The organism is Massilia niabensis, assembly GCF_042655085.1.
GTDB classification, from domain to species: Bacteria; Pseudomonadota; Gammaproteobacteria; order Burkholderiales; family Burkholderiaceae_D; genus Telluria; species Telluria niabensis.
In genome coordinates this window covers 224,335-336,203 of sequence record NZ_JBHSMU010000015.1, presented here as the reverse complement: position 1 = coordinate 336,203, position 111,869 = coordinate 224,335, and the positions used below count along the sequence as shown (strand labels likewise).

The window sequence follows — 111,869 nt, the reverse complement described above, 5'->3', positions numbered from 1 at the left end:
GATGCGGTAATCGGTCTGCATGACGCGCGGCAGCCGGAAGCGGATGCGGTTGGGCGACGCCGAGTCGAGCGCAAAAAGCGACTCTGCGTACGAGGACACGATGCCGGCGCCGTACAGGCGCAGCCCGTCCTTTTGCTCGACCAGGCCGAATTCGATGGTGTACCAGTAAACGCGCGCGAGCAGCGCCAGCACCCCACGTTCCTTCGCCTGCAAGGCGGCCACCCCGTAGGCCTGGAGGTAATCAGCGATCACCGGGTTCGTCAATAGCGGGACGTGGCCGAACACATCATGGAAGACATCGGGTTCCTGCAGGTAGTCGAGCTGTTCCGGCTTGCGGATGAACTGTCCCGCCGGGAACTGGCGCTTGGCCAGATGCTCGAAAAACACCTCGTCCGGCACGAGTCCCGGTACGGCAACCACTTGCCAGCCGGTTTGCCTTATCAGCAGCTCGCTCAGCCGCCGGAAATCCGGAATCCCGCTTGACCCGATGGACAAGGCGCGCATGCCCGCCAGGAAGGCATCGCAGGCACGCCCTGCCAGCATGCTGGCCTGCCGCTCGTACAGGGTTTTCCACACGAGATGTTCCTGCGCGGTGTAGCGATCCCATTGCTGGTCGATCGTCCAGTCGCCGCGCTCGCCGCCGCTCGCGGCGGCCGGGGCGATTGTATCCCTCTCAAGAAGCAGTTCCATGGGCGTCTCTTGCGAAGGTTGGAACTCAGGATTCGTCGCCGCGCAGCGCGAAGCGTTGCGCTACCGCGTCGATGTAACGTGCCAGTTCGATATCAAGTTGCGTCAGTCCGCCGGCGTCGTGCGTCGTCAGGGTGATGTGGACCCTGTTGTAGACGTTGCTCCACTCCGGATGATGGTTGCGCTTCTCCGCAGCGAGGGCGACCTGCGTCATGAAGGCAAAAGCCTCGACGAAACCGTCAAACAGGAACTTGCGGTGGATGGCGTTGCAGGCCGCGTCGAGGGTCCAGTCGGGGAGCGTGGCAAGGGAGGCCTGTACGCGTGATGGGTCGAGTTTTTCCATGTCACACCCTGGTCAATGCGGGTCGATCGGAAACATGCGCTCTCCTTGCGTCGGAAGCGGATGAAAGGGAAGGATAAAAACAGGTTTGCGCGGGCAGAAGGAAGCTCAGCCGTCGCCGTCAGGGAAATGGTATCGATCTTCGACATCCCGGAGTAAGACGAGCACAAGGTTTGCATGCGAATCGGATGCGCAGCGCGAGCGCCCTTTGTGCTGTGGCAGCACCTGCGTGACGAGCGGCTTGGTGGACCTGACTAAGGCGGAGGCGCGTGCAGGCGCGCGTTAACGGCAAGGAAGTTAGAAGAACCGTAAGCCGTCATGCCACTACACTGCCGAGAAGGCCCGCAAACGTGCCTGAGAGATGCTGCTCCAGATGTCGCAAGGCCAAGACCCACAGGAGGACCAAAGGGATCGAAAGGCTGAGGCAAACACTGGAAAAGAAGTGTTCAACATTTACATTGACCACAAGCTACTACGTCCAGGACGCCTGCTGACTATCATTCGTACCTAAGACGTTACTTTCAAGACTGGCATCGTCTTTCCGTCACAGAGATAGAACCCAATATGGTAGGCGCTTGAAGCATCCGGGAGAGGGCCAAGCTGACATAGCCATGCGGTTCCTTAGAGCATTGTTCAACTTTGCCCAAGGTTTCTGCAAACGCTTCGCTGGTGAGTCTCTTATTTCAGTGAATCCAACAAAGCGTTTAAACGAGCTTCGCCAATTGTACAAACCGACCCCGCATCATACGTACATTCGGGAGCACCACCAGGAGTGTTCCACCTACCAAACCTAATGTAATTGCCTGTCTTGTTGCAATAACTACATTTCTTCTCTACACTGGAGCAGTTCTTTAACAAGGTGGAACTGTCCATCCTTCACGGGATTATCTACCTTCATAACTGGACTGGAACGAAAAAAACGTCGCAGTCATGCCAATCGTGCTCTATCTTTCATGCGCTTTACAGAGGACCTTCTGGGCAAAACCAGCGGCAATTTTTAATGAACAATACTTCATCACATAATTAAAAACCATGGAACAAATCAACACAAATAAGACGAATTGGTTTGTAAGGGTGCTAATTTCACTCTTTTGTCTTCTGTTAACGGCAATGATTGGTTTCCGCTTTCTTTGGATTGAGCCAAAAGGAGATGTAAGCTCAGGCATCATTACCCTGCTATGTCTCATATTGGTTCTCGTTCTCGCTGAGTCATTTGATAACTTCTCAGTTGGTAAGCTCATCTCAATATCGAGAGAGGCCAAGAAGAAGGAGAAGGAAGTAGAGAAGCTTGAGAAGCAAAACGATCAACTTCTCTCTCAGCTGATATCCGTCTCGAATACGCAGTCCCAAAATCAGAACCATACTAATGTGTATGGTGATTATCACGCTGCAGCCCCCTCAGTTCGCAAAGCTAGCGAGGAGGAGGTGCGCGAACAAACAACGGAAGCAAAACAAACCACGGAAGCTATAACGGTGCCTCCACATTCAGCGCAAGCACGTCTGCGCGTGAACTGGGGTAAAGCCGAAGAGATTGCCCTACAAAAGTACATGCAGCTTAGGTCAATCCACCCCTCAAACTTAATAACCGGCGCAAAGATGGTCAACCAGTTCCAAGGCATCGATCCCATCAGCAACCAACAGATTATCTTTGACGGCTATTTAAAAGACCAAGGTCATGAGATCTTCTTAGAAGTTCGCCCGAATGACTTCTTTAGCCCAACGTTCCGCGAACGCTTGTATATGATGCTGTCCAAGATCAATCATTATCGCTTAGCCAAGCGTGCCGATGCACACCTTGATCTCCTGCTCATGATGCTACCAGGCGAAGAGCCTCCTAGAAATGCCTTTTCGATAGATCGCATTTTCGAAACCTTTGAACCTGCGATTGCTAGTGGTCTGCTTAAGATCGTCTCTATCGATTTTTCCGAAGAAGAGGCAAAATCTTGTAGGGAGTCAACGGAACGTAGATAAGCAACTGCGACCCTAATCACACAGCTCACCACCTTGGTTGGCATTCCGATGCAATACTCAGGTTATAGCGAGCTAACAAGGTTTAAATGATGATTTGCCAGAGCGGCAAAATTCCGCATTGGTTCGATAGCAGCAGCACGTAATGGTTTGCGTACTGCGATCGAAATCGTGATTTATATAAGAGATGATAGCATTAGAGAACTAGTTTCCGCCGGTGACATTCTTTTGATTGAACGGGTGGACCGCCTGTTGCGCTTGAATGAGGCAGATTGGGCGAAGCTGAAACAGTTGCTCAATGAAAAGCACATCAAGGTAGTGGCTCTGGACTTGCGGACTCGTCAGCCTTCTCTGAGTCGGTAACTAGTTGCAGGCACATATAATTCGCTCGGCCTCGGCCCTTGTGAACGGGTGAAAATTACTCCAATAAACCGCGCCAAGTCTTGGCGGAGGGGTCATGGGAAACGCCGCCATCAGCCACCCTCGGAATTTAGAGCGAGGCTGAAGTCGATAAGCATTATCAGGACCTCTCCATCACCCGCAGGTAAAACGAGCCGCAAGGCTATCGAAAAATCACGTGAGAACGACCTAGAGTGGGCAACCGAGCTGGCGTGCATTCTCCCCAGCATGACTGCTCAGAAAAGGTCTTACGCCTTACATAATGGGGCAGAAAAAACAAAGCCCGACGAATAGTCGGGCTAAGTCATTGATTATTGGTAGGCCTCCCCGGAGTCGAACCGGGCACCAACGGATTATGAGTCCGCTGCTCTAACCAGGCATGAGCTAGAGGCCCAAACTCGTTACAGATGGGAAGAAAAATCTCGCCACCGCGCTGCGGTGTCCCGAACGAAGTGGCGAGAGGATATTGTGTTTAGTGTAGAGCCGTCAAGGGTTAGCTGAAGTCAGCGGGCGAAATCAGCTACTGCCTTCCAGGAAGCTCTTCAGCTTGTCCGAGCGCGACGGGTGGCGCAGCTTGCGCAGGGCCTTGGCTTCGATCTGGCGGATGCGCTCGCGAGTGACGTCGAACTGCTTGCCGACCTCTTCCAGCGTGTGATCCGTCGACATCTCGATGCCGAAGCGCATGCGCAGCACCTTCGCTTCGCGCGGGGTCAGCGAGTCGAGCACGTCCTTGACCACGCCGCGCATCGAGGCGTGCAAGGCCGCATCCGATGGGGCCAGCGTGTTGTTGTCCTCGATGAAGTCGCCCAGATGCGAATCGTCGTCGTCGCCGATCGGCGTTTCCATCGAAATCGGCTCTTTCGCGATCTTCATGATCTTCCGGATTTTGTCTTCCGGCATTTCCATCTTGATCGCGAGCGTCGCCGGGTCCGGTTCCGCGCCGGTTTCTTGCAGGATCTGGCGCGAGATACGGTTCATCTTGTTAATGGTCTCGATCATGTGCACCGGGATACGGATGGTGCGCGCCTGGTCGGCGATCGAGCGGGTGATGGCCTGGCGGATCCACCACGTCGCATAGGTCGAGAACTTGTAGCCGCGGCGGTATTCGAACTTGTCCACCGCCTTCATCAGGCCGATGTTGCCTTCCTGGATCAGGTCGAGGAATTGCAGGCCGCGGTTGGTGTATTTCTTGGCGATCGAGATCACGAGGCGCAGGTTGGCCTCGGTCATCTCGCGCTTGGCTTTACGCGCCTTCATTTCACCGGCCGCCATCTGGCGGTTGATGTTGCGCAGGTCCGGCAACGGCAGCACGACCCGCGATTGCAGGTCGATCAGGCGTTGCTGCAGTTCCTTGATCGTCGGGATGTTGCGGCCGAGGATGGCGCTGTAGGCGTGGCCGGCATTGACTTCGCCGTCGACCCATTCCAGGTTCGTCTCGTTACCCGGGAAGACCTTGATGAAGTGGGCGCGCGGCATGCCGCAGCGGTTCACGGCGACATCGAGAATCTGCTTTTCGATGTGGCGCACTTCGTCGACCTGGCCGCGCAGCGTGTCGCACAGCTTTTCAACGACCTTGGCAGTGAAGCGGATACCCAGCAGTTCGCTGGAGATCGTTTCCTGGGCCTTGATGTAGGCTTTCGAGTTGTAGCCCTCTTTCTCGTAGGCCTTGCGCATCTTGTCGAACTGCTGCTCAATGGTGCTGAACTTTTCCAGGGCGGAATTCTTCAGCGCTTCGAGCTGCTCGGCGGAGTAGCCGGCAGCGCCCGTGCTGGCGGCGGCTTCTTCTTCCTCGCCCTCTTCTTCGTCGGCTGCGTCTTCTTCTTCGTCCTCGTCGCCTTCAGCGGTCGGGGCGACGGCGGCGACAGGGGTGTCTTCCGCGCCATCCTCGTCGACCAGGCCGTCGACGATTTCGTCGATCTTGATTTCGTCGGCTTCGATGCGCTTGGAGGCGGAGATGATTTCGGCGATCGTGACCGGGCAGGCGGAAATGGCCTGGATCATGTCGCGCAGGCCGTCTTCGATGCGCTTGGCGATTTCGATTTCGCCTTCGCGCGTCAGCAGCTCGACCGAACCCATTTCGCGCATGTACATGCGGACCGGGTCGGTGGTGCGGCCGAAATCGGAGTCGACGGTGGACAGGGCAGCCTCAGCGGCGGCCTCGGCTTCATCGTCGCTCGTGACGGTGGCGACATTGTCGGACAGCAGCAGCGTTTCGGCATCGGGCGCGTGTTCGTACACGGCAATGCCCATGTCGTTGAAGGTGCCGATGATGCCTTCGATCGCTTCCGGATCGACGATGTTTTCAGGCAGGTGGTCGTTGATTTCCGCGTAGGTGAGGAAACCGCGTTCCTTGCCGGACTTGATCAGCGCCTTCAGTTTCTGGCGCCGGATCTCGATTTCTTCTTCGCTCGCTTCGGTGTCGGCCGAGAACGCGTCTTTCAGCAGGGCTTTTTCTTTGGCCTTGCGGTCCTTGGCCTTGGCCTTGTCAACGGCTTTCAGTTCGGCGCGTTCGACGGCATTCAGGGCAGCGACTTCTTCGTTCTCGGGCGTAAATTCCTTTGGCTTGCGCCCGCGGCGGCCCGGGACCTTCACGGATGGCAGCACGTAGCCCGACGTATCGATGGCGGCCAATGTGGCGGCATCGGTAGTCTGGCTCACGACTGGCGCGGCGCCCACTGCAGTTGAAGTTGCAGTGCGCACTTCCGCCTTGTCTTGTGCGTTGTCCGCCTTGGCGGACGTTCTGGTGGTTTTGGCAGCCACGATGGGTTCGGGTTTCTTAGTTGGCACAGGCGCTTTCGATGTCACAACGACTAACTTTACGATGGTTAAAGATAAAGTTTTGTTACCTTACATCACGCTGCATACAGCGTACAACACTGCTGCGCTAACTGAAACTCCACGCCCCTTTGGACACGAAAGTCGTTTCAAAGGTTGCAATAGTTAGCGTTTTATTATAGCACGCACCCCTTCTTTTTCCAGTCGAACACAGGCCGCTTGTCGCTTTCGCAACAAGGGCCTAGCGCAGTGTTGCTGACTCCGCCTCTTCGCGGGCCAAGAGCTGCTGCTGGGCCGTGATTTCACGATAGCGAGTGCTCACCTGATCTGGGGCCAGACCCTTCGAAAACAACTGCTTTAACTCCTCATTCAAGGCGTTTTTCTTGATTTGTCTCACGGCACTGGCCAAGACAATACGTTCAGCGTCAGGGTCGGATTCGTCCTCTGACGCGATCTTGGCAATGATGTCGTCGTAAGCGCCACTGCCCTCCTTCAGCTGTTCAGATAAGGCAGCAAAGTTGCCGTATTCGCCCAGCGCTTGCGCCATGCCAACGAGGTAGCGCAAGGCATCTGCCGATTCCTGTCCAAAGAAGTTGAAGGCTTGCAGTGCCGCTTCGTCGAGGTTCAGCGCCAATGCCGGATGCGCAACCAGGATCCGCTCGATCTGCAATTCCAGCCCGACCGGCTCGGGCCGGCCCTGGCGCGGCGGCGCCTTGCGCGCAACCGATACAGGCTTGGACAATTCAAACAGGCTTTCGATCTCGGCCGGCGTCGATTCGGTCAGGCTGGCAAGCCCGCGCACGATCTGCAGGCGCAGGCTCGAAGGCGTCATCGATTGCAGCAGCGGCTTGGCATCGAACTGGGTGCGGGCGCGCCCTTCCGGCGTCGACAGGTCGTGTTCGCCCGTCACTTCGCGCAGCAGGAATTGCGACAGCGGCATGGCGTCGTTGATTTCCTGGGCGAATGCGTCGGCGCCGAACTCGCGTACGAAGCTGTCCGGGTCGTGCTTTTCCGGCAGGAACAGGAACTGGATCGTCTTGTTGTCGCTCACCTGTGGCAGGCACGCCTCGAGCGCACGGCGCGCGGCGCGGCGGCCGGCCTTGTCGCCGTCGAAACTGAAGATGACGTTGTCGGTCTGGCGCAGCAGCTTTTGCACGTGGGTGCTGGTGCAGGCGGTGCCGAGCGTGGCAACAGCCTGTGGGAAACCAAGCTGGGCCAGGGCGACCACGTCCATATAGCCTTCGGTCACCAGCACGTAGCCGGCGTCGCGGATCGCCTGGCGCGCTTCGAACAGGCCGTAGAGCTCCAAGCCTTTCTGGAACAGCGGGGTTTCCGGCGAGTTCAGGTATTTTGGTTCGCCACCGTCGAGCACGCGTCCGCCGAAGCCGATCACCTGCCCTTTCGTGTTGCGGATCGGGAACATGATGCGCTCGCGGAAGCGGTCGTAGCGTTTCTTGTTGCTGCCGTCTTCATCGACGCGGTCGATGACCAGGCCCGATTCGACCAGGGCCAGCGCGTCGTAGTCGGGAAAGACCGAGCGCAGGTTGTCCCAGCCCGAGGGCGCGTAGCCCATGCCGAAGCGGGCGGCGACTTCGCCGGTGAGGCCGCGGTTCTTTAAATAGGCGATGGCGTTCGGGGCGCTTTTCAGCTGGGCGCGATAATAATCACATGCCTGGCTCAGCGCTTCCGTCATCGATTGCGACTGGGCCTGCTGGGCGGCGCGCTGCTGGGGCGGGATCTTGTCGTCGGCATCGGGCACGACCATGCCGACGCCCTGGGCCAGGTCCTTGACGGCCTCGACGAAACCCATGCCCGAGTATTCGATCAGGAAACCGATCGAGGTGCCATGGGCGCCGCAACCGAAGCAGTGATAGAACTGCTTGGTGGGGCTGACGGTGAAGCTGGGGGACTTTTCGCTGTGAAAAGGACACAGCCCCATGTAATTGGCGCCGCCTTTTTTCAGCTGGACGTAGCGACCGACCACATCGACGATGTCGACGCGGTTGAGCAGATCGGTAATGAATGATTGCGGGATCACGGGGCTAACACAGTGTTTGTCTAAGGTCAGACTATACCGCAGCGTTCGCTGCAAAGTTGATTTGCAACAATCATGGGATTAAAGAGCCCGCTTGTGTTGCGTCAGGCGCCGGAGAGCGCCTTCTTGACCAGGGTCGAGACGACGGTCATGTCGGCGCGGCCAGCCAGCTTCGGCTTGACGATGGCCATGACCTTGCCCATGTCCTGCGGACCGGCGGCGCCGGAGGCGGCCACGGCGGCGGTAACTTCGGCGGCGATCTCGTCGTCCGACAGGCCGGCAGGCATGTAGGTCACCAGCACTGCCAGCTCGGCCTTTTCGATGTCGGCCAGGTCGTGGCGGTTGCCGGCTTCGAACTGGCTGATCGAATCCTTGCGCTGCTTGATCATCTTTTCGACGATAGCCACGGTCTGATCGTCGTTCAACTCGATCTGTTCGTCGACTTCCTTGCGCTTGATGTCGGCCAGGATCAGGCGGATGGTGTTCAGCTTGCCGGCTTCCTTGGCACGCATTGCCGCTTTCATGTCGTTCGTGATTTGTTCTTTCAGGCTCATGGCATCCTCAAGTAAATGGGTACAAACAACAAAACCCGCCGGGGTAACAACCAGGGCGGGTTCACAGGACTTCCTAGCGGCCGATTCGACTGCGGGGACGAGCCTTTTGCTCTGTCACCGGTTCTAGGCCGGCTGGACAGTCTTAGTACAGTTTCTTAGGCAGTTGCTGGCTGCGGATGCGCTTGTAGTGGCGCTTCACGGCAGCTGCCAGCTTGCGCTTGCGCTCTGCAGTTGGCTTTTCGTAGAACTCGCGTGCGCGCAGTTCGGTCAGCAGACCGGTTTTTTCGATGGTGCGCTTGAAGCGACGCATTGCGACTTCGAACGGCTCGTTTTCTTTAAGGCGGATAGTGGTCATGTAAAAATGAAACCGTTGGATTTGGGAAGAACGAAATTCTAGCAGCTTTTGGGAAGCAGTGGAAGAGATTACGAGCGTGTGATGAATTTGATACAGGGGCTTTTCGCTGGTTTAAACGCTCTGCCCTGCCACGAAGCCGGAGGCCCAGGCCCACTGGAAGTTGTAGCCGCCGAGCCAGCCGGTGACGTCGACGGTTTCGCCGATGAAATACAGGCCCGGCACGTCCTTGGCCATCATCGTTTGCTGCGACAGCGCCCGGGTGTCGACGCCGCCGAGGGTGACTTCGGCCTTGCGGTAGCCTTCGGAACCGGTCGGGACGATGGCCCAGCGGTTGATGGCGTCGCCGAGTTGCCGCAGTTTGGCGTCGGGCAGGTCGGCCAGGCGCACGTCGAGTGCGAAGCCGTTGGCCAGCAGAAGGCCTTCGGCCAGGCGCGCCGGCAGCCATTGCGACAGCACGTTGCCGATCTGCTTCTTGACGGTCGTCTTCGAGCCGATCAGTTCTTCGGCCACATCCATTTCCGGCAGCAGGTTGAGCACGATCGGGGTGCCCGGCTGCCAGTAGCTGGAAATCTGCAGGATCGCCGGGCCCGACAGGCCGCGGTGGGTGAACAACAGGTCTTCGCGGAACAGGCCGCCGCCTTTTACATTCCTTGCGTTCTTGCCTTTGCCGGAGCCGGTGGACACGTCCACTTCGAGCGCGATGCCGGCCAGCGGCGCGAACGGGGCCCAGCTCGGGCCGTCGAAGGTCAGCGGCACCAGGCCCGGACGCGGCTCGACCAGCGGCAGGCCGAACTGGGTGGCCAGCCGATAGCCGAGGTCGGTCGCACCAATTTTCGGGATCGACAGGCCGCCGGTGGCAACCACGACGCTCTCGGCTGCGATATCGCCGTGGTCGGTGGCGACGACGAAGCCCTCGCCCTCTTTCACGACCGACAGCACCTTGCACGGCATGCGCCAGTTGACGTCGCCCGCGCTGCACTCGGCCTTCAGCATGGCGATGATCTGCTCGCTTGAATCGTTGCAGAACAGCTGGCCGCGGTGCTTCTCGTGGTGGCCGATGCGGTATTTTTTCACCAGCGCCAGGAAGTCCTGCGCCGTGTAGCGCGACAGCGCGCTTTTACAGAAGTGCGGGTTCTCGGACAGGAAGTTCGCCGGCCCGGTGTTGATGTTGGTGAAGTTGCAGCGCCCGCCGCCGGAGATGCGGATCTTTTCGGCCAGCTTTTCGGCATGGTCGATCAGGACTACGCGCTTGCCACGCTGGGCGGCCACGGCCGCGCACATCATTCCGGCCGCGCCTGCGCCGATTACTGCTACATCGAATTGTTTTGCCATGCCTGCCACCGTGCTCCGCGTTGCGCCAAACCGGCCATTGTAAACGCTCGCGCCGGTGCTGCGGAAGCCGGCCTGCAAATCGGACCGAACAGGGAGACACCCAGGGAAACACCCGTCATCCCTCGGCGGCGCTGCGCACGTCGAGGTCGCGCCCGTTGAGCACGGTGCCATCGGCCCCGATCGTGATGATGTGCATGCCGGAGTCCAGCAGGCCGAGACGCTTGAGCTGGTCTGGCGCGATGCGCAGGAAATACTCGCCAGGGAAGATGCCGGTCATGACGTAATAGCCGTCCGCGGCGCTGGTGATGGTGGCGACCACCTTGCGCGAGGCGTCGACCAGTTCCAGCTGCAGATCGCCGACCGGGCGCCGGGCGCCTTTGCTGAAAAGGTAGGTCGTACCGTCCACCTCGCCCGTCAGGCTGACGGCGAAATCGACGTGGCTGACCTTACCCGGGCGCGGCACGATGCGCACGCCGGGTTCACGCGGCTGCCACTGCGGGTCCTCGAGGGTGTTTGGGTCGAGCCCGATGTCGGTGTGCCGGCTGGCGGGCAGGCGGGGCAGCCAGGCCACCCCGTCCGCATCCGTGCGCACGCCGTAGTTGGCGCCATTGATGGTGAAGCCGGCGCCCGCGATCCCCTCCTCGCCCTCGTCCATCGCACCATTCTGGTTCTTGTCGAGGAATACGCGGATCGAGGCCGCACCCAGGTTGGCCATCGGCTGGGATTCCCGCAAGAGGCGCCTGCCGCGCGGCTCGAGCCCCATCGCCATGAACAGCTGGACACCCACGCCATACTCGTGGCGGCTCGAATAAAAACCGCTCACGCCAAGGCCGAAGCTGCCCAGGCTCTTGTTGAGCGACCCGGTGGCGCGCACTTCACGGTCCTGGAACATGCGCGTGACGCCCAGGTTCAACATGTAGCCGTCCGCCAGGTACCAGTCGGCCGAGACGGCCGCACTGTTCAGCAAGGACTCCGGTCGCAGCGTGTATTGCAGCTGGCATGTGATGCCGACGCCGGCGACCCGGCGGCTGACCTGCAGCGCGCCGTCGGCCCGCTCGGTGCCGCCTGTCGACTGCCAGCGCACCGCATTGCTGACCGCGGTGCCGTTGCGGTAGGCCGACATGCGGCCCTGGACTTCGCGCTGCTCGGTGCCGGAGGCCAGCACGTCGCGCCTGAGCTGCAGCGACAGCGGAAAGAAGTTGGCGCTGCCGATTGCCAGCACGCCTTCGGCGCGCACCTCGTCGCGGGTGCGTACCGGGTCGGCGGCCGGGGTGAAGAATTCGCTGGTGAAGCCGTCGAGGCGGGCGCGGCTGGCCGACAGCGCGACGTGGCCGACCCGCGTCTTCAATCCCAGCTGGGCCAGCCTGCCGCCGTCGTCGGCCCTCACTGCGTCGGCGGTCAGGATGACGCTGTTCCAGTAGCTGCGCAGGCCCAGGTTGGCATAGCTGCGCATGGCGTCGAACAGGGGCAGGCGCTGCCAGCCGGCGGTGGCATTCAGGTGCTCGCTCATGCCCCACTCGAACTGGGCCAATGCGCGCTGGCGCCCGTCCTCGTCGCGGTAGGCGGCCAGGTCGTAGAACAGCGCGCCGCGCGGCAGCGCCGACTGCTCCAGCAGGAAGGACTGGCGCTCGACGCGCATTTGCCCCAGCGGCCCGTGGAACACCAGCCGGAATTCGTTAGGGCCATAGGCGAGCGGCTGGTCCTCGAAGCTGTACTTGCCATCGGGGCGCGGCTGCTGGACGCCGACCAGCGCATCGTTGTAGTACAGCTCGACATCCCAGCCGGGCGGCAGATCGCCCTGCAGCGTGTGGCGGTCGAAGCTGGTCGGCTGGTCGAGCGGACGGTTGCTGAGGGCAACGCCGTTGCCGGTCGAACTGCTGCTCGAGATGTTGGCCACGCCTGGCAGCGGCACGCTGCCAATGAGGGCCGAGCGCGCCCCCAGGGGACCGAACAGGCCACCGTCCGGGTCGTTGCGGCCGAGCGTCAGGCGCAGGTCGGACGAACGGTCGTGCCGGCTGCGGCTGCGGCTGCGGCTGGCGTACAGCGCCGCTTCCATGCCCAGCAGATCGGTGGTGAGATAGGCGGTCCAGGACGCCTGGTTGGTACGTCCGCCCGCGCGCTGGTCGAACCCGAACGCCAGCGTCTGGTCGATGAAAGGCACATCGGCCAGGCGATAGGGTGTGACCAGGCGCGGATAGCCGGGATCGATATAGCCGCCGGGCGTACCCGGCAGGTTGCCGCGCTCGCGCCGTTTCAGGCGCGCTTGCAGCGGCAACTGTTCGCGCGGGCGCACCTTCAGGGCCAGGCTGGGCATGTCGAGGTCCAGGTCGACCGGGAGCCAGCGCGCCAGCAGCCGGCTGGCGACGTAGATTTCATCTCCCTCCAGCCTGACTTGCGACGGGTCGAGTTCTTCGCGCAAGCCGGCGATGTCGACCGCCCGCCCCTGCACGTCAATGCTGAAACTGCGCTGCTCGGTGAGGATATAGCCGCTGGCGCGGCCTTCGCCCGGCGTGACGCGGATGGCCAGGGTCAGCAGGCGCGCCATCTCGCCCAGCGGCAGGTAGACGTCGCGCCCGATCTCGTAGGCCGAGACGGCGTCGGACAGTATCTGGTTGCCGAGGCGGACCTCGAGCAGGACCTCGTTGGCTTCGCTCGCCTGGGCGGGTTGTGCCACGGCGGCCGCGGCGGCGGGCTGGAATGGGGCCAGCGTTGCCGGCAGGAGGACCAGCGCCGCGAGCATCACACTCGTGCGACAGGCCCCCATGGATCGCGGATGCGCCCGGCCCACCGGCTCTGCGCCTAGGAAACAGGCACCGCGCAGCCCGCCGGCCGGCGGGACTTGCCACCCTGCGCACTCACGGCAGGTTCAGGCTGGCCTGCGCCAGCAGCTTGCCGCCGGCCTCCGGCCGGTCGCGATAGCTGACCTCGATCGTGCCCCCGGCCAGCGCCACGCCGGCCGGCACTTGCAGGGGCAGCGTTGCCTTGCGCACGCGGTTCGGCGTGTAGACCGCGATACCGCCCACCTGGGCCAGGCTGTGCGGCTTGCCGTTCTTGGGCGTAAAGGTGATGCTGACGTCGCCATACACCGAGCTGTTGCCTTCGCGTTCGAACTGCAGCGCGAGCTGTGCATGGCGGGCATCGTCCTTGCCCAGGGCCAGCCCCGCCAGCTTCACGGTGGCGCCCCCGTTGCCATGGCGAACGATCACCGGCACCGAAGCACCGACCAGGGCATTGAGCACCACGCCGATCTGGGTCGCAGTTTTGCCCTGGCCCTCGATGCTGGCCTTGCCCTCGACCTCGGGCAGCTTGTCGAACTGGAGGTGCGAACGGTATTCGCCCTCGGCCAGCTCGGCGGGTTTGCGCAGCATCACGCGCACGGTCTGGGCCGTCCCGGGCTGCAAGGTAATCTGGCGCGGGGAATAACGCAGCATCGCGTCGGCAAACCGCTCGCCGTCCTGCGCACTCTCGGCCGTCTCGAACTGGCCGGCTTCGGTCATGCGGCGGTTCACCAGCGAGATGCGGTAACTGGCCGGTTTGCTGCCCTGGTTGATCAGCTCGATCTGCGCGGCGCGTGCATTCTTGTCGAACACGATGCGGGTCGGATGCAGCATCAGGTCAGCGCGCGCCGGCAGGCACGGCGCCAGCAGCAGGCAGGCGAGGACGGCGCGCAGCAGGGGAACGGCGGAAATGGATGCAAACGTGGGGTAAGCCATGAAAATGTCCTTTCGTGGGCCGCGAGGCAACCGGCGGCACAGGATTACTGGTAGTTGACGGTCAAGGGAAAGGAGCCGGAATAAGTACCTGGCGCCTGGTTCGGCGCCACGGTGAGCGTTGCGCCGAGCGACAGGGTGGTGCCGCCGTTCGGGATCGTTATCGTCGCGGTGGTCGGCGACCGGACGAAGCTGCCAACAGCCATGCTGTTGGCGCCGCTGGTCAGGCGGATCGTGCCGTTGGCCGGAAGGGTCACGATGACGGCCCTGTTGTTGCTGCCATTGACGCTCTTGCCGACGTTGAACACCGCCTGCCCGGCATTCGGGGAGTTCAGCAGCACCACGCCACCCGTGCGCGACCGCACCCCGGTCGCGCTGAGCACCACGGTGCCGCCGCTGCCGGCCACGAAGCGACCGAAGTCGAGGCCGCGGGCGTTGCTCAGCGTGACGACCTGCTGGGCGAACGCATCCGCCATAGGAAGCGCGAGCAGCGCCAGCGCGGCGCAGCTCGCGATCCTTGCGAACCTGATCAAACGGTAGCGGTGTACCAGCATGTTCAAGAACGGCTTGCGCCGTTCCCGTGCCCTCAGTTGTAGTTGACCAAGGCAGTGATTTCGCCTGCGTAGTCGCCAGGCGCCTGGCTGGCGCCGACGCTCAGCACGCCACCGACGAAGATGCTCTGGGTGCCGCCGGCGGTCAGCAAGCCAGCGGTGGCGTTGCCGGACGTGGCCGCGCTACCGGTCAGGTCGCTCACCGGAGTGAAGGCCATCGAGTTCCCGCCGCTGGTCAGCGGGGTGCCGGTGACGCTGATCGAGTACGCGAAGCCCGGCTGGCCGGTCACGTCGAACTTCGCTGCGCTGGACGGTGAGGCGGCGATCACCGCCACGCCGCCGTCCACGGTACGGGTGCCGCCCGGGGTGAGGGTGACCGTACCGGGCGCGGCGCTGGCAGCGAAGCTGCCGAAGGCCAGGTCGACGGCTTTGGCGATGTTGATCGGCGCGATGATGGTGCTGGTCGCAGAGGCGGTCGTGGTCGCGGCGATGGCGCTGCCGGCGCCGGCGATGGCCAGCGCCAGTACGGCGAGGCGGAAAACATTCGAGGTGAAGCAGGCATGCTTGTTCATTCTGGTCATCCTTCAAATTAGGGAGGACCGGCTCATGGAGCCGGAGCGATAACGAGACCGAACGCGTTAGTGTCGTTTGGCAGGCAATCGAATTGCTTTGCGGTATCGTTTTTCCATAGTGAAAGAAAATGGCCCAGCCAGTTTTGCCCTGGATCATCGCTTCGTTAATTCCCGTACGGAAATTATTGTGAGTTTGCCGCCAATGATGGATGCGCTATGCATCAGGCAAGGCCTGACGCGCATCTGCTGCGCAGCCGTTTTCAGTCGGAAGAAAAAAGCCGCCCCGAACGGGACGGCGAGCCAAACCGGCCAGCGCGGGCGAGCGCCCGCGCTGCTACTTACTCAGGCGCGAAGGGCCCGTGCAGCCCGCACGCAGGCCTCAACCTGCGCCAGGATCGACGGCGGCACCGCCACCTCGCCGCGCAGCGCACGCCCGATCCAGGCGGCCGTCGCCGCTGCGTCGCGCGCTTCCGGCACCTCGGCCAGCAGGTCGGTCGGGGCGTCGCGCTCGACCAGGACAGTGCGCTCCCCGCCGTGGAACCATTCGATCTGCTGCGCGCGGTGCGGGTTGGCGACCGTTTCCCCTTCGGTGCCGCGCATGAGGAAGGCGTCGCCGCGCACCAAGGGCGCGGCTATGCTGAAGTACTCGCCCAGCGTCTGCAGGTATTCCGGATGGGTGTACGACACCAACCGCAGCGCCGCGCCCTCGAAGGGCTGCAGGATCTTCACCAGCGTGTGCGTGGAGTTGCGCACGCCGAGGATGCGCCGCAGCGACAGCATCCACGCCAGGCGCGGCGCCAGCGTCTCGATCGGCATGAAGGCCGGACGGCGCGCGGCAAAGGCATCCATCAGGTCGACGCTGGTCGCGCTTGGGGCCAGTCCCATTTCGGCCAGGATCTCGGCGGTGGTGACGCGGCCCGGGTCGGCCTGCACCCCGTGCACCAGGACAGGCACGCCTTCGCGCGCCAGCAGCAGCGCCAGCAGTGGCGTCAGGTTCGCCAGCTTGCGCGCGCCGTTATAGCTGGGGATGAGCACCGGCGCGCAGTCGCCGGGCGGGCTCGGTAACGGTGCGAACGAGGCTTCGGCCGCGTCCATGAAGCCGGCCAGCTCCAGGGCGGATTCGCCCTTGATGCGCATGGCGAGCAGGATCGCGCCCAGTTCGAGGTCGGACACGCGGCCTTCCAGGATCGCGGTGTACAGCGCCGCCGCGTCCTCGCGCGACATGCTGCGCGCGCCCTTGACGCCGCGGCCGATCTCCTTGATGAAGGGGGCGGCCGGGAAAGGCTGGGATGCCGATTGGGAGGCGGGTGGGGTATCGGGTCGGGTATCGGTATGCATGGCGTTAGCTTACACCGACATGCGCGCCGGGTGCCGCCGGCGGGCCGGCAAGCGATCCGCAAGCGGGAAAAGTTTTGACGGAGACTGCTGCAAAGCAGCACAAATGGCGCTACACTCATCGATCCGACCCAGCCCAACGGACCGCCCCAATGCAGATCACCCCCGATATCGAAAATACCAATGTCACCTCGTTTGGCCGCATGCCGACCCCAAGCGAGCTGCACGCCAGGCTACCGCTTTCCGAACTTGCCTTCACCAACGTCATGGCGGGCCGCGCCGCGCTGCGCGACATCCTCGACCGCAAGGACAAGCGCCTGTTCGTGGTCGTCGGTCCCTGCTCGATCCACGATCCGGAAGCCGGCCTCGATTATGCGCGCCGCCTGAAGCAGTTGCAGGCCGAAGTGGCCGAGACGATGCTCTTGGTGATGCGCGTGTACTTCGAAAAGCCGCGCACCACCACCGGCTGGAAGGGATATATCAACGATCCGTTCATGGACGACTCGTTCCAGGTCGACGTCGGCATGCAGCGCGCGCGCCAGTTCCTGATCGATGTGTGCGAACTGGGCCTGCCGACGGCCACCGAGGCGCTCGACCCGATCTCGCCGCAGTACCTGGGCGACCTGATTGCCTGGACCGCCATTGGCGCGCGCACTACCGAATCGCAGACGCACCGCGAAATGTCCTCCGGCCTGTCGACGCCGGTCGGCTTCAAGAACGGCACCGATGGCGACATCTCCATCGCGATCAATGCGGTGCTGTCGTCGGCCAATCCGCACGCATTTTTGGGGATTAACGACAAGGGCGCGGTGTCGATCGTGCGCACGCGCGGCAACGCGTACGGCCACGTGGTGCTGCGCGGCGGCGGCGACCGGCCGAACTACGATTCGGTGTCGGTGACCATCGCCGAGCAGGCCCTGAAAAAAGCGGGGCTGCCGGCCAACCTGGTGGTCGACTGCTCGCATGCGAACAGCTACAAGAAGCCCGAGCTGCAGCCGCTCGTGATGTCGGACGTGATCCAGCAGATCAGGCATGGCAACAGCTCGCTGGTGGGCGTGATGATCGAGTCGAACATCGTCAGCGGCAACCAGCCGATCCCGACCGACCTGACGCAGTTGAAGTATGGCTGCTCGGTGACGGATGGGTGCATCGCGTGGGAAGATACGGCGACCATGCTGCGCAATGCGCACCGCGAATTGATGCAGCGTCCGTAAGACAATCACCACCATGCTGAATAACCGGGGCCGGCGGCCCAGGTTATCCAGCACTGCTTTACAATGCCAGCTTCCGCTTTCCCCCTCCCCTATTCCCCATGATTGTTCTCGGCGTCGAATCCTCCTGCGATGAAACCGGCCTGGCTCTGTACGATACCGAGCGCGGCCTGCTGTCCCATGCCCTGCATTCGCAGGTCGCCATGCACGAGGAGTACGGCGGCGTGGTGCCGGAGCTTGCCTCGCGCGACCATATCCGGCGCGCCCTGCCCCTGCTCGAGCAAACCCTGGAGCAGGCCGGCATCGCCAAGTCGGAGATCGACGCCATCGCCTACACCCAGGGTCCTGGCCTGGCGGGCGCGCTGCTGGTCGGCTCGTCGGTTGCCTGCAGCCTGGCGCTGGCCCTGGACAAGCCGGTGCTCGGCGTGCACCACCTCGAGGGCCACCTGCTCTCGCCGCTGCTGGCGACCGATCGCCCGGCCTTCCCCTTCATCGCCCTGCTGGTCTCGGGCGGCCACACCCAGCTGATGCGGGTGGACGGTGTTGGACGCTACACCCTGTTGGGCGAAACCCTGGACGACGCGGCCGGCGAGGCGTTCGACAAATCGGCCAAGCTGCTGGGCCTTGGCTACCCCGGCGGACCGGCGATCTCGCGCCTGGCGGAATTTGGCGATCCAAACGCCTACACCCTGCCGCGTCCGATGCTGCACTCGAAAGACTTCAACTTCAGCTTCTCGGGCCTGAAGACGGCCGTGCTCACCGTGGTGAAGAACCACGAGGAGAAGGTCATCGCGAACATCTGCGAACAGGACAAGGCGAATATCGCGCGCGGCTTTGTCGATGCGATCGTCGACGTGCTGACGGCCAAATGCGTCAACGCGCTGCGCCACACGGGCCTGAAACGCCTGGTGATTGCCGGCGGCGTCGGCGCCAACGCGCAGCTGCGCGCCTCGCTCAATGCCGCGGCCGAGAAGCGCAAGTTCCGCGTCTTCTATCCCGAACTCGAGTTCTGCACCGATAACGGCGCGATGATCGCATTCGCCGGCGCCCTGCGCCTGGAGAAGAACCCCGCCTTGGCAACGCGCGACTACGCCTTCAATGTGCGGCCGCGCTGGCCCCTGGACGAGCTGGAAGCGGCGTAGGATCGGAGAACTGCGCGGGTAAACTTACAATGAGTTTGCAATGAACTTGCAACGTTGACATCGATCCTACCGTGTGACCGCACCGCGCCAAACGATGGCAATATCGGGCGGTTCAGTTTTCGGAGGCCTACATGCGCGTTGTTAGTTGGAACATTCACTGGGGCTGTGGGAAGGACGGGCGCATCCGCATCCACGCGATCATCGATGTGCTTCGCAGGCTCAACCCCGACGTGATCTGCCTGCAGGAAGTGGCAGCGAATCACCCGGAACTCGAGGGCAGCGCGACTGCCAACCAGTTCAAGCAACTGGCGGGTGCCTTTGGCGGTTTCCACGCGATCGAACACGCTCCGAGCGAAATCTACCGCAACAACGTCCCCCGCCTGTTCGGCAACCTGATCCTCTCGAAATACCGCATCACCCAGGCGCACCGGCACATGCTGCCCTGGCCGGCCGATCCCGGCCGTTCGCCGGGCATGCCGCGCGGCGCGATCGAGGTCGTACTCGATGCGCCGGGCGCCAAGCTGCGCCTGGTGACCACGCACCTGGAATACTATTCGCCGCTGCAGAGGATGGCCCAGGTACGCCGGCTGCGGGAACTGCATGCCGAGGCCTGCGCGCGTGCGCACAGCTTCGCGGTGCATCCCGAGATGGACGCGCCCTACCAGCTCGGCCTGCGTCCGGCATCGGCGGTGTATTGCGGCGATTTCAACATGGCGCCCGGCGCCGAGGACTACCAGGCCTGGCTGGCGCCCGGCACCGACGGCGCCCTCGGCCTGGTCGACGCCTGGAACGCGTGCCACCCCGGCCAGGGCCGCGCACCGACCGCCGGGCTGCATGGTTTTCCATGGCCCGAGAAGCCCGAATGCTACGACTATTTTTTCGTGACCGAAGATTTGGCGCCGCGCGTGGCGGCGGTGGAGGTGCAGTCGGAGACGGCGGCGTCGGATCACCAGCCAGTGGTGCTGGATTTGACGCCGGGGTCCGACGCGTAGTCCGCTGAACGCGTGGACGGCGGAGCCGTCCACGCTACGAAAATCACATCAACGGCGCATCCGCCTGCGCCGCAATTTCGCGCAGCGCGCGCTCGAACACTTCCGGCGGCTGCCCGCCCGAGATCAGGTGACGCTGGTTGATCACGATCGCCGGCACCGAGCGGATGCCGGCGCGCTGGAAGAACAGTTCCGATTCGCGCACCTCGTCGGCATACTCGCCGCTCTCCAGAATGCGCTGCGCCTCGGTCGTGTCCAGGCCGACCTGGCCGGCCACGCGCACCAGCAGCTCGCGCGAGCTCGGGTCTTCGCAATGGGTGAAATAGGCCTCCAACAAGGCCAGTTTCAGCGGGTACTGGCGGCCCTGCGTGTCGGCCCAGTGCAGCAGGCGGTGGGCGTCGAAGGTGTTGTAGATGCGGCCGCGGCGCGCCATGTCGAAGGTGAAGCCGACCGCTTCGCCGCGCTGGCGGATCATCTCGCGCGACCCGATCTGCTGCTCGAGCGTGGCGCCGTATTTTTCGGTGATGTGCTCGACGATGTCCTGACCTTCGGGCCCCATGTCGGGATTCAGTTCGAAGGGCTGGAAGTGCAGCTCGGCGACCACGTCGGGCGCGACACGCTCGAGCGCCTGCTCCAATGCTTTCAGGCCGATCGCACACCAGGGGCACGATACGTCCGACACGAAATCAATCCTCAATTGCTTGCTCACACGACACCGCCTTCTTGAATAAGATACCGGCACAACGTGTGCCGGTTTTGGGGGTATGTGGGGATGGCCGGGAAGGAATCAACGGCGCCGTGGGCCGGCTTACTTCTTCTTGGCGCCGGCGGCCTTGCTGCCGATGCGCGATTCCTTGCCGGCGATGAGGTTGCCGATGTTGGCGCTGTGGCGGACCAGCAGGAGCGCGCTCATCGCGGCGACCGCGAACAGGATCTCGTTCACGCCGAACAGCAAGCCATAGTAGAACGGGGCGAAGATGGCGGCGATCAGGGCGGCCAGCGACGAATAGCGGAAGGCGTAGGCCACGGCCAGCCAGGTGACGAGCGTCGCCAGGCCCAGCCAGACATTCAGGCCGAGCAGCACGCCGAGCGCGGTGGCCACACCCTTGCCGCCCACGAAACGGAAGAATACCGGCCACAGGTGGCCCAGGAAGACGGCGATCGCGACCAGCGCCACGCCACCGTCATCGATGCCGTACTGCGGGCCGAACTTAATCGCCAGCCATACCGCCAGCCAGCCCTTGGCGCCGTCGCCGACCAGGGTCGCAATGGCCGCCTTCTTGCTGCCGCTGCGCAGCACATTGGTCGCGCCCGGGTTTTTCGAGCCGTAGGTGCGCGGGTCGGACAGGCCGAATACGCGGCTCATCACGACGGCAAAGGAAATCGAGCCGATCAGGTAGGCCAGGACGGTGAAAATCAGGGTATTCATGTTGATGTTGTCTCTATGTTATGTCGCGTCTGGCAAGCTCGTGAATATACACCAGCCGGGGGGGCAAAGGTAGTCAGTCAGCCAGGGCGCACTGCACCGGCTTCGCGCCGAGCACGTCGACCAGCACGCCGGGGGCAATGCCGACCAGGTAGCCGCGCCGGCCGCCGTTGATGTAGATCTTGCCCAAGGCGAGGATCGATTCCTCGACATACACCGGCAGCGCCTTGCGCGTGCCGAAGGGCGAAGTGCCGCCGACCAGGTAGCCCGAGTGGCGCTGGGCCACCTCAGGTTTACAGGGCTCGATCTTCTTGCAGCCGATCTGGCGCGCCAGTTCCTTGGTCGAGACCTTGCAGTCTCCGTGCATCAGCACGATCAGCGGCCGGGCCGCTTCGTCCTGCATCACCAGCGTCTTGACGACATCGTGTTCGGCGACCCCGAGTGCCTGGGAGGAAACGGCGGTGCCGCCATGTTCTTCATAAGCATAGGGATGCTCGGAAAAAGCCACTCCTTCCTTGCGCAGGAACCCGGTGGCGGGTGTCTCGGACACGTGCTCTTTCTTGGCCATGCGTGATACGCTAAACACTGGAATAAAGGGTTTCTATTATGCAGCAAGAAATACGCTTTGCCACCTTTAACGTGTGCAATCTGGCGCCGCCCGGCGTGAAGCTGTACGACAACCTGCTGCCGACGACGCAAGCCGAATACGAGGCCAAGCTGAACTGGACCGCGCACCAGCTCGACCTGCTGGACGCCGACGTCATCGGCTTCCAGGAGATCTTCTCGCAGGCAACGCTAAAGGAAGTGCTGGCGCGTACCCAACGCTACCGCGAGGCCTTCCACCTCGGCTTCGACCCGGACCCGGCCGCCATGCGCCTGACGCCGAGCGTGGCCCTGGTGTCGCGCCTGCCGCTGGCCGGCTCCGAGCCGATGGGGGCGATGGTTGACTTCCCGCGCGGGATCGAATTACCAAGCGGCAGCCGCGACGCCGCCCGCTTTACCCGGGCGCCGCTACACGCCGTCGTCACCGTGTCGCCCGACGTGCTGGTCGACGTGGTGGTGGTGCACTTGAAGTCGCGCCGGCCGGACTACCGCACTGGCGACACGGGCGAAGACCCTGCCCTGTACGCGCTGGCCTGCCTGCGCTCCCTGATCCGGCGCGGCACCGAGGCCGCCGCCCTGCGCGTGCTGCTGACCGAAATGGGCCGCGCCAACCGGCGAGCGCGCGTGGTCCTGGGCGACTTCAACGACGTCGCCGATTCGGTCACCACCAGCATCGTGCTGGGCGCCGGCACGCCGCTCGGCGACCGCCTGTACGACGCCAGCCAGGTGCAGCGCCGGGTCGACCATGCGCGCCACCTCGGCTTTTCGAGCGTGCATGAGGGCCATTACTCGACCATTGACCACATCCTCGTGTCGGAAGAATTCAACGGCGCGCTGCCCAACGCGATCGGCGAAGTGGTGGATGTGCTGTACCTGAACGACCACCTCGACCTCGAGCTGCCGGAAGCCTCCGACCACGGCCAGGTGCTGGCGCGGATTCGCTTGTACGATGAAGCGCGGGGGCAGTTGGATGCGGGGGTGTGATGGATGCAGGTCAGCGTTCCCGATCATCCGTACCGAAGAACGCAGGGATGTAGGGTGGGCGGGATTTCAGTCCGGGGGACTGACATCCCGCCCACGCGTTCAACGAACGCTGGAATACCCTGCAAGCATTAGCCCCAGGCACGAACGAAACAACAGCCTAGCTCAGCCGTAAGCCCCGCACTGGTCCGCCCCTTCTGCCCCACCCCTCCTTCCGTCCCCTTTTTCTGCACTTCGGCGTCCACAAACAGCTGTTTGTCGCATTCCGATGGCGTCCAGGCTTGTCGATTTCTATAGTCCCCACCATGCGCACGGAGCTCCGACTCCTCCCAAGACGGAGCACGCGCGCGCCCTCTTCCTCGTGCTCCAACAACTCTAACAACGGCCGCCATGAAAATCGAAACCTTGCCACTCGCTTCCGTGTCCCCTCTTTCAAGCCGGCGCCGCTGGCGCACGCCCGTGATTGCGCTGGTGCTGGCCGCCCTGGCCGGCGGCGGCTGGTTCGCGTGGCAGGGCAAGAACGCGCCGCCCGCTGCTGCCAGTGCGGGCGCTGCCAAACAGGCCGACAAGCCGACCGTCTTCGAGCTGGCGCAGAACGACGTCGTCACTGTCGAGGCGCGCGAGCTGGCGCTGCGCCTGCCGCTGTCGGGTTCGCTCGCGCCGCTGGCGCAGGCCACCGTCAAATCGAAAGTCTCGGGTGTGGTGCTGGAAACGAGCGTGCGCGAAGGCATGAACGTGCGCGCCGGCCAGGTCATCGCGCGCCTGGACGACGCGGACGCCCGCGCCCGGGTCGCCCAGCATGCGGCCCTGCTGAAGGAAGCCAATGCCCGCCTCAGCCTGGCGACGAAAAACGAGGCCAACAGCCAGGCCCTGCTCAGGCAGAACTACATCTCGCAGAATTCCTTCGACACCACCAGGAACAGCGTCGAACTGGCGCAGGCAGCAAGCGACGCGGCACGCGCCCAGCTCGAGCTGGCGCGCATCGCCCTGAACGACACGCTCATCCGCGCGCCGCTGTCCGGCGTGGTCAGCAAGCGTTTCGTCCAGGCCGGCGAAAAGCTGTCCCCGGACAGCCCCGTGATGGCGATCGTCGACCTGCAGCACCTGACGCTCGACGCCCAGGTGCCGGCCTCGGACATCCCGCGCGTGCAGGTCGGCCAGGACGTGCGCTTCAAGGTCGATGGCTTCGACGCGCGCGAATTTTCCGGCAAGGTGGCGCGCATCAATCCGGCCGCCGAAGCCGGGTCGCGCTCGATGCTGGTATATATCAGCGTGGCCAACAGCGACCAGCTGCTGCGCGCCGGCATGTTCGCGAAGGGCGAGATCACGGTCGATAAATCCGGCTCCCGTCCGCTGGTGCCGCTCGCCGCCTTGCGCAAGGATGGCGCGGTTGATGTGGTCTACCGGGTCGACGGCGGCAAGGTCGTGGCGCAGCCGGTCCAGCTGGGCATGCGCAACGAAGACGAAGGCCTGGCCGAGGTGACCGGTGGCGTGGAAGCCGGCGCCGTTCTGCTGGCGGTGCCGCTCGACGGGGTCAAGCCGGGCAGCCAGGTGAAGCTGGCCAAGGCTGCTTCAAACACCGTGCAAACGCCAGCGAATCACTCAGCCGTCCTTCTGGCAAAGAAAGGCTGACGCCATGTGGATCACCAAAGTCAGCATCCGCCACCCCGTCTTCGCGACCATGGTCATGGTCGGCCTGATGGTGCTAGGCCTGTTCTCGTACCGCTCGCTGGGCGTGGAGAGCATGCCCAACGTCGAGATTCCCTTTGCCTGGGTCGAGACGCAGTATCCGGGAGCGTCGCCCGAGCAGGTCGAGAACGACGTCACGCGGCCGATGGAAGAAACCATCAACACGGTCAGCGGCATCAAGAACATCCGCAGCAATTCGTGGGAAGGCCGCAGCGGCGTCTCGATCGAATTCCATATCGCCACCAACATGGACAAGGCGATGCAGGACCTGCGCGACAAGGTGGCGCGCGTGCGCCCGGGCTTCCCGAAAGAGGTGAAGGAACCATTCGTGATCCGCGCCGACGGCGAGAACCAGCAGCCGATCGTGCGCCTGTCCATCACCTCGGCGGAGCGCGACATGCGCGCCCTGTCGACGCTGGCCGAACAGGTGATCGTGAAACGCCTGCAGAGCGTGGCCGGCGTGGGCGAAGTGCGCAGCGGCGGCGTGGCGCGGCGCCAGATCCTGGTGCACGTCAAACCCGAGCAGCTGCGCAGCCAGAACATCGGCATCGACGAAGTGCTGCGCGCGATCCAGGCCACCAACGCGAACCTCCCGGCAGGTAACCTGCAGTACGGCGCCAGCGAGCGCCTGGTGCGGGTCGAAGGCAAGATGAAGGATGCCCGCGAGTTCAACAACATCATCGTCGCGCGCCGCGCCAGCGGCCCGGTCTACCTGTCGCAGGTGGCCGATGTGGTGGACGGTGAGCGCGAGGAGACCTCGATTTCGCGCGTCAACGGCGTGCGCGCGATTTCGCTCGACATCACGAAGGTGCAGGATGCGAACACGGTGCAGGTCGGCACCGGCATCATCAAGATGGTGGAAGAGCTGCGCAAGACCATGCCGGCCGACGTGCAGTTCCGCGTCATGGACGACCAGTCCACCACCGTCCAGCAGCAGCTCGACAACGTCAAGCGCACCATCATCGAGGGCGCCATCCTCACCATGGTGATTGTGTTCCTGTTCCTGCAGTCGTGGCGCAGCACGGTGATCACGGGCCTGACCCTGCCGATCTCGGTGCTGGCGTCCTTCATTGCCATGCGCTACTTCGGCTTCACGCTCAACTTCCTGACGCTGATGGCCCTGTCCCTGTGCATTGGCCTGTTGATCGACGACGCAATCGTGGTGCGCGAGAACATCGTGCGCCACCTCGGCATGGGCAAGAGCCACCTGCGCGCGGCCGAAGAAGGCACCAATGAAATTGGCCTGGCCGTGATGGCCACCACCTTTGCGATCGTCGCCGTGTTCGTGCCGATCGCCTTCATGGACGGCATCATCGGCCGCTTCTTCCTGCAGTTCGGCGTGACGGTGGCAGTGGCCGTGCTGGTGTCGCTGTTCGTGAGCTTCACGCTCGACCCGATGCTCTCGTCGGTCTGGCCGGACCCGGTCAAGGACCGTTTTAAATATGTGCCCTGGCTGGGCCGCTTCATGGCCAGGATCGAGGCCGGCATCGAGCACATGCACGGCTGGTACGGGCGCGTGCTGGCGCTGGCGCTTGCCTGGCGCAAATCGACGCTGGCGCTGGCGCTGGGCATTTTTGTTGGCAGCCTGTTCCTGATCCCGCTGATCGGCGGCGAGTTCGCCCCGAAGACCGACAACGGCTTCGTTCACATGCGCTTCAAGACGCCGGTCGGCTCGAGCCTGGCCTATACCGACAGCAAGGTAAAACAGGTGGAGGAAGCGCTGCGCGAATACAAGGAGATCGACGCCATCAGCAGCGCCATCGGCATGTACGAAGGCCACAACAGCGCCGAGGTCGTGCTCAAGCTGACCGACGTGAAAAAGACCAAGCGCCGCTCGCAGGAAGAAATGGAGTCGGTCATCCGCGCGCGCCTGTCGTCGATTGCCGGCATCACGATGTCGGTCGGGAACAAGCCGATCTTCATCGCGATCCTGGGCCGCGACGAAGCGAAGCTGGATGCGGCCGCGCACCGGCTGATGGACAAGATGCGGGGCATCAAAGGCGTGGCCGACATCGAATACAGCCAGGAAGGCGCGAATCCGGCCACCGTCATCAAGATCAACAACGAGCTGGCGAGCGACCTGGGGCTGTCGGTGGCGCAGGTCGGTGCGGCGCTGCGTCCCTTCGTGGGCGGCGACCAGATCAGCCAGTGGCTGGCGCCGGATGGCCAGAACTACGAAGTGAACGTGCAATTGCCGAGGAGCGGGCGCCAGAAGGTGGCCGACCTGGCCGACCTGTCGCTGGCCTCCTCGCGCATGGATGCAAGCGGCAACCCGATCATGGTGCCGCTGCGCCAGGTGGTCGAGTTCGTGCCTTCGTTCAGCCCGCAGGTGCTCAAGCGGCAGGCGCTCGAGCGGCGCGTGGCGATCTATGCCGGTATCGAAGGCCGGCCGTCGGGCGACGTCAACAGCGACATCGACAAGGCGATGAAATCGATCGAGCTGCCCGAAGGCGTGCGCTTCGACGTCGGCGGCGACGCCCAGCAGATGGCCGAGACGATGGCCAACTTCGGCTCGGCCATCGTGATCGCGATCATCTTCATCTACCTGGTGCTGGCCTCGCAGTTCGGCAGCTTCCTGCAGCCGATCGCGATCATGATGTCGCTGCCGATGTCGCTCATCGGCGTGCTGCTGGCGCTGCTGGCAACGGGTACCACCCTGAACGTGTTCTCGGTGATCGGGGTCGTGATGCTGATGGGCCTGGTAACAAAGAACGCGATCCTGCTGGTGGATTTTGCGAACCACGGCCAGCGCGAAGGCAAGGGGCAGTTCGCGGCCATCCTGGAAGCGGGGCAAGTGCGCCTGCGCCCGATCCTGATGACGACGCTGGCCATGATCTTCGGCATGCTACCGATGGCGATCGGCGCCGGCGACGGCGGCGAAACCCAGGCCCCGATGGGCCGCGCCGTGATCGGTGGCGTGATCACCTCGACGCTGCTGACGCTGGTGGTGGTGCCGGTGGCGTACAGCTACCTCGACAGCCTCGGCAAGCGCGCGCGGCGCTGGTTCGCGAAGGGGCACGAAGAAGTGGGAGGTGGGGTCGTGCCCGTCATTGCAAAGGAAAGCGTGTAACGGAGGGACGTAGGGTTGGCGGCTCGACCGGAGCGGTTGGTCAGCCGCTCCATGAATGCCGCCCACGCGTTCAACCACCTCCTGAAACCTCGCGCCAGTGCCCGTAGGGTGGTCGGCTAAACCTGGGCTCGTGGGCAGCTGCGGTCTAAACGCCACCCACGCGTTCAAGCGGCGCGTGAAATATCGCGTAGATGCATGCAGTGTTGAACGCGTGGGGTGAGGAGGGCTAAATGCCCTCCGAACGCGAAGCGGCTCACAGGCCGCGTGCATGCACAGCGCCGGGTGGAGCCGACCACCCTACGACTGCGTCTCCTGCGCGTCAGTATCGGCGTCCGCCTCGACGCCAGCCTCGCCCCCCTCTGCCGGTTCATCCCCTGCCCCGCCTGGCGTGTTCTTCGCTTCTGCTTTGCGCCGGGCTTTTTCTTCTGCCTTGCGCTTCTTTTCCAGTTCCCGTTGCCGCTTCTCGTAACTGAAGTTGGTTTTGGCCATGATCACCTCGTATGCTTGATTGGATTGGTGCGGGAGCTATTATGACGCAGATAAGCTTTCAAAATTTGAATTAACCACGTGGATGATGTGCCGCATGCAGGTGCTTCAGGCGCTCGCGCGCAACATGGGTATAAATCTGTGTGGTCGAAATGTCCGAATGTCCTAGAAGCAGTTGCACCACACGCAGATCGGCGCCGTGGTTCAGCAGGTGCGTGGCAAACGCGTGGCGCAGCGTGTGCGGCGACAGCGGCGCCCGGATGCCGGCTTTAAGCGCATGTTTCTTGATGAGCACCCAGAACATCTGGCGCGTCATCGGCCCGCCGCGGCTCGTCACGAACAAGGCGTCGTCCACCTGCCCGCCGAGGATGATGCCGCGCGCATCCTTCAGGTAACGCTCGATCCATTGCCGCGCTTCGCCTCCAAACGGGACGAGGCGCGTCTTTGCGCCCTTGCCGGTAATGCGCAGCACGCCGTCGTTCAGGCTCAGCTCGACAATTTTGAGGGCCACCAGTTCCGACACGCGCAGCCCGCTGGCATACATGAGCTCAAGCATCGTCCGCTCGCGCAGGCCGAGTGGCGTGGACACGTCGGGCGCGGCGAGCAAGGCCTCGACCTGGCTTTCCGTGAGCGTGTGCACGAAGCGCGCCGGCTGGCGCGCGGTGGCCATCTTCAGGCAGGGGTCTTCCGCCACGGCGTTGCGCCGCAGCGCCAGCGCGTAGAAGCGTTTCAATACCGACAGCCGGCGATTCGCCGTGCTGGGCTTGGTATCGGGATGGCGCTCGGCGAAATAGCTCGCCAGGTCTTCGGGGGCGACGCCGAGCAGGCCACGCCCGGGCCGCTTGGCCTCCAGCCAGGTGGAAAACAGGCGCATGTCGCGCCGGTAGGCGTCGAGCGAGTTCTTTGCCAAGCCCTGCTCCAGCCACAGGGTGTCGCAGAACTCGTCGATCAGTCCCAGATCGCCTGCTGCTGCCATGGCGATGCGGTGGCACCTTCGTGACGCAGCAGCCAGCGTTTCACCGAGAGGTGAAAGCCGTTTTCGTCGTCGTTGTTGGAAAAGCCGCCCAAGCCTCCGGCTGCGGTCACGCGGTGGCAGGGAATGACGAGCGGGAACCAGTTGGCGCCGCAAGCCTGGCCGACGGCGCGCGGCGCCGAGCCGATGTTCTTGGCGATCCTGCCGTAGGTCAATACGGAGCCGCGCGGAATGGCGCTGATCGCTCCCCACACGCGCTTCTGGAAAGCGCTGCCGGTTTCAAACAGCGGCAGCTCGAAGCGGAAGTCGGGATCGAGCAGATATTGCCCGACCTGGTGCGCGGCCAGTTCGGCCACTGCGTTTTCGGGAGATTTTTCTTCGAAACGGGGCTGCAGATAAACCATCTCGCGCACCCGCTCGCCTTCGGTGCGGATGCCGATCGCGCCGAACGGGGCCGCCACGATGGCGGAAAACAGCTCGCTGCCTTGTTGTGTCGTCATGGGTGCAGTTTACTCCTCGCGCGGGCGCTCTACCAACTTTTTCGCTGGGGCAATTGCTCGTCTGCTGGGGGTGCAGGCGAAAAAAAAGCGCACCCCAAGGGTGCGCCTCAATCATGTTCACGTCCCGGTCGTTTGGCAGTACCAACGACTTCTGTCAGACGTGTGTCTCCTCTCATGATTCTCCGGTATGGACTACCGTTTTTTTCTGCCCTCCCCAAGACGTATGTCCCGGCGTCATGCACCGTTTCAGTGCCGACAACGCCCAATCATAACGCAACTGTAGCAACAGAGAATAGATTTTTATATACGGTTTATGAAAATCACGCTTGGGCGAGGTTTCGCCGCCACAGCAAGCTGCTCGCAGCCATGCGCCGCGCATGGGCAAGCCGGATATCGCCGGCTGCAGAGCCCGCCTCAGCGCCCCGCCGTTTCCCTGGTGATGTCCTTGATCAGGTCTTTGCCGATCCGGCTTTCCATCTGCCGGTGCACCGGCAGCAAGGACTGGCGCCAGGCCGCCTGCTCCTGCGGTGTCGGATGGTAGACGGCGGTCTTGCCGGCCTTGCGGATGGCGGCCAGCGCCAGGTCGTTGTCGCGCTGGGCGATCGTTTTCTCGAACGCGGTCGCCTCCGCCATCGCCCGCTCGAGCTGGCGCCGGATGTCCCCCGGCAAGCCGTCCCAGAACTTCTTGTTGACGATGACGGCGTAGCCCAGGTAACCGTGGTTCGACACGGTCAGGTGCCGTTGCACCTCATGCATCTTCTGGGTGTACATGTTCGACGGCGGGTTCTCGGTACCGTCCACCAGGCCCGTCTCCAGCGCCTGGTAGACCTCCGAGAACGCCAGCACCTGGGGCCGCGCGCCGAGGGCGCGCATCTGCGCGTCCAGCACGGTCGAGGACTGGATGCGCATGCGCAAGCCGCGCAGGTCCGCCGGCACCCGCAGTTGTTTGTTTGCGGACATGTGCTTGAAGCCATTGTCCCAGTAAGCAAGACCGGTAATGCCCTTCGGCTCGAGCTTTTGCATCAGGCGCTTGCCGATCCGGCCCTCGGTCACCGCATACAAGGCGGCCTTCGAGGGGAAGATATACGGCAGGTCGAAGGCTTCGAATTCCTTCACGCCGAGCGGGCCGAACTTCGCCAGCGAGGGCGCGAGCATCTGCACGGCGCCCAGTTGCAGCGCCTCCAGCTCTTCCTTGTCCTTGTAGAGCTGGCTGTTCGGATACACTTCGACTTTCACGCGGCCGCGCGTCGCCCGCTCGGCCAGCAGCTTGAAGCGTTCGGCAGCCTGGCCCTTGGGGGTATCGGTGGCGACCACGTGGCTGAACTTGATGACGATCGGCGCCTGCGCCCATGCGGTGTGCATGCCGAGCGCCACGAGCGATGCCGCCCCGAGGGCTGTGCCGAATCTACCCAATGCCAGCCTGCGCATGTTTGTCTTCTTCATGTTATCGATTACTACCCGAAACTGTGCGACGATGAATTTCGCAATAGTACCAGCCCAACAAAACGTCCACGGCCAAGCATGAAAAATCCCTTCAGACTGCCCCGCCGCGCCAACCTGTCGCGCCCCTTGCGCTGGCTGGTGCCGGTGTTGCTGGTGCTGCTGTTCCTCGCCGTGTTGTTCTGGCTGCCCTGGCAGGCGCGCCAGATGGAAGCCAACGAGCGTCAGGAGCAATTGATTGCGGATACCTTGTGGGTCGAGCAGACGCTGCGCTTCGAACTCGCGCGCAGCGAGGAGGCGCTGGCCATGCTCGGCGCCGACCTGGTCGCCAAGCGGCCCGTGCCGGAGGTACTGCATGCGCGCTTCGTCCAGATGTTCAAGAACGGTCCCGAGCTGCGCCGCGTGCTGTCGCTGGACGCGGATGGCAAGGTGCAGGCCCAGCATGGCGCGGACCTGCCGGCGGCCTACCCGCAGGCGGTGGGCACCGAGACCCACGAAATGGCGCGCCTGACCCGCGCCGGCCGCTACACCGATCCGTATGGCGCCAAAACCAACGCGCCCGGCCTGGTCGACTATTATTTGCCCCTGTTCCAGAATGGCCGCTATGCCGGCAGCCTGCTGGCTACTTATGACCTGAAGGTGCTGCTCGATGAAGCCGTGCCCTGGTGGTTTGCGCAGGACAATGCGCTGACCCTGCTCGACCGCAACGACACGCCGCTGGCCGCGCGCGCGGCAGGTGGCCGGGGGCGCGGCGTCTACACCCACCGGCGCGCGCTCGATTTGCCGGGCGCTTCGATCGTGCTCGTCACCGACAGTGTCAAGGGCGCCCCGCGCCTGCTGCCGAACCTGCTGGTCGGCTCGGTCATCGTGCTGGCCCTGGGCCTGTTGTGGAGCCTGCTCGCGCTGTGGCGCCACATCTCGCGCACGCTCGCAGCCGAGGCCGCGCTGCGCCAGCAGATGGCATTTCGCACGGCGATGGAAAACTCGCTGATGACGGGCCTGCGCGCGCGCGACCTCGAGGGCCGCGTCACCTATGTCAACAAGGCCTTCTGCGAGATGGTCGGGCTGCCGCCGGAAGAACTGCTGGGCAAGAAGCCGCCCATGCCCTACTGGGCGCCGGAAGCGATGGGCGAATACGAGGAGCGCTTCGCCGGCGTGCTGGCCGGCACCATCACACCCCAGTTCGAGAGTGTATTCCAGCGCTCCAACGGGGTGCGGGTGCCGGTGCTGGTGTTCGAAGCCCCGCTGGTCGACAGCCGCGGCAACCAGACCGGCTGGATGAGTTCGATCCTCGACATCACCGACCGCAAGAAGGCCGAGGAACTGAACCGCCAGCAGCAGGAAAAGCTGGAGGCAGGTGCGCGCCTGGCGACGATGGGCGAGATCTCGTCGATGCTGGCGCACGAGCTGAACCAGCCGCTGGCCGCCATTTCCAGCTACACGGCAGGCGCCCTGAACGTGCTCGAACGGGCCGACAAGGGCGTGCCGGTCGAGCCGCAGCTGCTGCGCCGGGCGCTGGAACAGGCGCGCCAGCAGGCGCAGCGCGCCGGCCAGATCATCAAGAGCGTGCACGAGTTCGTGAAAAAGAGCGAGCCCAAGCGCGAGACGGTGGCGGTCGACAGCGTGGTGGACGGAATCCGCGCCCTCATCGAGCTGCAGACGCGCCAATCGTATGTCTCGCTGCAGATTCTCCTGCCCTTGGGGCTGCCGCCGGTGCTGGCCGACCGCCTGATGCTCGAGCAGGTACTCCTCAACCTGACGCGCAACGGCATCGAGTCGATGATCGATGCGTCGCCGGAACGCCGCATCCTGCGCATTACGGCGTCCTTTGATGCGGCGCAGGTGTCGGTCTCGGTGATCGACCACGGCCACGGCATCCCGCAGGAGGTGGCCGAGCGCCTGTTCTCCCCCTTCTTCTCGACCAAGGCGGAAGGCATGGGAATGGGCCTGTCGATCTGCCGCACGGCCATCGAGTTCCACGGCGGCACGCTCACGCACGCGCCGAACCCGGGCGGCGGCACCATTTTCACCTTCAGCCTGCCGCGCCAGGAAGCCTCCGTCGAGCTACAATGACCACGATAAGAAGATCCAGGAGACCCCGATGCTGCATATCGTCGACGACGAAGACGTGATTCGCGACGCCCTCGCGTGGCTGGCGCAATCGCGGGGGCTCGCCGCGCGCGGCCATGCCGGCGGCCAGGCCTTCCTCGACAGCATTGGCGCGCCCGATCCCGACGGCGACTGCGTGCTGCTCGATGTGCGCATGCCCGACATGAACGGCATCGCCGTCTTCGACCAGCTGATCGGCCGCGGGTGGCTGGCAAGGCTGCCCGTCATCTTCCTGACCGGCCATGGCGACGTGCCGATGGCGGTCGACTCGCTCAAGCGCGGCGCGTTTGATTTCTTCGAAAAACCGTTCAACGACAACGACCTGATGGACCGCGTCGACCAGGCCCTGGCGGCCTCGCGCGCGGCGGCCAGCGCCGCCCAGGTGCAGGCCCGGCTGGCCACGCTGTCGGCCCGCGAGCGCGAAGTGCTCGACCTGATTTTGGCCGGCAAGATGAACAAGGTCGTGGCGGATGAGCTCGGGATCAGCATGCGCACGGTCGAAGTGCACCGGGCGCATATTTTTGACAAGATGCAGGTGAAGACGGCGGTGGAGTTGGCGGGGTTGTTGAAGTAATCGGCGTTCCGTTCGCAACAGCCCCACCCCATTCGCGCTGGAGCCTTTCGCCACAACCCAGCCACCACTCTTGGTCGCCAACCGGCGCGCACAGGACGTCCCAAAGCCCGCCCTTTTGGAGGGATCGCTTGTAAAATCAATTTGAACGCGTTGCCGCCGGCGCCTCACGGATCGCCCAACTACGCCAACTTCTTTAGGGAAAGCAAATGAGCGAAAAGACAGTTGCAGACAGGATGTTTTTGCGCAATGCAAAATCCATGCTGATCATGAATGGCGGGGTCCACCCAACGGTCGTGTCGCAGTTCTCGCCGGAGCTGGTCAAGGAAGGCGACGGTCCTTTCGATGTGATCATGATGTTCTGCATGAACCGCAAAGACCTGGAGCAATACCTGCCGACGGCCAAGGAACGCCTCGACGCCAAGGGTTCGCTGTGGATCGCCTACCTGAAGCAGACCGCGTCGAAAGCCACGGATATCAATCGCGACTCCATCAACGATTATCTGAAGCAAAACGGCATCACAGCCGTGGCAATGATCTCGATCGATGGCGACTGGTCAGCCATGCGCGCGAAACGCATCGAGCTTTGAGGCATCGAGCTATGACAGGTGGCGTCGCAGCGCCCATTCCACGTGTTCACGCACCAGCGCGGACGGGTGATCGGCGCGCGCCTGCAGGGCGGCCACGATAACCGGGTCGGCGCGGCGTGCGTCGGCTGCCGCAGTTGCTACATTACCCAGCCCCACCGCCAGGTTGCGCAGCCAGCGCTCGTGACCAATGCGCCGGATCGGACTGCCTTCCATCCGGCGATTGAATTCCTCCTCGCTCCACCCGAACAATTCCACCATGCCGGACGCCCCGAGACCGTTGCGCTCGTCGAAGTCGGGCACGCTCGCGCGCTGCGCGAACTTGTTCCATGGGCACACCAGCTGGCAATCGTCGCAACCGTAGATGCGGTTGCCGATCAGGGGCCGCAGTTCGAGTGGAATGCTGCCCTTCAGTTCGATGGTGAGATAGGAGATGCAGCGGCGCGCATCGAGCCGCCCCGGGCCGAGGATGGCGCCGGTCGGGCAGGCATCGATGCAGTTGCTGCAACTGCCGCAATGGCCAGTCGTCGCCGCGTCGACCGGCAAGGGCAGGTCGACCAGGATTTCGCCGATGAAGAAGGTCGAGCCGGCTTCGCGCGACAACAGCAACGTATGCTTGCCGCGCCAGCCCAGGCCCGCCTTTTCCGCCAGCGGCAATTCCATCACCGGCGCCGAGTCGGTAAATACCCGGTAGCCGTATTCGCCGATCTCGGCCTTCACCCGCTCGGCCAGTTGCGCCAGCCGGTTGCGCAATACCTTGTGGTAATCGCGGCCACGTGCGTACATCGACACCACGGCCGCGCCCGGATCAAGCTGGCGCGCCAGCTCGCGCGTACGCCAATCCTCATCCGTGGCTGGCGAACTGAGCGGCAAATAATCCATGCGGGCGACGATCGCGCGCACCGTGCCCGGCACCAGCTCGGCGGGTCGGGCACGCTTCATCCCGTGGCTTGCCATATAATCCATCTCGCCATGGTGGCCCGCGTCGAGCCAGGCGCGCAGGCCTTCCTCGGCATGCGCCAGGTCGACGTCGGCAATGCGCAGGTCGGCAAAGCCGAGTTCCACGCCCCATGCCTTGATGGCGCGCGTCAATTCCTGCAGGTCGGGGGATGGTGTGGGCATTCAGTAGTAACAATCGCGGCGCATGCGCGCCTCAGAACATGACATTCTAATTGATGCAGCGCCTTCCAGCCCTCCTTACAGCCTACCTGCCGGACGAAACCGCCACCCTCCAGCTCGGCGCAGCATTGTCGCGCGCGCTGGTGCCCGGCCTCGTCATCTACCTGCACGGCGACCTCGGCGCCGGCAAGACCGCGCTCACGCGCGCGCTGCTGCAGGCCGCCGGGCACAAGGGCACGGTGAAAAGCCCGACCTATACCCTGTCGGAACCGTATCGCGTACAACTGGACGGCGAGCCGGTCAACGTCATCCACTACGACCTGTACCGCATGTCGAGCCCTGAAGAATTCCTCGATGCCGGCTTTCGCGAAGATTTCGATGGCCGCAACATCTGCATCGTCGAGTGGCCGGAAAAAGGCGAGCCGGTGTTGCCGCCGCCCGACTTACGTGTCTTACTCACGGTCAGCGGGGTCGGGCGTGATGTAGAATTGCAGGCGTTGTCTCACTTGGGTCTGCTATGCCTCGACCGACTCTCCTTCGCTCCTCCCGCCTGACCCCGCCAAGCCGCCATCGTCGCACCGTGCTCAAGGCCGGCGGCACGCTGCTGCTGTCGGTGATCGCCCCATTGCCGGCGCGCGCCGCGCAGATCCTGGCCGTGCGCGTGTGGCCGGCGGACGACTACACCCGCGTCACGCTGGAAAACGACACCAACCTGAAGGCCGACCACTTCCTGGTGCCGGACCCGCCGCGGCTGGTGGTCGACATCGACGGCCTGCAGCTGAACGACACCCTGAAGGGGCTGGTCGCCAAGATCGAATCGAACGACCCGTACATCAAGCAGGTGCGCGTCGGCCAGAACCGCCCGAACGTGGTGCGGCTGGTGTTCGACCTGAAGGAAGCGATCAAGCCGCAGGTGTTCACGCTGGCGCCGGTGGCCGAATACAAGCACCGCCTGATTTTCGACCTGTACCCGATCCGCGAAGCCGACCCGATCGCCGCCCTGATCGAAAAGGGCGAATGGTCGCCGGGCGACGGCACGCCCGGGACGGCAGTCCCTGCGGTCCCGATTCCCTCGACCCAGCCGGTCGTTCCCGATCCCATCGGCCGCCTGGAAGCGGAGATTGCCGGCATGACCGGCACCCCGCCGGCGCGCCCGGTGCTACCGACGCCGACGCCGAGCACGCCGGCTGCGAAGTTGCCAACCCCGGCGGCCCCGGCGGCCCCGGCGAACAACGTCATGCGCATGGTGACCATTGCGCTCGACCCCGGCCACGGCGGCGAAGACCCCGGCGCGATCGGCCCGAGCGGTACGCGCGAAAAAGACATCGTGCTGGCGGTGGCGAAAAAGCTCAAGACCCGCCTGGAAGCGCTGCCGAACACGCGCGTGATGCTGACCCGCGACGGCGATTATTTCGTCCCGCTCGGCACGCGCGTGGAAAAGGCGCGCAAGGTGCAGGCCGACCTGTTCGTCTCGATCCACGCCGACGCCTTTATCGAGGCGCGCGCGCGCGGCTCGTCGGTGTTCGTGCTGTCGGAAAAAGGCGCCAGCTCGACGGCCGCGCGCTGGCTTGCAACCGACCAGAACAAGGCCGACATGATCGGCGGCGTCAACTTGGCCAAGCACGACCGGCAACTGGCCAGTGTCCTGTTCGACCTCTCGACCACGGCCCAGATCAACGATAGCCTGAAACTCGGCAAGGCGGTCCTGGGCGAGATCGGCGGCATCAACCGGTTGCACAAGGCGGCCGTCGAGCAGGCCGGTTTTGCCGTGCTCAAGGCGCCGGACATTCCCTCGATCCTGGTCGAAACCGCCTTCATCTCGAATCCCGAAGAGGAAGCGAAGCTGAAGGACGACGGCTACCAGGACCAGCTGGCCACTGCGATTACCAAGGGCATCAAGCGCTACTTCGCGGCGAATCCGCCGATGGCGAAGAGCCGCCTGACGTAAGGCGCCAAGGGGGTTATGGCATACTACCCGCCCGACCTTTGAGACGCTGATGCCCCACATGGACGCCGCCATTTCCACCACCTTCGGCCAGTTGCCGGCCCTCTTGCTCACCGCGCCCGACGGCGCGCAAGCGACCATCACGCTGTACGGCGCGCACCTGATTTCATGGCAGGGCGCGGACGGGCGCGAGCGCCTGTTCTGCAGCACGCAGTCCAGCCTCGACGGCAGCCGCGCCATTCGCGGCGGCGTGCCGGTGATCTTCCCGCAGTTCGCCGCCCGCGGCGAGGGCATGCGCCACGGCTTTGCGCGCGTGAGCACCTGGCGCGTGCTTGAGACCGGCTTCGATGACGGCTGGGCCTTTGCCGTGTTCGCGCTGGCGCCCGCCGATCTCGCGCCCGACCATGCCGCCGCCTGGCCGCATGGATTCGCACTGTCGCTGCGGGTGGCGATCCGTGCCAACGAACTCTCCATGCGCTTCGACGTGCAGAACACCGGCACTGACGCCTTCCCCTTCGCGGCGGCGCTGCATACCTATTACCTGGTGGACGAGGTCGCCGACGTGCGCATCCTTGGCGTGGAACCCGAGGAGCTGGCGATCACGGACAAGTTCGACCATGTGTACGAAGGCGTCGCGCCACGCCTCGCGCTGGTCGATGGCGGCGTCGTGCTGACGCTCAGGCAGGAGGGCTTTACTGACGCGGTCGTGTGGAATCCGGGCGCGCAAGATGCGGCGGCGCTGGCGGACATGGCGGACGAGGAATACCGGCGTTTCGTCTGCATCGAGCCGGCCTTGTTGAATGGGCCAACCTTGCAGCCGGGTGAAGGGTGGCGGGGCGAGTACCACGTCAGCTGAAATCCCCCTACGAACCAAAACAAAAAGCCGGCATCGCCGGCTTTTCCTTTAGTTCGATTCCTTCACCATCCGCCCGCCGCCCGGCTGGACCGGCCGCGCATTGAGCGGGTAGAGCCGCGAGAACAGCGCCATCTGCGCGGGCGAGGCCGTCATCGGCTGCTTCATCACCATCCACAGCACATTCTCGGTGCACGGCGGCTCGGTCATCGAGCCCATGTAGGTGTAATACTCGCGGCGCTGCGGCAGCAGCTCGACAGGATCGAGCTCGAGGCCGGGCGAACCGAGCTGGCCCTTCTCCAGCGGGATGTTGTTCCACACGGTCTGGATCGTGTCGTTCGCCTTGCCGCGTTCGAGCAGGACGGCGACCACCGCCAGCTTGCCGCCCGCGCCGCGATGCACGAGGTGGACCACCATCTCGGTGCCCTTGCCGTTGATGCGCTCTTCCGACGGGCGGTGGAAGTGGAACTGCACCAGCTCGTAACTTTCCGGGCCGACCGTGATGACGTTGCCGCCGGCGACATTCACCTGCACCGTGTGGCCGTTGTCGATTTCGGTGAAGCTCGAGGGCCCGTAGTTGAAGTCGATCTCGTCGAGGTTGACCTTCATGCCGTCGCGGATGTCGATCGGCGACTGGCGCTGGCCCTTGCCGCACTGGGCCCAAGCCGGATTGATCTTGCCCCAGTTCTCCGGGCCGAACTCGCCGTCGTAATCCCAATGGTGGCTGATCTTCGGCGCGGCCGCGACCGCGGCCTGCTTCTTGCGGCGCGCGTCCGCCGCTTTTTTCGCCTTCGCCGCGGCGGCCGCGCGCGCGGCCTGCTTGGCGCGCATCTCGGCCAGGCGTTCGGCGATTTTTACCGACAGGTCGCCCAGGGCTTCGTCCTCGCCCTGGGCCGAGACGGCGGCGGCCACGCGGTCGGCGGTCGCGGCGCTCGCCTTGGCTGGCTTGTCGAGCGCGGCTTTGGCGGCCTTCTCCGCAGCCTCTTTCTCGGCAAGCTGCTTGTCCGCTGCCGCTGCAATCGCGGCCGCTTTATCGACGCCCTTGACGCTGGCGGGCTTGGACAGCTCGGCTGCCAGCCTGGCGGTGTCGGCCGCCTTGCGGGCGGCGTCCGGCGCCGGCTTGGCGGCTTGGGCAGGCGAGTCGGCAGCGCCTGCATGAAGCATGGCGAAGCTGCAGACAAACAGGGCAATCAGGTTACGCATGGGGGAAGGAAAAGTGGACGCTCCCTGCCTTAACGACGCTTATCCATCGAAACTTGAGCTTACAAATGCAAACGCGCCGGATAAATCCGGCGCGCTGTTCAAGAAGACAAGGAAGTTATCGTCGCGACATCAGCGGCTGAGCATCCGGCGCCCGACCTTGTACAGCCCGCCGATGGCGAGCGGCCCGAGTGCCAGGCTCACGCCTACCAGCACGATCAGGGTCAGGTGGTTGCGCACGATCGGGCTATTGCCAAAAAAGTAGCCGGCGGTGACCAGGCTCGTTACCCACAACACGGCGCCCGTCACGTTAAAGAGCTGGAAACGCCAGTGGGTCATGTCCGACACACCGGCCACGAACGGCGCGAAGCTGCGCACCACCGGCACGAAGCGCGCCAGGATGATGGTCTTGCCGCCATGCTTTTCGAAGAAATCGTGGGTACGGTGCAGCGCATCCTTGTTGATCCACCGATAATTGTGGGTGAACATGCGATGGCCGACGGCCCCGCCGATATGAAAATTCAGGGTATTGCCCGCGATCGCGGCAACGATGAGCAGCGCCATCAGCAGCGGATAGTTCATCTGACCCGTGGCGCAGAAGGCGCCGGCGATGAACAGGAGGGTGTCACCCGGGAGGATGAAGAAGACCACCAGGCCCGTTTCACAGAACACGATGGCGAACAGGACAATGTAGACGTAAATGCCGTATTGGGCGAGCAACATGCCCAATGTCTTATCGACATGGAGAATCATGTCGAAAAATTGCATCAGATCCATAATTTTCCTAATCGGTAACCCCGAATCATACCATCAGTCCATCCTACCCCCTGCCGCTCTGACAAGACGCCTCGCAATGCCTCGGCCAGCGTGAATTTCCGAAGCACAGGAATTTTCCCGATTACAATTAATGAATATTCATAATCAGGAGTGGAGATGAAGGCAGCGAACATGGCAGTACAGGTGGGTCTGGTCATGGCCCTGGCCCTGGCCGGCAGCAGCGCCTACGCGGCGGAACCGAAACCGCTGCCGCCCAAACCGAGCGTCGGCGATATCGTCAAGGAATCGAAAGCGGCCGACTGGCGCGCGCTCGACCTGGACAATACCCTGTACATGGACCTCCCAGGCGGGCGCGTCGTCATCGAGCTGGCGCCAACCTTCGCGCCGAACCACGCCCGCAACATCAAGGCGCTGGCGCGCGAAGGCTATTTCGACGGCCTCGCCATCATCCGCTCGCAAGACAATTTCGTGGTGCAGTGGGGCGACCCGGACGAAAAGAATCCGAAACCGATCAAAAATGCGAAAGCCAAACTGCCGGCAGAGTTCACGGTGCCGCTGAAGAACGACACCGCTTTCACCCGCCTGAAGGACGTGGACGGCTACGCGCCGCAGGTGGGCCACTCGAACGGTTTCCCGGTCGGGCGCGACCCGAAAAAGGGCGAAACCTGGCTCGCCCATTGCTACGGGATGGTCGGCGTGGGCCGCGACAGCGAGTCCGACAGCGGCGGCGGCACGGCCCTGTACGTCGTCAGCGGCCAGTCGCCGCGCCACCTCGACCGCAACATCACCGTGGTCGGGCGCGTCATCTCGGGCATGCCGCTGCTCTCGACCGTGCCGCGCGGCCCGGCGCCGATGGGCTTCTTCGACAAGCCCGAGATGCAGATTCCGATCAAGGCCTTCCGTGTGGCCGCCGACGTGCCGGAAGGCGAGCGCAGCAAGTTCGAAATCATGCGCACCGAGAGCGCAACGTACCAGAAAGTGGTGGAAGCCCAGCGCAACCGCGGCGGGCCGTGGACCAAGGTGGCGGCCGGTCATATCGACCTGTGCAATGCGCCGATTCCGGTGCGTGAAGCAAAATAAGAACGGGAAGCCGGGGCGTTCACCCCTTTCGGCGCGGGATATAATCATCGCATGAACGCGCCCGTCCCTACCCACCGCCCCATCCAGCAACTGAACGACCAGCTCATCTCGCAGATTGCCGCGGGCGAGGTGGTCGAGCGGCCCTCGGCCGTCGTCAAGGAGTTGCTGGAAAACGCGCTCGATGCGGGCGCAACGCAAATCACGGTCCGCCTGGAAGAAGGCGGCGTCAAGCGCATTGCGATCACCGACAACGGCCGCGGCATCGCGCCCGACGAGATGCCGCTCGCCCTGGCGCGCCATGCGACCTCGAAAATCGCCTCGCTGACCGACCTCGAAAACGTGGCGACGCTGGGCTTCCGCGGCGAGGCGCTGGCCTCGATCGCCTCGGTGGCGGCCGTCTCCATCACCTCGCGCACGGCCGACGCGCCGCACGCCTGGGAAATCGTCGGCTCGCACCTGGGCACGGTGGCGCCCTCGTCCGGCCCCTGCGGCACCACGATCAACGTCCAGGACCTGTACTTCAACACGCCGGCGCGCCGCAAATTCCTGAAAAGCGAACAGACCGAATACGGCCACTGCGCCGAAGTCGTGCGCCGCATCGCGCTGGCCCGCCCCGACGTGGCGTTCAGCCTGACCCACAACGGCCGCACCATCGACCACTGGAACGTGTGCGAGATGGCGCGCCGCAGCAGCCAGATCCTGGGGACCGACTTCGCCGAAGCGCGGCTCGCCATCGACGAATCCGCCGGCCCCTTGCGCCTGCACGGCTATGCCGGCCTGCCGACGGCCTCGAAAGCGCGCGCCGACGGCCAGTTCTTCTACGTGAACGGGCGCTACGTGCGCGACAAGCTGCTGGTGCACGCGGTGCGCGCGGCCTACCAGGACGTGCTGCACGGCGACCGCTTTCCCTCCTACGTGCTGGCGCTCGACCTCGACCCGGCGCTGGTGGACGTGAACGTGCACCCGTCGAAAATCGAGGTGCGCTTCCGCGATAGCCGCGCGGTGCACCAGTTCGTGTTCCACGCGGTGCAGCGCACCCTGGCCCAGACCTCGGCCACGGCGCACGGCAGCGTGCCGGCACCCCTGACGGCAGGCGAGATCGCAGGGTCGTCGTCCTCCGCCGACTGGCGCCGGCCGCACGAGCAGACCGGGTTCGGCGCCCAGCTCACGCAAACCTTCTCGCCGTCGCCCTTCCCGGCCGGCAGCCGCTGGGACGCCCCGGACACGCCAGGCGTCGCGCAAAGCACCGCGAACTATGGCGCCCTGTTTGCCGGCGGTGCCGAGCGGTCGCCTTTGTCGAGCGCCGCCATGCCGATGCCGGTGCCGTCCAGCGCACCGGGCAACGACGACTTCCCGCTCGGCTTCGCCCTGGCCCAGCTGCACGGCATTTACATCCTGGCGCAGAACACGAAGGGCCTGGTGCTGGTCGACATGCATGCGGCGCACGAGCGCATCCTGTACGAGCAGCTGAAAAACGCGCTCGACGCCCAGGTCGAGGGCCAGGACATGCAGGTGCAGGCCATGCTGATCCCGGTAACCTTCTTCGCCGATGCGATCGAGGTGGCCACCGCCACCGACCACCAGGACACCCTGAAGGCACTCGGCTTCGACATCGCCGCGCTGTCGCCGACCACCCTTGCCGTGCGCGCGGTGCCGACGCTGCTCCGGAATGCCGACGCCCAGACGCTGGCGCGCGATGTGCTGCGCGACGTGCGCGAATTCGGCGGCTCGCGCGTGCTGATCGAACGCCGCAACGAATTGCTCGGCACCCTTGCCTGCCATACGGCGGTGCGCGCCAACCGCATCCTGACGATCCCTGAAATGAACGCCCTGCTGCGCCAGATGGAAGGCACCGAACGCGCCGACCAGTGCAACCACGGCCGCCCGACCTGGGTCCAGCTCGAGATTTCCGCGCTCGACAAACTGTTCCTGCGCGGTCAATAAGATGACGGACAAGGCAACAGGCGCCAAGCCATTGGCGGTGGCGATCATGGGCCCGACCGCCTCGGGCAAGACGGCGGCGGCGCTCAGGATCGCGCGCGAGCGCCCGGTCGAAATCATCTCGGTCGACTCGGCACTGGTCTACCGCGAGATGGACATCGGCACCGCCAAGCCCAACGCGGAGGAACTGGCGAGCGCGCCGCACCACCTGATCGACATCATCGACCCGCTCGATGCCTACTCGGTGATGCAGTTCCGGAATGACACGCTGCGCCTGGTGGCCGAGATCAGCGCGCGCGGCAGCCTGCCGCTGCTGGTCGGCGGCACGATGATGTATTTCAAGGGGCTGACCGACGGGCTCGATGACCTGCCGACCGCGGACCCTGGCGTGCGCGCCGCGCTCGACGAAGAAGCGGCACGCATCGGCTGGCCGGGCATGCATGCGAAGCTGCGCGCGCTCGACCCGGTCACCGCCGAACGGCTGGCGCCGAACGACGCCCAGCGCATCAACCGGGCGCTGGAAATCATCGCGTTGACCGGCAAACCCATGTCGGCACTGCTGGCACTGCGCGCGAAGCCCGAGCTGCCGTTCGAGCTGGTGTCCTTTGCGCTCGAGACGCCGGACCGCAGCGTGCTGCACAAGCGGATCGCCCTGCGCTTCGACCAGATGCTGGGCGACTCGGACGACGAAGGCATCGTGGCGGAAGTGGCGCGCCTGCGCGCCCGCGGCGACCTGTCACCGAACTTGCCGTCGATGCGCTGCGTCGGCTATCGCCAGGCCTGGGACTACCTGGACGGGAACATCGACCGCGCGGCACTGCGCGAGACCGGCATCATCGCCACGCGCCAGCTCGCCAAACGCCAGCTGACCTGGCTGCGCGCGATGCCTGGCCGGATCGTGGTCGACTTCCTTGGGCGCGACCCGGCGGGGGAAATCCTGGGACACTTGCAGGGCTTGCAGGAATAGCAACTGCGTAACACCGCCATGAAAAACTGCGCTTGCCCGACGTACACAGCCTTGACACAACGCGCCACGCCTTGGATAATAGCGTTCTCTTGGTGATATAGCTCAGTTGGTTAGAGCACAGCACTCATAATGCTGGGGTCGGTGGTTCAAGTCCACCTATCACCACCACAGGATTCCAGGCAAATGGCTTGGCTCACACGAGTCGGGCCATTTTGCTTTACAGGCAAGTTTCGGTGATATAGCTCAGTTGGTTAGAGCACAGCACTCATAATGCTGGGGTCGGTGGTTCAAGTCCACCTATCACCACCAGAATTGCACAGGCCGCCCGTTCGCAAGAGCCGGCGGCTTTTGCATTTATACGTCGGCGTCTTCATCCAGTGCGAATTCCCCCCGCCCGAACGCCTCGATCACGGCCTGCGCCTGCTGGACATACGGCGCCGGCACCAGGATGCGCACGCCGCCCAGCGCGGGTGCCAGCAGCAAATCCGTTTGCATCAGGTGGGCGTCAGCCAGTACCGCCGGGATGCCCGACGCTTCAAGGCAGCCCTGCATCAGGGTCGCTTCCATCGGAATGAGGTAGCGCGCGACGATGAACAAATCGCGTCCGGGCAGCGCTTCGATTTCCGGGTGTGCGGCCAGCCATGCGTTCAGTGTCTGTCCCATTGCCTGTTCCATGTACTTCCTCCGTGAAGCGTCCTATGAAGCCATTCACAACATCCCCGGCAGGGACGACAGCAGATACAAGATTACTCCAATCAGGCCACCGACAATCGTGCCATTGATGCGGATGAATTGCAGGTCCTTGCCGATATTGAGTTCGATCTGTTCCGACATCTCGGCGCTGTCCCAGTTTTTCACCGTGTCGGCGATGTGCCGGGTGAGATAGACGGCGAATTCCGGTGCGGCCGCGCGGGCCGCCAGTTCAAGGTTGTCGTTCAGTGACTGACGCAGTTGCGCGTCTTCGGCCAGGGTCTTGCCGAGCCAGGTGCCCGTCGCCTGCATGCGGGTGCGCAGCGTCGAGTCGGGGCTCTCCAGGTCGCGCTTGAGCCATCCCTTCAGGTCGCCCCACAGGGACTTCAGGTAATTGTTGAGAGTGTCGTCGTTGAGCAGGTAATGCTTGATCTCTTCGCTCTTGCTTGAAAATGCCGGGTCGGCTTTCAGGCGCTCGATGAATTCCTTGGTAAAGGTATCGAAGCGCGCGCGCAGCGGGTGTTCGGGATCGGCGGCGACCTTGCTCAGGATGCCGGACGCCAAGCGCACTGCAATATCCGCGCCCTTGCGGCCGATGAGTTCGGACGGCAGCATCTTCTCGATGAATGCATATTCCTCGCGCAGCCAGTCGACGATGCCTTGCGAAATATACGATTGGGTGTCGCCGTTATCGAGCAATTGCGCCAGCTGGCGGATCCCTTCATTCAGCAATTCCTGATGGCGTCCGCCCTTCGTCAGGCTTTCCAGGATGGTGCCGGCGGATTTCGACAAATCCACGCTGCCCACCATCGTATGCACCGCCTTGCGCATGAAATTCTGGATGGCCGAGTCTTCGGTAAAGTCGAGCATCCAGCCCGCCAGTTTCACGAGATAGCTACCCATGTGCTCGGTATTGGCGGGTTTCACGAGCCAGTCGGCCACTTTCTGCGCCGGGTCGTGCTTCTGGATCAGCCGGACGATCGATTCGGTGTCGAGGAATTTCTCGCGCACAAAGAGGGCCAGGTTATCGGCGATCTTGACCTTGTTGTTCGGAATGATATTCGTGTGGCGCGACACAATCGGGATCGGCACGCGCTTGAACAGGGCCACCACGGCAAACCAGTCGGCCAGCGCGCCGACCATCGCCGCTTCCGAAAACGCCTTCAACAAGCCGGTCCACCAGGTCTGGGGCAGGAATAAACTCAGGACGAACAGCAAGGCGGCACCGAGGAAAAAACCCAGCGCCAGCCGCTTCGATCTGTCGAGTTCAAGTAATTTGGTCATATGGCAGCGCGTTACAAAGCCCTTAGCTCATCCTTGACCCAATCCTATATGACTCCGTCCTTTTGGAGCGTTTCGATTGCCTCAAGGCTCCAGCCCCAGTCCGCCAGCACGGCGGCGCTGTGTTCGCCCGGCGCGGCGGCCGCCTGCCCCGCCTCGGGCAGGGTACGGGAAAAGCGCGGGGCGGGCGCTGGCTGGACCACGCCTTCGATGTCGATGAACGTGTCGCGTGCGCGGTTGTGCGGGTGCAGGGGCGCCTCCGCCATGTCGAGCACCGGCGCGACGCAGGCGTCGGTTCCCTCCAGCAGCGCGCACCATTCGTCGCGCGAACGCGTGGCGAACAGTGTGGCGAATTTGGCTTTTAATTCCGGCCAGCGTTTTTGCTCCCATTGCTGGCCCCATTGCTTTTGCAGCTCAGGGTCGGTCGCGCCGGTGAGCTCCAGCAGCTGGGCGTAGAACTGCGGCTCGATTGCGCCGACCGACAGGAATTTGCCATCAAGGCAGGCATAGGTGTCGTAGAACGGCGCGCCGCCATCGAGCATGTTCGCTTCGCGCTTGTCGCTCCAGGAGCGATGCGCGCGCAGGCCGTACATCATGGCGCCCAGCAGGGCCGAGCCGTCGGTCATGGCGGCATCGACCACCTGCCCCTTGCCCGAGCCGCGCGCCTCCAGGGCGGCGCAGACGACGCCAAAGGCGAGCATCATGGCGCCGCCGCCGAAGTCGCCGACCAGGTTCAGGGGTGGGCTTGGCGGCGTGTTGGCGCGGCCCATGGCGTGCAGCATGCCGGACAGGGCGACGTAGTTCAGGTCGTGCCCGGCAGCCTGGGCCAGCGGGCCGGTTTGCCCCCAGCCGGTGATGCGGCCGAACACCAGCTGCGGGTTCTGCGCCATGCACGCGTCGGGGCCGAGGCCGAGGCGTTCCATGACGCCGGGACGGAAGCCTTCGATCAGGATGTCGGCCTGGCTGGCCAGTGTGAGCACCACCTCGCGCGCCGCAGGGTGCTTGAGGTCGAGGGCGAGCGAGCGGCGGCCGCGCGCCATCACGTCGAATTTGGTGCCGAGCATGGGGAACGGGTTGGGCGCGCCGGGTTTCGCTTTGCGGTCGATGCGGATGACCTCGGCGCCCATGTCGGCCAGCATCATGGCGGCGAAGGGGCAAGGGCCGATGCCGACCATTTCGATGACTTTGATGCCGGTTAGGGGGCCTGGCATGAATGATTCCTCGATTTATGATGCGTCGTACGGCGTGGGCTCGAGAGCGGTTCGCCGCCCGGCCCACCCTACGAAAAACAACAGCGTTTACAGCGAGCGGGCGATGATCTCTTTCATGATCTCGTTGGCGCCGCCGTAGATGCGCTGGACTCTGGCGTCGACGTACATCTGGGCGATCGGGTATTCGAGCATGTAGCCGTAACCGCCGAAGAGCTGCACGCACTGGTCGACCACCTTGCATTGCAGGTCCGAGATCCAGTATTTCGCCATCGAGGCGCGCACGGTGTCCATGCGCCCGGCCAGCATGTCTTCCACGCAGCGGTCGATGAAGATGCGCGCGATCGTCGCTTCGGTCTTGATCTCGGCCAGCACGAAGCGCGTGTTCTGCATCTCGATCAGGGCCTGGCCGAAGGCGCGGCGCTCCTTCGTGTGCTCGACCGTCAGGCGCAGCGCGCGCTCAATCGCCGCCACGCCGGCCACGCCGAGGATGGTGCGCTCGTAGGGCAGCTCGGTCATCAGCTGGGCAAAGCCCCTGCCCTCTTCCCCGCCGAGCACATTCGGCAGCGGCACATGCGCGCCATCGAAGAACAGCTCGCAAGTGTCCTGCCCTTTCTGCCCGACTTTCTCGAGGATGCGCCCGACGCGGAATCCGGGGTTGTCGCGGGTTTCGAGCAGCATCAGGGAGATGCCCTTGGCGCCGGCGGCCGGATCGGTCTTCGCCACCACCAGGACCAGGTCGGCCAGGTAGCCGTTCGAGATGAAGGTCTTGGAGCCGCGCAAAAGGTAACCGTCGCCGGTCTTCTCGGCCGTCGTGCGGATGCCTTTCAGGTCGGAGCCGGCGCCCGGTTCCGACATGGCGATCGCTGCGATCATCTCGCCGCTGGCGAGCTTCGGCAGGTAGTGGTGCTTCTGTTCTTCGGTGCCCTGGTTGAGGATATAGTGCGCGACGATGGCGTGCACATGGAGGCCAAAGGCCATGTCGCCGGCGTAGCCGAGTTCCTCGAATACGACCGTCATGTGGGCGAAGTTGCCGCCCGAGCCGCCGTACTCTTCGGGGATGTCGGCGGCGAGCAGGCCCATCTCGCCGGCCTTGACCCATAGCGCGCGGTCGACATGCTGCTGTTGGCGCCAGCGCTCGCCGTGCGGCACGACTTCGCTCGCCACGAAACGGCGCACGGCGTCGCGGAAGGATTCCAGTTCCGGGTTCATCCAGGATGGGGTCAGTTCCATGCCGCCCTCACGCCGAACGGTGAGTTGATTGGTACAGGGTGACGACGCAGGCGCCGCCCAGGCCCAGGTTGTGCTGCAGCGCCGTGCGCGCTCCCTCGACCTGGCGCGCGCCGGCGCTGCCGCGCAGCTGGTGGGTCAGCTCGAAGCACTGCGCCAGGCCGGTAGCGCCCAGCGGATGGCCTTTCGACAGCAGCCCGCCCGAGGGATTGGTGACGACCTTGCCGCCATAGGTGTTGCCGCCTTCGCGGATGAATTTGTCCGCGCCGCCTTCCGGGCACAGGCCCAGCGCTTCGTAGGTGATCAGTTCGTTGTGGGCGAAGCAGTCGTGCAGCTCGACGACGTCGAGGTCGTCCGGGCCGATGCCCGATTGCTGGTAGACCTTGTCGGCGGCTTCGCGGCTCATCTCGTAGCCGACCAGGCGCATCATGTCGTTCGCATCGAAGGTGCTCGGGCGGTCGGTCGTCATGGCCTGGGCGGCGATATACACGTCGCTGCGCAGGCCGCGCCTTTTCGCGAAGCTTTCCGACACCAGCACGGCGGCGGCCGCGCCGCAGGTCGGCGGGCAGGCCATCAGGCGCGTCATCACGCCGGGCCAGATCATCGGTGCGTCAAGCACGTCCTGGGCCGAGACTTCCTTCCTGAACAGCGCCAGCGGGTTGTTCACGGCGTGGCGGCTGGCCTTGGCACGGATCTGCGCAAAGGCTTCCAGCGGCGTGCCGTATTTCTCCATGTGCGCCAGACCCGCGCCGCCGAAGTAGCGCAGCGCCAGCGGGATCTCTGGTTTGCCGACCAGGCGGTCGGTGACGGCGTCGAAATCGTCGAAGGGCGCCGGGCGGTCGGTGAAGACCGAACCGAGCGCGCCCGGACTCATCTGCTCGAAGCCAAGCACCAGCACGCAGTCGGCCGCGCCGCTGGCGATCGCCTGTCGCGCCAGGAACAGGGCGGTGGAGCCGGTCGAGCAGTTGTTGTTGACGTTGACGATCGGGATGCCAGTCATGCCAACGCCGTACAGGGCCTTCTGGCCGCAGGTGGAGTCGCCATACACATAGCCGGCATAGGCCTGCTCGACATCCTCGTAGCCGATGCCCGCGTCCTGCAGGGCGGCGCGAGCGGCGTCGGCCGCCATCTCGTGGTACGGGGCGCTGGCGCCGGGCTTGGCGAACGGGATCATCCCGACGCCTGTCACGAATACCTTGTTCATGCTGTCTCCTTTTTATGTTGGTGGCCTGCGGCCCGAACCTATCTCAGTAGGATGGTGGAAGCGGATGGCGATGCCTGGCAAGCGCGGGCAAGGCGCGAGGAGGACGCATGGCGCGCCATGCTACGACGAGCAACGCCGCCCCCGCTTGCCAGGCGCGCCAGCAGCGACACCCTCCTACTGAGATAGGTTCATATCCAAATGATTATAGCCAGCAACGCAGTGGCCGAGCCTCCTGACCTCTGGAAGGGGTCCTCTATTTTCGGGATCGGGTTGCTATGTCGCTTATACTGTCGTGATTCCACCTTGATAAGGAGCTGTCCTGCATGCATCATGAACTCAGCCTGATCACCACCATCGCTGCCGCCCTCGGCTTCGGACTGTTATTCGGCATGCTTGCCGTGCGCCTGAAACTGCCCGCCCTGGTCGGCTACCTGGCCGCCGGCATCGTCATCGGGCCGGCCACGCCGGGCTTCGTGGCTGACGTGGGACTGGCCTCGCAACTGGCCGAGATCGGGGTGATGTTACTGATGTTCGGGGTGGGACTGCACTTTTCGCTGCGCGACCTGCTCGACGTGCGCAGGATCGCGCTGCCTGGCGCGGTGCTGCAGATCGGCGTCGCCACCGCGATGGGTATCGGGATGGCGCATTTCTGGGGCTGGAGCCTGGGGGCGGGACTGGTGTTCGGCCTGGCGCTGTCGGTGGCCAGTACCGTGGTGCTGCTGCGCGCGCTCGAGTCGCGCGGCATCCTCGATTCGATGAACGGGCGCATCGCGGTCGGCTGGCTGGTGGTGGAAGACCTGGTGACGGTGCTGGTACTGGTGCTGCTGCCGGCGCTGGCTGGCCCCCTGGGCGGCAAGACCGACGGCGGCGACACCTCGCTCTGGCTCGCGCTTGGCAAAACTTTGCTGCAGGTGGGCGCCTTTGTTGCCTTCATGCTGATCGTCGGGCGCAAGCTGTTCCCCTGGTTCCTGTGGAAAGTCGCGAAGACCAATTCGCGCGAACTGTTCACGCTGGCCGTGATTGCCGCCGCCGTCGGCATCGCCTACGGATCGTCCGAACTGTTCGGGGTGTCGTTCGCGCTGGGCGCCTTCTTCGCCGGCATGGTGCTGCGCGAGTCCGACCTCTCCCACCGCGCCGCCGAAGAGTCGCTGCCGCTGCGCGACGCATTCTCGGTGCTGTTTTTTGTGTCGGTCGGCATGCTGTTCGATCCGATGGTGCTGGTCGAAAGCCCGATGAAGGTGCTGGCGGTGGTGCTGGTGATCATCTTCGGCAAGTCGATCGCGGCGATGGTGCTGGTACTGGCCTTGCGCTACCCGCTCAATACGGCGATCACGGTGTCGGCCAGCCTGGCGCAGATCGGCGAGTTCTCGTTCATCCTGGCGGCGCTCGGCATTTCACTAGGGCTCATGCCGCAGGAAGGCCAGAGCCTGATCCTGGCCGGCGCGATCATTTCGATCGCGGTCAATCCGCTGCTGTTCACGGCGATCGAGCCGCTGCAGCGCTGGCTGCGCGCCAATTCGGAAGCCGTGCGCAAGCTCGAAGCCAATCCCGACCCGCTGGCCGAACTGCCGATGACGGTGCCGCACGAGAAGCTCACCGGGCAGGTGGTGCTGGTCGGCTACGGGCGCGTGGGGCGGATGATCGCCGCCGAACTGACGGCGCAGGGCGTGCCCTATGTGGTGGCCGAGCAGAACCGCGAACTGGTCGACATGCTGCGCCGCCAGGACCAGCCGGCCGTGGTCGGCAATGCGGCCGAACCGGCGGTGCTGATCCAGGCCCACATCGCGCGGGCCGCAGTGATGGTGATCGCCACGCCCGACACCTTCCACGTGCGCACGATGATCGAGACGGCGAAAATGCTCAATCCCGGCATCCGCTGCGTCGTGCGCACCCACAACGAGCAAGAAGCGGCGCTGCTGCGTACTGATACGGGTGGCAAAGTTTTCCTCGGGGAGCAGGAACTGGCGGGGAACATGACGCGCTATGTGATCGCGACGCTGAAGGAGGCGGAGCACGCGCATTGAGGGGGTGGCCATATACGTGAAAATGCCCGCTGGCGTCCAACGCGCAGCGGGCATTTTATTTGGCGAGAACGTCCAGCTTACGCCGCCACCATCTCCCCGGTCTCCGTGCACAGCTTCAGGTTCGCATGCTTCGGCGCGAAGTGCAGCAGGTCCTTGCGCTCTTCGAGCAGCGCGAAGACGGCGTCTTTCGACAGCACGTACTGGTCGAGCAGCGTGTCCTTCAGCGACTCGATCAGCGCGCGGTAGTCGCGTATCGCGCCCAGGGTGTAGCTGTAGAGCTCATCGGCCTTGGCTTCCATCTGGCGCAGCGTCTGCTCACCGCTGGCGTCGTTTTTCAGCTGGCTGTAGTCGATCTTCGAGCGCGAGTACATCGATAGGCGGTTGACCATCAGGTTCAGCATCTTGGTCACTTTCTCGATGTCGTTCTGGGCGCCGACCGAGACGCCTCGGGCGCCGTAGAACATCTCTTCGGCCGCCATGCCGCCGTACAGGCCGACCACGTCGCGCTCGAGTTCTTCCAGGGTGCGCAGCGACATGTCCTCACCCGACTGCAGCACATAACCGAGCGCGCCGATCTTCGACACCGCTTCGGTGCTGATCTTGAGCAGGTGCGACTTTTCCTTCACTTCTTCCAGGCTCAAACCGGCGCGCAGGTGCGGGTCGATCTGCATGAAGAAGTGGCCCAGCTCGTGCAGGGCGATGCGCTCGCGCTGCTTGTGCTTCTCGGCCGTGGTGGCGCGGTCGGTCAGGCCGATCGTGGCACGCTCGTAGGCGCGGAACAGCAGGTCGGTATTGATGACCACCTTCTCCTGGATCGACAGCATCGACGCGCGTTCCACCACGGTTTCCAGCAGCGCCGGGCTCAGGTTCTGCGTCATCTCGGCGACCTGGTCCAGGTCGAGGTCGTTGTAGTCGACCAGGCCTTCTTTTTTACGCGACAGGAAGCTGCGCAGCAATTCGCGGCGCTCGTTCTTGTTCGGCAGGCGGAAGTTGATCTTCACCGAGAAGCGGCGCAGCATCGCTTCGTCCATGTCGGTCGAGGCGTCGTCGAAGTTCGAGGCGACGACCCAGATCACGCCCTGGCCCTTGTCGCTCTTGACGCCGTCGAGCAGGCCCAGCAGGGTGTTGGCGGTATCGTCTTCCCATTTCTTTTCGCTGCGGCCGCGCGGCATGAACAGGCTCTGCGCTTCATCGAGGAAGATGATGCACTTGCCCTTGGCGCAGGCCTTGCGGTACAGGGCGTTGAGCGCCTTCGAGCCGCCGCCGACATAACCCGATTCGAGCGCCGACCCCGAGGCCTGGATCAGCGGCATGTCGAGGCGCTTGGCCAGGTAGCCCACCAGCTTGGTTTTACCGGTACCGGCAGGCCCGGTCAGCATGACGTTGAACGGCTTGTCGATGTTGTGCGACGCGTATTCGTCGCGGTTGCGGATCATGTCTTCCAGGTGCAGCACTTCCTGCTTGATGTCTTCCATGCCGATCAGGTCGTCCATGCTGCCCTTGAGCTTGTCCGGGGTGATCATGGTGGCGCTCGCGCCCATGCCTGGAATGCCGAACTTCAGGCAGTAAATGATCAGGCCGATCAACAGGATCTCGAAGGCGTGGCGCTTGAGGAAGTCGACCGTGGCCGAACCCATCGTGCCGCCCTCGTCCAGCACGGCCTTGTGCGTGGCAAGGTAGTCGTCCTTGGCGATCGAATAGGGAATCGCGTTCTTGAGCAGCACTTCGCGCTCGAGCGAGAGGTGCGAGGTGCTCGGCACCTTGACCACGTGCAGCTCGGGTGCATTCTTGAACTTGAACACATAGCGTGGCGACTCGGACAAGGGCTTAGCCACCATCAGGTAGTCGAGCTTGTCTTTCTGTGCGGCCAGGCGCGTGATCTCGGAAATGTCTTGCGAATGAACGACCGGGCTTGGATCCTGCGGCGCGTCGGCCGTGTAGATCGCCACGCCCGCCGCAGCGCCGAGCAGCACGGCTGCGGCGATGCGTACATAGACGTTCTTAAAGGCAATCTGAAGTCGGGCAAAGTTGGGCATTATCGGTACTCTACAAATGTTGGGTGCGCGTATATGAAAGTGCAAACGGCGAGTGCAAACAGCGGTTGCCATTTTCGAAAACTGCGACTCGAAGCGGCGGCGGCTCTTGAAGGCCGTGACATGCCGAACATGTGTGTTCGACATCGTTTTGATGCCCTAAGGCAATAGGGATAGGGAGACTATACCCGTAAAGAAAACGCAGATGTATACGGGACGCTTAAAATTTCTTGATCGCTGTCATAGCTAGAAAAGCTGTCAACGTAATTCGTTGCAGGGTTGGCAAAGAATGCAGCATTCGCTCTCCTTTTTCTGGAAACTCGTTGGCAGGGCAGCAAGGGAGGCCGTCGAAAGTGTTGCTTCCTTAATATTGTCAGTGTCGCCAGCTGTCGCATTTCTTTCACATTGTTTGACGGTGTGGCCGGCACGCGACTGCCCTTCTCTCTTGCCGACTTTTCGAAACGAATCGGACACCATTGCGCTAAACCGTTTTGCTATCCTTGTCCGTACCAGCTTTTCGTGTCACGTACCGGTCGCAAGAAAGGAATCATCGTGAACAAACTCGCACTCGCCGCAGCGCTTGCCCTCATGATCGGCAGTGCTGCACAGGCCAAGGTAATCGAGCTGGTACCGGAAGCACCGGGCGATGCCCTCCCCTCACAGGCGCGCATCGCCAACCCGGGCCCAGCCGCGCCTCCCCGGATGGCGGCGCCGCCGGCGAGCATGTCCGAACTGCCGGAGCCCGAGGTGTTTGCGATGATGCTGGTGGGCCTGGTCCTGCTCGGCTACCGGGCACGGCGGGACAGCAGCGAAAAGTTCGAGTAGGCACGCAAACCCCTGGCCGGCCGGTCTGGAGCGCCTAACAAAACCTTCAGAGCAAGGGATGCGGCCGCCCGACGCGGCGACGAAGACAGTACGAGGGTACGGCGAGGAGCTGCAACGCAGCTATGGAGGTTGTGTTAGGCGCTCTCAGGCGCCCGGCGGCGCCAGGGCTGCCTCGCTGCACAAGGCGTACAGCTTGCACAGCGTCGTCCAGTTGCGTGAGGTCGTGTTGTCCCCCAGCTGTTTTCCAAGCGCGGTCGCGGCTGCGCTGCTCAGCACCCCTTCCGGACACCAGACATAGGCGGCGCGCTGGCCCACGGCGAGCGCTTCGAGGCCCCAGTCACGCTCGCACAGGGGCGAGACTGCCGCGCGCGCCGCACCATCTGCGAGCGTGAATACCAGCAGGCGCGAGTGGTCGCTGGCGACCGGCAGCAAGCTGTTCTCGGCCAGCACCGTTGCCAGCTCGTCGCGGCTGAGCACAATGACGCGGGCCACCATGCCGAGCTTGAGCACCAGTTGCTCCTCGATCGCCGCGGCGGCCGTGCCAGGCGTGACTGCGTCGGCGCTGAACACGAGATTGCCGCTATTGAGGACGCTTCGCACCTCGCCATAGCCCATCTCACCGACCAGCTTGCGCAAGTCGGCCATGGCAACGCGTTTGGCGCGGCCAACATTGATGCCCCGTAATAAGGCAATGTAGCGGTTGCTTGTCATGTGGCCATGTTACCGCCCCTCTGTGACAAGGCGGCGTACGCTTGTTTGCTTACTTAATGAGACCTTCTTCGCGCAATGCCTGCTGAACTGCAGGGCGGGCCGCAATGCGGCCGCGGTAGGCCTGCAGCACCGGCCATTCATCCAGGCTGACTTTCACGATATCTACCCAGCCGAGCACGGTGAACAGGTAGGCATCGGCGACGCCGAACCCGGTGCCGAGGAATTCGCGCCCCTGCAGGTGTTCGGCGACAGGTGCGAGGCGCAGCGCCAGCATCTTGCGTGCATGCGCATGGAGGTCTGCGCTTGCTGCCGGGTTAACCAGCGGGCTGAAGTTTTTATGCAGCTCGGCGGAAATATAGTTCAGCCAGGCGAGGACCTTGTAGCGCTCGACATCGCCCACGGCCGGCAGCAGCCCTGCCGCCGGCGCCAGGTCGGCCAGGTACTGGACGATCGCCGGGCCTTCGGTCAGCACGCTGCCGTCGTCCAGCGCGAGCGCCGGGACATAGCCCTTCGGGTTGATTGCACGGAAGTCGGCGCCGCTGGCGGTGCGCTTTTCGCGCAGGTCGACGCGCTCGCTCGTGAAGGCCAAGCCTGCCTCGAGCAGGACGATATGCGGGGACAGCGAGCATGCGCCGGGGCTGAAGTAGAGTTTCATGGGATGTCCTTAGTCTTTGAATAAGCAAGCCCGACAGCTCGCACAGCTCCGGCGTGCAGGATAGTCATGACGGCGGGGCACGGCGAGAATACAATAATCGACGCGTTATTGCTTAAGACGGCTCAATCGCTGCGGGCGGGTGGCAGCCGTAGCGGAGCAGGATGCGGCAAGTCACCGGACGCGATGGGCGTGCGGGCAAGCCGATGGGGAAGGACAGCGGAAAATGATGACGTCCTGCGGGCGTGATGCCGACGGGACGCGAAAAAAGGCAGCGTGCGCGGCGTCCTAAGACGCCGGGCCGCTGCCTGGCTTGACCGAAAGCATGGCAGTGAAGGCTGCCACGCCATCGGTATTAGTGCGCATAGTTGCCGGACGTCGAAGAAGAAGCGTCGGTGTTCTGCGTTTGCTGTTGCTGCTGCTGTTGCTGGGCGGCTGCCGCGGCTGCTGCCTTTTCTTCTGGCTTTGGACGGCCTTGTGCATCGGACAGGCGATACTTGGTGCGGCGGTCGCCCATCAAGTCGCGCAGGTCGCGGATGCTCATGCCGGTCACTTCGTGCATGCGGATCAGCAGCGAGGCGCCAACCGGCAGACGGTGATGGCGGATCTTGCTGATGACCGGTGGGGCCACCTCCAGCATGCGCGACAGCGCAGCGTCGTTTTTCAGCTGCATTTTGCCAAGCAGAATGTCGAGCAGGTGGTTCGGGTTGTAGCTTTCCTGTGAAGACAAAGCATGATGTGCCATGATTTTTTACCTCGTGAGTGTGGTTAAAATAGTTCCGTTACGAACTTTGTTAATGACTACCTTCCGTCAAACTAAGTTCCCGGACACGCTCCTGGACGATTAAACAGAACAAGTCTGAAGTTTCGCTTAAGAACAATGCCGGAGCGCATGCGCCCTGCTTTACACTCCCTCGAACGCACTTGTCTTTCAAACAAATTATCAGACCCATACGGACGCTGCACATCCGTCTTGAACACATGACTCATTGTTGGAAATCAAGCTATCGCGTGGAAAGCTTGTCACATAAGCATTTCAACACATGGGGATTATTTGTGGCGCACGCAAGAGATTTCTTACGTTAATTTATGTAAAAGAATTTTGACCGAAGGCTTTGATTTACAACAGGAAATATATTGAGCAAACGCTGACTCTGCCTTGGTCGCCGCGTTTTGCTTCTTTCTGGAAATTTAACAATCTGATTATATTGACAACCGATTCGACCAAGGCAACGGTTAATTCCAAAAGGCATTAAAAACCCGTTCGCCTGCGGGTGGCGTCCCCCTTCCATACGTGGATTTCGTCCCCAAATAGGGATTTACGTTAAACTGCCTTGCCGGCTTGTCAAACCGTCAGCACACATTTCAACAAAGCATTCCATGCAGAAAAAAGTATTTATTAAAACCTTTGGCTGCCAAATGAACGAGTACGACTCGGACAAGATGGCAGATGTGCTGGGCGCGTCCGACGGGCTCGTTCGCACTGACAAACCGGACGATGCCGACGTCATCCTCTTTAATACCTGCTCCGTGCGCGAAAAAGCACAGGAAAAAGTGTTTTCCGACCTGGGCCGCCTGCGCGAACTGAAGCGCCAGCGCCCTGAACTCATCATCGGTGTCGGCGGCTGCGTGGCATCCCAGGAAGGCGCGGCGATCGTCAAGCGCGCGCCGCACGTCGACATGGTGTTCGGTCCGCAAACCTTGCATCGCCTGCCCCAGATGATCCGCGAGCGCCGCAGCAGCGGCACCGCCCAGGTCGACATCAGTTTCCCCGAAATCGAAAAGTTCGACCACTTGCCGCCCGCCAAAGTCGAGGGTCCGGTCGCCTACGTCTCGATCATGGAAGGCTGCAGTAAATATTGCAGCTACTGTGTGGTGCCCTATACCCGTGGCGAGGAAGTGTCACGCCGCTTCGAGGATGTGCTGACCGAAGTCGCCGGCCTGGCCGCCCAGGGCGTCAAGGAAATCATGCTGCTCGGCCAGAACGTGAATGCCTTCCGCGGCGTCATGGAAAACGGGGATGTCGCCGACTTTGCCCTGCTGCTCGAATACGTCGCCGACATTCCCGGCATCGAACGCCTGCGCTTCGTGACCAGCCATCCGAAAGAATTCACCCAGCGTCTGATCGATGCCTACGCCAAGATCCCGCAACTGGTGAACCACTTGTATTTGCCTGTGCAGCATGGCTCCGACCGCATCCTCGGCGCCATGAAGCGCGGCTACACCGGCATCGAATATAAATCGATCATCCGCCGCATCCGCGCCGTGCGCCCGGACATCGCGATTTCGTCGGACTTCATCGTCGGCTTCCCCGGCGAAACCGATGGCGATTTCGAGGCCATGATGAAGCTGGTGCAGGACGTCGGCTTCGACAACAGTTTCAGTTTTATCTTCAGCAAGCGCCCCGGTACGCCGGCCGCCAATCTGGAAGACGATACCCCGCACGAAGTCAAGCTGGCGCGGCTGCAGCGCCTGCAGGCCCTGATCGACGGCAACACGCGCAAGTACAGCGCGGCCATGGTCGGCACGGTCCAGCGCGTCCTGGTCGAGGGACCGTCCAAGAAAGATCCATCCGAACTGCAAGGCCGCACCGAGAGCAACCGTGTGGTCATTTTCGCGCCGGGCACCTCAGGCAATGCGCTGATCGGCCAACTGGTCGACGTGCGCGTGGTCGAGAGCCTGGATTATTCATTGCGCGGCGAACTCGTCGCCAATCTCGATACGATTGCCATAGCCAGTTGAAAACACAAAACCCATCCCAGCCTTCGTACTTCATTCCCGAGCCCATGGATAACACGCGGCTCGCCCACCTGTGCGGTCCGCTCGACGAAAACCTGCGCCAGATTTCAGCGGCACTCGACGTGACCGTGTTTCGCCGCGGCGAGAAGTTCATCGTCAGCGGCGCGAATGCCGAGCGCGCGGTCGAACTGCTCGAACGCTTTTATGCCGTAGCCAACAAGGTCGTCCCGATCGAGGAAGTGCAGCTGGCCCTGGTCGAGCAACGCGCCGGCCTGCGCCCGACGATCGATGGCGAGCCCGTCGCCGGCGAGCAAGCGAGGACGCCAAGCGCCCCTGATGCCGACGCCGAAGCGGACGAGTCCGAACTCACCAGTCCGATGCTGAAAACCCGCCGCAGCGACCTGCGCGGGCGCACGCCGCACCAGATCCAGTACCTGCGCGCCGTGCTCGAGCACGACATCAGCTTCGGCATCGGCCCTGCCGGTACCGGCAAGACCTATCTTGCCGTCGCCTGCGCGGTCGATGCGCTCGAGCGCGATGCCGTCAAGCGCATCATCCTGACGCGCCCGGCGGTGGAAGCCGGCGAACGCCTCGGCTTCCTGCCGGGCGACATGAGCCAGAAGGTCGATCCCTACCTGCGTCCGCTGTACGACGCGCTGTACGACCTGCTCGGTTTCGACCGCACGCAAAAGCTGTTCGAGAAGCAGGTGATCGAGATCGCTCCGCTGGCCTACATGCGCGGCCGCACGCTGAACCACGCCTTCGTCATCCTCGACGAGGCGCAGAACACGACCGTCGAGCAGATGAAGATGTTCCTGACGCGTATCGGCTTCGGCAGCAAGGCCGTCATCACCGGCGACGTCACCCAGGTCGACCTGCACAAGACCCAGCGTTCGGGCCTTGTCGACGCCATGCACGTGCTGAAAGAAGTGCGCGGCATCGCCTTTACGCAATTCTCGAGCGCCGACGTGGTGCGCCACCCACTGGTGGGCCGCATTGTCGATGCGTACGAAAAAGCCACCGCCGTCCAGGAAATGGGCGCACTCACGAAACCTGCCACCACGCGAAATGTCCGTAAAAAACCATGAGCTTGACCTGGACGTCCAGTATCCGGACGCCCGCCTCGAATCGACCGTCACCCCCGAGCTGGTGGAGCGCTGGGTGCGCGCCACCCTGCTCGGGCCGGCCGAACTGACGGTCCGCTTTGTCGACAGCGTGGAAGGGCAGACGCTCAACCGCGACTACCGCGGCAAGGATTACGCGACCAACGTGCTGACCTTTGCCTATAACGAGGGCGAGGAACTGGGCGAGGACGAGCCGACCCAGGCCGACATCATCCTGTGCACGGACGTGCTGCAGCGCGAAGCGGACGAGCAGAAGAAAACGGTCGAGGAACACGCGGCGCACCTGATCGTGCACGGCGTGCTGCACGCGCAAGGGTATGACCACGAGCACGACGAGGAAGCCGAGGAGATGGAACAGTTCGAGCGCGACATCATGGAAGTGCTCGGGTATCCGGATCCGTACGAAGAGAACCGTAGTTAACAAGCAAGGGTGGGCACGGGGTGCCCACCCCTACCCTTGCTTCGGCCTTACCCTCTCCCCAGCTGATCCCCGATCGGCAGCTTCCGAATCCGCTTCCCCGTCGCTGCGAACACGGCATTCGTCAGCGCCGGCGCGATACCCGAGGTGCCAGGCTCGCCGATCCCGCCGGGCTCGTCCGTGCTGTTGACGATATGGACCTCGACGACCGGCGCTTCATTGATGCGCATCATGCGATAGTCACCGAAGTTGGTCTGCTGAACCCGCCCCCGGTTGATCGTGATTTCGTTCCACAAGGCCGCCGTGGCGCCGAAGATAATGCCGCCTTCGATCTGGGCGGCGATCGTGTCCGGATTGACCGGCTGGCCGCAATCGACCGCGCACACGACGCGGTGCAGGCGCACGTCGCCATCCGGCCCGACCGACACTTCCGCCACCTGCGCCATATAACTGCCGAAGGCAAACTGGGCCGACACACCGCGCCCGACCTTGCGCCCCGCGACCGGCGCCAGCGGCTTGCCCCAGCCCGCCTTTTGCGCCGCCAGGTTCAGCACCGCCAGGGTGCGCGGCGATTTGTCCAGCAGGGCGCGCCGGAACACGACCGGATCCTGCTTGGCCGCCTGCGCCAGTTCGTCGATGAAGCTTTCCACCACAAACACATTATGGGTCGGTCCGACGCCCCGCCAGAATGCCGTCGGCACGCCCGGCGGTTCGTGGCGCACGTATTCCACGCGCATGTTCGGCAGCGTGTACTGCAGGTCGGCCGCACCCTCGACCGCGTCCGGATCGACGCCATTTTTCACCGCCGGCGGCGCGAAGCGCGACATGATCGAGGAACCGGTGGTGCGGTGGAACCAGGCGGCCGGCCTGCCTTTATCGTCCAGCCGCGCCGCCAGGCGGTCCACGTAATACGGCCGGAACATGTCGTGCTGGATATCTTCTTCGCGTGTCCAGACGAACTTGATCGGGCCCTTGGCCAGTTTGGCAAAGGCCACCGCCTGGATCACGTAGTCAACTTCGAGCCGGCGCCCGAAGCCGCCGCCGATATAGTAATTGTGGACCTTCACCTTCTCGACAGGAATCCCGGCCACCTTGGCGGCGGCGCCCTGCGCCAATGCCGGCACCTGGGTGCCGACCCAGAGGTCGCAGCCGTCGGCCCGCAAGTCGACCGTGCAATTGATCGGCTCCATGGTCGCGTGGGCCAGGAAGGGCATTTCATAGATGGCCTCGACCTTGCGCCCGCCCTCCGCTTCCAGGGCTTTCAAGGCGTCGCCGGCATTTTTCGCCAGCGCGCCGCTTCCCTCGGACACCTTCATCATGTCGCCCACGATGCCGGCCAGCGATACTTTGCCGTTGGCACCGTCGTCCCAGCGCGGCGCGGCAGCGGCCAGGCCCTGCTTCGCGGCCCAGAAATGGTCGGCCACGACGGCCACCGCCCCTTCCAGCCGCAGCACCTGGCGCACGCCCTTCACGGCCATCGCTTTGGCCTCGTCCACGCCAACCAGCTTGCCGCCCGTGACGGGCGAAGCGGCCACGGCCGCGATGCCCATGTTCGGCAGGCGTGCGTCGATGCCGAACTGGGCTTCGCCGTTCACCTTTGCCGCCGAATCCAGGCGCTTCACGGATTTGCCAATCAGCACGAACTGTTTCGGGTTTTTCAGCTTGACGTTCTTCGGCAAGTCCATTTTCGAGGCCGCATCGACCAATTGGCCGAAATGCGCCGACCGGCCGGACTCGCCATGGCGTACGGTGCCTGCCACCACCTGCAGCTCGTCGGCGTCGACGTTCCATTGCTCTGCGGCGGCTGCCACCAGCACGCTGCGCACCATGGCGCCGGCTTCGCGCAGCGGCTTCCAGGCGCCGCGCACCGAGGTCGAGCCGCCGGTCACCTGCCCGCCCAGCAAGGGGTCGGCATACAGTTCGTTATTCGCCGGCGCCTGCTCGAGTTTCACTTTCGACAGGTCGGCGCCCAGCTCCTCGGCCAGCAGCATCGGCATCGAGGTGAAGGTGCCCTGCCCCATCTCGACCTTGTGGATGACGAGGGTAACTACCCCCGCGCGGTCGATCCGGATGAAAGCATCGCGCGCCAGCCCGGCCGGCGTATCGGAATGGTGGGTTGAGGCCTGGCCAACGGCCTTTTCCGGCGGCGCATCCTTGCGGTCGCCTTCCTTGTTGCAGCCGAACAGAGAAAAACCGAACAGCAGGGCGCCGCCGGAAGTGGCGCCGAGTTGCATGAAACGGCGGCGCGAGGGCGATACGTTCTTGATGTCGCTCATATATTTACGCCTTACTCGCGGCGATCTTGATCGCCTGGCGGATACGGCCATAGGTGCCGCAGCGGCAAATGTTGCCGGACATGGCGTTGTCGATGTCGGCGTCGCTCGGCTTGGGCGTGGTGTGCAGCAAGGCGGTGGCGGACATGATCTGTCCCGACTGGCAATAGCCGCACTGCACCACGTCAATCTGGCGCCAGGCGTCCTGCACCCGGGCGCCGACCGGGTCCTGGCTGATCGCTTCGATGGTGACAATTTTCTTGCCGGCTGCCGCCGAGACTGGCGTCACGCAGGAGCGCACAGGCTGGCCGTCGAGGTGCACGGTGCAGGCGCCGCACAGGGCCTGGCCGCAGCCGAACTTGGTGCCGGTGAGGCCGGCGACATCGCGCAGCACCCACAGGAGGGGCATGTCGCCGGGTACGTCGAGGTTGGTGGTATTGCCGTTGATGGTGAGGGCGGGCATGAACTTCCTTTGCTTTTGGGCCAATTAACGAATGATAAGGCAAGCGCCCCAGCTCTGCCGGCGCCCCCCTGCGCACGCCCAATCCGAATCTACCCGCAAATCAGCCCCGGCGCTTTTGGTGTATCCTATGCCTACCGTAACAACGGCTTCACGCCAACTATGCCCGAGTATCCCACTGACGTCCGCCAGGACGCCAAGCCCCACCGGTCCCTCTTCGAAAGGTTGACCGCTCTCATCTCCCCTGAGCCAGAAAATCGCACCGAGCTGCTTGAAGTGCTGCACGAAGCACACGAGCGCAACCTGATCGACGCCGACGCCCTGTCGATGATCGAGGGGGTGTTCCAGGTGTCCGACCTGTCTGCGCGCGACATCATGGTGCCGCGTTCGCAAATGGACGTGATCGACATCACCGACCCGATCGAGGAATGGCTGCCGATCGTGCTGCAGACGGCGCACTCGCGCTTCCCCGCCATCGAGGGCGAGCGCGACAAGGTGGTCGGCATCCTGCTGGCCAAGGATTTGCTGCGCTATTACGCGGAGGAATCATTCGACGTGCGCGCCATGCTGCGCCCGGCGATCTTCATTCCCGAGTCGAAACGCCTGAATGTGTTGCTGCGCGATTTCCGCGCCAACCACAACCACATGGCCATCGTCGTCGACGAGTACAGCGGCGTGGCCGGCCTGATCACCATCGAAGACGTGCTCGAGCAGATCGTCGGCGACATCGAAGACGAATACGACTTCGACGAGGAAGAAGACAATGTCCTGTCGGTCAAGGAAGGCCAGCGCGGCCCGCGCTGGCGCGTCAAGGCGCTGACCGAGATCGACCAGTTCAACGAAGAAATCGGCGTCGACCTGCCCGAAGACGAAGCCGACACTATCGGCGGCTTCGTGGCCGGCCACCTCGGCCGCATGCCGCACAAGGGCGAGGAATTTACTCTGCGTAACCTGCGCTTCGAAGTGCTGCGCGCCGACGCTCGCCAGATCCATGTGTTGCTGGTCGAAAAGCTGCCGTCATCACTGCACGACCGCGACGACGACTGATGCTGCGTCGTCGTACTTCTTCCGCCACGACGCCGGTTGATCCGGCAAAGGCTGCCGCCGCGGCTGTTGCAAACCGTGGCACGCGGCCCTCGCCTGCCCTACTGGTCACCGCCGCCCTGGCCGGCGGCGCTTCCCTCTTCTCGTTCGAGCCCTTCGGCTGGTGGCCGCTGCAGTTCCTGCTGCTGGCCTGGCTGTTCTACCAGGTGGGCCTGGGCAGCTCGGTCAAGCGCGCCACCCTGCTCGGCTGGGCCTTCGGCTTCGGCTGGTCGGTCGGCGCCATGTTCTGGCTGTACATCATGATGACCCGTTTTGCACACGTGCCGGCCATCCTCGGCGCGATCGGCATCGTGCTGCTCGGGCTGTACATGGGCCTGTTCGGCGCCTTCGCTACCGGCGTCGCGAGCTGGCTGCGCCAGCGCTGGTCGCTGCCGGTCGCCAGCTTCGTGCTGCTGGTGCTGCCGGTCACCTGGGGCGTGTCGGAATGGATGCGCGGCTGGGTGTTTACCGGCTTCCCCTGGTCCGTGTCCGGCTATGCCCACGACACCGCGCCGCTGGCCGGCTATGCGCCGCTGATCGGCGTCTACGGCATCGGCATGCTGGTTGCCGTGGGTGCGGGTTGCATCGTCATGCTCACCCAGCGCGCGCGCTGGCCCGCGATCGGCCTACTGGCGGCGCTGCTGGCGACGGGCTTTGGCCTGCGCAGCATTGAGTGGACCCAGGAGACGGGCTCTCCGATCACCGTCCGCCTGTTGCAGGGCAATATTCCGCAAGACCGCAAGTTCGACTACGCCTTCCTCTCGAGCATCCTCGATCGTTACCAGGGCATGATCACGGCGGCACCCGCCGACCTGATCGCGACCCCGGAAACGGCGATTCCCTCCTTCCCGCACAACCTGCCTGGGGGCTACCTGTCCAGCCTGCAGGCGTTCGCATCAAAAAGCGGCAGCACGCTTGCCGTCGGCATGCCCCTGCTCGACAGCCCGACCCAGTATGCCAACAGCGTGGTCGCCTTCTCGCCCCAGCCACAGCAGTATCGCTATGACAAGGCGCACCTGGTGCCCTTCGGCGAATTCATCCCGCCGGGTTTCCGCTGGGTGACCGACCTGATGAGCATCCCGCTGAACGACGCCACCCGCGGCCAGGGGTTGCAGGCGCCGTTCGCGGTGAAGGACCAGCTGGTGTTGCCGAACATCTGCTACGAAGACGTGTTTGGCGAAGAGATCGCCTGGCAGCTGCGCAATGCACCGCGCCCGGCAACGCTGCTGCTGAACATGTCGAACCTGTCCTGGTATGGCCAGTCGACGGCGATCCCGCAACACCTGCAGATCTCGCGCATGCGCACCCTGGAGACCGGCCGGCCGATGCTGCGCTCGACCAACGACGGCGCCACCGCCATCATCGACCATCGCGGGCGGATCACGCATGCGCTGCCCTTCTATACCGAGGGCGTGCTCAGCGCGACCGTGCGCGGCACCAGCGGCATGACGCCGTATATCCGTTTCGGCAATCTTGCTTTCCTGGTGCTGGGCGGGCTGGCGTTGGCGGCGGCGTGGTTCTTTGGGCGCAATTACCGCAAGAAAAAGGGCAATGGCGTATAGATGAGTCGATTCCAGTCCCAGAGGCTGGTTAAAACCCGCTAGAATTGGCCTTTATTAGCAAACCTGCAAACCTACAATGTTCGCGCCCCATGCGCGCGCCTGATCGACAATGCTCACATTCCAACAAATCATCCTGACCTTGCAGTCCTACTGGGACAAGCAAGGTTGCGCCCTGCTCCAGCCCTATGACATGGAAGTCGGCGCCGGCACCTTCCACACCGGCACCTTCCTGCGCGCGATCGGACCGGAGCCTTGGCGCGCCGCGTATGTGCAGCCTTCGCGCCGCCCGAAGGATGGCCGCTACGGCGAGAACCCGAACCGCCTGCAGCATTACTACCAGTACCAGGTGGTGCTGAAACCGGCCCCGGAAAACATCCTCGACCTCTACCTCGGCTCGCTCGAAGCCCTGGGACTGGACCTGAAGCAGAATGACGTGCGCTTCGTCGAGGATGACTGGGAAAGCCCGACCCTGGGTGCCTGGGGCCTCGGCTGGGAAGTCTGGCTGAACGGCATGGAAGTGACGCAGTTCACCTATTTCCAGCAGGTCGGCGGCCTCGATTGCAAGCCGGTGCTGGGCGAAATCACCTACGGCATCGAGCGCCTGGCGATGTACCTGCAGGGCGTGGAAAACGTCTATGACTTGGTCTGGACCGAGTGGGAAGAGAATGGCGAGAAGAAGAAGCTGTCCTACGGCGACGTCTTCCACCAGAACGAAGTCGAGCAGTCGACCTATAACTTCGAGCACGCTAACACCGAACTGCTGTTCGCCGCCTTTGCGAACCACGAATCGGAAGCCAAGCGCCTGATCGAGCTGGAACTGACCCTGCCGGCCTACGAGCAGATCATGAAGGCCTCGCACAGCTTCAACATGTTAGATGCCCGTGGCGCCATTTCGGTGACCGAACGCGCCGCCTACATTGGCCGCGTGCGCACGCTGTCGCGCCTGGTGGCCCAAGCGTATTACGACTCGCGCGAAAAGCTCGGCTTCCCGATGCTCGGCGCTCCTGCCAAAGCCGCCGCCTGAGCCCCCGTACGGACAAGAACAAGACCATGAATCAAACATTACTCGTCGAACTGCAGACCGAAGAACTCCCGCCAAAGGCGCTCGTCAAGCTGGGAGCGGCCTTCGCCGCCGGCATCGCCAACGGCCTGAAGGCGCGCGACTTCCTGGAAGCCGACAGCGTCGTCACCCCGTACGCCACGCCGCGCCGCCTGGCGGTCTCGATCACGAAGGTGCGTGCCACCTCGCCCGATAAATCGATCCGCGAAAAGGTGCTGCCGGTGACGGTCGCCCTGGACAAGGAAGGCAACCCGAGCGCGCCGCTCGCCAAGAAGCTGGCCGCGCTGGGCTTCCCCGACCTGAAGATCGCCGACCTCGAACGCGCCCAGGACGGCAAGGCCGAGAGCTTCTTCTACACGTATACCGCCCCCGGCAGCGCGCTCGCGGGTGGCTTGCAGGACGTGCTGGCCGATACGGTGGCCAAGCTGCCGATCCCGAAGGTCATGAGCTACCAGCGCCCGGACGGCGCCACCGTCGGCTTCGTGCGCCCGGTGCACCTGCTGGTCGCCCTGTTCGGCGAACAGGTTTTGCCGCTGACCCTGCTGGGCCTGGACGCCGGACGCCTGACTATGGGCCACCGCTTCCTGTCGCATGGCGGCAGCATCGCCATCACCCACGCCGATCATTACGCATCCATCCTCGAGAACGAGGGCAAGGTCATTGCCGGTGCCGAAGCGCGCAAGGAAAGCATCCGCACCCAGCTGCTGAAGAAAGCGGGCGCCGACCAGGTCCTGATGCCGGAATCGCTGCTGGACGAAGTAGCGGCCCTGGTCGAGTGGCCGGTGGTGTATGCATGCCATTTCGAGGAAGAATTCTTGGCCGTGCCGCAGGAATGCCTAATCCTCACCATGCAAACGAACCAGAAATACTTCGCGCTGACCGATGAACAGGGCAAGCTGCGTTCGCGCTTCCTGATCGTCTCGAACATCGCGACCGACGATCCCCAGCACATCGTCGGCGGCAACGAGCGCGTGGTCCGTCCGCGCCTGTCGGACGCCAAGTTCTTCTTCGAGCAGGACAAGAAGAAAACCCTGGAATCGCGCCTGCCGCAGCTCGCCAACGTCGTCTACCACAACAAGCTGGGCACCCAGGCCGAGCGCACCGAGCGCGTCACCCGTCTCGCCGGCGCGATCGCGCGCCGCCTGGACTATGACGTGGCGCTGGCCGAACGCGGCGCGCGCCTGGCCAAAGCCGACCTGCTGACCGATATGGTCGGCGAGTTCCCGGAGCTGCAAGGCATCATGGGCACGTATTACGCGCGCCATGATGGCGAGCAGGACGAAGTCGCCCTGGCCGCTTCCGAGCACTACCAGCCGCGCTTTGCCGGCGACAAGCTGCCGTCGACAAATACCGGCCTCGTGGTCGCCCTGGCCGACAAGCTGGAAACCCTGGTAGGCATCTGGGCGATCGGCCTGCAGCCGACCGGCGAAAAGGACCCGTTCGCGCTGCGCCGCCACGCCCTGGGCGTGATGCGCATGCTGGTCGAGAAGCGCCTGCCACTCGGCATCTCGGATCTGCTGGCCGATGCTGCCGCCGTCTTCGAAGGCCAGGCAGCATTCAAGGACCCGCGCGAGGAAGTCGCTGCCTTCATGCTGGATCGCCTGCGCGGCACGCTGCGCGAGCGCGGCTTCACGCCGAACGAAGTCGAAGCGGTACTGGCCCAGAATCCGGACCGCGTCGACGACGTGGTCCAGCGCCTGGAAGCGGTGCAAGCCTTTGCCGCCCTGCCGGAGTCCGCATCGCTGGCCGCGGCCAACAAGCGCATCACCAACATCCTGAAGAAGAACGAGGCCGCCATGCCGCAGGATGCCTCGATCAAGGCCGAACTGCTGGTCGAACCGGCCGAGGCCAGCCTTGCCGCGAAGATGAAGCTGCTCGAGTCCGACGTCACCGGCGCATTCGCTGAAGGCGACTTCACCGGCGCCCTGAAAACGCTGGCCCTGATGCGCGACGAAGTCGACGCCTTCTTCAACGACGTGATGGTGATGGCCGAGGACGAGGCGCTGCGCAACAACCGCCTGGCCCTGCTGTCATCCCTGCACGGCATGATGAACCGCGTCGCCGACATCTCGAAGCTGGCGGCGTAAGCGCATCATGAAGCTGATCATCCTCGACCGCGACGGGGTCATCAACCATGACTCGCCGGACTTCATCAAGAGCCCGGCGGAGTGGATTCCGATTCCCGGTTCGCTCGAGGCGATCGCGCGCCTGAACCAGGCCGGCTACCGCGTCATCATCGCCTCGAACCAGTCGGGCATCGCGCGCGAACTGTTCGACATGCCGACCCTGAACGCGATCCACCAGAAGATGCACGGCCTGGCCCAGCAAGTCGGCGCCGACATCGACGCCGTCTTCTTTTGCCCGCATGCGGCGAGCGACAACTGCGACTGCAGGAAGCCCAAGGCCGGCATGTTCGAGGAGATCAGCAAGCGCTTCAAGGTCAGCCTGAAGGGCGTGCCGACGGTCGGCGACTCGCTGCGCGACCTGCAGGCCGGCTTTGTCAAAGGCTGCCTGCCCTACCTGGTCCTGACCGGCAAGGGCGAAAAAACCCACGAAACCGGGGGCCTGCCGCCCGGCACCCAGGTCTTTCCCGACCTGGCCGCGATGGTCACCGCGCTGCTGAAAGCGGCGCCCCGGCCGCAAGCCCAGCCCCAGCCCAACTGAAGTCGAAAGAGAGCCTTTTTTGCGTAACGTCGTCCCGTTCCTGCGTTCCCTCCTGTTTGCCATCGTGATGCTGGTGGCCACCGTGGTCTGGGCCTGCGTCTGCTTCCTCGCCGCACCGCTGCCGTACAACAAGCGCTTCTGGGTGACCTCGCGCTGGAACGTCTTCATCATCTGGGCCGCCAAGGTCATTTGCGGCATCCGCTACCAGTTCAAGGGCTATGACAACCTGCCCGACGCACCGGCCATCGTCCTGGCGAAGCACCAGTCGGCCTGGGAAACCATCTTCCTGCTGCCGAGCCTGACGCGCCCGCTGGTCTATGTCTTCAAGAAGGAAATCCTCTACATCCCGTTCTTCGGCTGGGGCATGGCGCTGCTGCGCATGATCCCGATCGACCGCAAGGAAGGCAAGAACGCGTTCGCGCACGTCGTCAGGCACGGCAAGCGGCGCCTCGCCGATGGCCAGTGGATCATCATGTTCCCGGAGGGGACGCGCATCCCGGTGGGGCAAAAAGGCAAATACAAAAGCGGCGGTGCGCGCCTGGCTGTCGAAACCCAAGCCGTGGTCGTGCCGATCGCGCATAATTCAGGCGAATGCTGGCCCAAGAATTCGTTCATCAAGCGTCCCGGTCTCGTGACCGTCTCGATTGGTAAACCGATATCGCCGCAACACCACACTCCCGAGAGTCTGATGCAAGAGGTCGAAAATTGGATAGAATCAGAAATGCGCGTCATTTCGCCCCACGTCTACACCGGTGGCTGAACGAAGTTGGCGCGCTGATCAAAGCACCTCCACCTCAGCACGCCATGAATTTCCCCAAGTCCGACGGGCCGCGGCTCGATCCGCAGCTCGACCTGTTCAAACAAGATGCAAGCGCGCCCGACCCGTTCGAACGGGTCCTGGGTGCGCCCCTGATGGCGCAGCCCGCGCGGCCGCTGCCGCCACCGCCGCAACCGCTGTTCAAGGCGCCCCCCAGCCCGCCCCGCATTACCCTGCCCTCCCCGCCGCGTACCGCGGACGATCCACCGCTGCGCCGCATCGTGCTGGGCCACTACGCGGTCGACTATGAACTGAAACGCTCGTCGCGGCGCTCGATCGGCTTCATGATCGACGACGACGGCCTGCACGTGACGGCGCCGCGCCGCGCGAATCTCCCCGACATCGACAATGCGATCCGCGCCAAGCAGCGCTGGATCCTGACCAAGCTGCAGGAACGCGGCGAGCGCCGCGCCAGGCGCGCCGAGCGCGCCCCTCTATGCTGGGAAGACGGCGCGCGCCTGCCCTACATGGGCGGCGAGATCACCTTGCGCTTGCAGCAGGCGCCGCGCAGCCACTGCGCGTTCGACCCCGAGACGCGCGAGCTGCAGGTGGGGGTGACGCCCGGGCTGTCGGAGTGGCAGCTCAAGGAGCGCGTCAAGCTCTGGTTCCAGGCCGAAGCCAAGCGCCTGTTCGTCGAGCGGCTGGATTTGTTCGCGCCGCGGCTGGATGTGCAGTACCGTTCACTGACGCTGTCGTCGGCGGGCACGCGCTGGGGTTCGTGCACGGTGGCCGGGAACATCCGCCTGAACTGGCGCCTGATCCACTACGCGCCGGCGCTGATCGACTACGTCGTCGTGCACGAACTGGCGCACCTGCGCGAGATGAACCACAGCCCGCGTTTCTGGGCGGTGGTCGGTACGGTGTTCGCGGATTACGACGGCGCGCGCCTCGAGCTGCGGCGGCGGTCGCACGAGATGCCGGTGTTGTTTACGGATTGATAAATTGAGCGTTGCGAAATGAGCGTCTGCGCTCGCGCGGTTTGAACGCGTGAGCGGGAGACCCGCCCACCCTACCTCAACACATTATCCCGCCGCGCCTGCGCCAGCATGCGCATTGCGCCCTGCTGCGTGTCGTTCAGGCAGCGGAACGGGATCGGCAAGGTGCCGCGTTTGAGCACCATCATGAAACCGCGAGAATAAGTGCGCACGGCGGTGACATCGGCCCAGCCGATGAGGGTCACGCCACCGCTGGTGCGGACGATGCCGTGTTTGTCGATGGTGAATTCGTAGGTGCGGCGCCCGCGCCCGAGCATCACGAAATGCAGGGCCGCGCTCAGGGTGCTTTTCAGGCGCAGATAAAGGCTGGCCGGCTGGCGGATATGGCGGCGCCGGATCAGGTAACCGCCGTGCTGCCACATGAAGGCGATGTACTCCGGCAGGGTATAACGCACGAAGAAATGCAGGTCGCCCAAAGGGAGGCTGGCCTGGGCGGCCGCCAGCGGCACCGGGCTGGTACCATCGGCAGTACCGTCAACGGCAGCACCGTAAAAACCGTCGCCTGCACCGTCCGTGCCCTGGTGCACCATCATGGCCATGGGTTTTCCGCTGCTGGCCGGTCCCGGGTTATTTAACGACGACATACGCGCCCCCTTCTTCTACCGTGCTCAAAAAGCAATGGTATCAAAACCTAATGAATTTCTTGTTGCAGGAGTTCAACAGTGCGCAGGGTCGCCCCGCGATGGCGCTGCGCAAATGCGGCTGCCCGCGCGCCCATTGCCGCGCGTTCGGCGGCGTTGTGCAGCAGTGCCACCGCCTGCGCCAGCAAGGCGTCGGCATCCGGCACGCGCACGGCGCCGCCCGCGGCCACGGCTTCCTCGGTCGCATCCAGGAAATTGAAGGTGTGGGGACCGACCAGCACCGGCTTTCCGAGGGCGCAGGCCTCGATCAGGTTCTGCCCGCCCAGGGGCAGCAGGCTGCCGCCGATGAAAGCGCAATCGCAGGCCGCGTAGTAGGCGAACATTTCGCCCATCGAGTCGCCGAGGAGGACTTCCGCCCTGGCGTCCGCCTTTGCGTCCGCTTCGGCCGCGTCATCCGCCATGCGCGAACGCCGTGCCAGCGACAGGCCGCGCGCGCGCACCATCTGCTCGACCTCGTCGAAGCGCTGCGGATGGCGCGGCACCAGCACCAGCAGCATGTCTCGTGGGCGCTGGGCCGGGTCCAGGCGCGTCCAGGCGTCGAGGATCAGCGCCTCCTCGCCTTCGCGCGTGCTGGCGCACAGCAACACCGGACGCGGGCCCGCAGGGGTGTCCAGGCGCGCGCGCAGCCAGGCGCCGAGTTCCAGCGCCGCCGGCGGCGGCACCACGTCGAACTTGATGCTGCCGGTAACCAGCACCTTCAGGGCGCCCAGCGAGCGGATGCGCGCCGCGTCAGCCTCGGTCTGCGCCGCCACGACCGTGATCGCGCGGGCCGCCTCCGACATCATGCGACCGAAACGCTGGCCGCGGCGCAGCGAGCGCTCGGACAGGCGGGCGTTCACCAGGGCCACCGGCACCCCTTGCGTGGCGCAGCCCTGGACCAGGTTCGGCCAGACTTCGGTCTCCATCAGGATGCAGATGCGTGGCGCGAAATGGCGCAGGAAGCGCCGCACCATGAAGCCGGTGTCGTAGGGCAGGAAAGACTGCACTACACGTTCTCCGTGGTGCGCGAACAGCGCGCGCCCGGTGGCGCGGCCGGTCGGCGTCATGTGGGTGAGCAAAACACGGCTGTCGGGCCAGGCCGCCAGCAGTGCTTCGACCAGGGGCTCTGCCGCGCGCGTTTCGCCGACGGACACGGCATGCACCATGAAGGTCGTCCGCGGAGCGGGCCGTGTTCCATAAAAGCCAAGGCGCTCGCCCCATTGCATGCGGTAGCCGGGCTCCTTGCGGCCGCGCCACCAGAGGCGCACCAGCACCAGCGGCAGCGCCAGCCACCACAGGATCGAGTACAGCGTGCGGTTCATTGATCGTCCAACTGAGGGCCCAGCAGGCGGCGCGCGGCGGCGATCACCTCGCTTGCCTGCGGCGGCGCGCCCTTGTCGCCGAGATTGACGATGCGCGGCGACCAGTTGCCCTCGGTCTTCCACTTCGGCGAATCGGCGTAGATCTCCACCGTCGGGCGATAGAAGGCGGCGGCGATGTGCGTCAGGCCCGTGTCGACGCCGACCGCGAGCGCGGCCTGCTGCGCCAGCGTGACCGCATCCATCATCGACAGCTTCGGCAGCACTGTGGCATTGGGCATGCGGGCGGCGAGCGCTTCGGCTTCCAATCTCTCCCCTTCCGAACCCCAGGGCAGCAGCACCGGCATGGGTGCGAGCGCCTGCGCGGTGGCGACCCAGTTATCCGCCGACCACTTCTTGGCGTCGCGCGCGGTGCCGTGGAAGAAGACGGCATAGTCCTCGCGCGGCAGCCAGTCGGGCCGGTTGGCGGCCTCTGGTGGGGGCAGCCCGAAGTCAGGCGGCGTATCGACCGCGTAACCGAGTGCGGCGCCCGCCACCATGCGCCCGCGCGCTACCGCGTGGGTGCGCGGGTCGAGCGGGATGCTCTCGGTATGGAAGAAGCGCGACGCGCCCTCATAGCCCGAGCCTTCGCTGCCGTTGGCCAGGCCCACCTTGCGCCCGCCACGGCAAACGCGGGCGGCGCCCATGATGATCCCGGTTTTCAGCAGGCCCTGGGTGTCGAATACGAGGTCGTATTCTTCCTCGCGCAGGGTGCGCCAGAAACCCTTGATCTCGGCGCGGTTTTCCGGCTTGCCGAGCCCCTTGCGCCAGCGACGCAGGGCGAACGGGATGATTTTCCGCACGTGCGGGTTCAGGCGCACGAGGCTGACATAGCCTTCCTCCACCACCCAGTCGATCGTCGCGTTCGGATGGTGGCGCAGGATGTCGGCCACCATCGGCAGGTTATGCAGCACGTCGCCCAGCGACGACACCCGCACCAGCAGGATCTTCACCTGAATCTCTCTCCCGAATCGCTTCAGAACGGCAGCTTGGCGTCTGCCCTGGCGGCCAGGATCACGCTGCGGAACTCGTCCTGGATGCGCGCCAGCGCTTCCGGCGTCTCGCCTTCGAAACGCAGCACCACCACCGGCGTCGTGTTCGACGAGCGCGCGAGGCCAAAGCCGTCCGGGTACTCGACGCGCAGGCCGTCAATGTCGTTGATCTTTTCCGAGGTCGGGAAGGTGGCGTCCGTGCGCAGCTTGTCGATCAGGGCCACGTTCTCGCCTTCCTGCAGGTGCAGGTGCAGTTCGGGGGTGCTGATCGCCATCGGCAGCGCGTTCAGGACGGCCGATGGGTCATCGAAGCGGGTCATCAGTTCGAGCATGCGCGCGCCCGCATACAGGCCGTCGTCGAAGCCGTACCAGCGGTCCTTGAAGAAGACGTGGCCGCTCATTTCGCCACCCAGCGGGGCGCCGGTTTCGCGCAGCTTGGCTTTCACCAGCGAGTGGCCGGTCTTGTACATCAGCGGGCGTCCGCCGTGCTGTTCGATGTACGGCGCCAGGTGGCGCGTGCATTTCACGTCGTACAGGATCTCGGCGCCCGGGTTACGCGACAACACATCGGCCGCGAACAGCATCATCTGGCGGTCCGGATAAATGATGTGGCCATCCTTGGTGACGATGCCGAGGCGGTCGCCGTCGCCATCGAAGGCCAGGCCGAGCTCGGCGTCGGTGGTCTGCAGCGCGCGGATCAGGTCCTGCAGGTTTTCCGGGTGCGCCGGGTCCGGGTGGTGGTTCGGGAAGTGGCCGTCCACTTCGCAGAACAACTCGACGACTTCGCAGCCCATGCCGCGGTACAGGTCGCCCGCGAAGGCGCCGGCCACGCCGTTGCCGCAGTCGACCGCGATCTTGATCGGGCGCGCCACCTTGACGTCGCCGATGATGCGCTCGAGGTAGGCGGCGCGGATGTCGTGCGTGGAGTACGAATCAGGTGCGGCCGCATCGCTGCCGTCGTTCGCCAGGATGTCCTCATACAGTCCGGTAATGGCAACGCCATGGATCGCTTCGCCGGCCAGCACCATCTTGAAGCCGTTGTAGTCGGGCGGGTTGTGGCTGCCCGTGACCATGATGCCCGAGTGCGTGCCGTCCAGCACATTCGTGGCGAAATACACCATTGGGGTGGCGACCATGCCGAGGTCGATGACGTCGACGCCGGCCGATTGCAGGCCCTCGGCCAGGGCGGCGGTCAGCTCCGGGCCCGAAAGACGGCCGTCACGGCCGATCACGACCTTGCGCTCTCCCTTGGCCAGCGCTGCCCGGCCAAATGCCTGGCCAATGCTGCGCGCCACGCCCGCATCGAGCGTGCTGTCGATCACGCCACGGATGTCATAAGCCTTGAAGATCGTTTTTGAGAGAGCAACCATGTTCTACCTTGAAGAGTCAGGCGCCGACCAGCTGCACGCCTGCAGGAACAGGCTAGCTGCGCAGGACAGCTGCGGGCGCCACATATTAGTGGGATGACAAAACAGGGAGTATTGTAGCGGCTAGCGCGGCCATTGGGGAAACCCATGGCCGGCGCGTGCGCTGCTGCCCGGCGAACGCCGGACGAGGCGAGATCAGGAATTCAAGAAGTTAAACGCGAAGCTTATCTAACGATTTGCCGCCTTCAACCCATTCCTTGACCCATTTTGGCTGGCGGCCGCGGCCGGTCCATTGTTGCGACGAATTGTCCGGGTGACGATAACGCACGGCGACCGTACCGGTTTTCGTACCACGCGCCGGAGTATTGATCAGGTCTTTCAGCGGAACGCCCACTTTTTGCGCGATGGCCAGGATCTGCTCGCGCGCCTGCTGCACTTCCTGGTGCTCACGCTGCTTCATTTCCTGCTTGATTTGCTCCTGCAGATTGCGCAAATCGCCAACCGACATATTTGACAGATCCATCTTCGTTCCTCGAGTGTTGGGTTAATCCAATTCAGGTGAAATCTCACCAAATGTCGCAATATACTACATTGGCAATTTATTGCCAGTCTTCTTGCGTAAAATGAGCCATCTGGGCGACTTGAATCGAACGATACGTGCATACAGCCAGACGTAACTGATTACAAACAACAAACAGAATACTATCAAGACCATTGTATTTTGCCAGAACAATGTCGCAGGAATGACTGCCATGAGTGAAAACAACCACAAATAAGGCGAGGTCCGCGCATTTCGCTTCAGCAGTGCACGCGCCTCTTTTGTACCAACAGTCCACTTCACGATACGCCTGAAAATAAGACTGTGCAAGTGAATACCGTCGGGTACCGCGGGTGATTTTCCACGCACAAACATACGACGGTAAACGGAAAAAATGGTTTCGAATGCGGGGTATATCAACAAGAGTGCGGCATACCAGGTCGACACCTCGGGATTGCGCATTACCAGCAACAAGGCCAGTTCGCCGAGCATGAATCCGATAAAGTAGGCGCCGCCATCGCCGAGGAAAATCAGCCCTACCGGATAATTCCAGACCAGGAAGCCCGCGGTCGCGCCTGCAACCGTCAGGGCCGTAATGAGCACGAACATGTCGTCCACCTGCAACGCCACATAAGCGAGCGAGAGCAGCATGCAAATCGTCACCATGCTCGCCAGTCCATTGAAGCCGTCGATAATATTGACCGCATTGGCGATGCCCGCGACCGCCAATACCGTCAGGGGCAGCGCCAGCCAGTTCGAGGTCCGCATTTCGAGGCCGAACGGCAGGTCGATGCGGCCGATCTTCGCATCGAGCAGCAGCCAGGCGAGCATGGCCCCTGCCATCGTCAGCAGCAGCCTGCGCGAGGGCCGCACGGCGCCGGTATAGTCTTCGAACAGGCCGCCGATAAACGCGACAAAGGCGCAGACAAGCAGCTGCGCCAGGAAATGCAACAGGGCCGGCTCGCGCCAGACCGAGACCGCGGCCGTCAGCGCCACCGACAGGTAGATCGGCAGGCCGCCGATACGCGCCACCAGGTGGGTATGGGCGCGCTGCACGCCGCGAAAATCGCTGTCGAGTGCAGACCCATGCAATTTCGCCTGCTTGATGACAAGCAGGGTCAGCAAAGCGGAACAGGCGAAGCTGACGAGGAACGAGAACATGGATACCCTGCGGCGGCAGTTTTACAGATTCAGGTTACAGCGCAAGTTACAGCGAAAACTACAGCGCAAGTTACAGCGCACAGGTTCTTCGGCGCTGCATTGCGTCAGCGGCGGCATCATTAATCGGGCGTCCTGTAAGAACGCATTCCATTCTAACCGGATAAGCGCCCTCATCCCGCGTGCCACGGTTTATCGTGTGGCGTGTCCATGCGATTGCGCAAAATCCGCTGTCATTGCCATGCCGGAAAGAAAATGACCTTAAATGCATTGGATTCCGGGGGCGCCAAACCTTTTTGCATGCCCACCGAAGGCAGGGGCACGCTTGTTTCAGTCTCCAGGCAGGCAATGGAACAGCTACTGTCCGTATCCGCTATATCGCATAAGCCGCAGGCAGCGCATCGATATAAGCGATACCGAAAGCGGCCTCGACAGTCGCCAGCATTTCAATTGCAGGGCTTTCACTCGCAGCGCCGGACTGCCATGCCGCTGGCACCAATGCATTTGACCCGGCAATGACGATCCAATGCGTGGCGGCTAATGCGCACACATCCGACCGCTTCGCAGATGCGAGCGGCTGGCCGCTTTCTGCATTCGAAAGGCGCGAGATGCCGCGGCATTTCCGCGATTGCCCTGATGGGACAGGATTCATTCGCCTGCGTCGAGCCGATTCGACGTTCCGCTAGCCCGTCCGCTCCATACCGTCCGCCTTCAAAATCATTTAGTATGCCCCCAAAGGCAAGAACAATCACCGCGCTGCATGCTTGCTGCGGCCCTGAAAAAGAAACGATGAAAACTTATGTCATAGGCGACCTGCAGGGTTGCGCCCACGAGGCCGAGGCCCTGCTCGAGAATATCGCCGAAGATGCAAAGGGCGATGCGCGCATCCTGTTCGTCGGCGACCTGATCAATCGTGGCCCGGAGTCGCTCATGGCGCTGCGCCGCATGAAGGCGCTGTCGGAAACGAGCGGCGGGCGGGTCGAGGCGCTGCTCGGCAACCACGACCTGCACCTGCTGGCGGTGGCCGTCGGCGCCCAGCGCGCCAGCAAATCGGACACCCTCGACGAGATCCTCGCCGCCCCGGACCGCGACGAGCTGATCGGCTGGCTGCGCCAGCGCCCGCTCGCCATATTCGTCGACGCCCACCTGTGCGTGCACGCCGGCGTGCCGCCGCAGTGGGATGCGGCGCAGGCGATGGCGCTGGCCGGCGAGGTCGAGGACATGTTGCGCAGTGACGGCTGGATCGATTTCCTGGCGCAAATGTATGGCAACGAGCCCGACCGCTGGGACGACGCCCTGACCGGCATCCCGCGCCTGCGCTGCATCGTCAATGCGCTCACGCGCATGCGGCTGTGCCTGCCGGACGGCACGATGGACTTCGCGCACAAGGAAAGCGAAAGCGGTCCGATCGGCTCCGGCCTCCTGCCGTGGTTCGACCTGCCCGGACGGCGCACGCTCGATGTCACGGTGGTGTTCGGCCACTGGTCGGCGCTGGGCCTGATCCTGCGCCCCAACCTGATCGGCCTGGACAGCGGCTGCGTCTGGGGCGGCAAGCTGACCGCCGTCTGCCTGGACGACCGCAAGCTGCTGCAGGTCGATTGTCCGGAGTACCGGCCGCACAGCGGCAAGCAGTAGAAAAAGGCCTTACTGCCCGATGGCGGCAGCCGCGACCGGCGCAGCATCGATGGATCTGGCCGCCGGCGCCAGCGCGCTGCCAATCGCGTCATGCGCGGCCTGCGCCAGCTCGCGCCGATGCGCGCCGCTGCCCTCGAGCGGCGCCAGGCAGGCCAGGCGCGCCTCCACCTGCGGCCCCGTCAGGATCTTGACGATGCTTCCCGCGAAGGTGATGTCGCCGACGTAGTCCACGCCCGCATGCCAGGCCCCCTGGGCGTCGAGGTAGGCCAGCGCGCAGGGCTGCACCGCCACCCGGGCGTCGATCGCCGCCTCGAACAGGTTGGCGTGAAAGGGCAACACCTCGCCCTGCCGGGCGACGGTCCCCTCCGGGAAGAAGGCTATCCGTTCGCCCTCCTGCAATACCGACACCAGCCCCTTGAAAATATGGCGCAGCTCGCGCCGGTTGCCGCGCGCGATGAACACGGTGCCGGCGGCCCGCGCCAGCCAGCCGAGCACGGGCCAGGACCGGATTTCGGCCTTGGCGACGAAGCGGCACGGGTACAGCGAATTGATGACGAAAATGTCGAGCCAGGAGATGTGGTTCGAAACGAACACGGCGTGCTCGAGCGGCGGCGCACCGGGGGCGCTTTCCACCCGCACGTTGCAGATGGCGAGCAGACGGCGCGACCAGCGCCGGGTGGCCGCGTCGCGCAGCGGGCGCCCGGCCCACGGGAAGACCAGCGCGCAGGTCGCCAGCCCGGCAAGCAGGTGAACGGTCACGCGCGCAAGGCGCCAGGCGAGGCGGAGACGGGTCATGATGAACAAGAGAGATCAGCCGCACGTGTGCGGCTGATTGCTTTCACTATTATCGGCGCTGCCAGGCAACGCGCCCGCCCACGACCGTGGCCTGCACCTGCCCGGTCAGTTCGTAGCCAAGGAAAGGCGAGTGCTTGCCCTGGCTGGCCAGCGCCGCGCCGTTGACGAGCCAGCGCAGGTTCGGATCGAACAGCACGACATCGGCCGCGGCCCCCACGGTCAACTGGCCGGCGGGCAGGCCGGCGGTGCGCGCCGCATCAAACGTGATCTTGGCCAGCGCGCGCGGCAATGCGTCGGCCACATGCTGACCTTCGGCCCATTTCAGCATCAGCGACAGCAGCAGCTCGAGGCCCGTGGCGCCTGGCGAGGCTTCGGCGAAGGGCAGCAGCTTTTCGTCGTCGTCGACCGGGGTGTGGTCCGAGCAGACGGCGTCGATGGTGCCGTCGAGCAGGCCTGATGTGATCGCGTCACGGTCGCGGCCGCTACGCAGCGGCGGCGTCAGGCGCGCGTTCGAGTCGAAAAAGCCGATGTCGGCGTCGGTCATGTGCAGGTGGTGCACGCCGACGTCGCAGGTGACCGGCAAGCCTTCCTTTTTCGCCGCGCGCACCAGCTCGAGGCCAGCGGCGGACGAGATGCGGCACAGGTGCACGCGCGCGCCGGTCGAGCGCACCAGCTCAAAGATCGTGTGCAGGGCGATCGTTTCGGCCATGACCGGCACGCCGGAGAGGCCCAGGCGCGAGGCCAGCGGCCCGCTGTGGGCCACGCCGCCGCGGCCGATGTGCGGGTCCTGGGGGCGCAGCCAGACCGTATAGCCGAAGGTTTTCGCGTACTGCAACGCGCGCAGCAGGACGTTGGTGTCGAGGATCGGCACCTCGGCCTGGGCGAAGCCGATGCAGCCGGCTTCCGTCAGCTCGGCCATCTCGGTCAGCGCCTGGCCCTTCAGGCCCATCGTCAGCGCGCCCAGCGGGTGCACGTTGGCCAGGTTCAGGCTGCGCGCGCGGTGTTTCAGCATCTGCACCAGGCCCGGCTCGTCCAGCACCGGGTCGGTATCGGGCGGGCAGACGAGCGTCGTGACACCACCGCGCATCGCCGCCTGCATTTCCGACTCCAGCGTCGCCTTGTATTCGTAGCCCGGTTCGCGCAGGCGCGCCGAGAGGTCGACCAGGCCCGGCGCGACCACCAGCCCGGTGGCGTCGAGCGTTTGATCGGCCGTGAATTCCGTAGGCGCCGTGCCGACTGCCGCAACCTTGCCGTCCGCGATAAACAGGTCCGTCACTGCATCGATGCCGTTCGCCGGGTCGATCAGGCGCCCGTTCTTGATATGTAGTTTCATCCGTGCAAAGTTCAAACCCTGCCTCCCGCCAAAATACTCATCACTGCCATGCGCACTGCAATACCAAAGGTCACCTGGGGCAGGATCACCGCCTGCCTGCCGTCGGCCACCGCCGAGTCGATCTCGACGCCGCGGTTCATCGGCCCCGGGTGCATTACGATGGCATCCGGTTTCGCCAGCGCCAGGCGCTCGGGCGTCAAGCCATAGCTCTTGAAATACTCCTGGGCCGAGGGCAGCAGTGCGCCCGACATGCGCTCGTTCTGCAGGCGCAGCATGATGATGACGTCGACGTCCTTCAGGCCTTCGTCCATGTTGTTGAATACGCGTACGCCCATGTGTTCGAGGCCGCTCGGCAGCAACGTCTGCGGGCCGATCGCGCGCACTTCCGGCACGCCAAGGGTCGTCAGCGCATGGATGTCCGAGCGCGCCACGCGGCTGTGCAGGATGTCGCCGACGATGGCCACGCGCAGGTTCGTGAAATCCTGCTTGTAGTGGCGGATCGTGTACATGTCGAGCAGGCCCTGGGTCGGGTGCGCATGGCGCCCGTCGCCGGCGTTGACGACGTGGATGTCCTTCTGCCCGCTTTCATTCAAGTGCTTGGCGATCAGGTAGGGCGCGCCTGACTGCGCATGGCGCACCACGAACATGTCGGCGTGCATGGCCGCCAGGTTGTCGATCGTGTCGAGCAGCGACTCGCCCTTGGTCGTCGACGAGGCCTGGATGTTCAGGTTGATGACGTCGGCCGACAGGCGCTTGGCGGCGATCTCGAAGGTGGTGCGGGTGCGGGTGCTGTTCTCGAAAAACAGGTTGAACACGCTTTTGCCGCGCATCAGCGGCACCTTCTTGACTTCGCGGTCGGAGATGCCGGCGAAGCTCGATGCCGTGTCGAGGATGTGGTTGATGATCGACTTGGGCAGGCCTTCGATGGTGAGCAGGTGCTGCAGCTCGCCATTTTTGTTCAGTTGCGGGTTATTTTGCAGAATCGGCATTGTCTTCTTCGATCGTGAGCGTGAGTTGTCCTGTCTCGCTGCGCGCCAGCGCCAGCTGTTGATGGCGTTCGAGCGTGGTGCGCACGCCGACGAAATCCGGCGCCACCGGCAGTTCGCGCCCGCCGCGGTCGGCCAGCGCCGCCAGCCGGATGCAGGCCGGGCGGCCATAGTCGAACAGCACGTTGATGGCCGCGCGCGTGGTGCGTCCCGTATGGAGCACGTCGTCGACCAGCAGGATCGTGGCGCCATCGACGTTGAAGCCGATGTGGGTCGGTTTGACGTCCGGGTGCAGGCCCTTCTTCGCGTAGTCGTCGCGGTAGAACGAGACGTCGATGAAACCGAGGCGCCCTTTCAGGTCGAGGTCGGTGGCCAGGCGTTCGGCCAGCCAGGCGCCGCCCGAATGGATGCCGACGATGGCGGCATCGGGCACGTCGGCAAAAGCGGCGCGCACCTGTTCGAGCAGGACGCGGTACAGCGCCTCGGCATCGAAGTCGTGATTAGTTGTTGGCATGGTCGTCAAAGTACTGTTGCAAAATGATGGCGGCGGCCTTGGCGTCGATGATCTCGCCGCGCCGGGAGGAAATCACGGCCGACGAGTAGCGCTCGTCGACCAGCTCGACCGGCAGGTTGAAGCGACCGTTCAGTTGGTTGGCGAAGCGGCGCGCACGCAGCGTCATCTCGTGCTCGGCGCCGTCGGGATGGAGCGGCTCGCCGACGACCAGGCGCGCGGGGCGCCAGTGTTCGATCAGCTCGCCGATGGTCTTGAAGCGGGTGGCGTTGTCGATGGCGCTCACCACGGTGAGGGGCTGCGCCTGCGCGGTGAGCGTATTGCCCATCGCGATGCCGATACGCTTGATGCCGAAGTCGAATCCAAAAACGATATCAACCATTGTTACGCATGGCCGGCCTCGGAGGCGAGCATCATCGGGTCGATGCCCAGCAGTTTGATGGCGGCGTTGTAGCGCTCCTCGATTGGCAAATCGAACAACACATGGGCGTCGGCGCCGACCGTGAGCCAGCCGTTGCGCGACAGTTCTTCCTCGAGTTGGCCGGGGCTCCAGCCGGCGTAGCCGATCGACACCAGCATGCGCGCCGGACCGGCGCCGCTGGCAACGGCCTCGAGCACGTCGATCGAGGTGGTGAACGCCACTTCGTCGGTGACGTTGAGCGAAGACGAGTAGCGTCCGCTGGGACTGTGCAGCACGAAGCCGCGGTCGTCCTGCACCGGGCCGCCGAACATGATCGGCTCGTCCACGACGGTCGAGCGCAGGCTGTCCGCCACTTTCAGGTCGATGCGGTCGAACAGCACCTCCATCGTCATGTCGGTGGGCTTGTTGATGACGACCCCGAGCACGCCTTTTTCGTTGTGCTCGCAGACGTAGACCACCGCGCCGCCGAAGATTGGATCTTCCATCGTTGGCATGGCGATGAGGAAATGATTGGCCAAATTCAAACCCGATGGTGCCGGACCAATATTGCCGAGCATTTCACCTTGCTGCGGCAGGCCGGCCATGGGCAGAGTTTTGCCGATTTTGCTCTTCTTCATACGCTGACTCTCTGTTGGCTCGCTCTCTGTTTAACCACTAGTATCCAGACTACAACATTAGGCTTTTCGTTAGTTTACACTGAAACGGGCAAGCAGCCATCGGTAGCGCCGTTGCGCGCGCGGTTCAACCGACCCACCCGAGGATCGTAGCCAGTAAAATGGCCCGCCGTGTTGACTGAACACACAATGATGCCAACAAGCAATTCCATCGTCTGGTTCCGGCGCGACTTGCGCGCTTTCGATCATGCCGCCCTGCACCATGCGCTGCGCGATGCTGTGCAGAATGGCGGTGAGGTGTATTGCGTGTTCGTCTTCGACACCGACATCCTGGCCGGCCTGCCCCGCAACGACCGCCGGGTGCGCTTCATCCACGCCTGCCTGGCCGAGCTGGACGCGGAACTGCGCCGGCTGGGCGGCGGCCTGATCGTGCGCCACGGCGCGGCGCGCGATTCTCTGCCGCGCCTGGCGGCCGAACTGGGCGCCGGGACCGTCTACGTCAACGGCGACTACGAACCGGACGCGATCGCGCGCGACGCGGCCGTTGCCAGCGCGCTGGCGCTCGAGGGCCGCCGGCTGCTCGTATTTAAGGACGGGGTGGTGTTCGAGAAGAACGAGGTGCTGACACTTAGCAAGGGTCTGTACAGCGTCTTCACGCCCTACAAGAACGCCTGGCTCAAGCGCCTGGCAAGCCAGCCGGAAGCGGTGGCGCCGTGGATGATCGAGCCCTATGCGGCCGCGCTGGCGCCGCTGCTGGAGGCGTCCTTGCCGACGCTCCCGGAGCTCGGCTTCGACGACGGTCCCCTGCCCGCCCCAGCCGGCATGTCCGGTGCGACGCAATTATTCGAAGCCTTCCTGCCGCGCCTGGCCGACTACGGCACGGCGCGCGACTTCCCGGGGCTGTCGGCCACCTCGCAGCTGTCGATCCACCTGCGTTTCGGCACCACCTCGGTGCGCCACCTCGTGCGCACGCTGCAGCAGATGATGGCGCTCGGAGCCGGCGGCGCGGGCGCGCCGGTGTGGCTGTCGGAACTGATCTGGCGCGAGTTCTACGCCATGATCCTGTTCCAGCATCCGCACATCGCCGGGCGCTCGTTCAAGCCGGCCTTCGACGCGGTGGAGTGGGAAGCGGGCGACACTGCCCGCGAATTGTTCGCGGCATGGTGCGAGGGCCGCACTGGTTACCCGCTGGTGGACGCGGCGATGGCCCAGCTGAACACGACGGGATTCATGCACAACCGGCTGCGGATGGTGACGGCCAGCTTCCTGGTAAAAGATCTCGGCATCGACTGGCGCTGGGGCGAGCGTTATTTCGCGCGCCAGCTCAATGATTACGACATGGCCTCGAACGTGGGCGGCTGGCAATGGGCGGCATCGACCGGATGCGACGCGCAGCCGTGGTTCAGGATCTTCAATCCGGTGACGCAGTCGCAGAAGTTCGATGCGCGCGGGGTGTTCATCCGGCAGTATTTGCCGCAGCTGGCGACACTCGACGCGCGCGACATTCATGCGCCCTGGCTGGTGCCGGCGGATGAATTGGAAGCGTGCGGGATCGTGCTGCGGAAGGATTACCCGTGGCCGGTGGTCGACCATGGGGAAGCGCGGCAGAAGACGCTGGAACGGTTTGCGGTGGTGAAGGCAGCACGGCCGGAGACGTAGGGTGGACGGGTTTCCCGTCCACGCGTTCAACGGACGTCTGAAACACCACGAACGATCACCTGCCGCTTGAACGCGTGGACGGCAGAGCCGTCCACCCTACGATTATGCTTCCGGCATCTCGCCGTTCAACAACCCCGCAATCGCTCCCAATAACACCGGCTCCTGGTACGGTTTGCCGAAATACGCATTCACGCCCAGGCCCAGCGCGACATTGCGGTGCTTGTCCGCCGTGCGCGAGGTGATCATGATGATCGGTATCGCGCTGGTCGCCGCATCGTTGCGCACGTGGCGTACGAGGTCGAAACCGTCCATGCGCGGCATTTCGATATCGACCAGCATCAGGTCCGGCCGCACCTCCGGCAGCTGCGCCAAGGCGTCCACCCCATCCTTGGCCAGCGCCACCCGGTAGCCTTCGCGCTCGAGCAGGCGCTGGGTCACGCGGCGCACCGTGAGCGAATCGTCGACTACCATCACCGTCGGGCGATGGGGCAGCGTCTCCGCGGCGACGGGGGCAGGCGCAGGAAAGGCGGTGCCCGCATTCCGCCCCAGCGCCAGGGGATTGAGGATCAGCACGATGTCGCCGGTCCCCAGCACGGTCGCGCCGGCGATGCCCGGCACGCGCGCCAGTTGCGGGCCGAGGTTCTTGATCACCACTTCGCGGTTGCCCAGCACATCGTCCACCTGCAAGGCGATGCGCTCGCCGGCGCTGTGCAGCACCATCACCGGGCGCGAACGCAGTCCCGGCTCGAAGGCCTGGCCCTCGCCCAACAGGGCCGGCAGGTAGTGGAAGGGCATTCCCTGCCCCGCCACCTCGAGCATCCCAGCAGTGGCGGCAGCGGCCAGCTCCGGCTCGCGCACCTGCACCACCTGCTCGACCAGGTTGGAAGGCAGCGCATAGGTCTTGCCGCTGCTCGCCACCAGCACCACCTGCGTGACGGCCAGCGTCAGCGGCAGGCGGATCGTGAAGCGCACGCCCCTGCCCGCCTCGGTGGCGATCGCCACGCGGCCGCCGAGCGACTGCGCTTCGGAGCGCACCACGTCCATGCCGACGCCGCGCCCGGCCAATTCCGTCAGGGTGTCGGCGGTCGAGAAGCCGGGCGCGAAAATCAGCTCGGCCGCCTGCGCGTCGGTGAGCTCGGCGTCGCTCGCGGCCATGCCGAGCGCGCGCGCCTTGGCGCGGATGCGCTCCAGGTCGAGGCCCGCGCCGTCGTCGCTGAACTGCAGCACGACTTCATTGCCCTGCTGGCTGACCTGCACCAGCAATTCGCCGGTCTCGGGCTTGCCGCTTGCCACCCGCGAGGCCCGCGGCTCGACGCCGTGCACGATGGCGTTGCGCAGCAGGTGTTCGAAAGGCGCGGCCATCTGTTCCAGCACGCTGCGGTCGATTTCCACCGCCCCGCCGCGGATATCCAGGTTGACGCGCTTGTCGGTTTCCTTGGCGGTCTGGCGGGCGACGCGGAACAGGCGCTCGGACAGGCTCGCGAACGGCACCATGCGCACTCGCATCAGGTCGCGCTGCAGGTCGCGCGTCATGCGCGATTGCGCCGCCAGCTCCTCGCCGGCGCCATCGACCGTGCGCGACAGCGATTCGTGGAACGAAGCGACGTCGTTGACGCTCTCGGCCATCATCCGCGTGAGTTCCTGCAGGCGCGTAAAACGGTCGAATTCGAGCGGGTCGAACTCGCGCTCGCCGGCGATCGACATGCGCGAGGCGATCTGCGACTCGGCCTGCATCTCGACTTCGCGCAGCTGGCGGCGCAGGCGGTTCAGGTGATCCGAGAAGTCGGACAGCGAGCCCTTGAGCACGCCCATCTGGTTTTCGAGTTTCGAGCGCGTGATCGACACCTCGCCGGCCTGAGTGACCAGGCGGTCGAGGATGTCGGCGCGCACGCGCACCAGCGGCGTGCGAGATTCAGGGACCGCAGGCATATCGGCCAGAGCCGATATACCTGCGTTTGCCGCCGCAGTGCCCTCGCCGCTCGCCTGGGCCGGCTGCACCAGCTGCTCGAACAGGGCCAGCGCCTGGTCGTAGTTGGCCATCAGCTCGTCGAATGCGGCAGGCAGCGTGGTCCCCGCATGCACCATGTTCTCGACCTGGGTTTCCAGTTCGTGGGTATGCTGGCCGATGCGCATCGCGCCGGCCATGCGGGCGCTGCCCTTCACGGTGTGCAGGGTACGCAGCAAGCCCTGGGCCGGGGCGGTGTCAAGCGGGTTCTGCTGCCACTGGCGCAGGGCGTTGCCGATTTGCGGCAGCAAGTCCGCGGCTTCCTCCAGGAAGACAGGCAGCAGGTCGGGATCGAGTTCGTCGTGCGGCACCGGCTCGGTGGCCAGCACCGGCGCGGCAGGCAGTGCGAGCGGGCGTTCGACTGCTGGCGGTGCCGGCTGCGGTTCGGGTTCGGGTTCGGGTTCGGGTTCGGCCAGATCGTCGGCGACGATGAGCGCGCCGTCGGGCGGCGCGGCCGGCGCCAGCGAGGGCGCGTCGAACAGATCGTCGAAATCCAGGCCGAACAGTTCGTCGACCGATTCGGTCGCGGCCGGCAGCTCGTCTGCTTGCGCAGGCGCGGCGGGCGCGGCTGGCACAATCGGCGGATCGGCCACCAGGCTGTCGTAGGCCTGGGCGAACAGGGTGTCGAGCTCCTGCGCCAGGGCAGGCGCGGCGTCGCCGTAGGCCGCGGCGGCCTGCTGCGCCGTCAGGGCATCGCGCAGCGCATCGAGCTGCGCGGCGATGTCGGGCTGGGCGGGCGCGAGCTCGCCGAGCGCAAAGGCGGCCAGCATCTGGCGCACGCGTGCCAGCACCCCGTCCAGCACGTCGTGCTGGGCTGGATGCAGGGTTGGCGCCGATGCGGCCAGCATCCCGAGCGTGGCCTCGAAGCTGTACGCCAGGTCGCGCAGAGCCGTAAAACCGACCGTGGCCGAGGTACCGGCCAGGGTATGGACCGCGGTCAGGGCCTCGTCGGTGACGGGGCGCCCCGCTTCATGGCGCCACTCGCCGAAATCGCGTTCGAGCAGGCGTACCAGCTCGTCGGTCTCGGCGACATAGATGTTGTACAGCGCCAGCGGGATGTCGAGCGTGCCGACACGGCGCATGCTGTCCGCGCCGGTGTCGGCTTGATCGGAAACCGCATCGCGCGCCTCCTCGACCTGCGCCTCAGGCACGGCGGCGAAGCTGCCGCCGTCCTGCACGCGCTGCGCGGTTGCGATCAGTTCGCTACCGTCGCGGCGCGAAGCGCCTGCCTGCGCGAGCTCGGCCACCCACGGCAGCAGCTGCGCGTGGGCGTGTTCGACCAGGGCCAGCAGGTCGGGCGTGGCGGCGCGGCTGTCGGCCAGCCACACGTTCAGGGTACGTTCGATCGCCGCGCCTGCCGCCGCAAAGGTGCCGAGGTCCACCATCCGCGCGCTGCCCTTGAGCGTGTGGAAGGCGCGCCTCACGATCGTCAGCGCATCCTGTGCAGCCAGGTCACGCCGCAGACCAGGGAGTGTCGCCGCCACCGTGCCCAGCACTTCCTCGGCTTCGAGGACGAAGATCTCCAGCAGCTCGGCGTCGATGGCCGATTCGGCTTGCGCTGCCGGTGCGACCGGCGCAGCTTCCTGTTCCGGCTCCTGCGCCGCTGCCCGCTCCGCCGCCTGCCCCGCCGTCTGCTGATAACTCAGCTCCTGCAGCAGCCCCGCCTCGGCGTCGAAGGCGAAACGGCCCTTCGCGCTGTCACTGTTTTGCGCCAGCATGTCGGAAAAGAAGCCCAGCGCGCCAATGTTGCGGGCGATGTTATGCAGCGTCGCGGACTGCGCCTGCACGTCGCCGCCGCCTTCCGCGAGCCCGGCTACCGCCTCGCCCACATGCTGCGCTGCGCGCGCCGCCTCATCCTGGTCGAGGATGCTGAGGGCGCCCTGCACCTGGTGCAAGAGCGGCGCCGCGCGCACCAGGGCATCGCGCCTGGTCTGTGGCGCGTCGTAGTATTCGTCGAGCAGCTTTTCGACCTGGCGCAGCCCTGCCTTGATCTCGCCCGCCAGCACGGCCACGGTCTGGCCCTGCTGCACCTGGCGCGTCAAGTCGTTTTGCCACTGCGGCGCCTCCGGCGGCGTTTCGCCGGCGGCCAGCGCCAACAGGCGTGCCCCCACGGCTTGCGCGTGCGCGTCGAAGTCGGCCGGCAGCTGGCGCACGTGGTCCAGCCCCTGTTCGGCGAACAGCATGGCGCTGGCCATCTCGAGCCCGAAGTTATCGCTGCGGCTGTCGCTGCGGCCGGATGCGACCGACTCGCCGGCCGCCTGCGCCAGCTCGCGCAGCAGCCGCGCCAGGACGGGCGTGCCGAGCCGTTCGCCGGCGCCGGCAAGCAGCGCCAGCGCCTGATTGAAATCCGCTTCGCGCGCGGCGTCAGGCTGCAGCGCCAGCTGGTCCCAATCGGATTTGGCGCGCGCCAGCGCTTCCTTTGCTTCCTTCAGCGCGCCGGGGTCGACCTTGCCGTAGCGGCGCTCGGCATAGTCGGGCGGCACGGCGCCTTCGAGGCGGAAGGCACGACGCAACTGCGCTCCTTCGTCATCGATGGCAGCCGTAGTCGATGAAGATGCGGCAATAAAGAACAGCGCATCGCGCAGCATCGCCTCCGGCAGTTCCAGTTGACCCTGCGACAGCCGGCGCAGCTGCAGGTTGACCTGGCCGAACAGCTGTTTTACATACAAGTCGCCCGGCAACACGCCCTCGGCGACCAGCCGTGCAACGCTGCGCAACGCGGCCCAGGAGGTGCGTGCGCGCGCGTCCAGCGCTGCGTCCGCCAGTGGGGAAATCGCCTCGAACAGCGCGCCGGCATTGCTGCGCTGGGCTGCGGCGTCAGGGCTTTTCAGGTAAGGCAGCAGCGCTTTCTCGAAACGCGCGCGGCAGCTCGCGTAGTCGGGCGCGGCAGCGGCGGGATTGTCCGGCAAGCCGAGCGTGATGCCGGTGTCGACCGCCAGCAGGTCCGCGGGGTGGATGCGCTCGGCGCCCAGTAGCTCCTGCAGCGCGCGGTAGTAAGGGAACAGGCGTACCGGCTGCGGGTGGACTCCGGCCACCAGCTCATCGAGGTATTCGGCGATCGCCACGTAGGCGTCGCGCACCGTCTTTGCACTCTCCGGCGTGCACGCGAAGGTGCGCTCGCGGAAGCCGTCGAGCGCGCGCTCGGCGGCGGCGGTGAGCAGGCCGACGCCTGCCACGTCCACCATCTGCAGCGCGCCGTGCGCCTGGTGCAGGTGGGTCTTCGCGTGCAGGAGCAGGGTCGGCTGCGCTTCGTTCGAGCGCGTGGCGGCATCGTGCAGGGCGCTGCCGGAACGCTCGAGCGCGCCGCGGATCTCGCCGATCACCCACGACAAGGGACCGGTATCAAAAGGGCCGGTATCAAAAGCGCTCGCGTGCGGGGATGAAGTCATGTGTTTGTCGATAAGGCTCAAGCGGCGACGCGGAAGCGCGACACCGAATTTTTCAGTTCCTGCGCCAGCTCGGCCAGCTGGTGGATCGAATGGGCGGTCTGGCGCGTGCCGGCCTGGGTATGCTCGGTCACCGACAGGATGTGCTGCATGTTGTGCGCCACGCCGTTGGCGGAGGTCGCCTGCAGGCCGGCCGCGAACGAAATCCCCTGGATCAGCTCCGCCAGGCGGTTCGACACGCGCGAGATGTCGGCCAGCGCCGCACCGGCGGCATCCGACAGGCGCGCGCCCTCGACCACGCCCTGGGTCGATTTTTCCATCGCGGCGGCGGCGTCGTGGGTATCGGTCTGGATGGTGCGCACCAGCGCGCCGATCTGCTTGGCCGCTTCGCCGGAGCGCTCGGCCAGGCGCTGCACTTCCTCGGCCACGACCGAGAAGCCGCGCCCCGCTTCACCGGCCGACGCAGCCTGGATCGCGGCGTTCAGCGCCAGCACGTTGGTCTGCTCGGTGATGTCGGAAATGAGTTCGGTGATCTCGCCGATCTCCTGCGAGGATTCGCCGAGGCGCTTGATGCGCTTCGAGGTTTCCTGGATCTGCTCGCGGATCTCGTGCATGCCGAGGATGGCGTTATTCACCGCAGCCGAGCCCTGCTCGGCTGCCTGCACCGATTGCCGCGCCACCTCGGCCGATTCGTTGGCCGACTTCGACACGTCGGTAATCTCGCCCGCCATGCGCAGCACGGTGGACGAGGCATCCTCGATCTCGCGCGACTGCTGCTCGGTCGCGCCGAGCAGGCTGGTCGATGTCAACTGCGCCGCGTTCGAGGCCAGCGTCACCTGTTCGGCGGTGTTCGTCACGCGCAGCACCAGGCCGCGCAGTTCCTCGACCGTGTAGTTGACCGAATCGGCAATGGCGCCAGTGATGTCTTCCGAAACGGTCGCGTGCACGGTCAGGTCGCCGTCCGCCACTTCCTGCAATTCGTTCATCAGGCGCAGGATCGCGGCCTGGTTCTGGTCGTTGGTGGCCTTGGCTTCTTCTTCCTTGGCCTGGGCCAGCTGGCGCAGCGCCTCGGCTTCGCGGCGGCGGTTGTCGGCGCCGCGGGTGCGGTTGCGCGAGTCCTGCAGCATGACGCGGCTGATCGAGCCGGCCGTGGCCAGCGTGAAGATCGACGCCACCACCAGCAGCCAGAACCAGGCGCTCTGCGAGTCCTGCTGTTCGCGGTAGCTGGCCTGCAGCGCGGCCACTTCCTTTTTCACCACTTCGTTGTCGCGGTGGATCGTGCGCGCGGCGGCGCGCGCCGTCGAATAGGCGGCCGGGTTGTCGAGGAAGGGCGCGAAATCCTTGCGGAAGGCCTCGAAACGCACCTGAACCTGGCCGAGCTTGGCGCGCAGGTCGTCGTTGCGAAGAGCGGCGTTCCCAAGCAGCAGCGCGTCCAGCGCGTGCTGGAACGCGGCACTATCTTCTCCGATGCGCACGGCGGCATCGTCGCGCGGCACGCCGATGGCGAAGAAGCCGTTGGCGCCGCGCGCGAGGCGCTGGGTCAGCATCATCATGCGGCCGATCGCGGCCAGCTCGCGCGCGCTGGCGCCGCGTTCCACGTTCTGCGCCATCAGGTCTTCGGTCAGCACCAGCATTTCCGATGCCAGGGAATCGAGCTGGCGCACGCTCTTGTCGAAAGCGGTCAGCGCGGGCTGCATTTTCAGGATATTCGCCGCGCCCTGGTCCGATGCGGCCCAGGTGGCGCGGACCCGCGACAGCAGCGCGCCCTGGCGGCCGCTCGCGGCAGGCACGGCCACGCCACCAAGCTCGCCGCCCTTCGCCAGCAACTGCAGGTCGCGGTTGACCTCGACGCGGCTCTCGGCCAGCTGGCTGAAGGAATCGGCGTTGCCGGCAAGTGCGTTCGGCGCTGCCTTGCCGGCGCGCTGCGAGTGCATCAGGATGTCGCCGGCGACCTGCACCTGCGCCGCCACCCTGGCGTTGACGGCGGCATTCTGCCACATGCCGAGGATGGTCAGGAGGATGCCGGCGGCGAACGCGACCAGCAGGAGGCGCAGCTGGCGCGGCAGCGACAGGTGGCCGATCAGGGGCAGGCTGAGGTTGTCTTCGTCGAGTTCATCGGCCGCAGCCGGGGCGCGGCGGCGCATCACGTTCCCGAGGCGCAGCATTGCCTCTTCGGCCGAACCCGCAGCGGAGCCGACGCCTTCGGCGGCGGCTCCCGATCCCGGCATGCCGAGCAGGCCCGGCCCGAAGCGGGTGTCCGGCGACGACAGCACGGTGTCCTCCTCCATCTTCCCTTTCGAGGAAAAATTGAATGTCATCTTCGAGGCGATTCCCATTGCGGCTCCTGTCCTGCGGTTTTTATATATTGGTTGGCGCGAGTGCGACGTGCAGGAAGCGTTCTTCCCGCACCAGTGCCGCCAGCGACAGCGGCGTCCAGGCGTTGCCGTCCAGGTCGCGCAGGCGCGTCTCCTGTTGCCCGTCGGGCGTCATGGCGGCGGCGCGGCGCAGGCCATACACGCGCGTGACCAGCAGCGCGCAGTTGAACCCGAGGCGCGGCGCCAGCGACACCAGCCGGGCTTCCGGCCCGGCCGCGCTGGCGTCCTTGTCAAAATAGCGCGCCAGGTCGATCACGCCCAGCAGGCTGCCGCGCACGTTGGCCAGGCCCAGGTACCAGGGCTGGGTCAGCGGCACGCCGGCGAGCTGCGCCAGCGGGACGATCTCGCCGGCTTCGGTCAGTTCGAGCAGGTAGCGTTCGCTGCCGATCATCACGCCCAGCTGGTGGCCGGCCTCGGGGGCGCCGTTTTGCGCGGCCTGCATGCGCGCCAGGAGCTGGGCCTGGTAGTCGCGCAGGCGGGTGCGGCGCGCAGTGTGGGGGGCAGCGTCGGGAGTAGCGTCGGGCGCAAGCGCCTGCCCGGTCGCGACGGCATTCATGCTGCGTCGAGGGCGGCAATGCGCGCCAGCAGCAGCGCAGGGTCGACCGGCTTGACGAAATAATCCTTCGCGCCCTGGCGCATGCCCCAGATACGGTCGGTTTCCTGGTTCTTGCTGCTGCAGATGATGACGGGGACTGCCGCCAGCTCGGGGTCGCGCGCGATCGAACGGGTTATCTGGAAGCCGTTCGCACCGGGCATGACGACGTCCATCAGGATCAGCTCCGGGCGTTCGGCGCGCATCTTGATCAGCGCGTCTTCGCCATTCTCGGCGGTGGAAACGGAAAAGCCGTTCTTCACCAGGATGTCGGTCAGGTAGTAGCGTTCGGTCGGCGAATCGTCGACGATCAGGATCTTGTGTATGGCCACGGGGGCTCCGCAATTCGGTTAATTCAGGCCTGGAGGGACGTATGCTCGCGGACGGCCGCAAGCAGGGTGTCTTTTGAAAACGGCTTGGTGAGATATGCGCTCGAGCCGACCATCGCGCCGCGTGCGCGGTCGAACAGACCGTCTTTCGAGGACAGCATGACCACCGGTGTCGCATGGAAGCGCGCGCTCTTCTTGATCAGGGCGCAGGTCTGGTACCCGTCCAGGCGCGGCATCAGGATGTCGCAGAACACCAGCGCCGGGTGATGGTCGTTGATCTTGGCCAGCGCGTCGAAGCCATCCTCGGCCAGCACCACGCGGTAGCCGGCCTGGGTGAGGAAGATCTCGGCAGAGCGGCGGATCGTGTTGCTGTCGTCGACCACCATGACGGTCAGGCCGCTCGGGTCTGGTGCTTGCTGCGATGTCGTCATTTTAGTTTCACTTCAGCATGGATCGCCAAGATAGCATAGCGGGATTGGCTTGTGCGGAAAGTGTTGCTTAGTGTCAACTAGGCGCAAACGGGAGGGGAAAAGCTTGTCGGAAGGGGTAGAAATTAGGGCAACGGCAAGGGCGGTTTTGATAACGCAGTTGCGTGATTGGCAACGGACACCGGGTTTTTGTACGGTCGCGGCGACCCAGGCGCCGCGACCCAGGCATTTCAGATAGCGGTCATTTCGAAGTCGTCCTTGCGGGCGCCGCATTCCGGACAGGTCCAGTTCATCGGCACGTCGGCCCAACGCGTCCCGGGGGCGATGCCGTCGTCCGGCGCACCCGCTTCTTCGTCGTAGACCCATCCGCAGATCAGGCACATCCAGGTCTGGTAGGCGGTTGCGGTCGTTGTATTACTCACGTTTGATTCCTTCGATCTAGTAAAATGGGGAATCAGGCATCTTAATCTACCCGCCGTGCAAAACCAACCGTCTCCGCTGATTCTCACATTTGGGGTGTCCGACCCGGTCGGGGCACTTGGCATACAGGCCGATATCGCCACCTTCGCCGTCCACGGCTGCCATGCGCTGTCGGTCACGACCGCGCTGCTGGTGGCCGACAGCGCGCGCGTCGAGGAGTGGCAGGAAGTCGACACCGGCGTCATGGCCGAGCAAGCCAGGCTGGTGCTGGAAGACATGCCGATCGCCGCCGTCAAGATCGGCGCGATCGCCAGCATCGAGCAGGCCGCGGCGATTGCCGAAATCGTCTCCGACTATGCGGACGTGCCGCTGATCGTCGACCCTTTCCTGTCCGCCCTGCCCGACTCCGGCATGTCCGACGAGGACATCGTCGCCTCGATCCGCCAGATCCTCTCGCCCCAGGCCACCGTGCTGCAACTGTCGCAATCGGAACTGGGCCGCATGGCCGAACTCTGGCGCGAACCTGGTGCCGAAGGCAGCCTGGAAACCGACGTCGCGGAATTGACCGCGCGCGGCTGCCAGTATGTGCTCGTCACCGGTACCGCCGGCAGCGGCCACAAGCGCAGCAACACCCTGTTCGACCGCGACGGCGGCACCGTCACGATCGACTGGCAGCACCTGCCCGGCCCCTTCGTGGGCGCCGGCTGCACGTTGTCGGGCGCGATCGCCGCCTGCATGGCGCGCGGCATGGATGCAGCCGAAGCCCTGCGCGCCGCCCAGGAATACACCTACGGCGCCCTGCTCCACGCCCAGCGTTTCGGCATGGGCAAGCTCGTTCCCAACCGTTTTTACCAATACCTGCCGCAAGCAAGTCGGTAACCAGAAAGACTTCACCAGATGACGACCGAACACAGCATTTCCCGCAACGAGACCCTGCGCAGTGAAAGCCTGTTTATCCGCGCCCAGAAAACCACGCCCGGCGGCGTCAATTCGCCGGTACGCGCCTTCCGCTCGGTCGGTGGCACGCCGCGCTTCATCACCCGCGCCGAGGGACCGTATTTCTGGGATGCCGACGGCAAGCGCTACATCGACTACATCGGTTCCTGGGGCCCGGCCATCGTCGGCCACGCCCACCCTGATGTTGTCAAGGCGGTGCAGCTTGCTGCTGCTAATGGTCTCTCCTTCGGCGCCCCGACCGAAGGCGAGATCGAGATCGCCGAAGAACTCTGCAAGCTGGTGCCCTCGCTCGAGCAGGTGCGCCTGGTGTCCTCCGGCACCGAAGCGACCATGAGCGCACTGCGCCTGGCGCGCGGGGCCACCGGCCGCGACAAGATCGTCAAGTTCGAAGGCTGCTACCACGGCCACGCCGATTCGCTGCTGGTGAAAGCCGGCTCGGGCCTGCTTACCTTCGGCAACCCGACCTCGGCCGGCGTGCCGGAAGACTTCGTCAAGCACACGCTCGTGCTCGACTACAACAACGTGCCCCAGCTGGAAGACGCCTTCGCCTCGATGGGCGACACCATCGCCTGCGTGATCGTCGAGCCGGTCGCCGGCAACATGAACCTGATCCGCGCCACGCCTGAATTCCTGACGCGTATGCGCGAACTGTGCACCGAGCACGGCGCCGTGCTGATTTTCGATGAGGTGATGTGCGGTTTCCGCGTCGGCCTCGGCGGCGCCCAGGAAATGTACAACATCACCCCGGACCTTACCGCGCTGGGCAAGGTCATCGGCGGCGGCTTGCCGGTGGCGGCCTTTGGCGGCAAGGCTGAACTGATGCAGAAAATGGCGCCGATCGGCCCGGTCTACCAGGCCGGCACCCTGTCGGGCAACCCGGTCGCCGTCGCGGCCGGCATGACCACCCTGAAACTGGTGCAGGAGCCGGGCTTCTACGAACGGCTCGGCGCGCAGGGCGAAAAGCTGGTCGCGGGCTTGACGAAAGCGGCCAAGGAAGCGGGCATCGCCTTCTGCGGCGACTCGGTGGGCGGCATGTTCGGCTTCTACTTCAGCGAGCAGGTCCCATCGACCTACGCCCAGATGATGGCGGGCGACAAGAACCGCTTCAACGCCTTCTTCCACGGCATGCTGGACGAGGGCGTGTATTTCGCGCCAGCCATGTTCGAGGCTGGTTTCGTGTCCATCGCGCACGACGATGCGGTCATCGAAGAAACGATTGCAGCTGCCCGGAAAGTCTTCGCCCGCATCGCTTAAGGCAGGACAAACCTGGCGCGCGCGGCGCGCGACACCGGCGTGCGTCTTGCTCCATCATGAGTTCAACTCCGGTTGGACTCGACCATGGCACGACTACGACGCTCCCCTCCCGGCGCGCCCCGTTCGCGGGTGCCGCGCTCGCAGCAGCCCCTGCCCAGGGCCGACGGCCCGCTCATCACGCTTGCCCTCCTGCACGCGGCCGACAGCGGCAATCCCGACAGCCATTACGCCGGCATGGTCGACGCCCTGAACGATTACGCACGCCGCTACGAAGTCGACACCCCGCTGCGCCTCGCCCACTTCCTCGCGCAGATCGGGCACGAGAGCAGCTTTCGCGCGACCGAAGAAAACGGCAGCTATTCCGTCGCGCGCATGCACGAAATCTTCGGCTGCCGCGGCGGCCCCTCGCAGTACGACCGCGCGACGGACGATTGCAGGCTCGGGCCCGACGGGCACCCGGCGCGGCTGCGCCCCAAGCTCTGGCTGGAGCCGGCTACCTATGCCGGCAACCCGCAGCGCCTTCTCGCGTATGTGTATGCCAACCGCCTGGGCAATGGCGACGAAGCCTCGGGCGACGGCTACCGCTACCGCGGGCGCGGCCTGGTGCAGCTCACCGGCAGGGCGAATTACGCCGCCTTTACCGACGCGCACAACGAGCGCAACGGGAACGACCCGCGCGATTTCGTCGCGGAGCCCGACCTGCTGCTGAGCGAACTCAAATACGCTATCGAATCGGCTTTCTATTACTGGGATGCGCGTACAGTGAATGCGCTTGCCGATCTTGACGACCTCGAGGGCGTGACCCGTGCCGTCAACGGCGGCCTGAACGGACTGAACGACCGCGGAGCGCGCCTTGCGAGAATCAAGAAAGCATTGGGTATCTAGGCTGGCCATCGTTGCCCTGTGCGGCGTGGCTCCCTCGTTGGCGCTGGCTGCGATAGGCCTGCCGCCGCTGACGCAGTCGCTGTGCGCGTCGAACGAGCCCGTCGTATTCGCCTGCCATGTGGGAAGCAAAGTGGTATCGCTGTGCCGTGCTGCGGACGACCGGGGCATGCTGAGCTATCGTTTCGGCAAGCCGGAGGCGCTCGAACTGACCTATCCCGAGCCGGGCCGCCAGGCGCGCGCCGCGTTCACGGTGAAGTCGGCGCCGCTGATCGGCGGCGGCGAAACGACGGTCGCCTTCCAGCGCGGGGCCTATACCTATACGGTCTACAGCAGGGTCGGACGCGGGGAAGATGGCGCGACGCCCGAATTCGAGGATGGGGTCATCGTGTCGCGGCGCGGGAAGGTGCTGAGCCGGATGCGCTGCGAGGATGGCGGCGAAGGTTTCCGCGAACCCCTGAATGGGGTCGCCGTGAAATAAAATTTCAACCTGCGCAGCAGCGTGAAATATTATTTCACGACAATATCATGCCAACTTCAGCCAGCCACGCTTCCTGAAATACCACAGCGGGAAAATCGCACTGGCCACCATCAGCCCGAGCGCGAACGGGTAACCGTAGGCCCAGTTCAGTTCCGGGAACTTCTGGAAGTTCATGCCGTAGATGCTGGCGATCAGGGTCGGCGGCAGGACGGCGGCCGACGCCACCGAGAAGATCTTGATGATCTTGTTCTGGTTGATGTTGATGAAGCCGACCGTGGCATCCATCAGGAAGTTCACCTTGTCGAACAGGAAGGACGTGTGGCCGTCGAGCGATTCGATGTCGCGCAGGATCTGGCGCGCCTCGTCGAACTGTTCCGAGTTCAGCAGCCGCCCGCGCATCAGGAAGCTGACCGCGCGCCGCGTGTCCATCATGTTGCGGCGAATGCGGCCGTTCAAGTCTTCCTCGTGGGCGATGGCATTCAGTGCGGCGGCCGCGTCCTGGTCGGTGAATTCCTTTTGCAGCACGCGCGCGCTGACTTCTTCCAGGCTCTCGTAGATGCCCTCGAGCGCATCGGCCGAATATTCGGCGTCGGTGGCGTATAGGTCGAGCAGCACGTCCATGTAGTCGGCGATCGAACCGGGACGCGAACGGGCGCGCATGCGCACCAGGCGAAACACCGGCAAGTCGTCGTTGTGGACCGAGAACAGCATTTTGCCCGACAGGATGAAGGCCACCGTGACCACGCGCGACGGGCCATCGTCTTCCTCGAGCAGGAAGTCGGTACGCAAGTGCAGGTCGCCGTTTTCGGCTTCGTAGTAACGGGCCGAGGCTTCGATGTCCGAGACTTCGTCCTCGCCCGGCAGGGTGACGCCATAAATCGTCTTGACCCAGGCGCGTTCGTCCTCATCCGGGTCGGTGAGGTCGACCCAGACAGGCGTGGCGTTCTCCAGGTCGGCGCGCGATGCGATCGGTACCTGGTTCAGTCGGCCATTTTGTAGGACAAATACGTTGATCATGCGCTTTCTCGGCCGGAATCAAAACTGTCGCAAGTGTACCCGTTAGGCCCGAGCCCGACCACCCCGAAACGACGGTTTTGCCTCGACGCTGCGCTATTTTTCAGCGAAATCCATCACGGAACTTATGGTAATTCTGCGGCGCGCATGCGACGCTGGATAAGATTGGTCCGCTTGACCAGGTAGTTGGTGCTGCGATGGCGGTCGTAGTAGCGCGGATTGGGCAGCATCACCGCCAGGCGCGCGGCCTGCGAAGGCGCCAGGCTGGCCGCCGGGGTGCGGAAATAGTAGCGCGCCGCCGCTTCGGCGCCGAACACGCCTCGCCCGAACTCGACCACGTTCAAGTAGACCTCGAGGATGCGCCGCTTGCTCATCACCGATTCGAGCATGAAGGCGATGATCAGCTCCTGCCCCTTGCGCAGGTAGCTGCGCTCGCCGGACAGGAACAGGTTTTTCGCCAGCTGCTGGGTAATGGTGGAGCCGCCGCCGACGACTTTCGCCTTGCGATTGTTGCGCTCCCAGGCCCGTTCGAGCGCATCGACGTCGATGCCCGGGTGCTCGGCGAAATTGGCGTCCTCGGAGGCCACCACGGCGCGCTTCAGGTTGTTCGAAATGCGCTCATAGGGCACCCACTGGTGCTTGAGCTCGGCCTTCGGGCTCTTTTCGCGCAGTTCCGAGAGCTGCTGGCGCATGAAACTGGTCGAACTCGGGTTGAAGTACACGAACCAGCAGACCTGGACGAAGAAATACAGCTGGAGCAGGATAAAAGCGAGGATTGGTCCCAGGAAGATCCACTTGATCCAGCGGCGTCCACCCGCGCGTTTTGCATTGCCTCGCGCATTATCTCTTTTTGCCATTGTTATTTTTTTGTACGCAGTTTGTTGAAGACTTCAACCGTAGCAGGCCGCACGCCGCGCCAGATCGTAAATGCTTCGGCTGCCTGTTCGACCAGCATGCCAAGCCCGTCGCGGGTGTCGGCACCGTGTTCGGCCGCAAAGCGCATGAACGGCGACGGCTCGTTGCCGTACATGATATCCACCGCCAGCGTGCCTGTCGCAAACGCCGAGGCCGGCACCGGCGGCATCTCGGCCGCGAGGCTGCTCGAGGTGGCATTCACGACGATGTCGTAGGGGCCGGTGATGTCCGCGAAGCCGCAGGCCGCGACCTCGATACCCTGTCCGGCAAAATTCGCCACCAGCGCTTCGGCCGTGGCCACGGTGCGGTTCGCCACCAGGATCGATGCGGGGCGCTCCATCAGGAAGGGCAGCATGATGCCGCGCGCCGCCCCGCCCGCCCCCAGCAGCAGGATGCGCTTGCCCGCCAGCGCCACGCCGGCATTGCGCACGATGTCGGCCACCAGGCCGGGGCCGTCGGTGTTGTCGCCGACGATCTCGCCATCGACGAAGCTGAGCGTGTTGACGGCGCCGGCGGCCTGCGCCCGTTCGGTCAGGCGCGTGGCCACCTTCACCGCCTCGATCTTGAACGGCACGGTGACGTTGGCGCCCTTGTAACCCTGGGCCACCAGGTCGCGCACCGTCGCTGCAAAACCGTCGAGCGGCGCCAGGCAGCGCACATAGCTCAGGTGCTGGCCGGTCTGGGCGGCGAACACGGGATGGATTTCGGGGGACTTGCTATGGGCGATCGGGTTGCCGATAACGCAATATTGGTCAATCATGCCTGCTCCTGCAGTTGCGCCTTCAGCTTTTCTTCGCGCGTAAAGGTAAAGCGGGTGATCACGATCCAGAGGTCGTCCTTGCCGGCGCTGCGCATGTTCTGCGGGAAGGCGCCGAAGGGCGCAGCGCGGCGCACGATGTCGAGCGCGGCCTTGTCGAGCGCCGGGTTGCCGGACGAACGCTCGATGCGCGGCCCGCCCTCTTTCTGGTACAGGCTGCCGTCCTGGAAGACGGGAATCGACACCACCAGTTCGCCGTAGAGCTTTTTACCGTTCTGCTGCGGGAAGTTCAGCGTGCCGACTTCCTCCACCTGTTTTTGCATCGCCTTGTAGTACAGGGCGTAGCCGACCTGGCGCGTGCTGGGCGAAATGTGGGTGCGCTTCGGGCGCTTGTTCTGGTCTTCGATCGTCTGCGTGATCTCGGCCGTCATGCGCGCAATCTGGCGCGTGGTGTCGACTTCATCCATGCCGGTGCGGGCCGGATCCGGCTTGTCCTTGTCGGTGACCGGAGCTGCCGTGAAGGTGGACTTCTGCACGCGTGTCAGCACGTTCTGCTGGAGCTGTTCGAGTTCGACGATGCGCTTTTGCAGGGCCTTGATGCTGTCGCCGTTTTCGTTCTTGCGCAGGTCGGGCAGCGGGCTTTTTGAACGTCCGGTGTCGGCAGTGCCGCCACCTTCCAGGTTGGCCTGGGCCAGTGCCTCGGCTTTTACCGGCGCCTTGCTGTGTTTTGCGTTGACGAGGATGACTTCCAGGCCGGGGTCGGCTGGCTCGAGCTTGAACGCGTCGGGCGCCGCGAAGCGGATGGCGAGCAGGACCGCGTGCGCCGCCACCGAAGCGGTCAGGGCGATCATCAAGGGGCGGTTTTCTCGGGAATACTTCACGCGGGTGGCTTGGAAGAGTTGAATCTGGGAATCCAGTCATTCTACCGTGCGAAACGGCCGAGTGGGCCATCCTTGGAGCTTGGTGGCGCTACGGCAACGGGTGTTCAACATGAACGGCGATCATCCGACCGCCGTTCATGTCATTACGTCCTTATTTACGTCATTGACGGGTTCGCCGGCGCCGCGTCGTCCGAACTCACGGCGGCCACCGCACCTTCGGCTTCCACGACTTCTTCCACCGCCGCTTCGCCGGTATCGCCACCCTCGCCCGCAGCACCCTCTTCCTCTTCCTCGAAGGCCAGTTCCTCGGACGGCGCCGCCGCCACTTCCAGCAGGCGGGCCTCGAGCGACAGGTCGACTTCGTCCCAGCGCACGATGTCCAGGCGCACCTGCGCGCCGCGCGCCACGGGCGGCATGCCGGACAGGCGGATCACCAGCGGCACGTCGGTCAGGCGCAGCACGTCGTCCTTCAGCACCACGGCATCGGCCTGCTTCGCATTTTCCTGCCCCAGCCAGCGCAGGCACCAGTAGCGTTCCATCGTCTGCTGGTGCTCGTTGTAGGCGGCATAGGCCGCATCAAAAGCCGAGACGATCGAGAACAGCGTCGCGTCGCGCGGCTTGAACGGGGCCACCAGCGGCGCGGTCACGCCGTGTTCGGCGCAGGCGATGATCTGCCACTGGTTGACCAGGTCGGTGTAGCGGCGCAGCGGCGAGGTGCTCCAGGCGTATTGGTCCACGCCGAGGCCCTGGTGCGGGGCCGCGTGCGTGACCATGCGCACCTGCATCTTGGCCGCCCAGCCGGCGCCGCTGCCGGCGCCCTGCGAACGGTAGATGCCGGGCACGCCCGAGTCGTGCAGGAGCTTGCCCCAGGTGCTGTTCGCGAAAATCATCAGCTCGGCGACGATCTTGTCGAGCGGCGCGCCGCGCTTGCGGCGCACGATCGAGACCACGTCGTCCTCGACATAGAAATTGAAGTCGACGCGGTTGCCCTGCTCGGGTTTCAGGCCAAAGGCCTCGCGCTTTTGCATGCGCCCCGCTTCCAGTTTCAACGCCCATTTCCACAGCAGAGCGAGTTCCGCCTTGTGCGGATACTCGCCGGCGCCGCTTTCCAGCGTTTCCTCGTTCACCAGCTCATCGAGGTCGTTGTGGCGCAGGTTGCTCTTGATCGGCACCAGCTCGGCGCGGGTCGTGGTCGACACCGTCGACCAGTCTTCGGGATTCAGGACCGCGTAGAGCGACAGCGCCGGGCAGGTATTGCCTTCGGCCAGGGTGAAGGCGTTCACCACCTCGTCCGGAAGCATCGTGATTTTATCGCCCGGCATGTACACGGTCGACATGCGGCTGCGCGCGATCTTGTCGATGGCGTCGTCCGGCTTGATCGCCAGGCCCGGCGCGGCGATGTGGATACCCACGCGCACGGTGCCGTCTTCCAGGTGCTCGACCGAGAAGGCGTCGTCGATTTCCGTGGTGGTGACGTCGTCGATCGAGAAGGCGGCGACGCTGGCCGTCGGCAGCGCCGTCGGCGCGCTCGGCACGTCCACCGGCGCGAAACCGGCGCCGCGCGGGAAGTGCTCGAACAGGAAGCGGCCCATGTGCAGATCCTTGGGCGAGGCGATGCCTTTCGTGGACAGCATCAGCCGCGCCTCGGTCGTCTTCAGTTCTTCGGCCGCGGCCGCCAGGGCCTTGTATTCGATGGTGTTCTTGTCCGGCTTGAACAGCAACTGGGCGACCATCGGCTGCATCGTTTCCGGCAGCGTGCCCCCTTTGAGCTGCTCGACATAGCCGGCCTGCACCAGCGCCTGCTGCTTCTTCTTTTCGATGCCGGCCTGGGCGGCGCGCAGCGACTGCTCGGGAGCAGCCTTGTAGCGTCCGCGCCCCTTCTTGTAGAAGTAGATCGGGGCAGTGTGCAGCGCCAGCACCAGGCCCGCGGCCTCGATGGGCGTCGGTGCGTGCCCAAAATATTCGGCGCCCAGCTCGGCAAAACCGAATTCCTCCTGGCCGGCCACTTCCCACAGGAAGTCGAGGTCGACCTCGGCGGCGATGGCCTTGGCGTCGTCGAGCAGCACCTCGGGCGCCGGCTTCTCGAATTGCAGGAGTACGTCCTTCATCTTGACCTTGGTGCGCTTGCCGCTGGAGAGCTCCACCTGATAGGCTTCACCAGCCGTGGACAGCACCGTGCCGACCTTGAAGTCGCCCGATTCTTCAAAAAATAGATTCATCTTATTTCGCGTTCTTGATTGTTGCGCCTGGGAGATCGAGCACCGCGGGCAAGAATACCTCGGTGACCATCAGCAAGCCTTGATGGCGGCGGTAGACACAGCGCCGCGCATGGAAAACATGTCCGTCCACACTCTCGCCCAGGGCGCCCCTCAGGCGCGCCAGCAGCGGATGACCATCGCGCAGCCGGGCAAACTCGAGTGGCCCGCGCCTGACAAGCGGATCGTAAAACAGGGTCGTGCCGAGCGAACGTTCACCCAGCGCGGAAAACAGCGGCCAGTCGCTGGCGGTGGCCGACATCGGCACGACGGTATGGCCGAAGACCACCGGCCTGCCGTCGCAACACAGCAATACTTCGCGTTCCCAGACATGCTCGCGGCGCGGCAAGCCGATCGCCGCCGCTTCCTCCAGCGAACAGACCGCCACCTTCTGATGCAGGCGTTTCACCCGGAAGGCATCGCTGCCGGCAATCAGGCGCGCGGTCAGCGAACCCCTGGTCGCCAGCCAGTCGCGCGTCAAGGCATCGGCACCGACGGCATCGGCATGACGGTGCCATTTCGCCAGTCGCAGCGACTGCCCCCTCACCCTGCCATGCCTGTCTGCGTGGCCCTGGTCCAGTCCGGCTGGCAAAACGCCAGCACCTCGTCCACATATTGTGGGAATTCGGAAATCGCGTGGTCGCTTCCCTCGATCACATGCTGGCGCGCGCCGGGGTAGTGGGCGACCATGTCGCGGTAGTTCAATACTTCGTCGCCGGTGGCCGCGATCAGGAAATAGCGCTCGGGCCGCGTGATGCGTTCGACCCGCAATGCGGCCAGCTCGTCGACGTATTCGCGGCGAAATTCAAACGGTTCGTTCGAGTGCCAGCCGGTGGTGAGGCCGACGTGCTTGTCCAGGCTGGCGCAGGGATCGACCGCGGGATTGAGCAGCACAGCGGGCACGCCGAGGCGCTCGGCCAGCCAGGTCGCATAAAAGCCACCCAGCGAGGAGCCGACAATGGCGAGATTGCCGGGCGCATGGCGTTCGGCCAGCAGCAGGGCCAGTTCCATCGCCGCTTTGGGCGAGGCCGGCAGTTGCGGGCAGATCAGGTCGTTCGCGCGCCCGGCGGCCGTCATGCGCTCCTGCACCACGCGCGCTTTAAACGAGCGCGGCGAGGAACGAAAGCCGTGAAGGTACAAAATCATTTGGCCAGCGCCTCGAGCAGCTTCTGGTGCACGCCGCCGAAGCCGCCATTGCTCATCACGAGGATGTGGTCGCCCGGCTGGGCGGCCTGGATGATCGCCTGCACCATGTAGTCGATCTGGTCGAAACTGTGCGCGATCGTGCCGAGCGGTTTCAGGGCGTCGGCCAGCGACCAGCCCAGCGCCTGCTGGCTGCCGAAGCCGAACACGAGGTCCGCATCTTTCAGGCTGCCCGGCAGCGCGTCTTTCATGGCGCCGAGTTTCATTGTGTTCGAGCGCGGTTCCAGCACGGCGAGGATGCGGCCAGAAGGTTCTTGCTTTACTGCGCCGATGCGCTGGCGCAGCCCGCCCACGGTGGTCGCGATCGCCGTCGGGTGATGCGCGAAATCGTCGTAGACGGTGATGTTGTTGACCACGCCGCGCACTTCCATGCGGCGCTTGACGCTCTGGAAGCGCGACAGCGAATCGACGGCCTGGGCCACCGGCACGCCGACGTGGCGCGCCGCGGCGATCGCGGCCAGCGCGTTGGTGCGGTTGTGCTTGCCGGTCAGGTCCCAGTGCACGGTGCCCTGCGATTCGCCATTGAAGACGACGTCGAAGCTGGCGCCGCCCGGATGCTCGACCAGCGCCCAGTTCACGCCCTCGGACACGCCGAAGGTTTCCTTGTCGCTCCAGCAGCCGCGCTTGAGGACGCGGCCGAGCGAGGCTTCGTCGCCATTCACGACCAGGCGCCCCACGCCCGGCACGGTACGCACCAGGTGGTGGAACTGGGTTTCGATGGCGCCGATGTCCGGGAAGATGTCGGCGTGGTCGAATTCCAGGTTGTTCAGCACGGCCGTCTTGGCATGGTAGTGCACGAACTTGGAACGCTTGTCGAAAAAGGCCGTGTCGTACTCGTCCGCTTCGATGACGAAGAAATCGGAGTCGGTCGCGCCCGACAGGCGCGCCGAGATGCCGAAATTCATCGGCACGCCGCCGATCAGGAAGCCAGGCGCGTAACCCGCGTCTTCCAGGATCCAGGCCAGCATCGACGAGGTCGTGGTCTTGCCATGTGTGCCAGCCACGGCCAGCACCCACTTTTCGCGCAGGATATGCTCACCAATCCACTGCGGGCCCGACACATACGGCAGGCCGCGGTTCAGGATTTCCTCGATCAGCGGGTTACCGCGGGTCATCACGTTACCGACGACGTACAGGTCAGGATTGAGCGAGACCTGCTCCGGCCCGTAGCCTTGGATCAGCTCGATACCCTGGGCTTCGAGCTGGGTGCTCATCGGGGGATAGACGTTGGCGTCGCAACCGGTTACCCGGTGGCCGGCTTCTTTCGCCAGGACCGCCAGGCCGCCCATGAAGGTGCCGCAAATGCCGAGGATGTGAATGTGCATGATCGTGAGGAAGTTTGCGAATACGCGATTCTACCCGACGCGATGCCGTTTTTAGTTCAAGAGTATGATCGAGGTCATGATGCCAACACAGAACTATGACCTTCAGCAGTTGCGCGCCCAGATCGCCGCAACTGCCGCGCGCATGATCGCGCAGGACGGCGCCGACTATGCCACGGCGCGCAAGAAAGCGGCCCGCCAGGTGCTCGGCGTGGACCAGCCGCAGCCGAACCTGATGCCCGACAATGGCGAGATCGAGGACGAGGTGCGGCGCTACCAGGCCTTGTTCGGCGGCACCGGGCACGCGGAGCGCTTGCGCGGCCTGCGTGCAAAAGCCCTGGAAGTCATGGACGCACTGGCCGAGTTCAATCCCTACCTCACCGGCGCCGTGCTGAACGGCACTGCCGGCGAGCACGACGACATCCACCTGCAACTGTTTGCCGACAGCGCCAAGGAAGTCGAGATTTTCCTCCTGAACCGCAACGTCAATATAGAGATCTCGGAAACCCCGCATTTCAAGGGTGCGCGCCATGATCCGGTTGAAACGGTGAGCTTCCTGTGGCATAAGGAGGCCGTGCACGCCGAGTTGTATGATTTTCATGACTTGCGCGGCGCACTCAAACCGCGGGGCGACGGCCGCCTGCAGCGCGTCGACGCTGCCGGCCTGCGCGCCCTGATGTCTGTCGATCAATCCCTGGAACAGGACGAATGAATAAGAAGAAATTGGCCGCATTCGCGGCCGTGGCAGTGCTCTTCGGCGCGCTGGGCGCCGTGTTTGGCCTCAAAAAGGATGCGCCGCCGCTCACCACCGCCATTGCGCCGACCGGTGGCCCGGCCCATACCGCCACCACTAATCTATATGCGCAAACCCTGAACGACCTGTCGGGCAAGCCGCAGGCGCTCGCCCAATGGAAGGGCAAGGCGCTGCTGGTGAATTTCTGGGCGACCTGGTGCGGCCCGTGCGTACAGGAAATGCCGGAACTCTCCGCGCTGGCGGACGAGGAAGCCGGCAAGCGCTTCAATGTGATCGGGGTCGGCATCGATTCCCCGAGCGCGATGAGTGAATTTGCGACCAAGCACAATATCAAGTACCCGCTGTACGTGGGCGGCATGGGCGGCACCGAACTGTCGCGCGGCTTCGGCAACCCGAGCGGCGGCCTGCCCTTCACGGTGCTGATTGGTGCCGACGGGCAAGTAAAGAAGACCTACCTCGGCAAGCTGAAGTTCGACGAGCTGAAGGCCGACCTGGCGGCACTGTAGGGATCGCGAACGCTTGTCTTTTGGAACGGCGTGCCAGTTGCTACCCAGTTGGCAGTATCCACAGAGAATTTTATCGCTTGCCAATAGCTGACGTTAGCGGCAAAATGCGTCACTTTCGAGGAAAGACTCTACAAAATAATGGCGAAAAAGCTACTGCTGCTCAACGGTCCCAATCTGAACCTGCTGGGAACCCGAGAGCCTGCGGTGTATGGCGCGGCAACGCTGGCCGACATCGAAAGTGCAGCCCAGGCCCAGGCCACGGCTGCAGGCGCGACGCTTTCCTGCTTCCAGAGTAACCACGAAGGTGCGCTGATCGACCGCATCCATGCCGCCCGCGAGGAAGGCATCGACGCCATCGTCATCAATCCTGGCGGGCTGACCCACACGAGCGTTGCATTGCGCGATGCGTTGGCTGCGGTGGCGATCCCGTTCATTGAAGTGCATATCTCAAATATTTACCAGCGCGAGGCCTTCCGCCACCATTCCTACCTGTCGGCCATTGCCCGTGGCACTATCTGCGGGCTGGGCGTGGACGGATACCGGTTTGCCATCGACTTTGCGCTCAAATAGCTTTAATCTACGTCAACTTCAGGCATCATGCGCAGCGGAGCCCTCTCCTGGCTCCGCTGTTTTAATCTCCACACAATAATTCCAAGGGGTTTCACATGGATCTACGTAAACTCAAGACTTTGATTGACCTCGTCGCCGAATCGGACATCGCCGAACTCGAAGTGACCGAAGGCGAAAGCAAGGTCCGCATCGTCAAGTCGTCCGCTACGCCCCAAGGCCAGATGGTCATGATGCCGTCGAACGGCATGCAGCAGTTCTCGGCACAGGCTCCGGCAGCCCCGGCCGTGCCCGTCGCCGCACCGGCGCCGGCAGCCCCGGCCGAGCCGACCGGCCATGTCATCAAGTCGCCAATGGTCGGCACCTTCTACCGTTCGTCCGCTCCGGGCGCTGCTGCGTTCGTTGAAGTCGGCAGCACCATCAAGGAAGGCGAGACCATCTGCATCATCGAGGCGATGAAGCTCCTGAACGAAATTGACGCCGAAGTGTCCGGCGTTGTGACCAAGATCCTGGTGGAAAATGGCCAGCCGGTCGAATTCGGCCAGCCGCTGTTCGTGATCGGCTAACGTCGGCTTTAGTTGCGCCCTCCGGCCGTGACATCGTTCCGGCCGCATGATCCCGAACCCAGGCCGGCGCACGACGCCGGCACTCTCACAGAACAAGCCTAAACATGTTTGAAAAAATTCTCATCGCCAATCGTGGTGAAATCGCGTTGCGTATCCAGCGTGCATGCCGCGAAATGGGCATCAAGACGGTGGTCGTGCACTCGGAAGCCGACAAGGACGCCAAGTATGTGAAGCTGGCCGACGAGTCCGTGTGCATCGGCCCGGCGCAGTCGTCGCTGAGCTACCTGAACATGCCGGCCATCATCAGCGCCGCCGAAGTGACCGACGCCGAAGCCATCCACCCAGGCTACGGCTTCCTGTCGGAAAACGCCGACTTCGCCGAGCGCGTGGAAAAATCGGGCTTCGTCTTCATCGGCCCGCGTTCCGACTCGATCCGCTTGATGGGCGACAAGGTCTCGGCCAAGCAGGCCATGATCCGCGCCGGCGTGCCTTGCGTGCCGGGCTCGGATGGCGCGCTGCCGGACGACCCGAAGGAAATCATCCAGACCGCCCGCAAGGTCGGCTATCCGGTCATCATCAAGGCGGCCGGCGGCGGCGGCGGACGCGGCATGCGCGTCGTCCATACTGAAGCGGCCCTGCTCAACGCGGTACAGATGACCAAGACCGAAGCCGGTTCCGCCTTCGGCAATCCGGAAGTCTATATGGAGAAGTACCTGGAAAATCCACGCCACGTGGAAATCCAGATCCTCGCCGACGAACACAAGAACGCCGTCTGGCTGGGCGAGCGCGACTGCTCGATGCAGCGCCGCCACCAGAAGGTGATCGAGGAAGCACCGGCGCCGGGCATCCCGCGCAAGCTGATCGAAAAGATCGGCGACCGCTGCGCCGAAGCCTGCCGCAAGATCGGCTACCGTGGCGCCGGCACGTTTGAATTCCTGTACGAGAATGGCGAGTTCTATTTCATCGAGATGAACACCCGCGTCCAGGTCGAACACCCGGTCACGGAAATGATCACCGGCATCGACATCGTGCAGGAACAGATCCGCATCGCCTGCGGCGAGAAGCTGCGCTTCCGCCAGCGCGACATCATGCTGGCCGGCCACGCCATCGAATGCCGCATCAACGCGGAAGACCCGTTCAAGTTCACGCCGTCGCCGGGCCGCATTACCGGCTGGCACCCGCCGGGCGGGCCTGGCATCCGTGTCGATTCGCACTCGTATGCAGGATATTATGTTCCACCTCATTACGACTCGATGATCGGCAAGGTAATTTCCTACGGTGCAACCCGCGAGCAGGCAATTCGCCGCATGCAGATTGCGCTCTCCGAAATGGTGGTGGAAGGTATCCTGACCAACATCCAGCTGCACCGCGAGCTGATGGTCGATGCCCGTTTCATCGAAGGCGGCACCAACATCCACTACCTCGAGCAAAAGCTGGCCAACCGCCCGGACACGAAGGTCGTGGTGGCCCCTGATAACAAGGCAGACGCATGAGCTGGACTGAAGTCGTCATCGAAATCGCACGCGACCACGCGGAGGCCCTGTCGGACGCCTTGATGGAAGCGGGCGCGCTGTCGGTCTCGGTGGAGGACGCCGACGAGGGTACGGACCAGGAAAAGCCGCTGTTCGGCGAGCCGGGCATGGAACCGACCGAAGCGGCCTGGGACCACAGCCGCGTGGTGGCGCTGACCGACGTCGACGCTGACCAGGCTGCCATCATCGCGGAAGCGGCTGCCGCCATCGGACTGACGCAAGCGCCGGCATTCACCACGCGCGCCGTGGCCGATGCCGACTGGGTGCGCCTGACCCAGTCGCAGTTCGAGCCGATCCACATCGGCACCAACATCTGGGTCGTGCCGAGCTGGCACGAAGCACCTGACCCTGACGGGTTGATTCTCGAGCTCGATCCGGGCCTGGCCTTCGGCACCGGCAGCCATCCGACCACCCGCCTGTGCATGGAGTGGCTGGAAGCACATCCTGCGCCGGGCAAGTCGGTGCTGGACTATGGCTGCGGTTCCGGGATCCTGGCGATGGTCGCCAAGAAGCTCGATGCTGCGGACGTCACCGGTGTCGATATCGACCCGCAGGCAATCGAGTCGGCGCGCGCCAACGCCGAGCGCAATGGCTGCGACATCAGCTTCTATGTGCCGAACGACCTGGCCGCCGCGACGAACGAACGCCACAGGAGCGGCAAGTTCGACATCGTCGTCGCCAACATCCTGTCGAGCCCATTGAAGCTGATGGCGCCGATGTTGTCCGGCCGCGTGGCGCCGGGCGGTTCGCTGGTGCTGTCGGGCGTGCTGGCGCGCCAGGCCGAGGAAGTTGCCGCCGCTTACGCACCTTTCATCAAGCTGGGCGTCTGGGCCGAGCAAGACGGCTGGGTCGCCCTCCACGGGACGCTCGGCCAGGACACGGTACCGGCCGCGCGCTCCGCAACCAGCAGCTAACAGGAGCCCAGGCATGGCGCTGGCTACACAATGCCCCCATTGCGGCACGATGTTCCGGGTCGCCTCGGACCAACTCAAGCTGCGCGGGGGCATCGTGCGCTGCGGCGCCTGCCAGGAAATCTTCGACGGCAGCGCCACGCTGGTCGATCTCGACAAGCTGCCGGTGAAGGCGCCGGCTGCTGCTAGCGCTGATGCTGCCGCCTCTTCCGTCCCTGCCGCATCCACTCCCCCTGTTGCACCTGACACCGATACCGCAACGGCC

101 protein-coding genes and 3 tRNA genes (2 of these 104 only partly in view) are annotated in these 111,869 nt (G+C 64.3%); 43 read left to right on the top strand and 61 right to left on the bottom strand.

Annotation, left to right across the window (positions count from 1 at the left end; translation table 11 throughout):
* On the bottom strand, positions 1-690 hold the 5' portion of the coding sequence (gene phhA, locus ACFPN5_RS16010; RefSeq protein WP_379784753.1) for a phenylalanine 4-monooxygenase. Its footprint begins 186 nt before the window's first position; the window shows 690 of its 876 coding nt (coding positions 1-690); the start codon lies at positions 688-690; its stop codon lies beyond the left edge, outside the window.
* A gap of 25 nt (positions 691-715) precedes the next feature.
* Positions 716-1,030, bottom strand: a complete 315-nt coding sequence (locus tag ACFPN5_RS16005) for a 4a-hydroxytetrahydrobiopterin dehydratase (RefSeq protein ID WP_379784752.1) — start codon at positions 1,028-1,030, stop codon at positions 716-718.
* A gap of 1,029 nt (positions 1,031-2,059) precedes the next feature.
* On the opposite strand from ACFPN5_RS16005, the gene ACFPN5_RS16000 reads away from it, so the two are divergent.
* A complete protein-coding gene (locus ACFPN5_RS16000) occupies positions 2,060-2,998 on the top strand; it encodes a hypothetical protein (RefSeq protein ID WP_379784751.1) in 939 nt (312 codons plus the stop codon).
* A gap of 711 nt (positions 2,999-3,709) precedes the next feature.
* Here the strand turns inward: ACFPN5_RS16000 and ACFPN5_RS15995 are convergent.
* From ACFPN5_RS15995 to ybiB, 11 genes are all read right to left on the bottom strand, one after another.
* Positions 3,710-3,788, bottom strand: a tRNA-Ile gene (locus tag ACFPN5_RS15995).
* Positions 3,789-3,910: 122 nt separating this feature from the next.
* Positions 3,911-6,181: an RNA polymerase sigma factor RpoD gene (gene rpoD, locus ACFPN5_RS15990; RefSeq protein ID WP_379784750.1), complete on the bottom strand. Its 2,271-nt coding sequence runs from the start codon at positions 6,179-6,181 to the stop codon at positions 3,911-3,913.
* Positions 6,182-6,410: 229 nt separating this feature from the next.
* Positions 6,411-8,207 (bottom strand): DNA primase, encoded by a 1,797-nt coding sequence (dnaG, locus tag ACFPN5_RS15985; RefSeq protein WP_379784749.1) that lies wholly within the window; start codon positions 8,205-8,207, stop codon positions 6,411-6,413.
* 101 nt (positions 8,208-8,308) lie between these two features.
* Entirely contained in the window at positions 8,309-8,758 is a 450-nt protein-coding gene (locus ACFPN5_RS15980) for a GatB/YqeY domain-containing protein (RefSeq protein WP_379784748.1), read from the bottom strand.
* Between the two features lie 142 nt (positions 8,759-8,900).
* A complete protein-coding gene (gene rpsU / locus ACFPN5_RS15975) occupies positions 8,901-9,113 on the bottom strand; it encodes a 30S ribosomal protein S21 (RefSeq protein WP_005665410.1) in 213 nt (70 codons plus the stop codon).
* A 111-nt stretch (positions 9,114-9,224) separates the two neighbouring features.
* The gene (locus ACFPN5_RS15970; protein WP_465263175.1) at positions 9,225-10,616 is read right to left on the bottom strand and encodes a BaiN/RdsA family NAD(P)/FAD-dependent oxidoreductase; all 1,392 of its coding nucleotides are present in this window, start codon (positions 10,614-10,616) and stop codon (positions 9,225-9,227) included.
* Positions 10,561-13,209, bottom strand: a complete 2,649-nt coding sequence (locus ACFPN5_RS15965; protein WP_379784746.1) for an MSCRAMM family protein — start codon at positions 13,207-13,209, stop codon at positions 10,561-10,563. Before ACFPN5_RS15965 ends, ACFPN5_RS15970 begins: the two co-directional genes overlap by 56 nt.
* A gap of 91 nt (positions 13,210-13,300) precedes the next feature.
* Entirely contained in the window at positions 13,301-14,158 is an 858-nt protein-coding gene (locus ACFPN5_RS15960) for a fimbrial biogenesis chaperone (protein ID WP_379784745.1), read from the bottom strand.
* A 44-nt stretch (positions 14,159-14,202) separates the two neighbouring features.
* Complete coding sequence (locus ACFPN5_RS15955) at positions 14,203-14,688, bottom strand: DUF4402 domain-containing protein (protein ID WP_379784744.1); 486 nt, start codon at positions 14,686-14,688, stop codon at positions 14,203-14,205.
* A gap of 53 nt (positions 14,689-14,741) precedes the next feature.
* Complete coding sequence (locus tag ACFPN5_RS15950; protein ID WP_379784743.1) at positions 14,742-15,278, bottom strand: DUF4402 domain-containing protein; 537 nt, start codon at positions 15,276-15,278, stop codon at positions 14,742-14,744.
* Positions 15,279-15,620: 342 nt separating this feature from the next.
* Positions 15,621-16,616 (bottom strand): DNA-binding protein YbiB, encoded by a 996-nt coding sequence (gene ybiB, locus ACFPN5_RS15945; protein ID WP_379784742.1) that lies wholly within the window; start codon positions 16,614-16,616, stop codon positions 15,621-15,623.
* Positions 16,617-16,765: 149 nt separating this feature from the next.
* Here ybiB and ACFPN5_RS15940 point away from each other — a divergent pair, with 149 nt between their 5' ends.
* The 3 genes from ACFPN5_RS15940 to ACFPN5_RS15930 all read left to right on the top strand — a co-directional run bounded on the left by ACFPN5_RS15940 (position 16,766) and on the right by ACFPN5_RS15930 (position 19,958).
* On the top strand, positions 16,766-17,827 hold the full coding sequence (locus ACFPN5_RS15940; protein ID WP_379784741.1) for a 3-deoxy-7-phosphoheptulonate synthase: 1,062 nt from the start codon (positions 16,766-16,768) through the stop codon (positions 17,825-17,827).
* A 98-nt stretch (positions 17,828-17,925) separates the two neighbouring features.
* A complete protein-coding gene (gene tsaD / locus ACFPN5_RS15935; RefSeq protein ID WP_379784740.1) occupies positions 17,926-18,966 on the top strand; it encodes a tRNA (adenosine(37)-N6)-threonylcarbamoyltransferase complex transferase subunit TsaD in 1,041 nt (346 codons plus the stop codon).
* Between the two features lie 131 nt (positions 18,967-19,097).
* Positions 19,098-19,958, top strand: coding sequence for an endonuclease/exonuclease/phosphatase family protein (locus ACFPN5_RS15930; protein ID WP_379784739.1), 861 nt, complete (start codon positions 19,098-19,100; stop codon positions 19,956-19,958).
* A gap of 43 nt (positions 19,959-20,001) precedes the next feature.
* Here the strand turns inward: ACFPN5_RS15930 and ACFPN5_RS15925 are convergent, their stop codons facing one another.
* The 3 genes from ACFPN5_RS15925 to ACFPN5_RS15915 form a co-directional block, all read right to left on the bottom strand.
* Positions 20,002-20,664 (bottom strand): DsbA family oxidoreductase, encoded by a 663-nt coding sequence (locus tag ACFPN5_RS15925; RefSeq protein ID WP_379784738.1) that lies wholly within the window; start codon positions 20,662-20,664, stop codon positions 20,002-20,004.
* A 99-nt stretch (positions 20,665-20,763) separates the two neighbouring features.
* Positions 20,764-21,384, bottom strand: coding sequence for a glycerol-3-phosphate 1-O-acyltransferase PlsY (gene plsY / locus ACFPN5_RS15920; protein ID WP_379784737.1), 621 nt, complete (start codon positions 21,382-21,384; stop codon positions 20,764-20,766).
* A 73-nt stretch (positions 21,385-21,457) separates the two neighbouring features.
* The gene (locus ACFPN5_RS15915; RefSeq protein ID WP_379784736.1) at positions 21,458-21,949 is read right to left on the bottom strand and encodes an aminoacyl-tRNA deacylase; all 492 of its coding nucleotides are present in this window, start codon (positions 21,947-21,949) and stop codon (positions 21,458-21,460) included.
* Positions 21,950-21,987: 38 nt separating this feature from the next.
* On the opposite strand from ACFPN5_RS15915, the gene ACFPN5_RS15910 reads away from it, so the two are divergent.
* From ACFPN5_RS15910 to ACFPN5_RS15900, 3 genes are all read left to right on the top strand, one after another.
* Entirely contained in the window at positions 21,988-22,968 is a 981-nt protein-coding gene (locus tag ACFPN5_RS15910) for an endonuclease/exonuclease/phosphatase family protein (protein WP_379784735.1), read from the top strand.
* A gap of 387 nt (positions 22,969-23,355) precedes the next feature.
* Positions 23,356-24,597, top strand: coding sequence for an efflux RND transporter periplasmic adaptor subunit (locus ACFPN5_RS15905; protein WP_379784734.1), 1,242 nt, complete (start codon positions 23,356-23,358; stop codon positions 24,595-24,597).
* 4 nt (positions 24,598-24,601) lie between these two features.
* Positions 24,602-27,724 carry an efflux RND transporter permease subunit gene (locus ACFPN5_RS15900; protein ID WP_379784733.1) on the top strand — a complete coding sequence of 1,041 codons (3,123 nt, stop codon included), beginning with the start codon at positions 24,602-24,604 and terminating at the stop codon, positions 27,722-27,724.
* 297 nt (positions 27,725-28,021) lie between these two features.
* Here ACFPN5_RS15900 and ACFPN5_RS15895 read toward each other — a convergent pair whose 3' ends face one another.
* The 4 genes from ACFPN5_RS15895 to ACFPN5_RS15880 form a co-directional block, all read right to left on the bottom strand.
* The gene (locus tag ACFPN5_RS15895; RefSeq protein ID WP_379784732.1) at positions 28,022-28,213 is read right to left on the bottom strand and encodes a hypothetical protein; all 192 of its coding nucleotides are present in this window, start codon (positions 28,211-28,213) and stop codon (positions 28,022-28,024) included.
* 70 nt (positions 28,214-28,283) lie between these two features.
* Positions 28,284-29,186, bottom strand: a complete 903-nt coding sequence (gene xerD / locus ACFPN5_RS15890) for a site-specific tyrosine recombinase XerD (RefSeq protein ID WP_379784731.1) — start codon at positions 29,184-29,186, stop codon at positions 28,284-28,286.
* The gene (locus ACFPN5_RS15885; protein WP_379784730.1) at positions 29,159-29,683 is read right to left on the bottom strand and encodes a methylated-DNA--[protein]-cysteine S-methyltransferase; all 525 of its coding nucleotides are present in this window, start codon (positions 29,681-29,683) and stop codon (positions 29,159-29,161) included. Before ACFPN5_RS15885 ends, xerD begins: the two co-directional genes overlap by 28 nt.
* Before the next feature lie 414 nt (positions 29,684-30,097).
* A complete protein-coding gene (locus ACFPN5_RS15880) occupies positions 30,098-31,045 on the bottom strand; it encodes a TRAP transporter substrate-binding protein (protein ID WP_379785726.1) in 948 nt (315 codons plus the stop codon).
* Positions 31,046-31,204: 159 nt separating this feature from the next.
* On the opposite strand from ACFPN5_RS15880, the gene ACFPN5_RS15875 reads away from it, so the two are divergent.
* The 3 genes from ACFPN5_RS15875 (at position 31,205) to ACFPN5_RS15865 (ending at position 34,393) form a co-directional block, all read left to right on the top strand.
* Positions 31,205-33,196, top strand: a complete 1,992-nt coding sequence (locus tag ACFPN5_RS15875; protein WP_379784729.1) for a sensor histidine kinase — start codon at positions 31,205-31,207, stop codon at positions 33,194-33,196.
* 28 nt (positions 33,197-33,224) lie between these two features.
* Positions 33,225-33,806, top strand: a complete 582-nt coding sequence (locus ACFPN5_RS15870; RefSeq protein WP_379784728.1) for a response regulator transcription factor — start codon at positions 33,225-33,227, stop codon at positions 33,804-33,806.
* A gap of 206 nt (positions 33,807-34,012) precedes the next feature.
* Positions 34,013-34,393 (top strand): DUF3052 family protein, encoded by a 381-nt coding sequence (locus ACFPN5_RS15865; RefSeq protein ID WP_379784727.1) that lies wholly within the window; start codon positions 34,013-34,015, stop codon positions 34,391-34,393.
* Positions 34,394-34,402: 9 nt separating this feature from the next.
* Here the strand turns inward: ACFPN5_RS15865 and queG are convergent, their stop codons facing one another.
* Complete coding sequence (gene queG, locus ACFPN5_RS15860; RefSeq protein ID WP_379784726.1) at positions 34,403-35,512, bottom strand: tRNA epoxyqueuosine(34) reductase QueG; 1,110 nt, start codon at positions 35,510-35,512, stop codon at positions 34,403-34,405.
* Between the two features lie 53 nt (positions 35,513-35,565).
* Here queG and tsaE point away from each other — a divergent pair, with 53 nt between their 5' ends.
* From tsaE to ACFPN5_RS15845, 3 genes are read left to right on the top strand one after another with little or no spacing between them, the layout of a single operon-like run.
* The gene (gene tsaE, locus ACFPN5_RS15855) at positions 35,566-36,063 is read left to right on the top strand and encodes a tRNA (adenosine(37)-N6)-threonylcarbamoyltransferase complex ATPase subunit type 1 TsaE (RefSeq protein WP_379784725.1); all 498 of its coding nucleotides are present in this window, start codon (positions 35,566-35,568) and stop codon (positions 36,061-36,063) included.
* Positions 36,027-37,457, top strand: a complete 1,431-nt coding sequence (locus tag ACFPN5_RS15850) for an N-acetylmuramoyl-L-alanine amidase (protein ID WP_379784724.1) — start codon at positions 36,027-36,029, stop codon at positions 37,455-37,457. Before tsaE ends, ACFPN5_RS15850 begins: the two co-directional genes overlap by 37 nt.
* Positions 37,458-37,506: 49 nt before the next feature.
* Complete coding sequence (locus ACFPN5_RS15845; RefSeq protein ID WP_379784723.1) at positions 37,507-38,310, top strand: D-hexose-6-phosphate mutarotase; 804 nt, start codon at positions 37,507-37,509, stop codon at positions 38,308-38,310.
* Positions 38,311-38,358: 48 nt separating this feature from the next.
* Here the strand turns inward: ACFPN5_RS15845 and ACFPN5_RS15840 are convergent, their stop codons facing one another.
* Positions 38,359-39,510, bottom strand: a complete 1,152-nt coding sequence (locus ACFPN5_RS15840; protein ID WP_379784722.1) for a carbonic anhydrase — start codon at positions 39,508-39,510, stop codon at positions 38,359-38,361.
* A gap of 129 nt (positions 39,511-39,639) precedes the next feature.
* Entirely contained in the window at positions 39,640-40,284 is a 645-nt protein-coding gene (locus ACFPN5_RS15835; protein ID WP_379784721.1) for a VTT domain-containing protein, read from the bottom strand.
* A gap of 156 nt (positions 40,285-40,440) precedes the next feature.
* Here ACFPN5_RS15835 and ACFPN5_RS15830 point away from each other — a divergent pair, with 156 nt between their 5' ends.
* The 5 genes from ACFPN5_RS15830 to ACFPN5_RS15810 all read left to right on the top strand — a co-directional run bounded on the left by ACFPN5_RS15830 (position 40,441) and on the right by ACFPN5_RS15810 (position 44,581).
* Positions 40,441-41,364 (top strand): peptidylprolyl isomerase, encoded by a 924-nt coding sequence (locus ACFPN5_RS15830; protein ID WP_379784720.1) that lies wholly within the window; start codon positions 40,441-40,443, stop codon positions 41,362-41,364.
* Positions 41,365-41,415: 51 nt separating this feature from the next.
* Positions 41,416-43,308, top strand: coding sequence for a DNA mismatch repair endonuclease MutL (mutL, locus tag ACFPN5_RS15825; RefSeq protein ID WP_379784719.1), 1,893 nt, complete (start codon positions 41,416-41,418; stop codon positions 43,306-43,308).
* 1 nt (position 43,309) lies between these two features.
* Positions 43,310-44,272 carry a tRNA (adenosine(37)-N6)-dimethylallyltransferase MiaA gene (miaA, locus tag ACFPN5_RS15820; protein ID WP_379784718.1) on the top strand — a complete coding sequence of 321 codons (963 nt, stop codon included), beginning with the start codon at positions 43,310-43,312 and terminating at the stop codon, positions 44,270-44,272.
* Between the two features lie 91 nt (positions 44,273-44,363).
* Positions 44,364-44,440: transfer RNA gene (locus tag ACFPN5_RS15815), tRNA-Met, on the top strand.
* Positions 44,441-44,504: 64 nt separating this feature from the next.
* A tRNA-Met gene (locus tag ACFPN5_RS15810) sits at positions 44,505-44,581 on the top strand.
* Positions 44,582-44,626: 45 nt separating this feature from the next.
* Here the strand turns inward: ACFPN5_RS15810 and ACFPN5_RS15805 are convergent.
* The 5 genes from ACFPN5_RS15805 to ACFPN5_RS15785 form a co-directional block, all read right to left on the bottom strand.
* Positions 44,627-44,935, bottom strand: coding sequence for a putative signal transducing protein (locus ACFPN5_RS15805; protein WP_379784717.1), 309 nt, complete (start codon positions 44,933-44,935; stop codon positions 44,627-44,629).
* 45 nt (positions 44,936-44,980) lie between these two features.
* The gene (locus ACFPN5_RS15800) at positions 44,981-46,246 is read right to left on the bottom strand and encodes a DUF445 domain-containing protein (RefSeq protein ID WP_379784716.1); all 1,266 of its coding nucleotides are present in this window, start codon (positions 46,244-46,246) and stop codon (positions 44,981-44,983) included.
* A gap of 44 nt (positions 46,247-46,290) precedes the next feature.
* On the bottom strand, positions 46,291-47,454 hold the full coding sequence (locus ACFPN5_RS15795; RefSeq protein ID WP_379784715.1) for a CaiB/BaiF CoA transferase family protein: 1,164 nt from the start codon (positions 47,452-47,454) through the stop codon (positions 46,291-46,293).
* A gap of 87 nt (positions 47,455-47,541) precedes the next feature.
* Positions 47,542-48,684, bottom strand: a complete 1,143-nt coding sequence (locus tag ACFPN5_RS15790) for an acyl-CoA dehydrogenase family protein (protein WP_379784714.1) — start codon at positions 48,682-48,684, stop codon at positions 47,542-47,544.
* A gap of 7 nt (positions 48,685-48,691) precedes the next feature.
* Positions 48,692-49,885 carry a lipid-transfer protein gene (locus tag ACFPN5_RS15785; RefSeq protein ID WP_379784713.1) on the bottom strand — a complete coding sequence of 398 codons (1,194 nt, stop codon included), beginning with the start codon at positions 49,883-49,885 and terminating at the stop codon, positions 48,692-48,694.
* Positions 49,886-50,208: 323 nt separating this feature from the next.
* Between ACFPN5_RS15785 and ACFPN5_RS15780 the strand changes: the two genes are divergently transcribed.
* Complete coding sequence (locus tag ACFPN5_RS15780; protein WP_379784712.1) at positions 50,209-51,909, top strand: cation:proton antiporter domain-containing protein; 1,701 nt, start codon at positions 50,209-50,211, stop codon at positions 51,907-51,909.
* Positions 51,910-51,986: 77 nt separating this feature from the next.
* Here ACFPN5_RS15780 and ACFPN5_RS15775 read toward each other — a convergent pair whose 3' ends face one another.
* Entirely contained in the window at positions 51,987-53,945 is a 1,959-nt protein-coding gene (locus ACFPN5_RS15775) for an AAA family ATPase (RefSeq protein ID WP_379784711.1), read from the bottom strand.
* 549 nt (positions 53,946-54,494) lie between these two features.
* Between ACFPN5_RS15775 and ACFPN5_RS15770 the strand changes: the two genes are divergently transcribed.
* A complete protein-coding gene (locus ACFPN5_RS15770) occupies positions 54,495-54,767 on the top strand; it encodes a PEP-CTERM sorting domain-containing protein (RefSeq protein ID WP_379784710.1) in 273 nt (90 codons plus the stop codon).
* 144 nt (positions 54,768-54,911) lie between these two features.
* Here the strand turns inward: ACFPN5_RS15770 and ACFPN5_RS15765 are convergent, their stop codons facing one another.
* The 3 genes from ACFPN5_RS15765 to ACFPN5_RS15755 form a co-directional block, all read right to left on the bottom strand.
* Positions 54,912-55,478 (bottom strand): DUF1697 domain-containing protein, encoded by a 567-nt coding sequence (locus tag ACFPN5_RS15765; RefSeq protein WP_379784709.1) that lies wholly within the window; start codon positions 55,476-55,478, stop codon positions 54,912-54,914.
* 49 nt (positions 55,479-55,527) lie between these two features.
* Positions 55,528-56,133, bottom strand: coding sequence for a glutathione transferase GstA (gene gstA / locus ACFPN5_RS15760; protein WP_379784708.1), 606 nt, complete (start codon positions 56,131-56,133; stop codon positions 55,528-55,530).
* 352 nt (positions 56,134-56,485) lie between these two features.
* Entirely contained in the window at positions 56,486-56,875 is a 390-nt protein-coding gene (locus ACFPN5_RS15755) for a hypothetical protein (protein ID WP_379784707.1), read from the bottom strand.
* Between the two features lie 635 nt (positions 56,876-57,510).
* On the opposite strand from ACFPN5_RS15755, the gene miaB reads away from it, so the two are divergent.
* From miaB to ybeY, 3 genes are read left to right on the top strand one after another with little or no spacing between them, the layout of a single operon-like run.
* Positions 57,511-58,872, top strand: a complete 1,362-nt coding sequence (gene miaB / locus ACFPN5_RS15750) for a tRNA (N6-isopentenyl adenosine(37)-C2)-methylthiotransferase MiaB (protein WP_379784706.1) — start codon at positions 57,511-57,513, stop codon at positions 58,870-58,872.
* Positions 58,869-59,957, top strand: a complete 1,089-nt coding sequence (locus tag ACFPN5_RS15745) for a PhoH family protein (RefSeq protein ID WP_379784705.1) — start codon at positions 58,869-58,871, stop codon at positions 59,955-59,957. The genes miaB and ACFPN5_RS15745 overlap by 4 nt, the downstream gene beginning before the upstream one ends.
* Positions 59,938-60,414, top strand: a complete 477-nt coding sequence (gene ybeY, locus ACFPN5_RS15740) for an rRNA maturation RNase YbeY (RefSeq protein ID WP_379784704.1) — start codon at positions 59,938-59,940, stop codon at positions 60,412-60,414. The genes ACFPN5_RS15745 and ybeY overlap by 20 nt, the downstream gene beginning before the upstream one ends.
* 47 nt (positions 60,415-60,461) lie before the next feature.
* On the opposite strand, the gene ACFPN5_RS15735 is transcribed toward ybeY, so the two are convergent.
* Together ACFPN5_RS15735 and ACFPN5_RS15730 are read right to left on the bottom strand one after the other, a co-directional pair.
* Positions 60,462-62,687 (bottom strand): xanthine dehydrogenase family protein molybdopterin-binding subunit, encoded by a 2,226-nt coding sequence (locus tag ACFPN5_RS15735; RefSeq protein ID WP_379784703.1) that lies wholly within the window; start codon positions 62,685-62,687, stop codon positions 60,462-60,464.
* A gap of 4 nt (positions 62,688-62,691) precedes the next feature.
* Entirely contained in the window at positions 62,692-63,147 is a 456-nt protein-coding gene (locus tag ACFPN5_RS15730) for a (2Fe-2S)-binding protein (protein ID WP_379784702.1), read from the bottom strand.
* A 159-nt stretch (positions 63,148-63,306) separates the two neighbouring features.
* Here ACFPN5_RS15730 and ACFPN5_RS15725 point away from each other — a divergent pair, with 159 nt between their 5' ends.
* From ACFPN5_RS15725 to ACFPN5_RS15695, 7 genes are all read left to right on the top strand, one after another.
* Positions 63,307-64,191 (top strand): HlyC/CorC family transporter, encoded by an 885-nt coding sequence (locus ACFPN5_RS15725; RefSeq protein WP_379784701.1) that lies wholly within the window; start codon positions 63,307-63,309, stop codon positions 64,189-64,191.
* Positions 64,191-65,789, top strand: a complete 1,599-nt coding sequence (gene lnt, locus ACFPN5_RS15720) for an apolipoprotein N-acyltransferase (RefSeq protein WP_379784700.1) — start codon at positions 64,191-64,193, stop codon at positions 65,787-65,789. The genes ACFPN5_RS15725 and lnt overlap by 1 nt, the downstream gene beginning before the upstream one ends.
* 109 nt (positions 65,790-65,898) lie before the next feature.
* Positions 65,899-66,813, top strand: a complete 915-nt coding sequence (glyQ, locus tag ACFPN5_RS15715) for a glycine--tRNA ligase subunit alpha (RefSeq protein ID WP_379784699.1) — start codon at positions 65,899-65,901, stop codon at positions 66,811-66,813.
* A gap of 26 nt (positions 66,814-66,839) precedes the next feature.
* The gene (gene glyS, locus ACFPN5_RS15710; protein ID WP_379784698.1) at positions 66,840-68,936 is read left to right on the top strand and encodes a glycine--tRNA ligase subunit beta; all 2,097 of its coding nucleotides are present in this window, start codon (positions 66,840-66,842) and stop codon (positions 68,934-68,936) included.
* Positions 68,937-68,943: 7 nt separating this feature from the next.
* A complete protein-coding gene (gene gmhB, locus ACFPN5_RS15705; protein ID WP_379784697.1) occupies positions 68,944-69,513 on the top strand; it encodes a D-glycero-beta-D-manno-heptose 1,7-bisphosphate 7-phosphatase in 570 nt (189 codons plus the stop codon).
* A 19-nt stretch (positions 69,514-69,532) separates the two neighbouring features.
* Positions 69,533-70,273 carry a lysophospholipid acyltransferase family protein gene (locus tag ACFPN5_RS15700; RefSeq protein ID WP_379784696.1) on the top strand — a complete coding sequence of 247 codons (741 nt, stop codon included), beginning with the start codon at positions 69,533-69,535 and terminating at the stop codon, positions 70,271-70,273.
* A 44-nt stretch (positions 70,274-70,317) separates the two neighbouring features.
* On the top strand, positions 70,318-71,268 hold the full coding sequence (locus ACFPN5_RS15695; protein WP_379784695.1) for a M48 family metallopeptidase: 951 nt from the start codon (positions 70,318-70,320) through the stop codon (positions 71,266-71,268).
* Between the two features lie 71 nt (positions 71,269-71,339).
* On the opposite strand, the gene ACFPN5_RS15690 is transcribed toward ACFPN5_RS15695, so the two are convergent.
* The 7 genes from ACFPN5_RS15690 to ACFPN5_RS15660 form a co-directional block, all read right to left on the bottom strand.
* Positions 71,340-71,864, bottom strand: a complete 525-nt coding sequence (locus tag ACFPN5_RS15690) for a YcxB family protein (RefSeq protein ID WP_379784694.1) — start codon at positions 71,862-71,864, stop codon at positions 71,340-71,342.
* A 92-nt stretch (positions 71,865-71,956) separates the two neighbouring features.
* Positions 71,957-73,267 carry a lipid IV(A) 3-deoxy-D-manno-octulosonic acid transferase gene (gene waaA, locus ACFPN5_RS15685; RefSeq protein WP_379784693.1) on the bottom strand — a complete coding sequence of 437 codons (1,311 nt, stop codon included), beginning with the start codon at positions 73,265-73,267 and terminating at the stop codon, positions 71,957-71,959.
* Positions 73,264-74,256, bottom strand: coding sequence for a lipopolysaccharide heptosyltransferase I (gene waaC / locus ACFPN5_RS15680; protein ID WP_379784692.1), 993 nt, complete (start codon positions 74,254-74,256; stop codon positions 73,264-73,266). Before waaC ends, waaA begins: the two co-directional genes overlap by 4 nt.
* 23 nt (positions 74,257-74,279) lie before the next feature.
* A complete protein-coding gene (locus ACFPN5_RS15675) occupies positions 74,280-75,665 on the bottom strand; it encodes a phosphomannomutase/phosphoglucomutase (RefSeq protein WP_379784691.1) in 1,386 nt (461 codons plus the stop codon).
* 208 nt (positions 75,666-75,873) lie between these two features.
* On the bottom strand, positions 75,874-76,185 hold the full coding sequence (locus ACFPN5_RS15670) for an H-NS histone family protein (RefSeq protein ID WP_379784690.1): 312 nt from the start codon (positions 76,183-76,185) through the stop codon (positions 75,874-75,876).
* 63 nt (positions 76,186-76,248) lie between these two features.
* Positions 76,249-77,361: an MraY family glycosyltransferase gene (locus tag ACFPN5_RS15665; RefSeq protein WP_379784689.1), complete on the bottom strand. Its 1,113-nt coding sequence runs from the start codon at positions 77,359-77,361 to the stop codon at positions 76,249-76,251.
* A 370-nt stretch (positions 77,362-77,731) separates the two neighbouring features.
* Entirely contained in the window at positions 77,732-78,010 is a 279-nt protein-coding gene (locus tag ACFPN5_RS15660) for a hypothetical protein (protein ID WP_379784688.1), read from the bottom strand.
* Between the two features lie 137 nt (positions 78,011-78,147).
* On the opposite strand from ACFPN5_RS15660, the gene ACFPN5_RS15655 reads away from it, so the two are divergent.
* Entirely contained in the window at positions 78,148-78,993 is an 846-nt protein-coding gene (locus tag ACFPN5_RS15655) for a symmetrical bis(5'-nucleosyl)-tetraphosphatase (RefSeq protein WP_379784687.1), read from the top strand.
* A gap of 9 nt (positions 78,994-79,002) precedes the next feature.
* On the opposite strand, the gene ACFPN5_RS15650 is transcribed toward ACFPN5_RS15655, so the two are convergent.
* Genes ACFPN5_RS15650 through ACFPN5_RS15625 form a run of 6 tightly spaced genes read right to left on the bottom strand, consistent with a single transcriptional unit; the run spans position 79,003 to position 83,656 of the window.
* Complete coding sequence (locus ACFPN5_RS15650) at positions 79,003-79,788, bottom strand: lysophospholipid acyltransferase family protein (RefSeq protein ID WP_379784686.1); 786 nt, start codon at positions 79,786-79,788, stop codon at positions 79,003-79,005.
* A gap of 49 nt (positions 79,789-79,837) precedes the next feature.
* Entirely contained in the window at positions 79,838-81,121 is a 1,284-nt protein-coding gene (locus ACFPN5_RS15645) for a dihydroorotase (protein ID WP_379784685.1), read from the bottom strand.
* Between the two features lie 11 nt (positions 81,122-81,132).
* A complete protein-coding gene (locus tag ACFPN5_RS15640) occupies positions 81,133-82,110 on the bottom strand; it encodes an aspartate carbamoyltransferase catalytic subunit (protein WP_379784684.1) in 978 nt (325 codons plus the stop codon).
* Entirely contained in the window at positions 82,091-82,621 is a 531-nt protein-coding gene (gene pyrR / locus ACFPN5_RS15635) for a bifunctional pyr operon transcriptional regulator/uracil phosphoribosyltransferase PyrR (RefSeq protein WP_379784683.1), read from the bottom strand. The genes ACFPN5_RS15640 and pyrR overlap by 20 nt, the downstream gene beginning before the upstream one ends.
* Positions 82,608-83,000 (bottom strand): Holliday junction resolvase RuvX, encoded by a 393-nt coding sequence (gene ruvX / locus ACFPN5_RS15630; RefSeq protein ID WP_379784682.1) that lies wholly within the window; start codon positions 82,998-83,000, stop codon positions 82,608-82,610. The genes pyrR and ruvX overlap by 14 nt, the downstream gene beginning before the upstream one ends.
* A gap of 2 nt (positions 83,001-83,002) precedes the next feature.
* Positions 83,003-83,656: a YqgE/AlgH family protein gene (locus ACFPN5_RS15625; RefSeq protein WP_379784681.1), complete on the bottom strand. Its 654-nt coding sequence runs from the start codon at positions 83,654-83,656 to the stop codon at positions 83,003-83,005.
* Between the two features lie 189 nt (positions 83,657-83,845).
* Here ACFPN5_RS15625 and ACFPN5_RS15620 point away from each other — a divergent pair, with 189 nt between their 5' ends.
* Positions 83,846-85,312, top strand: a complete 1,467-nt coding sequence (locus ACFPN5_RS15620) for a cryptochrome/photolyase family protein (RefSeq protein ID WP_379785725.1) — start codon at positions 83,846-83,848, stop codon at positions 85,310-85,312.
* 102 nt (positions 85,313-85,414) lie between these two features.
* On the opposite strand, the gene ACFPN5_RS15615 is transcribed toward ACFPN5_RS15620, so the two are convergent.
* The 6 genes from ACFPN5_RS15615 to ACFPN5_RS15590 all read right to left on the bottom strand — a co-directional run bounded on the left by ACFPN5_RS15615 (position 85,415) and on the right by ACFPN5_RS15590 (position 94,810).
* Positions 85,415-90,706 carry a hybrid sensor histidine kinase/response regulator gene (locus ACFPN5_RS15615; RefSeq protein ID WP_379784680.1) on the bottom strand — a complete coding sequence of 1,764 codons (5,292 nt, stop codon included), beginning with the start codon at positions 90,704-90,706 and terminating at the stop codon, positions 85,415-85,417.
* A gap of 17 nt (positions 90,707-90,723) precedes the next feature.
* Positions 90,724-93,039 (bottom strand): methyl-accepting chemotaxis protein, encoded by a 2,316-nt coding sequence (locus tag ACFPN5_RS15610; RefSeq protein WP_379784679.1) that lies wholly within the window; start codon positions 93,037-93,039, stop codon positions 90,724-90,726.
* Between the two features lie 22 nt (positions 93,040-93,061).
* Entirely contained in the window at positions 93,062-93,634 is a 573-nt protein-coding gene (locus tag ACFPN5_RS15605; RefSeq protein WP_379784678.1) for a chemotaxis protein CheW, read from the bottom strand.
* Complete coding sequence (locus tag ACFPN5_RS15600) at positions 93,631-94,002, bottom strand: response regulator (RefSeq protein ID WP_379784677.1); 372 nt, start codon at positions 94,000-94,002, stop codon at positions 93,631-93,633. The genes ACFPN5_RS15605 and ACFPN5_RS15600 overlap by 4 nt, the downstream gene beginning before the upstream one ends.
* Positions 94,003-94,025: 23 nt before the next feature.
* The gene (locus tag ACFPN5_RS15595) at positions 94,026-94,430 is read right to left on the bottom strand and encodes a response regulator (protein ID WP_379784676.1); all 405 of its coding nucleotides are present in this window, start codon (positions 94,428-94,430) and stop codon (positions 94,026-94,028) included.
* A 227-nt stretch (positions 94,431-94,657) separates the two neighbouring features.
* Positions 94,658-94,810 (bottom strand): rubredoxin, encoded by a 153-nt coding sequence (locus tag ACFPN5_RS15590; protein ID WP_136221333.1) that lies wholly within the window; start codon positions 94,808-94,810, stop codon positions 94,658-94,660.
* Positions 94,811-94,943: 133 nt separating this feature from the next.
* Between ACFPN5_RS15590 and thiD the strand changes: the two genes are divergently transcribed.
* The 4 genes from thiD (at position 94,944) to ACFPN5_RS15570 (ending at position 98,421) form a co-directional block, all read left to right on the top strand.
* Positions 94,944-95,726, top strand: a complete 783-nt coding sequence (gene thiD / locus ACFPN5_RS15585) for a bifunctional hydroxymethylpyrimidine kinase/phosphomethylpyrimidine kinase (protein WP_379784675.1) — start codon at positions 94,944-94,946, stop codon at positions 95,724-95,726.
* An 18-nt stretch (positions 95,727-95,744) separates the two neighbouring features.
* Entirely contained in the window at positions 95,745-97,058 is a 1,314-nt protein-coding gene (gene hemL / locus ACFPN5_RS15580) for a glutamate-1-semialdehyde 2,1-aminomutase (protein ID WP_379784674.1), read from the top strand.
* A gap of 84 nt (positions 97,059-97,142) precedes the next feature.
* Positions 97,143-97,943: a glycoside hydrolase family 19 protein gene (locus ACFPN5_RS15575; protein ID WP_379784673.1), complete on the top strand. Its 801-nt coding sequence runs from the start codon at positions 97,143-97,145 to the stop codon at positions 97,941-97,943.
* Positions 97,912-98,421, top strand: coding sequence for a hypothetical protein (locus ACFPN5_RS15570; protein ID WP_379784672.1), 510 nt, complete (start codon positions 97,912-97,914; stop codon positions 98,419-98,421). Before ACFPN5_RS15575 ends, ACFPN5_RS15570 begins: the two co-directional genes overlap by 32 nt.
* Before the next feature lie 45 nt (positions 98,422-98,466).
* Here ACFPN5_RS15570 and corA read toward each other — a convergent pair whose 3' ends face one another.
* From corA to mpl, 8 genes are all read right to left on the bottom strand, one after another.
* Positions 98,467-99,438, bottom strand: coding sequence for a magnesium/cobalt transporter CorA (gene corA, locus ACFPN5_RS15565; RefSeq protein ID WP_379784671.1), 972 nt, complete (start codon positions 99,436-99,438; stop codon positions 98,467-98,469).
* A gap of 122 nt (positions 99,439-99,560) precedes the next feature.
* Positions 99,561-100,292, bottom strand: a complete 732-nt coding sequence (gene mtgA / locus ACFPN5_RS15560; RefSeq protein WP_379784670.1) for a monofunctional biosynthetic peptidoglycan transglycosylase — start codon at positions 100,290-100,292, stop codon at positions 99,561-99,563.
* 2 nt (positions 100,293-100,294) lie between these two features.
* On the bottom strand, positions 100,295-101,110 hold the full coding sequence (gene aroE / locus ACFPN5_RS15555) for a shikimate dehydrogenase (RefSeq protein ID WP_379784669.1): 816 nt from the start codon (positions 101,108-101,110) through the stop codon (positions 100,295-100,297).
* The gene (locus ACFPN5_RS15550) at positions 101,107-101,958 is read right to left on the bottom strand and encodes an energy transducer TonB family protein (RefSeq protein WP_379784668.1); all 852 of its coding nucleotides are present in this window, start codon (positions 101,956-101,958) and stop codon (positions 101,107-101,109) included. The genes aroE and ACFPN5_RS15550 overlap by 4 nt, the downstream gene beginning before the upstream one ends.
* A 185-nt stretch (positions 101,959-102,143) precedes the next feature.
* The gene (locus ACFPN5_RS15545) at positions 102,144-104,207 is read right to left on the bottom strand and encodes a ribonuclease catalytic domain-containing protein (protein ID WP_379784667.1); all 2,064 of its coding nucleotides are present in this window, start codon (positions 104,205-104,207) and stop codon (positions 102,144-102,146) included.
* Position 104,208: 1 nt separating this feature from the next.
* Positions 104,209-104,790: a chorismate--pyruvate lyase family protein gene (locus tag ACFPN5_RS15540; RefSeq protein WP_379784666.1), complete on the bottom strand. Its 582-nt coding sequence runs from the start codon at positions 104,788-104,790 to the stop codon at positions 104,209-104,211.
* Positions 104,787-105,389 (bottom strand): YqiA/YcfP family alpha/beta fold hydrolase, encoded by a 603-nt coding sequence (locus tag ACFPN5_RS15535; RefSeq protein WP_379784665.1) that lies wholly within the window; start codon positions 105,387-105,389, stop codon positions 104,787-104,789. Before ACFPN5_RS15535 ends, ACFPN5_RS15540 begins: the two co-directional genes overlap by 4 nt.
* Positions 105,386-106,771 (bottom strand): UDP-N-acetylmuramate:L-alanyl-gamma-D-glutamyl-meso-diaminopimelate ligase, encoded by a 1,386-nt coding sequence (gene mpl, locus ACFPN5_RS15530; RefSeq protein WP_379784664.1) that lies wholly within the window; start codon positions 106,769-106,771, stop codon positions 105,386-105,388. Before mpl ends, ACFPN5_RS15535 begins: the two co-directional genes overlap by 4 nt.
* Before the next feature lie 76 nt (positions 106,772-106,847).
* On the opposite strand from mpl, the gene ACFPN5_RS15525 reads away from it, so the two are divergent.
* The 7 genes from ACFPN5_RS15525 to ACFPN5_RS15495 all read left to right on the top strand — a co-directional run.
* The gene (locus ACFPN5_RS15525; protein ID WP_379784663.1) at positions 106,848-107,480 is read left to right on the top strand and encodes a hypothetical protein; all 633 of its coding nucleotides are present in this window, start codon (positions 106,848-106,850) and stop codon (positions 107,478-107,480) included.
* Positions 107,477-108,028, top strand: coding sequence for a TlpA family protein disulfide reductase (locus ACFPN5_RS15520; RefSeq protein ID WP_379784662.1), 552 nt, complete (start codon positions 107,477-107,479; stop codon positions 108,026-108,028). The genes ACFPN5_RS15525 and ACFPN5_RS15520 overlap by 4 nt, the downstream gene beginning before the upstream one ends.
* Before the next feature lie 138 nt (positions 108,029-108,166).
* Positions 108,167-108,598 (top strand): type II 3-dehydroquinate dehydratase, encoded by a 432-nt coding sequence (gene aroQ / locus ACFPN5_RS15515; RefSeq protein WP_379784661.1) that lies wholly within the window; start codon positions 108,167-108,169, stop codon positions 108,596-108,598.
* Between the two features lie 95 nt (positions 108,599-108,693).
* Positions 108,694-109,161 (top strand): acetyl-CoA carboxylase biotin carboxyl carrier protein, encoded by a 468-nt coding sequence (gene accB, locus ACFPN5_RS15510; RefSeq protein WP_379784660.1) that lies wholly within the window; start codon positions 108,694-108,696, stop codon positions 109,159-109,161.
* 104 nt (positions 109,162-109,265) lie between these two features.
* Positions 109,266-110,654, top strand: a complete 1,389-nt coding sequence (gene accC / locus ACFPN5_RS15505) for an acetyl-CoA carboxylase biotin carboxylase subunit (protein ID WP_379784659.1) — start codon at positions 109,266-109,268, stop codon at positions 110,652-110,654.
* Positions 110,651-111,607 carry a 50S ribosomal protein L11 methyltransferase gene (prmA, locus tag ACFPN5_RS15500; protein WP_379784657.1) on the top strand — a complete coding sequence of 319 codons (957 nt, stop codon included), beginning with the start codon at positions 110,651-110,653 and terminating at the stop codon, positions 111,605-111,607. Before accC ends, prmA begins: the two co-directional genes overlap by 4 nt.
* Before the next feature lie 13 nt (positions 111,608-111,620).
* On the top strand, positions 111,621-111,869 hold the beginning of the coding sequence (locus tag ACFPN5_RS15495; RefSeq protein ID WP_379784656.1) for a zinc-ribbon and DUF3426 domain-containing protein. It continues 1,242 nt past the right edge of the window; 249 of the gene's 1,491 nt are visible here — the first part of the coding sequence; its start codon is at positions 111,621-111,623; its stop codon lies off the right edge, out of view.

What these genes read in the sequence shown, in the direction of transcription:
- ACFPN5_RS15960 (WP_379784745.1), bottom strand. Translation starts at nt 14,158, where the DNA reads ATGGCTTACCCCACGTTTGCATCCATTTCCGCCGTTCCCCTGCTGCGC.
- ACFPN5_RS15950 (WP_379784743.1), bottom strand. Translation starts at nt 15,278, where the DNA reads ATGAACAAGCATGCCTGCTTCACCTCGAATGTTTTCCGCCTCGCCGTA.
- ACFPN5_RS15655 (WP_379784687.1), top strand. Translation starts at nt 78,148, where the DNA reads ATGAAAACTTATGTCATAGGCGACCTGCAGGGTTGCGCCCACGAGGCC.
- ACFPN5_RS15790 (WP_379784714.1), bottom strand. Translation starts at nt 48,684, where the DNA reads ATGGAACTGACCCCATCCTGGATGAACCCGGAACTGGAATCCTTCCGC.
- ACFPN5_RS15730 (WP_379784702.1), bottom strand. Translation starts at nt 63,147, where the DNA reads ATGCCCGCCCTCACCATCAACGGCAATACCACCAACCTCGACGTACCC.
- ACFPN5_RS15930 (WP_379784739.1), top strand. Translation starts at nt 19,098, where the DNA reads ATGCGCGTTGTTAGTTGGAACATTCACTGGGGCTGTGGGAAGGACGGG.
- ACFPN5_RS15845 (WP_379784723.1), top strand. Translation starts at nt 37,507, where the DNA reads ATGCCCCACATGGACGCCGCCATTTCCACCACCTTCGGCCAGTTGCCG.
- ACFPN5_RS15520 (WP_379784662.1), top strand. Translation starts at nt 107,477, where the DNA reads ATGAATAAGAAGAAATTGGCCGCATTCGCGGCCGTGGCAGTGCTCTTC.
- ACFPN5_RS15840 (WP_379784722.1), bottom strand. Translation starts at nt 39,510, where the DNA reads ATGCGTAACCTGATTGCCCTGTTTGTCTGCAGCTTCGCCATGCTTCAT.
- ACFPN5_RS16005 (WP_379784752.1), bottom strand. Translation starts at nt 1,030, where the DNA reads ATGGAAAAACTCGACCCATCACGCGTACAGGCCTCCCTTGCCACGCTC.
- ACFPN5_RS15525 (WP_379784663.1), top strand. Translation starts at nt 106,848, where the DNA reads ATGATGCCAACACAGAACTATGACCTTCAGCAGTTGCGCGCCCAGATC.
- miaB (WP_379784706.1), top strand. Translation starts at nt 57,511, where the DNA reads ATGCAGAAAAAAGTATTTATTAAAACCTTTGGCTGCCAAATGAACGAG.
- ACFPN5_RS15535 (WP_379784665.1), bottom strand. Translation starts at nt 105,389, where the DNA reads ATGATTTTGTACCTTCACGGCTTTCGTTCCTCGCCGCGCTCGTTTAAA.
- ACFPN5_RS15605 (WP_379784678.1), bottom strand. Translation starts at nt 93,634, where the DNA reads ATGAATGCCGTCGCGACCGGGCAGGCGCTTGCGCCCGACGCTACTCCC.
- waaA (WP_379784693.1), bottom strand. Translation starts at nt 73,267, where the DNA reads ATGAACCGCACGCTGTACTCGATCCTGTGGTGGCTGGCGCTGCCGCTG.
- pyrR (WP_379784683.1), bottom strand. Translation starts at nt 82,621, where the DNA reads ATGCCAACAACTAATCACGACTTCGATGCCGAGGCGCTGTACCGCGTC.
- ACFPN5_RS15665 (WP_379784689.1), bottom strand. Translation starts at nt 77,361, where the DNA reads ATGTTCTCGTTCCTCGTCAGCTTCGCCTGTTCCGCTTTGCTGACCCTG.
- ACFPN5_RS15965 (WP_379784746.1), bottom strand. Translation starts at nt 13,209, where the DNA reads ATGGGGGCCTGTCGCACGAGTGTGATGCTCGCGGCGCTGGTCCTCCTG.
- ACFPN5_RS15915 (WP_379784736.1), bottom strand. Translation starts at nt 21,949, where the DNA reads ATGGCCAAGAAAGAGCACGTGTCCGAGACACCCGCCACCGGGTTCCTG.
- ACFPN5_RS15905 (WP_379784734.1), top strand. Translation starts at nt 23,356, where the DNA reads ATGAAAATCGAAACCTTGCCACTCGCTTCCGTGTCCCCTCTTTCAAGC.
- tsaD (WP_379784740.1), top strand. Translation starts at nt 17,926, where the DNA reads ATGATTGTTCTCGGCGTCGAATCCTCCTGCGATGAAACCGGCCTGGCT.
- ACFPN5_RS15695 (WP_379784695.1), top strand. Translation starts at nt 70,318, where the DNA reads ATGAATTTCCCCAAGTCCGACGGGCCGCGGCTCGATCCGCAGCTCGAC.
- ACFPN5_RS15640 (WP_379784684.1), bottom strand. Translation starts at nt 82,110, where the DNA reads ATGCCGATTCTGCAAAATAACCCGCAACTGAACAAAAATGGCGAGCTG.
- ACFPN5_RS15785 (WP_379784713.1), bottom strand. Translation starts at nt 49,885, where the DNA reads ATGAACAAGGTATTCGTGACAGGCGTCGGGATGATCCCGTTCGCCAAG.
- accC (WP_379784659.1), top strand. Translation starts at nt 109,266, where the DNA reads ATGTTTGAAAAAATTCTCATCGCCAATCGTGGTGAAATCGCGTTGCGT.
- ACFPN5_RS15645 (WP_379784685.1), bottom strand. Translation starts at nt 81,121, where the DNA reads ATGAAACTACATATCAAGAACGGGCGCCTGATCGACCCGGCGAACGGC.
- ACFPN5_RS15970 (WP_465263175.1), bottom strand. Translation starts at nt 10,616, where the DNA reads ATGGCACCGTGCTCAACGGGCGCGACCTCGACGTGCGCAGCGCCGCCG.
- corA (WP_379784671.1), bottom strand. Translation starts at nt 99,438, where the DNA reads ATGATCAACGTATTTGTCCTACAAAATGGCCGACTGAACCAGGTACCG.
- prmA (WP_379784657.1), top strand. Translation starts at nt 110,651, where the DNA reads ATGAGCTGGACTGAAGTCGTCATCGAAATCGCACGCGACCACGCGGAG.
- aroQ (WP_379784661.1), top strand. Translation starts at nt 108,167, where the DNA reads ATGGCGAAAAAGCTACTGCTGCTCAACGGTCCCAATCTGAACCTGCTG.
- ACFPN5_RS15835 (WP_379784721.1), bottom strand. Translation starts at nt 40,284, where the DNA reads ATGGATCTGATGCAATTTTTCGACATGATTCTCCATGTCGATAAGACA.
- ACFPN5_RS15795 (WP_379784715.1), bottom strand. Translation starts at nt 47,454, where the DNA reads ATGCCAGGCCCCCTAACCGGCATCAAAGTCATCGAAATGGTCGGCATC.
- miaA (WP_379784718.1), top strand. Translation starts at nt 43,310, where the DNA reads ATGACGGACAAGGCAACAGGCGCCAAGCCATTGGCGGTGGCGATCATG.
- ACFPN5_RS15805 (WP_379784717.1), bottom strand. Translation starts at nt 44,935, where the DNA reads ATGGGACAGACACTGAACGCATGGCTGGCCGCACACCCGGAAATCGAA.
- ACFPN5_RS15940 (WP_379784741.1), top strand. Translation starts at nt 16,766, where the DNA reads ATGCAGATCACCCCCGATATCGAAAATACCAATGTCACCTCGTTTGGC.
- ACFPN5_RS15870 (WP_379784728.1), top strand. Translation starts at nt 33,225, where the DNA reads ATGCTGCATATCGTCGACGACGAAGACGTGATTCGCGACGCCCTCGCG.
- ACFPN5_RS15830 (WP_379784720.1), top strand. Translation starts at nt 40,441, where the DNA reads ATGAAGGCAGCGAACATGGCAGTACAGGTGGGTCTGGTCATGGCCCTG.
- ACFPN5_RS15650 (WP_379784686.1), bottom strand. Translation starts at nt 79,788, where the DNA reads ATGACCCGTCTCCGCCTCGCCTGGCGCCTTGCGCGCGTGACCGTTCAC.
- ACFPN5_RS15735 (WP_379784703.1), bottom strand. Translation starts at nt 62,687, where the DNA reads ATGAGCGACATCAAGAACGTATCGCCCTCGCGCCGCCGTTTCATGCAA.
- ACFPN5_RS15755 (WP_379784707.1), bottom strand. Translation starts at nt 56,875, where the DNA reads ATGGCACATCATGCTTTGTCTTCACAGGAAAGCTACAACCCGAACCAC.
- ACFPN5_RS15895 (WP_379784732.1), bottom strand. Translation starts at nt 28,213, where the DNA reads ATGGCCAAAACCAACTTCAGTTACGAGAAGCGGCAACGGGAACTGGAA.
- mtgA (WP_379784670.1), bottom strand. Translation starts at nt 100,292, where the DNA reads ATGGCAAAAAGAGATAATGCGCGAGGCAATGCAAAACGCGCGGGTGGA.
- ACFPN5_RS15575 (WP_379784673.1), top strand. Translation starts at nt 97,143, where the DNA reads ATGGCACGACTACGACGCTCCCCTCCCGGCGCGCCCCGTTCGCGGGTG.
- ACFPN5_RS15910 (WP_379784735.1), top strand. Translation starts at nt 21,988, where the DNA reads ATGCAGCAAGAAATACGCTTTGCCACCTTTAACGTGTGCAATCTGGCG.
- tsaE (WP_379784725.1), top strand. Translation starts at nt 35,566, where the DNA reads ATGCAGCGCCTTCCAGCCCTCCTTACAGCCTACCTGCCGGACGAAACC.
- ACFPN5_RS15865 (WP_379784727.1), top strand. Translation starts at nt 34,013, where the DNA reads ATGAGCGAAAAGACAGTTGCAGACAGGATGTTTTTGCGCAATGCAAAA.
- queG (WP_379784726.1), bottom strand. Translation starts at nt 35,512, where the DNA reads ATGCCCACACCATCCCCCGACCTGCAGGAATTGACGCGCGCCATCAAG.
- hemL (WP_379784674.1), top strand. Translation starts at nt 95,745, where the DNA reads ATGACGACCGAACACAGCATTTCCCGCAACGAGACCCTGCGCAGTGAA.
- ybeY (WP_379784704.1), top strand. Translation starts at nt 59,938, where the DNA reads ATGTCCGTAAAAAACCATGAGCTTGACCTGGACGTCCAGTATCCGGAC.
- glyS (WP_379784698.1), top strand. Translation starts at nt 66,840, where the DNA reads ATGAATCAAACATTACTCGTCGAACTGCAGACCGAAGAACTCCCGCCA.
- ACFPN5_RS15725 (WP_379784701.1), top strand. Translation starts at nt 63,307, where the DNA reads ATGCCCGAGTATCCCACTGACGTCCGCCAGGACGCCAAGCCCCACCGG.
- ACFPN5_RS15780 (WP_379784712.1), top strand. Translation starts at nt 50,209, where the DNA reads ATGCATCATGAACTCAGCCTGATCACCACCATCGCTGCCGCCCTCGGC.
- glyQ (WP_379784699.1), top strand. Translation starts at nt 65,899, where the DNA reads ATGCTCACATTCCAACAAATCATCCTGACCTTGCAGTCCTACTGGGAC.
- lnt (WP_379784700.1), top strand. Translation starts at nt 64,191, where the DNA reads ATGCTGCGTCGTCGTACTTCTTCCGCCACGACGCCGGTTGATCCGGCA.
- ACFPN5_RS15885 (WP_379784730.1), bottom strand. Translation starts at nt 29,683, where the DNA reads ATGACGACACAACAAGGCAGCGAGCTGTTTTCCGCCATCGTGGCGGCC.
- ACFPN5_RS15980 (WP_379784748.1), bottom strand. Translation starts at nt 8,758, where the DNA reads ATGAGCCTGAAAGAACAAATCACGAACGACATGAAAGCGGCAATGCGT.
- ACFPN5_RS15610 (WP_379784679.1), bottom strand. Translation starts at nt 93,039, where the DNA reads ATGGGAATCGCCTCGAAGATGACATTCAATTTTTCCTCGAAAGGGAAG.
- plsY (WP_379784737.1), bottom strand. Translation starts at nt 21,384, where the DNA reads ATGAATACCCTGATTTTCACCGTCCTGGCCTACCTGATCGGCTCGATT.
- ACFPN5_RS15625 (WP_379784681.1), bottom strand. Translation starts at nt 83,656, where the DNA reads ATGAAGAAGAGCAAAATCGGCAAAACTCTGCCCATGGCCGGCCTGCCG.
- accB (WP_379784660.1), top strand. Translation starts at nt 108,694, where the DNA reads ATGGATCTACGTAAACTCAAGACTTTGATTGACCTCGTCGCCGAATCG.
- ACFPN5_RS15800 (WP_379784716.1), bottom strand. Translation starts at nt 46,246, where the DNA reads ATGACCAAATTACTTGAACTCGACAGATCGAAGCGGCTGGCGCTGGGT.
- ACFPN5_RS15765 (WP_379784709.1), bottom strand. Translation starts at nt 55,478, where the DNA reads ATGACAAGCAACCGCTACATTGCCTTATTACGGGGCATCAATGTTGGC.
- ACFPN5_RS15620 (WP_379785725.1), top strand. Translation starts at nt 83,846, where the DNA reads ATGCCAACAAGCAATTCCATCGTCTGGTTCCGGCGCGACTTGCGCGCT.
- ACFPN5_RS15675 (WP_379784691.1), bottom strand. Translation starts at nt 75,665, where the DNA reads ATGGTTGCTCTCTCAAAAACGATCTTCAAGGCTTATGACATCCGTGGC.
- ACFPN5_RS15880 (WP_379785726.1), bottom strand. Translation starts at nt 31,045, where the DNA reads ATGCACACCGCATGGGCGCAGGCGCCGATCGTCATCAAGTTCAGCCAC.
- ACFPN5_RS15875 (WP_379784729.1), top strand. Translation starts at nt 31,205, where the DNA reads ATGAAAAATCCCTTCAGACTGCCCCGCCGCGCCAACCTGTCGCGCCCC.
- ACFPN5_RS15660 (WP_379784688.1), bottom strand. Translation starts at nt 78,010, where the DNA reads ATGAATCCTGTCCCATCAGGGCAATCGCGGAAATGCCGCGGCATCTCG.
- ACFPN5_RS15775 (WP_379784711.1), bottom strand. Translation starts at nt 53,945, where the DNA reads ATGCCCAACTTTGCCCGACTTCAGATTGCCTTTAAGAACGTCTATGTA.
- ACFPN5_RS15615 (WP_379784680.1), bottom strand. Translation starts at nt 90,706, where the DNA reads ATGACTTCATCCCCGCACGCGAGCGCTTTTGATACCGGCCCTTTTGAT.
- ACFPN5_RS15550 (WP_379784668.1), bottom strand. Translation starts at nt 101,958, where the DNA reads ATGATCGCCCTGACCGCTTCGGTGGCGGCGCACGCGGTCCTGCTCGCC.
- aroE (WP_379784669.1), bottom strand. Translation starts at nt 101,110, where the DNA reads ATGATTGACCAATATTGCGTTATCGGCAACCCGATCGCCCATAGCAAG.
- ACFPN5_RS15900 (WP_379784733.1), top strand. Translation starts at nt 24,602, where the DNA reads ATGTGGATCACCAAAGTCAGCATCCGCCACCCCGTCTTCGCGACCATG.
- ACFPN5_RS15590 (WP_136221333.1), bottom strand. Translation starts at nt 94,810, where the DNA reads ATGTGCCTGATCTGCGGATGGGTCTACGACGAAGAAGCGGGTGCGCCG.
- ACFPN5_RS15545 (WP_379784667.1), bottom strand. Translation starts at nt 104,207, where the DNA reads ATGAATCTATTTTTTGAAGAATCGGGCGACTTCAAGGTCGGCACGGTG.
- mpl (WP_379784664.1), bottom strand. Translation starts at nt 106,771, where the DNA reads ATGCACATTCACATCCTCGGCATTTGCGGCACCTTCATGGGCGGCCTG.
- ruvX (WP_379784682.1), bottom strand. Translation starts at nt 83,000, where the DNA reads ATGGTTGATATCGTTTTTGGATTCGACTTCGGCATCAAGCGTATCGGC.
- ACFPN5_RS16000 (WP_379784751.1), top strand. Translation starts at nt 2,060, where the DNA reads ATGGAACAAATCAACACAAATAAGACGAATTGGTTTGTAAGGGTGCTA.
- ybiB (WP_379784742.1), bottom strand. Translation starts at nt 16,616, where the DNA reads ATGCATACCGATACCCGACCCGATACCCCACCCGCCTCCCAATCGGCA.
- ACFPN5_RS15690 (WP_379784694.1), bottom strand. Translation starts at nt 71,864, where the DNA reads ATGGCCATGATGGTGCACCAGGGCACGGACGGTGCAGGCGACGGTTTT.
- ACFPN5_RS15595 (WP_379784676.1), bottom strand. Translation starts at nt 94,430, where the DNA reads ATGACGACATCGCAGCAAGCACCAGACCCGAGCGGCCTGACCGTCATG.
- gmhB (WP_379784697.1), top strand. Translation starts at nt 68,944, where the DNA reads ATGAAGCTGATCATCCTCGACCGCGACGGGGTCATCAACCATGACTCG.
- rpsU (WP_005665410.1), bottom strand. Translation starts at nt 9,113, where the DNA reads ATGACCACTATCCGCCTTAAAGAAAACGAGCCGTTCGAAGTCGCAATG.
- mutL (WP_379784719.1), top strand. Translation starts at nt 41,416, where the DNA reads ATGAACGCGCCCGTCCCTACCCACCGCCCCATCCAGCAACTGAACGAC.
- xerD (WP_379784731.1), bottom strand. Translation starts at nt 29,186, where the DNA reads ATGGCAGCAGCAGGCGATCTGGGACTGATCGACGAGTTCTGCGACACC.
- ACFPN5_RS15850 (WP_379784724.1), top strand. Translation starts at nt 36,027, where the DNA reads ATGCCTCGACCGACTCTCCTTCGCTCCTCCCGCCTGACCCCGCCAAGC.
- ACFPN5_RS15670 (WP_379784690.1), bottom strand. Translation starts at nt 76,185, where the DNA reads ATGGATCTGTCAAATATGTCGGTTGGCGATTTGCGCAATCTGCAGGAG.
- gstA (WP_379784708.1), bottom strand. Translation starts at nt 56,133, where the DNA reads ATGAAACTCTACTTCAGCCCCGGCGCATGCTCGCTGTCCCCGCATATC.